Annotated in this window: 100 protein-coding genes, 2 tRNA genes, 2 pseudogenes and 1 riboswitch (2 of these 105 running past the window's edge); of the genes and pseudogenes, 48 read left to right on the top strand and 56 right to left on the bottom strand. The window is 71.5% G+C overall.

Features of this window, described 5'->3' with window-relative positions; all coding sequences use genetic code 11:
• A protein-coding gene (locus tag ICC28_RS19650; protein ID WP_188289925.1) for a tyrosine-type recombinase/integrase crosses the window boundary here: on the top strand, window positions 1–416 show its 3' end. It extends 760 nt beyond the left edge of the window; the window shows 416 of its 1176 coding nt (coding positions 761–1176); its start codon lies beyond the left edge, outside the window; the stop codon is at window positions 414–416.
• Window positions 417–615: 199 nt separating this feature from the next.
• On the opposite strand, the gene ICC28_RS19645 is transcribed toward ICC28_RS19650, so the two are convergent.
• Entirely contained in the window at window positions 616–1773 is a 1158-nt protein-coding gene (locus ICC28_RS19645) for an acyl-CoA dehydrogenase (RefSeq protein WP_262928481.1), read from the bottom strand.
• Between the two features lie 193 nt (window positions 1774–1966).
• Between ICC28_RS19645 and ICC28_RS19640 the strand changes: the two genes are divergently transcribed.
• Window positions 1967–3310, top strand: coding sequence for a UDP-glucose dehydrogenase family protein (locus ICC28_RS19640; protein WP_188289924.1), 1344 nt, complete (start codon window positions 1967–1969; stop codon window positions 3308–3310).
• A 188-nt stretch (window positions 3311–3498) separates the two neighbouring features.
• On the opposite strand, the gene ICC28_RS19635 is transcribed toward ICC28_RS19640, so the two are convergent.
• The 5 genes from ICC28_RS19635 to ICC28_RS19615 form a co-directional block, all read right to left on the bottom strand.
• Window positions 3499–4707, bottom strand: coding sequence for a dipeptidase (locus ICC28_RS19635; RefSeq protein ID WP_188289923.1), 1209 nt, complete (start codon window positions 4705–4707; stop codon window positions 3499–3501).
• A gap of 118 nt (window positions 4708–4825) precedes the next feature.
• Entirely contained in the window at window positions 4826–5185 is a 360-nt protein-coding gene (locus tag ICC28_RS19630) for a MerR family transcriptional regulator (protein ID WP_188289922.1), read from the bottom strand.
• Window positions 5186–5319: 134 nt separating this feature from the next.
• On the bottom strand, window positions 5320–6504 hold the full coding sequence (locus tag ICC28_RS19625; RefSeq protein WP_188289921.1) for a dipeptidase: 1185 nt from the start codon (window positions 6502–6504) through the stop codon (window positions 5320–5322).
• Window positions 6505–6509: 5 nt separating this feature from the next.
• Window positions 6510–7040, bottom strand: coding sequence for a 5-(carboxyamino)imidazole ribonucleotide mutase (gene purE / locus ICC28_RS19620; RefSeq protein ID WP_188289920.1), 531 nt, complete (start codon window positions 7038–7040; stop codon window positions 6510–6512).
• Window positions 7041–7286: 246 nt separating this feature from the next.
• A complete protein-coding gene (locus tag ICC28_RS19615) occupies window positions 7287–8426 on the bottom strand; it encodes a 5-(carboxyamino)imidazole ribonucleotide synthase (RefSeq protein ID WP_188289919.1) in 1140 nt (379 codons plus the stop codon).
• Between the two features lie 129 nt (window positions 8427–8555).
• Between ICC28_RS19615 and ICC28_RS19610 the strand changes: the two genes are divergently transcribed.
• Entirely contained in the window at window positions 8556–9053 is a 498-nt protein-coding gene (locus tag ICC28_RS19610; protein ID WP_188289918.1) for a GtrA family protein, read from the top strand.
• 190 nt (window positions 9054–9243) lie between these two features.
• On the opposite strand, the gene ICC28_RS19605 is transcribed toward ICC28_RS19610, so the two are convergent.
• Together ICC28_RS19605 and ICC28_RS19600 are read right to left on the bottom strand one after the other, a co-directional pair.
• The gene (locus ICC28_RS19605) at window positions 9244–10512 is read right to left on the bottom strand and encodes a HAMP domain-containing histidine kinase (protein ID WP_188289917.1); all 1269 of its coding nucleotides are present in this window, start codon (window positions 10510–10512) and stop codon (window positions 9244–9246) included.
• Between the two features lie 13 nt (window positions 10513–10525).
• On the bottom strand, window positions 10526–11203 hold the full coding sequence (locus ICC28_RS19600; protein WP_188289916.1) for a response regulator transcription factor: 678 nt from the start codon (window positions 11201–11203) through the stop codon (window positions 10526–10528).
• Between the two features lie 504 nt (window positions 11204–11707).
• Here ICC28_RS19600 and ICC28_RS19595 point away from each other — a divergent pair.
• Window positions 11708–13234, top strand: coding sequence for a peptide MFS transporter (locus ICC28_RS19595; protein ID WP_188289915.1), 1527 nt, complete (start codon window positions 11708–11710; stop codon window positions 13232–13234).
• A 587-nt stretch (window positions 13235–13821) separates the two neighbouring features.
• Here ICC28_RS19595 and ICC28_RS19590 read toward each other — a convergent pair.
• The 4 genes from ICC28_RS19590 to ICC28_RS19575 all read right to left on the bottom strand — a co-directional run bounded on the left by ICC28_RS19590 (window position 13822) and on the right by ICC28_RS19575 (window position 17391).
• Window positions 13822–14898, bottom strand: a complete 1077-nt coding sequence (locus ICC28_RS19590; protein ID WP_188289914.1) for a hypothetical protein — start codon at window positions 14896–14898, stop codon at window positions 13822–13824.
• A gap of 313 nt (window positions 14899–15211) precedes the next feature.
• The gene (locus tag ICC28_RS19585; protein ID WP_188289913.1) at window positions 15212–15883 is read right to left on the bottom strand and encodes an LPXTG cell wall anchor domain-containing protein; all 672 of its coding nucleotides are present in this window, start codon (window positions 15881–15883) and stop codon (window positions 15212–15214) included.
• 229 nt (window positions 15884–16112) lie between these two features.
• On the bottom strand, window positions 16113–16694 hold the full coding sequence (locus tag ICC28_RS19580) for an ATP-binding protein (RefSeq protein WP_188289912.1): 582 nt from the start codon (window positions 16692–16694) through the stop codon (window positions 16113–16115).
• Window positions 16695–17013: 319 nt separating this feature from the next.
• Complete coding sequence (locus ICC28_RS19575; protein WP_188289911.1) at window positions 17014–17391, bottom strand: STAS domain-containing protein; 378 nt, start codon at window positions 17389–17391, stop codon at window positions 17014–17016.
• Window positions 17392–17630: 239 nt separating this feature from the next.
• Here ICC28_RS19575 and ICC28_RS19570 point away from each other — a divergent pair, with 239 nt between their 5' ends.
• Window positions 17631–18536: an RNA polymerase sigma factor SigF gene (locus ICC28_RS19570; RefSeq protein WP_188289910.1), complete on the top strand. Its 906-nt coding sequence runs from the start codon at window positions 17631–17633 to the stop codon at window positions 18534–18536.
• A gap of 130 nt (window positions 18537–18666) precedes the next feature.
• A complete protein-coding gene (locus tag ICC28_RS19565; protein WP_188289909.1) occupies window positions 18667–20175 on the top strand; it encodes an RICIN domain-containing protein in 1509 nt (502 codons plus the stop codon).
• 69 nt (window positions 20176–20244) lie between these two features.
• Here ICC28_RS19565 and hutI read toward each other — a convergent pair whose 3' ends face one another.
• The 4 genes from hutI to hutU all read right to left on the bottom strand — a co-directional run bounded on the left by hutI (window position 20245) and on the right by hutU (window position 25785).
• Window positions 20245–21417: an imidazolonepropionase gene (hutI, locus tag ICC28_RS19560; protein ID WP_188289908.1), complete on the bottom strand. Its 1173-nt coding sequence runs from the start codon at window positions 21415–21417 to the stop codon at window positions 20245–20247.
• Between the two features lie 20 nt (window positions 21418–21437).
• Complete coding sequence (locus tag ICC28_RS19555; RefSeq protein ID WP_223189126.1) at window positions 21438–22778, bottom strand: formimidoylglutamate deiminase; 1341 nt, start codon at window positions 22776–22778, stop codon at window positions 21438–21440.
• On the bottom strand, window positions 22769–23971 hold the full coding sequence (locus ICC28_RS19550) for an allantoate amidohydrolase (RefSeq protein WP_223189088.1): 1203 nt from the start codon (window positions 23969–23971) through the stop codon (window positions 22769–22771). Before ICC28_RS19550 ends, ICC28_RS19555 begins: the two co-directional genes overlap by 10 nt.
• A 149-nt stretch (window positions 23972–24120) precedes the next feature.
• The gene (hutU, locus tag ICC28_RS19545; RefSeq protein WP_188289906.1) at window positions 24121–25785 is read right to left on the bottom strand and encodes a urocanate hydratase; all 1665 of its coding nucleotides are present in this window, start codon (window positions 25783–25785) and stop codon (window positions 24121–24123) included.
• Between the two features lie 257 nt (window positions 25786–26042).
• Between hutU and ICC28_RS19540 the strand changes: the two genes are divergently transcribed.
• From ICC28_RS19540 to ICC28_RS19520, 5 genes are all read left to right on the top strand, one after another.
• Window positions 26043–27359, top strand: coding sequence for a diaminopimelate decarboxylase (locus tag ICC28_RS19540; protein WP_411158610.1), 1317 nt, complete (start codon window positions 26043–26045; stop codon window positions 27357–27359).
• Window positions 27360–27529: 170 nt separating this feature from the next.
• Window positions 27530–27931, top strand: coding sequence for a hypothetical protein (locus tag ICC28_RS19535; RefSeq protein ID WP_188289904.1), 402 nt, complete (start codon window positions 27530–27532; stop codon window positions 27929–27931).
• Window positions 27928–28824 (top strand): transcriptional regulator, encoded by an 897-nt coding sequence (locus ICC28_RS19530; protein ID WP_188289903.1) that lies wholly within the window; start codon window positions 27928–27930, stop codon window positions 28822–28824. Before ICC28_RS19535 ends, ICC28_RS19530 begins: the two co-directional genes overlap by 4 nt.
• Before the next feature lie 19 nt (window positions 28825–28843).
• Window positions 28844–29329 (top strand): roadblock/LC7 domain-containing protein, encoded by a 486-nt coding sequence (locus ICC28_RS19525; protein ID WP_188289902.1) that lies wholly within the window; start codon window positions 28844–28846, stop codon window positions 29327–29329.
• A gap of 14 nt (window positions 29330–29343) precedes the next feature.
• Complete coding sequence (locus ICC28_RS19520) at window positions 29344–29718, top strand: hypothetical protein (RefSeq protein ID WP_188289901.1); 375 nt, start codon at window positions 29344–29346, stop codon at window positions 29716–29718.
• Window position 29719: 1 nt separating this feature from the next.
• On the opposite strand, the gene ICC28_RS19515 is transcribed toward ICC28_RS19520, so the two are convergent.
• From ICC28_RS19515 to ICC28_RS19505, 3 genes are all read right to left on the bottom strand, one after another.
• Window positions 29720–30313, bottom strand: a complete 594-nt coding sequence (locus ICC28_RS19515; protein ID WP_188289900.1) for a hypothetical protein — start codon at window positions 30311–30313, stop codon at window positions 29720–29722.
• Window positions 30314–30403: 90 nt separating this feature from the next.
• A complete protein-coding gene (locus ICC28_RS19510; RefSeq protein WP_188289899.1) occupies window positions 30404–31264 on the bottom strand; it encodes a MurR/RpiR family transcriptional regulator in 861 nt (286 codons plus the stop codon).
• A complete protein-coding gene (locus tag ICC28_RS19505; protein WP_188289898.1) occupies window positions 31261–32826 on the bottom strand; it encodes an aromatic amino acid ammonia-lyase in 1566 nt (521 codons plus the stop codon). Before ICC28_RS19505 ends, ICC28_RS19510 begins: the two co-directional genes overlap by 4 nt.
• A 141-nt stretch (window positions 32827–32967) precedes the next feature.
• On the opposite strand from ICC28_RS19505, the gene ICC28_RS19500 reads away from it, so the two are divergent.
• The 5 genes from ICC28_RS19500 (at window position 32968) to ICC28_RS19480 (ending at window position 36751) form a co-directional block, all read left to right on the top strand.
• On the top strand, window positions 32968–34002 hold the full coding sequence (locus ICC28_RS19500; protein WP_188289897.1) for an ABC transporter ATP-binding protein: 1035 nt from the start codon (window positions 32968–32970) through the stop codon (window positions 34000–34002).
• Window positions 33999–34640, top strand: a complete 642-nt coding sequence (locus ICC28_RS19495; RefSeq protein WP_188289896.1) for an ABC transporter permease — start codon at window positions 33999–34001, stop codon at window positions 34638–34640. The genes ICC28_RS19500 and ICC28_RS19495 overlap by 4 nt, the downstream gene beginning before the upstream one ends.
• Before the next feature lies 1 nt (window position 34641).
• Window positions 34642–35304, top strand: a complete 663-nt coding sequence (locus tag ICC28_RS19490; RefSeq protein ID WP_188289895.1) for an ABC transporter permease — start codon at window positions 34642–34644, stop codon at window positions 35302–35304.
• 10 nt (window positions 35305–35314) lie between these two features.
• A complete protein-coding gene (locus ICC28_RS19485; protein ID WP_188289894.1) occupies window positions 35315–36247 on the top strand; it encodes an ABC transporter substrate-binding protein in 933 nt (310 codons plus the stop codon).
• Window positions 36248–36319: 72 nt separating this feature from the next.
• A complete protein-coding gene (locus ICC28_RS19480; protein WP_188289893.1) occupies window positions 36320–36751 on the top strand; it encodes a hypothetical protein in 432 nt (143 codons plus the stop codon).
• 11 nt (window positions 36752–36762) lie between these two features.
• Here ICC28_RS19480 and ICC28_RS19475 read toward each other — a convergent pair whose 3' ends face one another.
• Window positions 36763–37524, bottom strand: a complete 762-nt coding sequence (locus ICC28_RS19475) for an SDR family oxidoreductase (protein WP_188289892.1) — start codon at window positions 37522–37524, stop codon at window positions 36763–36765.
• A 145-nt stretch (window positions 37525–37669) separates the two neighbouring features.
• On the opposite strand from ICC28_RS19475, the gene ICC28_RS19470 reads away from it, so the two are divergent.
• The gene (locus ICC28_RS19470; RefSeq protein WP_188289891.1) at window positions 37670–38497 is read left to right on the top strand and encodes a helix-turn-helix transcriptional regulator; all 828 of its coding nucleotides are present in this window, start codon (window positions 37670–37672) and stop codon (window positions 38495–38497) included.
• 315 nt (window positions 38498–38812) lie between these two features.
• Here ICC28_RS19470 and ICC28_RS19465 read toward each other — a convergent pair whose 3' ends face one another.
• Window positions 38813–40201 carry a cystathionine beta-synthase gene (locus tag ICC28_RS19465; RefSeq protein ID WP_188289890.1) on the bottom strand — a complete coding sequence of 463 codons (1389 nt, stop codon included), beginning with the start codon at window positions 40199–40201 and terminating at the stop codon, window positions 38813–38815.
• Window positions 40202–40361: 160 nt separating this feature from the next.
• Here ICC28_RS19465 and ICC28_RS19460 point away from each other — a divergent pair, with 160 nt between their 5' ends.
• From ICC28_RS19460 to ICC28_RS19450, 3 genes are all read left to right on the top strand, one after another.
• On the top strand, window positions 40362–41390 hold the full coding sequence (locus tag ICC28_RS19460; protein ID WP_188289889.1) for an SGNH/GDSL hydrolase family protein: 1029 nt from the start codon (window positions 40362–40364) through the stop codon (window positions 41388–41390).
• Window positions 41391–41718: 328 nt separating this feature from the next.
• A complete protein-coding gene (locus ICC28_RS19455; protein ID WP_188289888.1) occupies window positions 41719–42939 on the top strand; it encodes an acetyl-CoA C-acetyltransferase in 1221 nt (406 codons plus the stop codon).
• Between the two features lie 299 nt (window positions 42940–43238).
• Window positions 43239–44021 carry a hypothetical protein gene (locus ICC28_RS19450; RefSeq protein ID WP_188289970.1) on the top strand — a complete coding sequence of 261 codons (783 nt, stop codon included), beginning with the start codon at window positions 43239–43241 and terminating at the stop codon, window positions 44019–44021.
• A gap of 107 nt (window positions 44022–44128) precedes the next feature.
• On the opposite strand, the gene ICC28_RS19445 is transcribed toward ICC28_RS19450, so the two are convergent.
• Complete coding sequence (locus ICC28_RS19445) at window positions 44129–44440, bottom strand: hypothetical protein (protein WP_188289887.1); 312 nt, start codon at window positions 44438–44440, stop codon at window positions 44129–44131.
• Window positions 44441–44544: 104 nt separating this feature from the next.
• Between ICC28_RS19445 and ICC28_RS19440 the strand changes: the two genes are divergently transcribed.
• Complete coding sequence (locus ICC28_RS19440; RefSeq protein WP_188289886.1) at window positions 44545–44775, top strand: DUF4287 domain-containing protein; 231 nt, start codon at window positions 44545–44547, stop codon at window positions 44773–44775.
• Between the two features lie 88 nt (window positions 44776–44863).
• On the opposite strand, the gene ICC28_RS19435 is transcribed toward ICC28_RS19440, so the two are convergent.
• The 3 genes from ICC28_RS19435 to ICC28_RS19425 all read right to left on the bottom strand — a co-directional run bounded on the left by ICC28_RS19435 (window position 44864) and on the right by ICC28_RS19425 (window position 47442).
• Window positions 44864–45775 carry a Bax inhibitor-1/YccA family protein gene (locus ICC28_RS19435; RefSeq protein ID WP_188289885.1) on the bottom strand — a complete coding sequence of 304 codons (912 nt, stop codon included), beginning with the start codon at window positions 45773–45775 and terminating at the stop codon, window positions 44864–44866.
• A gap of 197 nt (window positions 45776–45972) precedes the next feature.
• Window positions 45973–47166 (bottom strand): 4-hydroxybenzoate 3-monooxygenase, encoded by a 1194-nt coding sequence (locus ICC28_RS19430; protein ID WP_188289884.1) that lies wholly within the window; start codon window positions 47164–47166, stop codon window positions 45973–45975.
• A 193-nt stretch (window positions 47167–47359) separates the two neighbouring features.
• Window positions 47360–47442, bottom strand: a tRNA-Leu gene (locus tag ICC28_RS19425).
• Between the two features lie 391 nt (window positions 47443–47833).
• Here ICC28_RS19425 and ICC28_RS19420 point away from each other — a divergent pair.
• Both ICC28_RS19420 and ICC28_RS19415 read left to right on the top strand, forming a co-directional pair.
• Entirely contained in the window at window positions 47834–48604 is a 771-nt protein-coding gene (locus tag ICC28_RS19420) for an ABC transporter ATP-binding protein (protein ID WP_188289883.1), read from the top strand.
• Window positions 48604–51132, top strand: a complete 2529-nt coding sequence (locus ICC28_RS19415) for an ABC transporter permease (RefSeq protein WP_188289882.1) — start codon at window positions 48604–48606, stop codon at window positions 51130–51132. Before ICC28_RS19420 ends, ICC28_RS19415 begins: the two co-directional genes overlap by 1 nt.
• Window positions 51133–51194: 62 nt before the next feature.
• Here the strand turns inward: ICC28_RS19415 and ICC28_RS19410 are convergent, their stop codons facing one another.
• The 8 genes from ICC28_RS19410 to ICC28_RS19375 all read right to left on the bottom strand — a co-directional run bounded on the left by ICC28_RS19410 (window position 51195) and on the right by ICC28_RS19375 (window position 60438).
• Complete coding sequence (locus tag ICC28_RS19410) at window positions 51195–52487, bottom strand: class I SAM-dependent methyltransferase (RefSeq protein WP_188289881.1); 1293 nt, start codon at window positions 52485–52487, stop codon at window positions 51195–51197.
• 260 nt (window positions 52488–52747) lie between these two features.
• Window positions 52748–54136 carry an NAD(P)/FAD-dependent oxidoreductase gene (locus ICC28_RS19405; protein WP_188289880.1) on the bottom strand — a complete coding sequence of 463 codons (1389 nt, stop codon included), beginning with the start codon at window positions 54134–54136 and terminating at the stop codon, window positions 52748–52750.
• Between the two features lie 444 nt (window positions 54137–54580).
• A complete protein-coding gene (locus ICC28_RS19400; RefSeq protein WP_188289879.1) occupies window positions 54581–55522 on the bottom strand; it encodes a Ppx/GppA phosphatase family protein in 942 nt (313 codons plus the stop codon).
• 133 nt (window positions 55523–55655) lie between these two features.
• On the bottom strand, window positions 55656–56174 hold the full coding sequence (locus tag ICC28_RS19395; RefSeq protein ID WP_188289878.1) for a DUF501 domain-containing protein: 519 nt from the start codon (window positions 56172–56174) through the stop codon (window positions 55656–55658).
• A gap of 23 nt (window positions 56175–56197) precedes the next feature.
• The gene (locus ICC28_RS19390; protein WP_188289877.1) at window positions 56198–56674 is read right to left on the bottom strand and encodes an FtsB family cell division protein; all 477 of its coding nucleotides are present in this window, start codon (window positions 56672–56674) and stop codon (window positions 56198–56200) included.
• Between the two features lie 82 nt (window positions 56675–56756).
• Window positions 56757–58043, bottom strand: a complete 1287-nt coding sequence (gene eno / locus ICC28_RS19385; RefSeq protein WP_188289876.1) for a phosphopyruvate hydratase — start codon at window positions 58041–58043, stop codon at window positions 56757–56759.
• 340 nt (window positions 58044–58383) lie between these two features.
• A complete protein-coding gene (locus ICC28_RS19380; RefSeq protein ID WP_188289875.1) occupies window positions 58384–59061 on the bottom strand; it encodes a transglycosylase family protein in 678 nt (225 codons plus the stop codon).
• Between the two features lie 4 nt (window positions 59062–59065).
• Window positions 59066–59232: riboswitch (cyclic di-AMP (ydaO/yuaA leader) on the bottom strand.
• A gap of 180 nt (window positions 59233–59412) precedes the next feature.
• The gene (locus ICC28_RS19375; RefSeq protein ID WP_188289874.1) at window positions 59413–60438 is read right to left on the bottom strand and encodes a transglycosylase family protein; all 1026 of its coding nucleotides are present in this window, start codon (window positions 60436–60438) and stop codon (window positions 59413–59415) included.
• A 244-nt stretch (window positions 60439–60682) separates the two neighbouring features.
• On the opposite strand from ICC28_RS19375, the gene ICC28_RS19370 reads away from it, so the two are divergent.
• Window positions 60683–61921: a cytochrome P450 family protein gene (locus ICC28_RS19370; protein WP_188289873.1), complete on the top strand. Its 1239-nt coding sequence runs from the start codon at window positions 60683–60685 to the stop codon at window positions 61919–61921.
• A gap of 75 nt (window positions 61922–61996) precedes the next feature.
• Here ICC28_RS19370 and ICC28_RS19365 read toward each other — a convergent pair whose 3' ends face one another.
• The 5 genes from ICC28_RS19365 to ICC28_RS19345 form a co-directional block, all read right to left on the bottom strand.
• Window positions 61997–62965 carry a nucleoside triphosphate pyrophosphohydrolase gene (locus ICC28_RS19365; RefSeq protein WP_188289872.1) on the bottom strand — a complete coding sequence of 323 codons (969 nt, stop codon included), beginning with the start codon at window positions 62963–62965 and terminating at the stop codon, window positions 61997–61999.
• Window positions 62966–63029: 64 nt separating this feature from the next.
• Complete coding sequence (locus ICC28_RS19360) at window positions 63030–63674, bottom strand: SurA N-terminal domain-containing protein (protein WP_188289871.1); 645 nt, start codon at window positions 63672–63674, stop codon at window positions 63030–63032.
• Window positions 63675–63967: 293 nt separating this feature from the next.
• Window positions 63968–65461: a serine/threonine-protein kinase gene (locus tag ICC28_RS19355; protein WP_223189119.1), complete on the bottom strand. Its 1494-nt coding sequence runs from the start codon at window positions 65459–65461 to the stop codon at window positions 63968–63970.
• Window positions 65462–65493: 32 nt separating this feature from the next.
• Window positions 65494–66129, bottom strand: a complete 636-nt coding sequence (locus tag ICC28_RS19350) for a hypothetical protein (protein ID WP_188289869.1) — start codon at window positions 66127–66129, stop codon at window positions 65494–65496.
• A 174-nt stretch (window positions 66130–66303) separates the two neighbouring features.
• Window positions 66304–68541 carry an N-6 DNA methylase gene (locus tag ICC28_RS19345; protein ID WP_188289868.1) on the bottom strand — a complete coding sequence of 746 codons (2238 nt, stop codon included), beginning with the start codon at window positions 68539–68541 and terminating at the stop codon, window positions 66304–66306.
• A gap of 293 nt (window positions 68542–68834) precedes the next feature.
• Here ICC28_RS19345 and ICC28_RS19340 point away from each other — a divergent pair, with 293 nt between their 5' ends.
• The gene (locus ICC28_RS19340; RefSeq protein WP_188289867.1) at window positions 68835–69647 is read left to right on the top strand and encodes a hypothetical protein; all 813 of its coding nucleotides are present in this window, start codon (window positions 68835–68837) and stop codon (window positions 69645–69647) included.
• 10 nt (window positions 69648–69657) lie between these two features.
• On the opposite strand, the gene ICC28_RS19335 is transcribed toward ICC28_RS19340, so the two are convergent.
• Window positions 69658–70401, bottom strand: coding sequence for an N-acetyltransferase (locus ICC28_RS19335; RefSeq protein WP_188289866.1), 744 nt, complete (start codon window positions 70399–70401; stop codon window positions 69658–69660).
• 85 nt (window positions 70402–70486) lie between these two features.
• A complete protein-coding gene (locus ICC28_RS19330; RefSeq protein WP_188289969.1) occupies window positions 70487–71371 on the bottom strand; it encodes a LysR family transcriptional regulator in 885 nt (294 codons plus the stop codon).
• Here ICC28_RS19330 and ICC28_RS19325 point away from each other — a divergent pair.
• Window positions 71316–71438, top strand: a pseudogene (locus ICC28_RS19325) (DUF4440 domain-containing protein); the annotation flags it as partial. The gene ICC28_RS19330 and the pseudogene ICC28_RS19325 sit on opposite strands and share 56 nt — an antisense overlap.
• Before the next feature lie 30 nt (window positions 71439–71468).
• Here the strand turns inward: ICC28_RS19325 and ICC28_RS19320 are convergent.
• A complete protein-coding gene (locus tag ICC28_RS19320; RefSeq protein ID WP_188289865.1) occupies window positions 71469–72239 on the bottom strand; it encodes an HNH endonuclease family protein in 771 nt (256 codons plus the stop codon).
• Between the two features lie 139 nt (window positions 72240–72378).
• Between ICC28_RS19320 and ICC28_RS19315 the strand changes: the two genes are divergently transcribed.
• On the top strand, window positions 72379–72564 hold the full coding sequence (locus ICC28_RS19315; protein ID WP_188289864.1) for an antitoxin: 186 nt from the start codon (window positions 72379–72381) through the stop codon (window positions 72562–72564).
• Window positions 72565–72690: 126 nt separating this feature from the next.
• Here ICC28_RS19315 and ICC28_RS19310 read toward each other — a convergent pair whose 3' ends face one another.
• Entirely contained in the window at window positions 72691–73596 is a 906-nt protein-coding gene (locus ICC28_RS19310; RefSeq protein ID WP_188289863.1) for an SCO6745 family protein, read from the bottom strand.
• A 95-nt stretch (window positions 73597–73691) separates the two neighbouring features.
• Here ICC28_RS19310 and ICC28_RS19305 point away from each other — a divergent pair, with 95 nt between their 5' ends.
• Complete coding sequence (locus ICC28_RS19305; RefSeq protein ID WP_188289862.1) at window positions 73692–74300, top strand: TetR/AcrR family transcriptional regulator; 609 nt, start codon at window positions 73692–73694, stop codon at window positions 74298–74300.
• Between the two features lie 129 nt (window positions 74301–74429).
• Here ICC28_RS19305 and mfd read toward each other — a convergent pair whose 3' ends face one another.
• The 3 genes from mfd to ICC28_RS19290 form a co-directional block, all read right to left on the bottom strand.
• Window positions 74430–77963 (bottom strand): transcription-repair coupling factor, encoded by a 3534-nt coding sequence (gene mfd / locus ICC28_RS19300; RefSeq protein ID WP_188289861.1) that lies wholly within the window; start codon window positions 77961–77963, stop codon window positions 74430–74432.
• A gap of 343 nt (window positions 77964–78306) precedes the next feature.
• Window positions 78307–80871, bottom strand: coding sequence for an ABC transporter permease (locus tag ICC28_RS19295; protein WP_188289860.1), 2565 nt, complete (start codon window positions 80869–80871; stop codon window positions 78307–78309).
• Window positions 80868–81656 carry an ABC transporter ATP-binding protein gene (locus ICC28_RS19290; protein ID WP_188289859.1) on the bottom strand — a complete coding sequence of 263 codons (789 nt, stop codon included), beginning with the start codon at window positions 81654–81656 and terminating at the stop codon, window positions 80868–80870. Before ICC28_RS19290 ends, ICC28_RS19295 begins: the two co-directional genes overlap by 4 nt.
• Before the next feature lie 426 nt (window positions 81657–82082).
• Between ICC28_RS19290 and ICC28_RS19285 the strand changes: the two genes are divergently transcribed.
• The 4 genes from ICC28_RS19285 (at window position 82083) to ICC28_RS19270 (ending at window position 86492) form a co-directional block, all read left to right on the top strand.
• Window positions 82083–83696, top strand: a complete 1614-nt coding sequence (locus ICC28_RS19285) for an MFS transporter (protein ID WP_188289858.1) — start codon at window positions 82083–82085, stop codon at window positions 83694–83696.
• 20 nt (window positions 83697–83716) lie between these two features.
• The gene (locus ICC28_RS19280; RefSeq protein ID WP_188289857.1) at window positions 83717–84238 is read left to right on the top strand and encodes a GNAT family N-acetyltransferase; all 522 of its coding nucleotides are present in this window, start codon (window positions 83717–83719) and stop codon (window positions 84236–84238) included.
• Window positions 84239–84462: 224 nt separating this feature from the next.
• Entirely contained in the window at window positions 84463–84882 is a 420-nt protein-coding gene (locus ICC28_RS19275; RefSeq protein WP_188289856.1) for a DUF485 domain-containing protein, read from the top strand.
• Window positions 84879–86492: a cation acetate symporter gene (locus ICC28_RS19270; RefSeq protein ID WP_188289855.1), complete on the top strand. Its 1614-nt coding sequence runs from the start codon at window positions 84879–84881 to the stop codon at window positions 86490–86492. The genes ICC28_RS19275 and ICC28_RS19270 overlap by 4 nt, the downstream gene beginning before the upstream one ends.
• A gap of 140 nt (window positions 86493–86632) precedes the next feature.
• Here ICC28_RS19270 and ICC28_RS19265 read toward each other — a convergent pair whose 3' ends face one another.
• From ICC28_RS19265 to ICC28_RS19255, 3 genes are all read right to left on the bottom strand, one after another.
• A complete protein-coding gene (locus ICC28_RS19265; RefSeq protein ID WP_188289854.1) occupies window positions 86633–87520 on the bottom strand; it encodes a cellulose-binding protein in 888 nt (295 codons plus the stop codon).
• Window positions 87521–87711: 191 nt separating this feature from the next.
• Window positions 87712–90525, bottom strand: a complete 2814-nt coding sequence (locus ICC28_RS19260; protein ID WP_188289853.1) for an SUKH-4 family immunity protein — start codon at window positions 90523–90525, stop codon at window positions 87712–87714.
• A gap of 8 nt (window positions 90526–90533) precedes the next feature.
• Window positions 90534–91553, bottom strand: a complete 1020-nt coding sequence (locus ICC28_RS19255) for an SMI1/KNR4 family protein (RefSeq protein ID WP_188289852.1) — start codon at window positions 91551–91553, stop codon at window positions 90534–90536.
• A 288-nt stretch (window positions 91554–91841) separates the two neighbouring features.
• Here ICC28_RS19255 and ICC28_RS19250 point away from each other — a divergent pair, with 288 nt between their 5' ends.
• Window positions 91842–92378, top strand: a complete 537-nt coding sequence (locus tag ICC28_RS19250) for a YwqJ-related putative deaminase (RefSeq protein ID WP_188289851.1) — start codon at window positions 91842–91844, stop codon at window positions 92376–92378.
• Between the two features lie 52 nt (window positions 92379–92430).
• A complete protein-coding gene (locus ICC28_RS19245; protein ID WP_188289850.1) occupies window positions 92431–92925 on the top strand; it encodes an SUKH-3 domain-containing protein in 495 nt (164 codons plus the stop codon).
• Between the two features lie 39 nt (window positions 92926–92964).
• Here the strand turns inward: ICC28_RS19245 and ICC28_RS19240 are convergent, their stop codons facing one another.
• A complete protein-coding gene (locus tag ICC28_RS19240) occupies window positions 92965–94284 on the bottom strand; it encodes a sensor histidine kinase (protein ID WP_188289849.1) in 1320 nt (439 codons plus the stop codon).
• 167 nt (window positions 94285–94451) lie between these two features.
• On the opposite strand from ICC28_RS19240, the gene ICC28_RS19235 reads away from it, so the two are divergent.
• The 8 genes and pseudogenes from ICC28_RS19235 (at window position 94452) to ICC28_RS19200 (ending at window position 100992) form a co-directional block, all read left to right on the top strand.
• On the top strand, window positions 94452–95324 hold the full coding sequence (locus ICC28_RS19235; RefSeq protein WP_188289848.1) for a hypothetical protein: 873 nt from the start codon (window positions 94452–94454) through the stop codon (window positions 95322–95324).
• A 10-nt stretch (window positions 95325–95334) separates the two neighbouring features.
• A tRNA-Gln gene (locus ICC28_RS19230) sits at window positions 95335–95406 on the top strand.
• Between the two features lie 116 nt (window positions 95407–95522).
• Window positions 95523–96971, top strand: a complete 1449-nt coding sequence (gene glmU, locus ICC28_RS19225) for a bifunctional UDP-N-acetylglucosamine diphosphorylase/glucosamine-1-phosphate N-acetyltransferase GlmU (protein ID WP_188289847.1) — start codon at window positions 95523–95525, stop codon at window positions 96969–96971.
• A 141-nt stretch (window positions 96972–97112) separates the two neighbouring features.
• The gene (locus ICC28_RS19220; RefSeq protein ID WP_188289846.1) at window positions 97113–98093 is read left to right on the top strand and encodes a ribose-phosphate diphosphokinase; all 981 of its coding nucleotides are present in this window, start codon (window positions 97113–97115) and stop codon (window positions 98091–98093) included.
• Between the two features lie 199 nt (window positions 98094–98292).
• A complete protein-coding gene (locus ICC28_RS19215; RefSeq protein WP_188289845.1) occupies window positions 98293–98886 on the top strand; it encodes a 50S ribosomal protein L25/general stress protein Ctc in 594 nt (197 codons plus the stop codon).
• Between the two features lie 75 nt (window positions 98887–98961).
• Entirely contained in the window at window positions 98962–99564 is a 603-nt protein-coding gene (pth, locus tag ICC28_RS19210) for an aminoacyl-tRNA hydrolase (protein WP_188289844.1), read from the top strand.
• Window positions 99565–99655: 91 nt separating this feature from the next.
• Window positions 99656–100145, top strand: a pseudogene (locus ICC28_RS19205) (hypothetical protein).
• A gap of 142 nt (window positions 100146–100287) precedes the next feature.
• Window positions 100288–100992, top strand: coding sequence for an LPXTG cell wall anchor domain-containing protein (locus tag ICC28_RS19200; protein WP_188289843.1), 705 nt, complete (start codon window positions 100288–100290; stop codon window positions 100990–100992).
• A gap of 78 nt (window positions 100993–101070) precedes the next feature.
• On the opposite strand, the gene ppc is transcribed toward ICC28_RS19200, so the two are convergent.
• Window positions 101071–103800 (bottom strand): phosphoenolpyruvate carboxylase, encoded by a 2730-nt coding sequence (gene ppc, locus ICC28_RS19195; protein ID WP_188289842.1) that lies wholly within the window; start codon window positions 103798–103800, stop codon window positions 101071–101073.
• 289 nt (window positions 103801–104089) lie between these two features.
• On the opposite strand from ppc, the gene ICC28_RS19190 reads away from it, so the two are divergent.
• From ICC28_RS19190 to ICC28_RS19180, 3 genes are read left to right on the top strand one after another with little or no spacing between them, the layout of a single operon-like run.
• Window positions 104090–105100 (top strand): acyl-CoA desaturase, encoded by a 1011-nt coding sequence (locus tag ICC28_RS19190; protein ID WP_188289841.1) that lies wholly within the window; start codon window positions 104090–104092, stop codon window positions 105098–105100.
• The gene (locus tag ICC28_RS19185) at window positions 105097–105774 is read left to right on the top strand and encodes a TetR/AcrR family transcriptional regulator (protein ID WP_188289840.1); all 678 of its coding nucleotides are present in this window, start codon (window positions 105097–105099) and stop codon (window positions 105772–105774) included. The genes ICC28_RS19190 and ICC28_RS19185 overlap by 4 nt, the downstream gene beginning before the upstream one ends.
• 42 nt (window positions 105775–105816) lie before the next feature.
• Window positions 105817–105960: a hypothetical protein gene (locus tag ICC28_RS19180; RefSeq protein ID WP_188289839.1), complete on the top strand. Its 144-nt coding sequence runs from the start codon at window positions 105817–105819 to the stop codon at window positions 105958–105960.
• Here ICC28_RS19180 and ICC28_RS19175 read toward each other — a convergent pair.
• Both ICC28_RS19175 and ICC28_RS19170 read right to left on the bottom strand, forming a co-directional pair.
• Complete coding sequence (locus ICC28_RS19175) at window positions 105938–106321, bottom strand: glyoxalase (protein ID WP_188289838.1); 384 nt, start codon at window positions 106319–106321, stop codon at window positions 105938–105940. The two genes, ICC28_RS19180 and ICC28_RS19175, sit on opposite strands and share 23 nt — an antisense overlap.
• Window positions 106321–107109 (bottom strand): trans-aconitate 2-methyltransferase, encoded by a 789-nt coding sequence (locus ICC28_RS19170; protein WP_188289837.1) that lies wholly within the window; start codon window positions 107107–107109, stop codon window positions 106321–106323. Before ICC28_RS19170 ends, ICC28_RS19175 begins: the two co-directional genes overlap by 1 nt.
• 89 nt (window positions 107110–107198) lie before the next feature.
• On the opposite strand from ICC28_RS19170, the gene tamR reads away from it, so the two are divergent.
• Entirely contained in the window at window positions 107199–107696 is a 498-nt protein-coding gene (gene tamR / locus ICC28_RS19165; RefSeq protein WP_030941878.1) for a MarR family transcriptional regulator TamR, read from the top strand.
• 37 nt (window positions 107697–107733) lie between these two features.
• On the opposite strand, the gene ICC28_RS19160 is transcribed toward tamR, so the two are convergent.
• Window positions 107734–108501 (bottom strand): LuxR C-terminal-related transcriptional regulator, encoded by a 768-nt coding sequence (locus ICC28_RS19160; RefSeq protein ID WP_188289836.1) that lies wholly within the window; start codon window positions 108499–108501, stop codon window positions 107734–107736.
• Between the two features lie 229 nt (window positions 108502–108730).
• On the opposite strand from ICC28_RS19160, the gene ICC28_RS19155 reads away from it, so the two are divergent.
• On the top strand, window positions 108731–109186 hold the full coding sequence (locus tag ICC28_RS19155) for a GNAT family N-acetyltransferase (RefSeq protein WP_188289835.1): 456 nt from the start codon (window positions 108731–108733) through the stop codon (window positions 109184–109186).
• Here ICC28_RS19155 and galK read toward each other — a convergent pair.
• The 3 genes from galK to galT are packed head-to-tail and all read right to left on the bottom strand — an operon-like array spanning window position 109161 to window position 112379.
• Window positions 109161–110330, bottom strand: coding sequence for a galactokinase (gene galK / locus ICC28_RS19150; RefSeq protein ID WP_188289834.1), 1170 nt, complete (start codon window positions 110328–110330; stop codon window positions 109161–109163). The genes ICC28_RS19155 and galK overlap by 26 nt on opposite strands.
• A gap of 28 nt (window positions 110331–110358) precedes the next feature.
• The gene (galE, locus tag ICC28_RS19145) at window positions 110359–111321 is read right to left on the bottom strand and encodes a UDP-glucose 4-epimerase GalE (protein ID WP_188289833.1); all 963 of its coding nucleotides are present in this window, start codon (window positions 111319–111321) and stop codon (window positions 110359–110361) included.
• A complete protein-coding gene (galT, locus tag ICC28_RS19140; protein ID WP_188289832.1) occupies window positions 111318–112379 on the bottom strand; it encodes a galactose-1-phosphate uridylyltransferase in 1062 nt (353 codons plus the stop codon). Before galT ends, galE begins: the two co-directional genes overlap by 4 nt.
• A gap of 111 nt (window positions 112380–112490) precedes the next feature.
• Between galT and ICC28_RS19135 the strand changes: the two genes are divergently transcribed.
• Window positions 112491–113270 carry the start of a sodium:solute symporter family protein gene (locus ICC28_RS19135; RefSeq protein ID WP_188289831.1) on the top strand. The gene runs 909 nt beyond the window's last position, so 780 of the gene's 1689 nt are visible here — the first part of the coding sequence; its start codon is at window positions 112491–112493; the stop codon falls past the right edge of the window.

The raw sequence follows: 113270 nt of genomic DNA, 5'->3' as shown, positions 1-113270 counted from the left end.
AAGGCGAGCCAGGGCGCACGGTCCCCCTCCCGCCGAACGTCGCCTTCGAGCTTCGACGGCACATCAAGAACCAAGGCGTATGGGGGCCGGAGCGGCTTCTCTTCCCCAACGTGACGCGGACCGGCTACCTCTACGCGTCGTACTTCTACCCGAAGATCTGGATGGAGGCCCTGGGCAAGGGACAGGTGAAGTACTGCAAGGCCCACTCACTCCGGCACTACTACGGGTCGCGGCTGCTGTACGCCGGAGTCCCCGAGAACGACGTGGCCGACTGGATGGGCCACAGCAGGACGGACGTACTGCGGGAGCACTACCACTACATCTTCGAAGGGGCCGAGCAGCGCGGCCGGGCCGCTATCGCAACGATGCTGACGCCCGGCGCCGACGACCCTACGGAGGCGTCAGTGGTCGCCTGATCCGCATACGACAACAGCCCCCGGCATCACGCCGGGGGCTGCGTTGTTTGTGCAGGTCAGCGGCCGTTTCCGGCCCGGCATCCGCCCAGGATTCCCCCAGCATGACGCCCAGGAACGGCCCTGATCGGGCCGCAACGGACAGGAAGCCAAAGCGGCCCTCTCGGACCCTCGAAACAGCCCCTGACCTGCAAAAACCCTGCTAGGGAAGGTTCCTTGCCATCACGATGCGCTGGACCTGGTTCGTGCCCTCATAAATCTGCGTAATCTTCGCGTCGCGCATCATGCGCTCCAGCGGGTAGTCGCGGGTGTAGCCGTAGCCGCCGAGGAGCTGGACGGCGTCGGTGGTGGCTTCCATGGCGACGTCGGAGGCGAAGCACTTGGCGGCCGCGCCGAGGTAGGTGAGGTCGGCGTCACCGCGCTCGGAGGCGGCGGCGGCCTGGTAGGTCAGGGCGCGGGCGGCCGAGATCTTCATGGCCATGTCGGCGAGCATGAACTGGATGCCCTGGAAGTCGCCGATCGGCTTGCCGAACTGCTTGCGCTCCTGGACGTAGCCCTTGGCGTAGTCGAGGGCGCCCTGGGCGATGCCGAGGGCCTGGGCCGCAATGGTGATGCGGGTGTGGTCCAGGGTCTTCATCGCGGTGGCGAAGCCGGTGCCCTCCTCGCCGATCATGCGGTCGGCGGGGATGCGGACGTTGTCGAGGTAGACCTCGCGGGTCGGGGAGCCCTTGATGCCGAGCTTCTTCTCCGGGGCGCCGAAGGAGACGCCCTCGTCCGACTTCTCGACGACGAAGGCCGAGATGCCCTTCGAGCGCTTGGACGGGTCCGTGACCGCCATCACCGTGTAGTACTCGGAGACGCCCGCGTTGGTGATCCAGCGCTTCACGCCGTTGAGGACGTAGTGGTCGCCGTCGCGGACCGCCTTGGTCTTCATGCCGGCCGCGTCGGAGCCCGCGTCCGGCTCGGAGAGGCAGTACGAGAACATCGCGTCGCCCTTGGCGAGCGGGGTCATGTACTTCTTCTTCAGCTCCTCGGAGCCGGAGAGGATGACGGGCAGCGAGCCCAGCTTGTTCACGGCCGGGATGAGGGAGGAGGACGCGCAGACGCGCGAGACCTCCTCGATCACGATCACGGTGGCCAGCGCGTCGGCACCGGCGCCGCCGAACTCCTCGGGCACGTGCACGGCGTGCAGGTCGTTGGCGACCAGGGCGTCCAGCGCCTCCTGCGGGAAGCGGGCCTCCTCGTCCACCGCGGCGGCGTACGGCGCGATCTTCGCCTCGGCCAGCGAGCGGACGGCGTCACGGAGCATGTCGTGCTCCTCGGACGGGCGGTACAGGTCGAAGTCAGCCGATCCGGCCAAGGTCTCTCACGCTCCAAAGACGCTGCGATGCCTGTGCTAATTACCGTTAAGTAACTCAAATTTTAGGGGCCTGCTCACGCAAGTGATACGTGAGCTTGGCGACAGGGGGAAAAGTGCCCGGTGGGGCGCGTTCCCATGCCCCGACTATGCTCGGGCAGCGCACCGCCGCCGCCCCACCCCAATGGAGTCCCCCATGGCCCTGAAGATCACCGTGATCGGCACCGGCTACCTCGGCGCCACGCACGCCGCGGCCATGGCCGAGCTCGGTTTCGAGGTCCTGGGCCTGGACGTCGTGCCCGAGAAGATCGAGATGCTCCAGCAGGGCCGGGTCCCGATGTACGAGCCCGGTCTCGAGGAACTGCTCCACAAGCACGTGGCGGGCATCGAGGGCTCCACCGGGCGGCTGCGCTTCACGATGGACTGGGCCGAGGTCGGGGCCTTCGGCGACGTGCACTTCGTGTGCGTGAACACTCCGCAGCGGCACGGCGAGTACGCCTGCGACATGTCGTACGTCGAGAGCGCCTTCGAACTCCTCGCCCCGCACCTGACCCGCCCCGCCCTGGTCGTCGGCAAGTCCACCGTCCCCGTCGGCTCCGCCGACCGCCTCGCCGCCTACCTCGCCGCGCACGCGCCGGCCGGGCAGGACGCCGAGCTGGCCTGGAACCCGGAGTTCCTGCGCGAGGGCTTCGCCGTCGGCGACACCCTGCACCCCGACCGGATCGTGGCGGGCGTGCGCAGCGAGCGGGCGGAGAAGCTGCTGCGCGAGGTGTACGCCACGCCGCTCGCGGAGGGGACGCCCTTCGTCGTCACCGACTTCCCCACCGCCGAGCTGGTGAAGACCTCCGCGAACTCCTTCCTCGCCACCAAGATCTCCTTCATCAACGCGATGGCGGAGATGTGCGAGGCCGCGGGCGGCGACGTCGCCCGGCTGGCGGAGGCGATCGGCTACGACGACCGGATCGGCCGGAAGTTCCTGCGCGCCGGCATCGGCTTCGGCGGCGGCTGCCTGCCGAAGGACATCCGCGCCTTCATGGCCCGCGCCGGTGAGCTGGGCGCCGACCAGGCGCTGACCTTCCTGCGCGAGATCGACTCGATCAACATGCGCCAGCGCGGCCAGATGGTGGAGCTGGCGCGGGAGGCGCTGGGCGGGGGGCCGTTCCTCGGCAAGCGGGTGGCGGTCCTCGGCGCGACCTTCAAGCCCGACTCGGACGACGTCCGGGACTCGCCTGCGCTGAACGTCGCCGGGCAGATCCACCTCCAGGGCGGCCAGGTGACCGTCTACGACCCGAAGGGCATGGACAACGCCCGCCGCCTCTTCCCGACCCTCGGCTACGCCGACTCCGCCGAGGCGGCCGTACGCGGCGCCGACGCCGTACTCCACCTGACGGAGTGGCGGGAGTTCCGCGAGCTGGACCCCGCGGCCCTCGGTGAACTCACGGCCACCCGCCTCATCCTCGACGGCCGCAACGCCCTCGACCCGGAACTGTGGCGCAAGGCGGGCTGGACGTACCGGGCGATGGGCCGCCCGAACGCGTAACGCCGGGCTGTCAGCGCCCCGCCAGGGGCGCGGGGAACTGCGCAACCAGCCCCCACAATCCCGCAGACGCAGACGGCCCTGCCCAGCCGGCGCAGCGACACCGCTTCGGCCGAGGCTCAGTCGGCCGAAACGGCGTCTTTCGGCATTCTGCCGCACGTCCCTGGGCGGCGTTCGGCTTACCGGCAGGGCTACGCGTCCAGCTCGGCGATCCGCGCGGTCGAGGGTTCCCGGCGCTGCTGGGCCGCCCGGGCCGTGAAATCGGCGGTGCGCAGGACGCGCTGGGCGTTGCCCCAGGTCAGCAGGGACAGGTCGGTCTCCGTCCAGCCGCGGTGGAGCAGTTCGGCGACGAGGTGCGGGTAGCAGGAGGCGTCGGCGAGGTCCTGGGGGTGGGCGGTGCCGGCGTCGTAGGTGCCGGACAGGCCCACGCAGCCGGGTCCCGCGACCGCACGGACGTGGTCGAGGTGGTCGGCGACGTCCCGGACGGACGGCCCGGTCTGCTCGGCGGTCAGCGGCACCATGCACAGCCCCTTCGCCGCTCCCAGCTCGGCGAGCAGCTCGTCGGGCAGGTTGGCCGGGTGCGGGCGCAGGGCGCGGGCGGCGGAGCGGGTGAACAGCACCGGCGTCTTGGAGGCCGCCAGCACCCGTCGGATCGTCTGCTCGGAGGCGCCGGACAGGTCGGCGAGGACGCCGAGCCGGTTCATCTCGCGGACGACCTCCTCGCCGAACCGGGTCAGCCCCGCCTCGCTGGCCCAGGAGGTGCCGGACAGGGTCAGCACGCGCAGCCCGAGGCTGTGCAGGACGCGCAGGATGCCGAGCGAGTCGTCGAGCGCGGCGGCCGTCGCCGGGCCCAGCAGCACCGCCGCCCGGCCGCAGTTGCGGGCGTCGATGACCTGCCCGGCGGTGCGGGCCAGCCGCAGCCCCTCGGGGTGGGCGGCGATCACCGTGCGGACCAGGTCCAGCTGCTCGAGGGTGGCGGCCACGGCACGGTCGGCGGCCAGCCCCTCGGGCAGGTGCAGCGAGCAGAACAACGCGCCGACGTGGCCCTGGCGCAGCCGCGGTACGTCGGTGTCGACGGCGCTCTCGCCCAGTTCGAGGTCGTACCAGGGCAGGTGGCGCAGCGCCCAGGGCAGTCCGCTGTAGCCGTCGGCGACGGGGTGGGCTGCCAGGAGGGCGTGCGCGCGCTCCAGCGGCCCGGCGTCCGGGTCGACGGCATCCGGGTCGACGACGGCCGCAGCGGCTACGGCCGGAGCGGGCGGCTCCATCAGGGCAGGCGGCTCCATCAGAGCGGGCGGGTCGACCGTGGCGGGCGGCTCGACCGGGAAAGGGCCGTCCAGGGGCAGGTCGTCGAGCGCGCCGACCTCGGTCGTGGGGTGCAGGTCGTCCTGGAGGTCTGCCATGGCGGGCTCCGTACGTGCGCGGGGGTCGCTGTACGGTCACCGTCGCACGGGGTCCGGGAAGGCTTCCTGGTGGACGGGGCGTTCGGGCGTCCGCCGGTTCAGCGACCCCACCCCGGGCTCAGCCGCCCTGCGCCGCCTCGATCACCTCGTCGAGGGTCTCCCGGGAGCGCACCAGGTCGGCGATCATCCGGTCGATGCGGTCGCGCTCCTCGGTCAGGTCCCGGACCAGCCGGGGCGTGGCGACGGCCGAGGGGCCGCCGTCGGTGTCCCGCATGCAGGGCAGGAGCTGGGCGATACGGCTGCTGTGCAGGCCCGCCGCGAACAGTTCCTGGATCCGGACGACCCGGTCCACGGCCGCCTCGGGATAGTCGCGGTGGCCACCCGGGGTGCGCTCCGCGCGCAACAGCCCCTGGGCCTCGTAGTAGCGCAGCGACCGCTCGCTCACGCCGGTGCGCCGGGCCAGTTCACCGATCCGCATGCCGTCCCCCACCGAGGCTTGATTCTGACATCAGTGTCAGGTTCTACGGTACGGCCGTGACGAACCGTAACCGCCTGGCACCCCCGCCGGCGCGGTCGGTGGTACCGGAAAGCAGTTTCCGGTACCACCGCACGTCACGTCGAGCCGTCCAGCTCCTCGATCGTGGCGTTGGACGGCGAGCGCGTGGCCTGCAGATCGCGGGCCACGTCCTCCGCGGCGCCCAGCACCCGTACGGAGTTCTGCCAGGTCAGCTTGGCCAGGTCCGCCTTGGACCAGCCGCGGTCCAGCAGCTCCGCGATCAGGTTCGGATAGCCGGAGACGTCGTCGAGGCCGTCCGGGGTGAAGGCCGTGCCGTCGTAGTCGCCGCCGATGCCGAGATGGTCGACGCCCGCGACCTCGCGCATGTGGTCGAGGTGGTCGGCGACCGTCGACACCGTGGCGACCGGGCGCGGGTAGCGCTCCTCGAAGGCGCGGTGCACCTTCATCGCCTCGGCGGTCGTGTCGAGGTGGTGGAAGCCGTGCTCGCGCATGTTCTCGTCGGCCGCGGCAGTCCAGTCGACCGCCGCCTGGAGCACGAACTTCGGCACGAACGTCACCATCGCGACGCCGCCGTTGGCGGGCAGCCGCTCCAGGACATCGTCGGGGATGTTGCGGGGGTGGTCGCACACGGCCCGGGAGGAGGAGTGGGAGAAGACCACCGGCGCTGACGTGGTGTCCAGCGCGTCCCGCATGGTCGTGGCGGCGACGTGCGAGAGGTCGACCAGCATGCCCTCGCGGTTCATCTCCCGCACGACCGCCCGGCCGAAGGCCGACAGTCCCCCGACCCCCGGCTCGTCGGTCGCGGAGTCGGCCCAGTCCACGTTGTCGTTGTGGGTGAGGGTCATGTACCGCACGCCGAGGGCGTACAACGCGCGCAGCGTACCGAGGGAGTTGGCGATCGAGTGCCCGCCCTCCGCCCCCATGAGCGAGGCGATACGGCCTTCCGCGCGCGCCGCTTCGAGGTCCGCGGCGGTCAACGCGGCCCGCAGGTCGGCCGGGTGACGGTCGATCAGCTGCCGTACGCAGTCGATCTGTTCCAGCGTGGCCGGCACCGGGTCGGGCAGGTCGGCGCGGACGTACACCGACCAGTACTGCGCCCCGACGCCGCCCGCACGCAGCCGCGGGATGTCGGTGTGCAGGTGAGCAGCCTGGTCCGTGCCGATGTCGCGGGCGTCGAGGTCGTAGCGGACCTGCTCGCGCAGGGCCCAGGGCAGGTCGTTGTGCCCGTCGACGACGGGGAACTCCCGCAGCAGCTCGCGGGCCTCCTCCAGCGCGCTCACCGGCGTCACTTCCCGGAGCCGAAGCCGAAGCCGTTGCCGCCGCCGTCGACCTTGGCGCGCAGGCGCTTGCCCTTCTCGGTGGCCTGGTCGTTCAGCTCCTGCTGGAACTCCCGCATCCGGCCGAGGAGTTCCTCGTCGTGCGCGGCGAGGATCCGGGCGGCCAGCAGACCGGCGTTGCGGGCCCCGGCGACGGAGACGGTCGCGACGGGGACCCCGGCCGGCATCTGCACGATGGACAGCAGGGAGTCCATGCCGTCGAGGTACTTCAGCGGCACCGGAACGCCGATCACGGGAAGGGGGGTGACGGAGGCGAGCATGCCGGGAAGGTGCGCGGCTCCCCCGGCGCCCGCGATGATCACCTTGATGCCCCGCTCCGCGGCCTGTTCGCCGTAGGAGATCATCTCGCGCGGCATGCGGTGCGCCGAGACGACGTCGACCTCGTACGCGATCTCGAACTCGTCCAGCGCCTGGGCGGCGGCCTCCATGACCGGCCAGTCGGAGTCCGACCCCATGACGATGCCTACGACTGGGCTCATCTCATTCTCCTTGCATACGGGATTCTCAGTGCGCCGGACCGGCTTACATCGGAGACGCTAGCGCGTGAGGCGTGGGGACCAATGGGGCCAAGTGTGGGAAGCGGGCATTCAAGTACCGCTTCGGAGGCGAGCATGCCGGGGAGGTGTGCGGCTCCCCCGGCGCCCGCGAATCGCCGACCGGCGCCGGGCAGGAAGCGTCATGGCGCGAGCCATGACAGCCCCCTCCCCAGCGGGGAGGGGCCGAGGTCAATCGGTGATCGTGCCTCTCAGGTAGCCGGCGGCGTGGTGGGCGCGTTCCAGTACGTCGTCCAGGTCGTCGCCGTACGTGTTGACGTGGCCGACCTTGCGGCCGGGCTTCACGTCCTTGCCGTACATGTGGATCTTCAGCTGGGGGTCGCGGGCCATGCAGTGCAGGTACGCGGAGTACATGTCCGGGTAGTCGCCGCCGAGGACGTTGACCATGACCGTCCACTTCGCGCGCGGGCGCGGGTCGCCGAGGGGGAGGTCGAGGACGGCCCGGACGTGGTTGGCGAACTGGCTGGTGATCGCGCCGTCCTGGCTCCAGTGGCCCGAGTTGTGGGGGCGCATGGCGAGTTCGTTGACGAGGATGCGGCCGTCGCGGGTCTGGAACAGTTCGACGGCGAGGTGGCCGACGACGTCCAGTTCCTTGGCGATGCGCAGGGCCATCTCCTCGGCCCGCAGCGCGAGGGCCTCGTCGAGGTCGGGGGCCGGGGCGATCACGGTGTCGCACACGCCGTCGACCTGCCGGGACTCCACGACCGGGTAGGCGACGGCCTGGCCGTGCGGGGAGCGTACGACGTTGGCGGCGAGCTCCCGCACGAAGTCGACCTTCTCCTCGGCGAGCACGGGCACGCCGGCCTTGAAGGGGGCCTCCGCCTCCTCGGCGGAGTCCACGACCCACACGCCCTTGCCGTCGTAGCCGCCGCGCACGGTCTTGAGGACGACGGGGAAGCCGTCGCCCTCCCCCGCGAAGGCGGCCACGTCGGCCGGGTCGCTGACGATGCGGTGCCGTGGGCAGGGCACTCCGATCGCGTCGAGCTTGGCCCGCATCACGCCCTTGTCCTGGGCGTGCTGAAGCGCGTCGGGCCCGGGGCGCACGGGGATGCCGTCCGCCTCCAGGGCCCGGAGGTGCTCGGTGGGTACATGTTCGTGATCGAAGGTGATCACATCGCATCCGCGCGCGAAGTCACGCAGCGTGTCCAGGTCGCGGTAGTCGCCGACGACGACTTCGCTCACCACCTGGGCCGCGGAATCCTGCGGGGTGTCACTGAGGAGCTTGAACCTGATGCCCAGCGGGATGCCTGCCTCGTGTGTCATACGAGCGAGCTGGCCCCCGCCGACCATGCCGACTACCGGGAACGTCACGACCCCAGGGTATCGGTCGCGTCGGCGCGGCCGGTTTCCGCGGCCTGTGAGCGCACGCACAGGCAATCCACCGCGGGGGTGGTTAGCATGGCTGGGTTGACGAAACCGACGGACGGGAGCTTTCACTCCATGGGACGTGGCTCCTCCGGCCTGCGGCGGCTCGCGCACGAGGCGGCCAAGTTCGGCGCCGTCGGCGGTGCCGGGCTGCTGGTCAACCTCGGTGTCTTCAACCTGGTCCGGCAGGCGACCGACCTCCCGGTGGTGCGGGCGAGCGTCATCGCCACGGTGGTGGCCATCGCCTTCAACTACGTCGGTTTCCGGTACTTCACCTACCGTGACCGCGACAAGAGCGGGCGTACCAAGGAACTCACGCTGTTCCTGCTGTTCAGCGTGGTCGGCCTGGTGATCGAGAACGGTGTGCTCTACACGGCGACGTACGGGTTCGGCTGGGACAGCCCGCTGCAGAGCAACGTCTTCAAGTTCCTCGGCATCGGCATCGCGACCCTGTTCCGCTTCTGGTCTTACCGGACGTGGGTCTTCAGGGCACTGCCCGCCCGGGAGACCCTGGCCGGCGCGGAGTCGTTCCTGAAGGAGGAACGGAAGCGGGCCCAGCCGGCGCACCGGTAGGCACGGGCGGGCGCCGACGGGCACCGGCAGGCACGAGCAGGCGCCCGCGGACACCGGCAGGCGCGAGCAGGCGCCGTCAGGCACGGGCACGGGCAAGCGCTGGCAGGCACGGGCGGACACGAGGAAGCACCGACAGGCACCGGTAGGCACCGGCAGCACGAGCAAGCGCCGGCAGGCACCGGCAGGCCGCCTAGCGAACCGTCGGCTCCCGCTCCTCCGTCCGCTTCACCGTCGTGCGGGACAGGAACAGGCCGAAGACCGGTGGCGCGGCCTGGAGCATCTCCAGGCGTCCTCCGTCGGCCTCCGCGAGGTCCCGCGCCACCGCCAGCCCGATGCCCGTCGAGTTGTGCCCGCTGATCGCCCGTTCGAAGATCCGCGCCCCGAGGTCGGCCGGCACTCCGGGCCCCTCGTCGGTGACCTCGATGACCGCCTGGTTACCGGTGACCCGGGTCCGCAGCGCGACCGTGCCCCCGCCGTGCATCAGCGAGTTCTCGATCAGCGCGGCCAGCACCTGCGCGACCGCGCCCGGCGTCCCGACGGCCTGCAGATGCCGCTTGCCGGAGCTGACGATGGCCCGCCCGGCGCTGCGGTACGCCGGCCGCCACTCGGCGAGCTGCTGCTGGATGACCTCGTCGAGGTCGAAGGTGACGGCGGAGCCGGTGCGCGGATCGCGCGAGTTCGTCAGCAGCCGCTCGACGACGTCCGTCAGCCGCTCCACCTGCGTGAGCGCGATCGTCGCCTCCTCCTTCACCGTGTCCGGGTCGTCGGTGAGGGTGATCTCCTCCAGCCGCATGGACAGCGCGGTCAGCGGGGTGCGCAGCTGGTGCGAGGCGTCCGCGGCCAGCCGCCGCTCGGCCGTGAGCATGCGGCCGATCCGCTCCGCGCTCGCGTCCAGTACGTCCGCCACCCGGTCCAGCTCCTGGACGCCGTAGCGTTTGTGGCGGGGGCGCGGGTCGCCCGAGCCAAGGCGTTCGGCGGTCTCGGCGAGGTCGGTGAGCGGGGAGGCGAGCCGGTTGGCCTGGCGCACGGCGAGCAGCACCGCGGCGATCACCGCCAGCAGTGCCACCGCCCCGATGATCAGCAGCGTGCGCCCGACCTCACGGGTGACCGCGGAGCGGGGTTCCTCGACGGTGACGGTCTCGCCCTCGCTGCCCTTGCGGCTGGAGCTGATGGTGTCACCGGTCGGCTTGGTGCCGATCTCGATGGGCCGCTGACCGGGGACGCGGATCACGGCGTACCGACCCTCGGGTACCTGGTCGCGGAGCATGTCGGCGGTGACGGCACCGGTCGCGATCAGCCGGCTGTCCACGATGCCGACGAGACGTACCGCCTCGGAGTCCACCCGTTCCTGCGCGGTGGAGCTGATCGTGCGCGTCTCGACGATGACGAGGGACACACCGAAGACGGCGATCACGACGAGCACGACGGCGAGGGTGGACTGGATCAGTCGGCGGCGCATGGACGCGGTTTACTCAACTCTTCTCGAAGCGGAAGCCGACGCCCCGCACGGTCGCGATGTACCGCGGGTTCGCCGCATCGTCACCCAGCTTCTTCCGCAGCCACGAAATGTGCATGTCGAGCGTCTTGGTCGACGACCACCAGGTGGTGTCCCAGACCTCGCGCATCAGCTGGTCCCGGGTGACCACGCGTCCGGCGTCCCGTACCAGCACCCGCAGCAGGTCGAACTCCTTCGCCGTGAGCTGGAGCTCCTCGTCCCCCATCCACGCGCGGTGCGACTCGACGTCGATCCGCACCCCGTGGGTGGCCGGCGGCTGCTGGGGCTCGACGGCGCCGCGCCGCAGCAGTGCCCGTACCCGGGCGAGCAGCTCGGCGAGGCGGAACGGCTTGGTGACGTAGTCGTCGGCGCCCGCGTCGAGCCCGACGACGGTGTCCACCTCGTCGGCGCGCGCGGTCAGGATGAGGATCGGGACGCTGTGGCCCTCGGCGCGCAGCCGGCGTGCCACCTCCAGGCCGTCCATGCCGGGCAGACCGAGGTCCAGCACGACCAGGTCGACGCCGCCCTGCATTCCTGCGTCGAGCGCGGCCGGTCCGTCCTCACGCACCTCGACCTCGTACCCTTCCCGGCGCAGTGCACGGGCCAGCGGCTCAGAGATGGACGCGTCGTCCTCGGCGAGCAGTACACGGGTCATGACCTGATGGTAGTCCGCCCGTGACAAGAGCCGGGGTGTGATCGGCGACGGCGGTTCTTACCTCGCGGTCACCCAGTTCTTACCTTTGTACAAGCCTATGTGCCTGGGATGAGATCCTGTGGGTGACCTTCGAATGAGCGCCTGCGGTTCCCCCGGAACCTGTGATCCATATCTCAAGTCCTTTCATTTCCGGCAGTGTCCTGCCGTATGGTGACTGAACGCCTGCAGCACCACGGGGACCTTTGGCAACGCTTTTCACGCTGAAGGTCTCTTTTGTGTGCGGGCTGGTCTCCGCCAGCCTCGAAAGGAATGACCTGTGGCCGGGCCTCGTAGCGCATCGACGCGCGCAGAGGCGTGGATCCCGGTGGTCGGCGTCCACCGCTCCGTGACCCGGAGCGGACTCCCCTGGGCGTGGGGTGGACGGACCGACTCGCCGGTGCCGGCCGTCCCCACCGGGCGCGCAACGCTCCGCACACGCGCGTCCCGACCAGCAAGGAACGACCCATGGCGTCCAGCCTGACGACGGACCCTTTCCCGCCGCGCACCTCCGGCCTCGACCGGTCCTTCTTCGGCCACCCCCGTGGCCTGGCCACTCTCTTCATGACCGAGATGTGGGAGCGTTTCTCCTACTACGGCATGCGGGCTCTTCTTGTCCTGTACCTGGTCTCCGGCGGCGCCGACGCCGCGACCGGCAGCCAGGGCGGCGGCCTCGCGATGTCCGCGGCCACGGCCACGGCCATCTACTCCGTCTACGTCTCGATGGTCTACCTGATGGCCATGCCCGGCGGCTGGTTCGGCGACCGCGTCTGGGGCGCGCGCAAGACCGTCGCCATCGCCGGTTTCGTGATCATGCTGGGCCATGTCTCGCTGGCCGTTCCGGGCGCGGCGATGTTCTTCGTGGGCCTCGCCCTCGTCGCCGTCGGCTCCGGTCTGCTGAAGGCCAACATCTCCACGATGGTCGGCCACCTCTACGACGGCCCGGACGACCCCCGCCGCGACGGCGGCTTCACGCTCTTCTACGTCGGCATCAACCTCGGCGCCTTCGTCGCTCCGCTGGTCATCGGCACCGTCGGCGAGAAGGTCAACTGGCACTTCGGCTTCCTGATCGCCGCGATCGGCATGGCGGCGGGCCTGGCCCAGTTCCTGATCGGCACGCGCCACCTGAGCCCGAAGAGCAGCATCGTCCCGAACCCGCTCACCCCCGAGGAGCGCAAGGCGGTCCTGCTGAAGGCCCTCGGGGCCGTCGCGGTCGTCGCGGTCTTCTACGGTGTCGTCGTCGGCGTGGGCGCCTACACGCTGAACTGGGCGCTGGTCCCGATCACCCTCGCCGGCCTGATCATCCCGGTCGCGGTGCTGGCGCGCATCAAGCGCGACAAGGACCTGACGGCGAGCGAGCAGTCGAAGGTCTCCGGCTACATCTGGTTCTTCGTGGCCGCCGCCATCTTCTGGATGATCTACGACCAGGGCGGCTCGACGCTGGCGCTGTTCGCGGACGCCAAGACCGCCGACCACATCGGTCCGCTGAGCTTCCCTGCCACCTGGTTCCAGTCGCTGAACCCGCTGTTCGTCATGGCGCTGGCCCCGGTCTTCGCCTGGCTGTGGCTGTGGCTGGCGCGCAAGAACCAGGAGCCCAACACCATCGTGAAGTTCGCGATGGCCCTGGTCGGCATCGGTGCCTCGTTCTTCGTCTTCCTGGTCCCGATCGGCATGGCGACCGGCGACGCCACGGTCAGTCCGATGTGGCTGGTCGGCATCTACATGATCCAGACCATCGCCGAGCTGTGCCTGTCCCCGGTGGGTCTGTCGCTGACCACCAAGATGGCGCCGCAGAAGTACGCCTCCCAGATGCTGGGTGTGTTCTTCCTCGCCGTCACCGCGGGCGACTGCACCACGGGTCTGCTCTCGCTGGCGGGCGTGGACCTGAACGGCACGGGCGTCATCGCCCTCCAGGCGGCGCTGGCCGCAGCCGCGGGCGGGGCGATCTGGATGTACCGCAAGAAGGTCCAGGAGCTCATGGGCGACGTGCACTGAGCGCTCCGCCGCGGCGGCGGTGAGGGGCCTCGCGCCCGGCTGCGGCGGCGGTGAGGGGCCTCGCGCCCGGCTGCGGCGGCGGTGAGGGGCCTCGCGCCCGGCTGCGGCGGCGGTGAGGGGCCTCGCGCCCGGCTGCGGCGGCGCCGTGGCCGGCCGCGAGGCGCCCCGCACCCCGTCTTCAGGGCCGCTGCGATCCGAGTGGATCGCGGCGGCCCTGTCCGTTTCGGCGCGTGCCGTGTCCCGTCTCGGGTCCCGTGTTCCGTGTTCCCTGTTCCGTGTTCCGTGTTCCGTGTTCCGTGTTCCGTGTTCTGGCACGAGTGTGAACACGGCCACGCCGAGCAGGACCGCCGGGTGTCGTCGACTTCAGGGTGCCCGTCATGTCGGCCGGCGCCATGCCGCCGCCCTCGGGGGCGGCCGGGTTCCTCCGCGGCCCCCGCATCACGAGGCCCGCGCTCTGCACGCCGGCCGGCGTGAGCGTCCCGTTGGGCTGCGCGGGCGGCGGACGGCAGGCGGCGGGCGGCGGGCGGATCGATCAGGTCGGGGTTCTCGGAGGGGCCTGGACGAACGTCCGCACCACTTCGGCCTCGTCACCCCGGGCCCTTCCTGGTGGGATCCGCGGGACTGGTGGAGCTGTCGTCGTGCCGGGCGGAGTGCCCGCCGGCCGCGTCCGGGCCGGAATCCGGGGTGAACCACGGCAAGGTCGCGGAGGAAGCGGGCGCCCGGTCCGGGGCGGACTTCAACCCGGGCAGGCGCGGGGCCGGTTCGGGCGGCCGCGGCCCGCGGCGACGTGGCGAACGGGGCCGTACCCGGTCCACCACCGCCATCCCGGCGCGGAACACCGCGGCCGGCACGACCAGGAGGACCAGGATCCAGAACAGGGTCACGCCCCAGGGACGGCCCACGTCCCAGGGGTGTTCGGCCATCACCTTCCCGCCGTACTTCAGCGAGACGGTGTAGTCGCCGTGCGCGCCGCCGGGCAGTTCCACGGGGAGTTCGATCCGGGCCTTCCCGCCGGGCCGGATCGTGCCGCGCCACTGCTGCTCCTGCCACTCGGGCGCGAACACGCCGTGGGAGGTGCCCACTTGGAAGACGGGGTTCTTCACGGCCGCGCCGCCGACGTTGCCGACGGTGAGGACGAGGGTGCGGGCGGGCGGGGCGCCGAACCAGGTCAGCAGCCCGCTGGAGCCGTCGAGTCGGGCATCGGCGAGGACCGCCAGACGCCCGCCGGCCGCGTCCGCGGGCAGGGGCTCGACGGCGTGCCCGGCCACCTGGAGAACCGCGTCGGCCTCGGCCTTCGCGCCCTGGGCCGTGGCGACATGCACCACGCACGGGCACGGCACCGGCGGTTCGGCCACCGGCAGCCTCCGGCTGAACCGGCCCTCGGCGTCGGCGGTGACGGCCCGGCCGTCGGAGTTGGCGCAGGAGTCGGTGCCGCCGGTCACCCCCGTCGACGGCGCCGACTGCCCGCAGATGAGGATCATCAGCAGGGCGTGGGGCCGCCAGCCGCTCCCCGTGACGGTGATCGAACCCCCCGTGCCCGCCTGCGACTTGGAGAGCTTCACGACGGGCGGGTCCGCGGCGGCGGAGGCGGGTGCCACCGGCGCCAGGGACACCGTCAGAAGCAGCAGGGCGAGCACCACCGGGATCCGCACCTTGCCGTTCACTTCACCGCTCCCTCCCGTCAACTCGACTGGCCTGTGCGGGCCCTCACTCCTACGAGGCCCAAGTCGCCGTACGACGAAGCAGGCGCCGGTCGTCGCGGCCCCGACGCCCGTCACCGAACGCGGCCGAGACCTCGGCCGTGTCGTGCGCGCCCCCTCGGGCGGTTGCCGTCCGGAGCGGTCACCGCGACGAGGACGTCGGCCCGGGGTGCGTACGGTGACCGCCCGCCCGCGGCCGCCCGTCCGCTCCGGTCGGTCGCGGTCACCGCGTCCCGCACCACCGCGCCGGGCGCGCCCTCGCCGTAGCGGGAGGGGGTCAGGTCCGGTTCCGCCGGGTGAGCCAGAGTGTTCCCGCCGCCCCGGCGAGCAGCACCGTGCCTCCCAGGGTGCCGAGGGCGATCGCCGAGTCCTCGGGCCCGGTCTGCGGAAGGTCCGGGCCGGAGCCGCCGCCGCTCCGGGTCCCGCCGGTGGCGCCGCCCGCGGCCTTGACGTCGAGGCTCAGCGACGGGCCGGGGCTGTTGGACGGCGTGCAGGTCGTCGTCGTACCGAGCGCCTCGATGGTGAGCACACCGGCGGTGAAGGTGACCTTGCCGGACTTCTTCGGCGTGTACGTGCCGGTCAGGTCGTTGATCCTGATCGGGGTGTTGGCCGGGACGGCCTCCTGGTTGGCCGGCCCGGTCACGGTCAGCGTGCCGCTGTCGGCACCGCCGAGCCTGATCGTGGCGCTGGGGTTCATCGCGCCCTTGCCGAGTTCGACCGGGCTGGACGAGACGCCCTTCTGCCAGGACATGGTGATCTTGTAGCCGTTGCCGCTCTCGACGCTCTTGATGTCGATGGGCGAGACGGCGCTCTTGTCGCCGATCGGCGTCTTGCACTGGTAGTTGACGTCGACGACCTCGGCCCGGGCGGCGGGGGCGGCCATCAGCACCGCCGAGCCGGCCAGGGCCGCGACGGAGGCGAGCGCGGCGGTTCGTTTCCGGTACGACACGGTTTCCGCTCCCTTTTTCTCCCGAAGTTCCTCTTGCCCGAGGTTTCCTGACGGAACATCAGATCGGCCGTCAAGGTACGCCCGGCGTCGAGAGGAAGGAAGACACGGTGCGCGCCGGAGTTGTGGCGATCCGGCGCGCGGGAAAGGGGGGTCGCGTGGAGGCCCGTACGGCGACGTAACCCTGAGTAACTCGAGGGCGGAGCCGATCCGGCAGCCGCGGGCGCCCGGGTCAGGCCGGGACGCCCAGCTCCGCCCACACCGTCTTGCCGGCCATGCCCGGGGTCCGTACCACGCCCCAGTCCAGGCAGAGCCGCTGGACGATGAACATGCCGTGGCCGCCGGGGCGGCCCGCGCGGTGGGGGGTGCGGGGCGCCGGCTGGCCGGTGCCGCGGTCGGAGACCTCCAGGCGGATCACCTTGCTGTCGCAGGCGATCCAGAGCTCGTCCGGCCCTTCGGCGTGCAGACAGGCGTTGGTGACCAGCTCGGAGACGACGAGGAGGACGTCCTCGGCGGCGGCCCGCTGGTCGGCGGTGGCGGCGGGCAGCCAGCCCCACGCGTACAGCGCCTGCCGGGTGAAGTCACGGGCGAGCGGCACGACACCGCTCTTGCCGTCGAAACTCAGCCGGCGGACCTGTCGGCCGCCCGCCGTCGGCTCGGACGGCGCGGCCACGCCCCCGTCGGAGACCACGGCCGCCGACGATGCATCCCGCCCGGATGCGTCCATCGACGGCACGTCCCCCCCGGACGCCCCGGAAGCGCCGCTGGGCTCCGGGCCGCGGTCGCCCGGCGAGTAGGGCCGGGTGGTGCTCATCAGCGCTTCACCTCACCGATTCACCAGTTCAACGATTCAGAAATCACTCGGTCAGTCATGCATCCGGTCGGCCCGTTCGGCCATGGGCCGTTCGTCCCTCCGGTCCAGCTCGGTCGGCCCACCGCACGGTGTCGGCGCGGCCGGTACGCGATCCGCCGGTCCACGCGGTCCCCGCGGCCGCGACGGCCGACGTGTTCAGGATGTCTCCTGCCCGAGCGAACCGAGGGAACACCCCCGTATTCGGCACGAATCACGTGACACCCGGAACGCACAGGTCCCCGTGGGACGGCAGGGGGTCGGTCCACGACCACCGGGCCGCTCAGCCGGCCTCGTCGGCCAGGGCTGCGGCGAGATTGTCATGAACGGTGAAGACCGCATCCGCCCCGGTGATCTCGAACACGCGCGCGACCACGGGCTGCATTCCGGCGAGATGCACCCCGCCCCCGGCGGCCTCCGCCTTCAGGCGGGCACCGAGCAGAACGTTGAGTCCCGTGGAGTCGCAGAACTCCAGCCTCGAACAGTCGACGACCAGCCGACTGAACCCTTTGTCAAGGCATTCCTCAAGTGGCTCTCGCAACAAATCGGCGGTGTGGTGATCCAACTCACCCGCCGGGGTCACGACGGCGCTGGAGCCCTCTTCCCGCACCTCCACCAGAAGTCGGCCAGACTGTGCGCTGCCGACCGTCCCGCGGTCCATGCCGTGTCTCACTCCCGACGTCGTGGCTGCTGACTGACGCCCTCGAACACTACGCCTTCCCTACGCCCCGCGACACCCGAACATCCACGCACAATCGGACATTTCGCCCCAAAACGCACTTGCGGTGATCTCGGGAAAGCGGGTAGGGCTAGTAGGGACACGTAACCGACACGGCCGGCTTTGGAGGCGCCGCACACCGCAGTGCACTCACTGGCTTCGGCAGCCATATGCCGAGAACGATGGAGGACATCATGTCACCCCGGATCGACGCACCGCATACCCACGAGGCGACGTCGACCTCCCCGCAGGAACAGCTGGATCCCATCGAGCAGGACGACGTACTCGCCGGACTACCGGAGATTCCGCCCTACGACGAGGTGGGCCCGGTGGACGCACGGGCCCTGTCCAAGACCCTCTTCGAGCGGCTGGAGTCGCTGGAGGAAGGGACCCACGAGTACTCCTACGTCCGCAACACGCTCGTCGAACTCAACCTCGCCCTGGTCAAGTTCGCCGCCTCCCGCTTCCGCTCCCGCAGCGAGCCCATGGAGGACATCATCCAGGTCGGCACCATCGGCCTGATCAAGGCGATCGACCGCTTCGAACTCAGCCGCGGCGTCGAGTTCCCCACCTTCGCGATGCCCACCATCGTGGGCGAGATCAAGCGGTTCTTCCGGGACACCTCGTGGTCCGTGCGCGTACCGCGCCGACTCCAGGAACTCCGGCTCGACCTGGCCAAGGCCGGTGACGAACTGGCCCAGAAGCTCGACCGCGCCCCGACGGTCGCCGAACTGGCCGAGCGCCTCGGACTGACCAACGACGAGGTCGTCGAGGGCATGGCCGCATCGAACGCGTACACCGCCTCGTCGCTGGACGCCCAGCCCGAGGAGGACGACGCCGAGGGCGCGCTCGCCGACCGGATCGGCTACGAGGACCACGGACTCGAAGGCATCGAGTACGTCGAGTCGTTGAAGCCGCTGATCGCCGAACTCCCGCCGCGGGACCGGCAGATCCTCTCCCTGCGCTTCGTCGCGGGCATGACCCAGTCGGAGATCGGCGAGGAACTCGGCATCTCCCAGATGCATGTGTCGCGACTGCTGTCACGGACGCTGGTGCGGCTCCGGAAGGGGCTGACCGTCGAGGAGTGACTCCCCGGCCGGTTCACGGGTTACCCACGGAAACCCTTTCCCCCCGGGTTCCCTTCCTCCACTATGAGCCGTCATGCCCGCCGGTACGCACGAACTCCGGCGGGTTTGACGGCTTCAAGGAGGCAGGCCCATGACGCTGGGCGACGACAGTGACGCGCGGCTCACCGAACTGCTGCGCGCCGACTCCGCCACCGCGTACGCGGCGCTCCAGGAACTGCGCGCCCGCCATCTGCGGGCGGTGCTCGCGTACGCCCGGCTGTGCACCACGGGCGACTCCGTGGCCCGGCAGTTGGCGGCGCAGTCGTTCACCCTCGCGGCCCGCGAGACGGCCCGCGGCATCGATCCCGGCGTGCCCTGGCGGCACCGACTCCTGCTGCTGACCGGGCGGTTGGCCGCGCAGTGGGCGGCGGACGAACGCGCGGCGGGCCTCGACCCGAGCCTGCTGCTGGTCCTGAACACGGCAGGCCCCGACGGCCCCGTGCCGCCCGTCCTCCCGCCCTTCCAGTCCCTGCCCGCCCGCACCCAGGGCCTGATCTGGTACGCGGTCGTCGAGCGCGAGCCCGACGCGACGACCGCCCGTTTCCTCGGCGTCACCCGGGAGGACGTGACCTACGGGACGGCCGGGGCGCTCCACCACCTGGGCCGCGCCTGCCTGCGCGCCCGCCTCACCGCCTCCGCGGACCCCGACTGCCGCGACTTCGACCGTCTCATCGAGGAGTCCGTACGGCCGGACAGCCCTCGCGGCAGCACCGACCTGTACGCCCACATGGCCCGCTGCGCGACCTGCACGGCGGCGCACGAGGAACTGTCGGCCCTGCGCGACGACCCGCGCGGGACGCTGGGCGCGGGCCTGCTGCCGTGGGGCGGGACGGCGTACGTCACGGAGGAGTCGGCGGGCCCGGCCGAGCGCCTGCTGCCCGGCACCGGTACGTGGCCGCTGTCCCGCCGGGTGGGACTGGCCTCGGCGGCGCTCGGGGTGGCACTGGCGCCCCTGCTGCTGTTCCTGCTCCCCCAGGGCGGCTCCGCCCCGGACGGTCAGGACCCGGTGAGCGCGGCGAACAGCCCGACGGACCTCCCGACGCCCCCTCCGGTCACGGTGACGGCGACCGTCTCGGCCACACCGTCCACCGGGTCGCCCTCTCCGACGAGGAGCCCCGAGCCGAAGAAGCCGCCGCGCCCCTCCCCCACGCCGACTCCCACGCCGACCCCGACCCCGACTCCGACGCAGCACTACCCGCCCGGCTCCCGCTACGCCCAGGTCGTGAACGTCGCCTCGGGCCGCTGCCTGGACGTCGTCGGCGGCTTCGACAAGGGCATCGACGTCGTCACCGCCCCCTGCACCGGCTCCCCCACCCAGCGCTGGCGTGTCGACGCGTCCCGCGCCGTCCTCCAGTCCGCGGCCGACCCCGACTACTGCCTCGACAGCCGCGGTGCGACGGACCGGGGCGTCGGGATCTGGCCCTGCTCCTCCGTCGACGGCCGCAACGGCCAGAACCTCCGCTTCACCGTCGACGCCGCGGGCCTGATCCGCCCGGCCGTCGCCCCCGGCCACGCGGTGACGTCCTCCGGCACCGGCTCCGTGGGCCTCCAGCCGGCGAACGGCGCCACAGCGCAGCGGTGGCGGGCCGGGGCGACGTGAACGATCGCGCACGCCGCCGCACGGCCGGCGGTGCCGCGTCGCCCCGGTCCGCACCGGGCCCGCCGTCGCTCACAGCACCCGCGCCCCGCGCCTCCACACCCCGCTGACCAGCGGCACACCCGGCCGGTAGGCCAGGTGGACATGGCTGGGGGCGTCCAGGAGGACCAGGTCGGCGCGCGCGCCGGGGGCCACGCGGCCGACGTCCGTGCGGCGCAGCGCCCGCGCCCCGCCCGCCGTGGCCGACCAGACCGCCTCGTCCGGCGTCATCCCCATGTCCCGTACCGCGAGCGCGATGCAGAACGGCACGGACGACGTGAACGACGAACCCGGGTTGCAGTCCGTGGACAGCGCCACGGTGACCCCCGCGTCGAGGAGACGCCGTGCGTCCGGCCACTCGGCTCGGGTGGAGAACTCGGCGCCGGGCAGCAGCGTGGCGACGGTGTCCCCGCTCGCCAGCGCGTCCACGTCCGCGTCGGTCAGATGCGTGCAGTGGTCGGCGCTGGCCGCGTCCAGCTCGACGGCCAGTTGCACGCCGGGGCCGTAGGACAGCTGGTTGGCGTGGATGCGCGGGTGCAGTCCCTTGGCCTTGCCCGCGCCGAGGATCGCGCGCGCCTGGTCGCCGTCGAAGGCGCCCTTCTCGCAGAAGACGTCGATCCAGCGGGCGTGCGGCGCGCAGGCGTCGAGCATCTCGCCGGTGACCAGGGCGACATAGCCGGCCGGGTCGTCGGCGAAGTCGGGGGAGACGATGTGCGCGCCGAGGTAGGTGACCTCGTCGGTGTGGGCGGCGGCGATCCGCAGGGCGCGCGCCTCGTCGGCGACGGTCAGGCCGTAGCCCGACTTGGTCTCGAACGTGGTCGTGCCCTGGCGCAGGGCCTCGGCGAGATAACGGGTGAGGTTGGCCTCCAGTTCCCCGTCGCTCGCGGCCCGGGTGGCGGCCACCGTCGTGCGGATGCCGCCGGCCGTGTAACTCCGGCCTGACATGCGCGCGTTGAACTCCTGCGTCCGGTCGCCCGCGAAGACCAGGTGGGAGTGGGAGTCGACGAAGCCGGGCAGGACCGCCCGGCCGCCCGCGTCGACGCGATTGTCAGTGGCGGGTGCTTTGCTTGATTCACCGGTCCACGCGATGCGGTCGCCGTCGATGACGACGGCCGCGTCCTGGATCAGACCGAGGGGGGAGTTGTCACCGAGGGAGGGGTCGTTGGTGACCAGTGTGGCGATGTTGGTGATGACCGTGCTGCTCATGGCGTCCTCGTGGGTGGTCGTCAGGCGCGGAGGGCTTCGACTGCCCGCGCGAGGGCTTGCGGCACATCGGGCACGAGCGTGTGCGCCCCGTCGCGTACGACATGCCGTCCTGCCACGATCGTGTGCCGTACGTCCGCTGCCGTCGCGGCGAATACGGCGGTCTCGGCGCCGAGCCCGGGCAGCGGCCCCGCTGTCCTGACCGAGTCCAGCGCGACCGTCGTGAGGTCGGCGAGCGCGCCCGCCTCGATGGTGCCCGCCCCGTCCCAGCCGAGGGCCGCGTGACCGTCGGCGGAGGCGGCGCGCAGCAGCGCGGCGGCCGTCCAGTGTCCGCGGGTGCGGGTGCGCAGGCGTTCGTTCAGCTCCATCGCGCGGGCCTCTTCGAGCAGGTCGACGACGGCATGGCTGTCGGAGCCGAGGGAGAGCGGGGAGCCCGCCCGTTGCAGCGCGGCCGCGGGTCCGATGCCGTCCGCGAGGTCCCGTTCGGTCGTCGGGCACATGCAGGTGCCGGTGCCGCTGCCGCCGATGAGGGCGATGTCCTCGTCCGTGAGGTGCGTGTTGTGGACGCCGGTGGTGCGCGGCCCGAGCACGCCGTGCTCGGCGAGGAGCTGCGTCGGGGTGCGCCCGTGGGCCTGCTGGCATGCCTCGTTCTCGGCGGTCTGCTCGGACAGGTGCACATGCAGCGGGGCCCGCCGCTCCTCGGCCCACCGTGCCACGGTCGCCAACTGGCCGGCGGGCACGGCCCGTACGGAGTGGATCGCCGCCCCGATCCGTGCGTGATCCCGTTCCTTGAGAACTGAACAGCGTTCGGCCCAGGCCTCCGCGCTGCCGTCGGAGAAGCGGAGCTGGTGGGTGTTGGGCGGCTGCCCGAAGCCGGCGGACAGGTAGCAGGTGTCGAGCAGGGTGATGCGGATGCCGGCGTCGGCGGCCGCCGCGACCAGCGCCTCGCCCATCGCGTTCGGGTCGGCGTACGGGGTGCCGCCGGGGGCGTGGTGGACGTAGTGGAACTCGCCGACGGCGGTGATGCCGGCCAGGGCCATCTCGGCGTACGCGGCGCGGGCGAGGGCGTGGTAGCTGTCCGGGGTGAGCCGGTCGGCCGTGGCGTACATGACCTCGCGCCAGGTCCAGAAGGTGCCGGAGCCGACCTGGACCGTGCCGCGCAGGGCCCGGTGGAAGGCGTGCGAGTGGGCGTTGGCCAGGCCCGGGAGGGTCAGGCCGCGGAGGATCTCGGCGCCGGGGGGCGGGGTGGTCACGCCGGTGCGGACGGCGGTGATGCGGCCGTCGGCCACGTCGAGTGCCACGCCCGGCTCGACGTGGGTGGCGAGCCAGGCGTGCTCCAGCCAGTACGTCTGTGTCACGTGCAGGCCAGTCCTTCCAGTACGTCGGCGAGTGCGAGCACACCGGCCGTGCAGTCGTCCTCGGCCGCGAACTCGGCCGGGGAGTGCGAGACGCCGGTGGGGTTGCGCACGAACAGCATGGCGGTCGGGATCGTCCCGGAGAGGATCCCGGCGTCGTGTCCGGCACCCGTGCCCAGGACGGGCACCTTCAGGTCGGTGTCCCGGCCCAGGATCCGGGCCAGTTCGTCGCGCAGGGCGTGGTCGAACTCGACGACCGGGGTGAAGGACTCCCGGACGACGTCGAGGTCGACGCCGTGGGCCGCGGCGTACTCGCGGGCGGCCCGCTCGACCCCGCTGACCACGGCGTCGAGGCTCGCCTGGTCGGCGGCGCGGGAGTCCAGCCAGCCGCGCACGAGGGACGGGATGGCGTTGACGCCGTTCGGCTCGACGGCGATCTTGCCGAAGGTGGCGACGGCACCGGCGAGTTCGGCCTCCCTGCGGGCGGCGAGCACGGTCTCGGCGTACGACAGCATGGGGTCGCGCCGGTCGGCCAGCCGCGTGGTCCCCGCGTGGTTGGCCTCGCCGCGGAAGTCGAACCGCCACCGTCCGTGCGGCCAGATGGCGCTGGCCACGCCGACCCGGTCGCCGGACAGGTCCAGCGCCCGGCCCTGCTCGACGTGGAGTTCGACGAAGGCGCCGATCCGGGCGAGCCGCTCCGGGTCCGGCCCGATGGCGTCGGGGTCGTACCCGGCGGCCTCCATGGCCCGGGGCAGGCTGATCCCGTCCCCGTCGGTCAGCCGGTGCGCGTTCTCGACGGTGAGCTGTCCGGCGGTGAGCCGGGAGCCGACACAGGCGAGCCCGAAGCGGGCACCCTCCTCGTCGCCGAAGTTGGCGATGGCGAGGGGCTTGGTGAACCGGGCGCCCCTGCCGCGCAGTTCGTCGAGCGCGGCGAAGGAGGACACGACCCCGAGGGGCCCGTCGAAGGCACCTCCGTCCGGCACGGAGTCCAGATGCGACCCGGTGACGACGGCGTCCCCGGCGGCCGGGTCCCCGAGCCACGCCCACTGGTTGCCGTTCCGGTCCACCTCGTACACCAGCCCGCGCGCCTCGGCCTGCGCCCGGAACCAGGCCCGGCACTCGGCGTCGGCGGCGGTCCAGGCGTAGCGCCGGTACCCACGGGACTCACCGTGCCGGCCGATGGGAAGCAGCTCCCGCCACATCTCATGAAAGGAACCACCCCGCCCAGGCTGCGGGCCCTCAGCCCGTACAGGCTGTGGGCAGTCGTTCCGCAGGGCGGAACGGGTGGGCACAGCCGGGCCCGCGCCCGGCCGCGATGCCTCGGCCCCCACCGGAGAGTTGCCGTCGTCCGTCACGCCGGGTCACCCTCACGCATCGGAACCCGGACGCCGCGCTCGTCGGCGACCGACTCGGCGATGTCGTACCCGGCGTCCACGTGCCGGATGACGCCCATGCCGGGGTCGTTGGTGAGCACCCGGCGGATCTTCTCGCCGCCGAGCTTCGTGCCGTCGGCCACCGTCACCTGGCCCGCGTGGATGGACCGTCCCATGCCGACGCCGCCGCCGTGGTGCAGGGAGACCCAGGAGGCGCCCGACGCCACGTTCACCATCGCGTTCAGCAGCGGCCAGTCGGCGATCGCGTCGGAGCCGTCGAGCATGGCCTCGGTCTCGCGGTACGGGGAGGCGACGGAACCGCAGTCCAGGTGGTCACGCCCGATCGCCAGCGGAGCCGCCAGCTCGCCGCTCGCCACCATGTCGTTGAACCGCTCGCCGGCCTTGTCGCGCTCGCCGTAGCCGAGCCAGCAGATCCGCGCGGGCAGGCCCTGGAAGTGGACCCGTTCCCCGGCCATCCTGATCCAGCGGGCGAGGGACTCGTTCTCGGGGAACAGCTCCAGGATGGCCTTGTCGGTCTTGGCGATGTCGGAGGCCTCGCCGGACAGCGCGGCCCACCGGAAGGGGCCCTTGCCCTCGCAGAACAGCGGGCGGATATAGGCGGGGACAAAGCCGGGGAAGGCGAACGCCCGGTCGTATCCGGCGAGTTGGGCCTCGCCGCGGATGGAGTTGCCGTAGTCGAAGACCTCGGCACCGGCGTCCATGAAGCCGACCATGGCCTCGACGTGCTTCGCCATCGACTCACGCGCGCGCACCGTGAACCCGGCCGGGTCCTTCGCGGCGGCGTCGGCCATGTCCTCGAAGGCGATGCCCGTGGGCAGGTAGGCCAGCGGGTCGTGGGCCGAGGTCTGGTCGGTGACGATGTCGATGGGCGCGCCCATGGCGAGCAGTTGCGGGACGAGGTCGGCGGCGTTGCCGAGGACGCCGATGGAGAGGGGGCGGCGGGCGTCGCGCGCCTCTACGGCCAGCTGGAGGGCGTGGTCGAGGGAGTCGGCCCTGACGTCGAGGTACCGGTGCTCGATGCGGCGGTCGATGGCGCGCGGGTCGCAGTCGACGCAGATCGCGACGCCGTCGTTCATGGTGACGGCGAGGGGCTGGGCGCCGCCCATGCCGCCGAGGCCGGCGGTGAGGGTGATCGTCCCGGCCAGCGTGCCGCCGAACTTCTTGGCGGCGACGGCGGCGAAGGTCTCGTAGGTGCCCTGGAGGATGCCCTGGGTGCCGATGTAGATCCAGGAGCCGGCGGTCATCTGCCCGTACATGGTCAGGCCGAGGGCCTCCAGGCGGCGGAACTCCTCCCAGTTGGCCCAGTCGCCGACGAGGTTGGAGTTGGCGATGAGTACGCGCGGGGCCCATTCGTGGGTCTGCATGACGCCGACCGGGCGGCCCGACTGGACGAGCATCGTCTCGTCCTGCTTCAGCCCCTTCAGCGTCCGCACCATCGCGTCGAAGGAGCGCCAGTCGCGGGCCGCCTTGCCGGTGCCGCCGTAGACGACGAGCTTGTCGGGGTGTTCGGCGACCTCGGGATCGAGGTTGTTCTGCAGCATCCGCAGGGCGGCCTCCTGCTGCCATCCCAGGGCGCTCAGTTCCGTACCGCGCGGTGCTCGTACGGGGCGGGGTCCTGACATGGTCTGCCTCCTGTGCGGATTGTTGCTGCCGTTATTCACATCCTGGCGCCATGAATAGAGCTAGTCAATACGTCCGTGAGCCAGCGCCGGGCGCTCGCGGATGTTTGTCTGGATACGTGGTCCCGGGCGCACGGGGTCCCGGGCGACGACACACGGGGGACGTTGTGGACAGGGTCAAGGACGACAAGGTCAAGGACGACAGGGTCGAGGACGGTCGGACGGGCGAGGGCGAGCGGGCCGCGCGCCGGGACGAGGCGGTGCGGGCCGCCGTGGAGCAGGGGCTGCTGGGGGCCGACTCCCCGATCATCGGTCTGCTCGACGTCACCGGCATCCGGGAGTCGGCGGCACAGCTGCGGGCGGCGTTCGACGCGGTGACCGCGCCCGGCACGCCGGTGCTGCACGCCTTCGCGGTCAAGGCGACCCCGCTGGTCCCGGTGCTGCGGCTGCTGCACGAGGAGGGGATCGGCGCGGAGGTGGCGAGCCCCGGCGAGCTGGCCCTGGCGCGCGCGGCGGGGCTGCCGCCCGCGCGGACGGTGCTGGACTCCCCGGCCAAGACGGCCGCCGAACTGCGCGAGGCGCTGGCGCTCGGCATCGCCGTCAACGCCGACAATCCGCAGGAGCTGGACCGCATCGACGCCCTGATGAGGTCCGCGCCCAGCCGCTCCCCGCTCGGCATCCGGGTGAATCCGCAGGTCGGCGGCGGCTCCATCGAGGCGCTTTCGACGGCCACGGCGACCTCGAAGTTCGGGGTGGCTCTGCGCGACGAGGGCGCCCGGCAGTGGGTGGTGCGGGCGTATCTGGACCGGCCGTGGCTGTCCCGGCTGCACGCGCACAGCGGCTCCCAGGGCATCCCGCTGTCCCTGATGGCCCGGGGCGTGGCGGAGACGTACGCGCTCGCCGAGGAGATCAATGACCTGGTCGGGCGGCGGCAGATCGACACGATCGACATCGGCGGCGGGCTGCCGGTGAACTTCGCCTCGGACGCGACGGCGCCGACGTACGCGCAGTACGCGCGGCTGCTGAGCGAGGCGGTGCCGGGGCTGTTCGACGGGCGGTACGGGCTGGTCACCGAGTTCGGCAGGTCGCTGCTGGCCAAGCACGGGACGGTGGTGGCCCGGGTGGAGTACGCCAAGAGCGCGGGCGGCCGGCCGGTCGCGGTCACGCACGCGGGCGTGCAGGTCGCGACGCGGACGGTGTACGCACCCGGGTCCTGGCCGCTGCGGATCGCCGCGTACGACGCGAAGGGGCGGCCGAAGTCGGGCACCGAGGTGTTCCAGGACATCGCCGGCCCGGCCTGTTTCGCGGGCGACCTGCTCGCCGAGGCACGGGCGCTGCCGCTGCTGGAGCAGGGCGACCACGCGGCGGCGCTGGACACGGGCGCGTACTACTTCGCGCACCACTACGGGTACAACTCCCTGGCCCGGCCGGGTGTGTACGGCTTCGCGCCGGACGGATCCGGGGGCGTCGCCTTCGCGACCGTGCGCGAGCCGCAGCGGCTCGACGAGATCGTGGCCGAGTCGGGAGGGGCGCACGCGTCCGCTCTCACCACCCTCGCCGCACCCGGTCGCCCTTGACGCACCCCCGCCGATCTGCGGTTCAACAGGTCCTGCAACAAGGCAAGTTGACCCACATTAGCGGTCGGCGGCACGTTCCACCGGAAAATGCCAGAACGCTCACTCCTCGCTCACACGGTGCGTAGTTTCGGCGTCACTCAGCCGAACACCCCGGCAGGAGGGGAGCCACGGTGCCCGGAATCGACGAGTGCCTGCTGGAGGCCATGCAATTGCCCGGCGCCAGGGGCGCCGCGCTGGTCGACTGGACCAGCGGGCTGGCCCTGGGCACGGTCGGCGACTGCCCCGGCGACGATCCGGAGGCGAGCGCGGCGGAGGCCGCCGAGCTCGCCCGGCTGGCCGCCGAGCACCGGGCGTTCGCGCCCGGTGCCGGCCCGGACGGCGGCGACCCGGTGGACCCGCCGGTCGAAGACCTGATCGTCAGCAACCGGGACAGCTACCACGTGCTGCGGTTCGTGCCGACGTCCTTCGACAGCAGTGTGTTCCTGCACCTGTGGCTGGACCGCGCGGAGGGCAACCTCGCGCTGGCACGCATCCGCCTGGGGGACGTGGCCGGACGGCTGGTGCTGGTATGACCGCGATCCAGGACACCCCGGCCACGCCCCCGCCGCCCCGCCTGCCGGTACGGGACCGGGCCACGGCCGGCGACCGGGTGGCGCGGGTGGCGCGCGGCCTCTCCCCGATGCTGCGGCGGCTCGCCGCCGAGCGGGCCACCGGCGTCCTGCTGCGCGAGCGCGGCACGCTCTACCTCGCCGAGGGCCGGGTGGTGCACGCCGAGAGCCCGTCCGCCCCCGGTCTCGACGTCCTCCTCACCGCCCACGGCACCCTCGACGCCGCCGCCTGGCAGGAGGCGATGGGCCGCGGGGTCGGCCGCTTCCTCGTCGACGGCGGCCACCTCACCCGCGGCACGCTGGAACTGTGCCACCTGGGCACGCTCTACGACGCCGCCTACTTCGCCCTCTCCTCCAGCAGCACCCCGGGCCGCTTCCGCTACGGCACCCCCCACTGGCTCGGTCCGGTCCGCCCCGTACCGGTGGCGGCCGTGGAGCGCGAGACCCTGCGCCGCCGCGAGCTGCTGGACCGCATATGGCCCGACCCGGCCACCGACAGCGCCCCCCTGGTCCGTACCGACCGGGCCGCGCCCCCGGCCCTCACCGCGCGCCAGCGGGCGGTCGTGGACCTCCTGGACGGCGTACGGACGGCACCGGACATCGCGCGGGCCCTGGGCCGCCCGGCCTTCCACACCCTGGTGGACGCCCGGCGCCTGGCGGCGGCGGGGATCCTGTCCGCGCGACGCACCGGGAGCACGGCCCCGCCCCCGGCCCGGCCCGGCCTTCCGGCGCGCCCCCGGCCGAGCCCCTCGGCCGGGCCGGGCCCGCACGCCCCGCCTTTCGCCCATGTCCCACCACCCGACGACCCCGACATCGCCTTGCTGAAGAGAGTCCGGGATGCGCTGGAGGCCCTTTGACCGACAGAGGAGACACCTGATGGCGGCCGAGCCGCTGATACTCGACGAACTCCACCGGCTCCGGGCCCGCGTCCCGCAGCTGACCGCCTCCCTGACCGCCGGCGTCGACGGCCTCGTCCTCGCCGAGGACGCCCTGGGCGTCGAGCCGGAGAGCGTCGCCGCGCTCACCGCCAGCGCACTCGGCGTCGCCGTGCGGCTGACCGACGTCACCGCCCGGGGCGAGCTGCGCGAGCTGCTCGTGCGCGGCACGGACGGCTATGTGGCCACCTACGCGGCGGGCCACAGCGCCGTGCTGACCGTGCTGGCCCGGGACGACGTGAGCGTGGGGCGCCTCCATCTGGAGGGCCGCCGCGCCGCCACCCGGATCGGGGAGCTGGTCGACGAGGCCGAGGCCGCCGTCCGGGCGAGGTCGCCCGCCAGGGCCCCGAGCACCCGGGCCAGGGCCGCCCGCGAGCGGCGTACCACCACACCCACCACCCAACCGCGCACCACCACGGAAAGTTGAGAGGAACCCCCGTCATGGCGAACACCGAAACCTCGCTCAAGGAGTGCCTGACCGCGATCGAGGGCGCGACCGGAGTCGCGCTCGTCGACTACACGAGCGGTATGGCTCTCGGCACCCTGGGCGGCAGCAAGACCTTCGACCTGGGTGTGGCCGCGGCCGGCAACACCGATGTCGTGCGCGCCAAGATGCGCACCATGGAGCACCTCGGCCTCAAGGGCGAGATCGAGGACATGCTGATCACCCTGAGCGACCAGTACCACCTGATCCGGCTGATCAGCGGGCGCAGCGGCAACGGCCTCTTCCTCTACCTGGTGCTCGACGCCAAGCGGGCCAACCTGGCGATGGCCCGCCACCAGCTGAAGAAGATCGAGCAGGATCTGGAGGTCTGACCTAGACCAGCACGTCGGCGCGGCGTCGCGCCCCGCCCGGGGCCGCGTCGCCCGCCGCGAGACCGGTGCTGCGGAAGGCCTTGACCGGCTTCCCGGCCGGTCGCCCGCCGCCGGGTGCGAGCCAGTCCACCCGCACCCACAGCAGAGCCTCCCCGGCCCGCTCCAGCCGCCCGATCCAGGCGGACTTCAGCCACAGTCCGGCGCCTGCCCCGGCGAGCAGCATGCCGCCCGCCGCGGGTACGGCGAAGGCGCTGCCCAGCGCCGCGGCGAAGGCGAGCAGCAGCCACCAGCGGTGTCCGCGGCGCCAGTTGCGTACGCTCACCGCACGGTCCTGGAGCACGTCGTGCTTGCTCGCGCGGGCGGCGCCCCGGGCCAGCGCGGTGTAGCGCCTGCGCCGCCAGCAGGCCACGGCGGCCGTCGTGAGGATGAACAGCGCCGCACCGCCCATCACGCCGATCCGACGTCCGGTCACCCCCGGCACCAGCACCCCGATACCGGCCGCGAGCACCCCGAGCCACCACAGCGGAGCCGCTCCGGCCCGTACGACGACGGCCACCCGGGCCAGGCCCCGTCTTCCACGAACTCCACCTGCCACGTCCCGCCTCCTCGTCGTGTCGGATTCACAGTGGCGGGGAGGGTAGCGGCTCTGTGTGAGACAAATCTGAGAACCGCGGCGGAGTCTCGCTCACTCCACGAAGAGCCCCCGCGCCGCCGCCCGCGCGTCGAACTCCTCCAGCCTCCCCTGCGCGTCCGGCAGGTCGTCGCACATGGCCTCCAGCAGCACCCGCCCCAGCAGCATCGGCGCGCACGCGGTGTCGAAGGCGAGGCCCGTGCCGACGGCAGCGGGCAGCAGCAGGTCGGAGGCCTTGGCGACGGGCGCGAAGGCGGAGTCGGCGACCGTCACGACCGTCAGCCCGGCCTCCCTGGCGTAGGCCAGGGTGTCCAGCACCTCGCGCGGGTGCCGGGGCAGCGCGAAGCACAGCAGGGCCGTGGCGCCCGCCCGTACGCAGGCGTCGATACGGTCGTGGATCATCGTGCCGCCCTCGTTGAGCAGCCGGACGTCCGGGTGGACCTTGGCGGCGAAGTAGGCGAAGCCGTAGGCCTGGGAGGCGGCGGCGCGCAGCCCGAGCACGGGCAGGGGCCGGGAGCCGGCCAGGATCCGGCCCGCCCGCTGCACGGGCCGCGGGTCGGCCAGCGCCTCCGCCAGGTGCTTCAGGTTCTCGATCTCGGCCTCGACGGCCTGCTGGTACTCGTTGAACGAGCCCGGGGCGGCGGCCGGTTCGGCGGGCGCGACCTCGCGCAGGTGGCGGCGCAGGGCCGGGTAGCCGTCGAAGCCGAGGGCGACCGCGAAGCGGGTCACGGACGGCTGGCTGACCCCGGCCAGCTCGGCCAGTTCGACGCTGGAGAGGAAGGGCACGTCGGCGGCGCGCCGGACCATGCTGTGCGCGATGCGCCGCTGGGTCGGGGTCAGCCGGTGCCCCTCGAAGATCGCCTGCAGCCGTGCCGCAGGAGTGTCGGCGGTCCCCGTGTCGCTCTGCGCGCTCATGCGCCGTTCCCCCTCCAGATGTCCGTGAACCGGTCCAGCAGTGCGGCCGCCGCCGTCACGTCGTCCGTGAGCGGCCGGTCGGCCTGGTCCTCGTCGAGCACCGCTTCGGCGAGCTCCAGCGCCCGGGCGGCCGGGAGGCCCGGTTCGGGCTTGAGGTCGCGCTGGCGCAGCGCCCGTACGGCGGCGACGAGTTCGCAGCCGACGACGAGACGGTACGCGCCGCACGCGCGCAGCGTCTGCCGTGCGGCGAGCGAGGCGAAGCTGGCCTGTTCCTCGACGCCACGGGAGAGTACAGCGTGGCCGAGCGACGCGGGGGCCGAGAACGCCCGCAGGTCGCCCAGGGCGGCGGCGGCCGCGTACTCCAGGATCATCACGCCGGACGAGGCGGGCTCGTGGTCGGCGAGGAAGGGCTTCAGCCGGGTGTAGGCGGGCTCGTTGAGGGTGGAGAGGCGGGACGTGGACAGCCGGGCCACCTGGGTGACCGCGAGGCGGAAGTGGTCCAGGGCGAGGGCGAGTTGAGCCTGGTAGAAGCCGCCGTGGTGGTAGGCGGCCAGGTCGTCGGGGGAGATCAGCGGGTTCTCGGCGGCGGCGTTGATCTCCACCGCGAGTACGGCCTCCAGGGCGTCGGCGGCGTCGTGCGCGGGCCCGTGGATCTGGGGCAGGCAGCGGAAGCCGTACGGGTCCTGGATCCGGCCGAGCGGCGGGGCGGGCCGGTCGGCGGCGCCGATCAACTGCCGCATGCGGCGGGCGACTTCGGTGGAGCCGCGGTGCGGGCGGGCCTCGTGCACGGGGGCGGCGTAGGCCTCGTGGGAGCCGTCGACGGCGAGCAGTGAGAGCGCGGCGACGACCTGCGTGGCGGCGATGAGTCCACGCAGTTCGTGCAGGGCGAGGGCGGCCTGGCCGAGGGTGAGGGCGTTGCTGCTTATCAGGGCGAGGGCGTCGTTGTTGTCCAGCGGTTGGGGCTCGGGCACACCCGTCACGGAGCCGCCCGGCCCGTTCACACCGGGACCCCCTGGCCGAACGGTCCCGTCCGGCCCCCGCCACGGATGCTCTCCCGCCAGCGCCAGCCCCACCTGCGCCAGCGCCGTGAGGTCCCCCGTGCCGACCGAGCCGAACTCGTTGACGACTGGGTGCGCCCCGCTCTCCAGCGCCTCGCACAGGGCGGTGACCACGCTGGGCCTGAGTCCGGCGCCGCCCGCGAGCAGTTGGTTGGCGCGGACGGCGAGCATGGCGCGCACCTGGCGGGCGGGCACCTCCTCCCCGATGGCGCCGGCGTGGCTGCGCAGCAGCCTCAGACCGTGCCCGGCGGCGGCCTCGGTGGGCACGTCCTCGTTCCGGTTGGCGCCGACGCCGGTGGAACGGCCGTAGACGCGCCCGGTCGCGGCGATCTGCCGGGCGGCGTCCCAGGAGCGGGTGGCCCGCTTCATCGCCGCCTCCTGCGGGACCGGCCACGCGACCCCGTCGGCGAGCCGCACGACGTCCGCGACGGTGAGCCCGCATCCGTCGAGCTCCACCGCCGCGGCAGTCACGACCGCCGAGCTGTCCACGATCCGAGACGACATCAAGCCCAAACTCCCCTCAATCCGGACATCTCATCTTGCCCATCGGTCATCCGTTACCTCGGATTAACGCCGGAGCATTGACAACCTATTCAGACACCAAGAACTCTGCATGACGTTATACAGCCGGGCAAGGGACATCTCATGATCCAGTTCGACGCGGTGCACAAGCGCTTCCCCAACGGCACGACAGCGGTTCACGATCTCACCCTCGACCTGCCGGAAGGCGGCGTCACCGTACTGGTCGGATCCTCCGGTTGCGGCAAGACGACCACCCTGCGGATGGTCAACCGGATGGTCGAGCCGACCTCCGGCACGGTCCGGGTCGGCGGCAAGGACGTCACCGAACAGGACGCCGCCGAACTGCGCCGCTCCATCGGCTACGTCATCCAGCAGGCCGGCCTCTTCCCGCACCGCACGGTGCTCGACAACATCGCCACCGTCCCGCTGCTGCTGGGCCACGGCCGCCGCAGGGCCCGGGCACGGGCGGCGGAGCTGCTGGAGACCGTCGGCCTGCCCGCCGAGGCGGGCAGGCGGTACCCGCACCAGCTCTCCGGCGGCCAGCAGCAGCGCGTGGGCGTCGCCCGCGCCCTCGCCGCCGACCCGCCGGTGCTGCTCATGGACGAACCGTTCGGCGCCGTCGACCCCGTCGTGCGCACCCAGCTCCAGGACGAACTGCTCAGGCTCCAGAAAGAGTTGAGCAAGACCATCGTCTTCGTCACGCACGACATCGACGAGGCCGTCCGGCTCGGCGACCGCATCGCCGTCTTCCGCACCGGCGGCCACCTGGTGCAGTGCGCCACCCCGGCCGAGCTGCTGGCCCGCCCCGCCGACGACTTCGTCGCCGACTTCCTCGGCGCCGAGCGCGGACTGAAGCTGCTCTCGCTGAAGACCCTCGCGCAGGTCCCGCAGGGCCCGGCACCGGAGGGCGGCGCCTGGACCCTCGTACTCGACGAAGCGGGCAGGCCGCTGCACTGGGCCTCGCGGGACGCCGAGATCCCCGTACGGCCGCTGCGGGACGGTGACTCGCTGCTCTCCGCGCTCAACGAGTCCGTCGCCTCCCCCACCGGCCTGGTCGCCCGCGTCGACGCCGACGGCGTCCTCACCGGCGTCTCCTCCCGCGACGACATCCACGAGCACGCGGGCCGCGCCCACACCGAGGCACGGGTGGCCGCATGACCATCGACTGGTCCTGGATATCGGGCCACACCGACGACCTGACGACACTGACGGTCTCCCACCTCCAGGCGGCCCTCGGCGCGGTCCTCCTCGGTCTGCTGATCTCGCTCCCGCTGGCGGTGGTCGCGCACCGGATCCGTCCCCTGCGCGGCTTCCTGCTCGGCCTGTCGAACGTGCTGTTCACGATCCCGTCGATCGCGGTCTTCGTTCTCCTGCTCCCGGTCAGCGGCCTGACCCGCACCACGACCGTCATCGGCCTGACGATCTACACCCTGGTCGTCCTGCTGCGGAACACCGTCGAGGGCCTGGACTCGGTCCCCGCGAAGACGAAGGAGGCGGCGAAGGCGATGGGCACCCGCCCGCTGCGGACCCTGCTCACCGTCGAGCTCCCGCTCGCCCTCCCCGTGATCATGGCGGGCGTCCGCATCGCCACGGTCATGTCGATCTCGCTGGTGTCCGTCGCGACCTACATCGGCGACGGCGGCCTCGGCCAGCTCTTCACCGACGGCTTCCAGCGCAACTTCCCGACCCCGGTGATCGCCGGAGTGGCCCTCACCCTGCTGCTGGCCGTGGTCGCGGACGCGGCTCTGGTCGCACTCCAGTACGTACTGACCCCCTGGCGGAGGCGGCGAGCCTGACATGTACGAACTCCTCGGCAACCTCGGCCGCTGGCTGGTCAGCGACGAGCAGTGGACGGGCCCCGACGGCATCGCCCACCGCCTCGCCGAACACCTCCAGTACTCGCTCCTGGCGACCCTCGTCGCGGCCGCCATCGGCCTCCCCGTCGGCCTGCTGATCGGTCACACGGGCCGGGGCGCGTTCCTCGCCATCAACCTGGCGTCCTTCGGCCGCGCCCTGCCCACCGTCGGCCTGGTCGTGCTGGTCTTCCTCATCAGCGGCCTGTCCATGACACCGGTCTACGTCGCCCTGGTCGCCCTCGCGGTCCCGGCGATCGTCACCAACACCTACGCCGGCATGACAGCCGTCGACCCGGACGTGAGGGACGCGGCACGCGGCCAGGGCATGCGCGGCCACCAGGTCCTGTTCCAGGTCGAACTCCCCCTCGCCCTCCCCCTGATCATGACCGGCCTGCGCCTGGCCCTGATCCAGGTCGTCGCCACGGCCACCATCGCCGCGTACGTCTCCTTCGGCGGCCTCGGCCGCTACGTCTTCGACGGGCTCGCCCAGCGCGACCTCGTCCAGGTGCTCGGCGGCGCCGTGCTGGTCGCCGCGGTGGCCGTGGCCCTGGACCTGGCCCTGTCCGCCCTCCAGCGCCTCCTCTTCCGACACCGCACCGCATAGGACCCCGGACATGAACCGACGCACCCTCCTCGCCGGCCTCTTCGCGGCGGCCTCCGTCCCCGCCCTGTCCGCCTGCGCCGGCGGCATCACCTCCCTCGACAACGACGGCACCACCGGCGCCGGCGGCGGCTCCAGCAGGGGCGGCATCACCATCGGCACCGCCAACTTCACCGAGAACCAGGTGCTGGGGTACCTGTACGCGGCCGTGCTCACGGCGGCCGGGGTCGAGGTGAAGGTCCGCCCCAACCTCGGCACCCGCGAGATCCTCATCCCCGCCCTCAAGGGCGGCGACATCGACCTGCTCCCCGAGTACCAGGGCGCGCTGCTCCACTACGTCGCCCCCGAGGCGACGGCCACCGAGGAGGGCGAGATGCAGAACGCCCTCACCATGGCCCTCCCCGCCGGTCTCCAGGTCCTGCCGTACGGCAGGGCCGAGGACTCCGACGCCTTCGTCGTCACGCGGGAGACCGCCGCGAAGTACGGGCTGACCTCCCTCGCCGACCTGCGCAAGCGCAACGGCGAGCTGGTCATCGGCGCGGCGCCCGAGGTGAAGAAGCGCGAGGTCGGCGTGGTGGGCCTGAAGGACGTCTACGGCGTGGAGTTCAAGGAGTTCAAGTCCCTCGACTCCTCCGGCCCGCTGGTCAAGGGCGCCCTGAAGAAGGGCGACGTGGACGTGGCGAACCTCTTCACCACCGACACCGACATCGTGGCCAACGACTGGGTGGTCCTGACCGACCCGAAGAACCTCATCCCCGGCCAGCACATCGTCCCCCTCATCGCCGACCGCAAGGCCGACTCCACCGTCCGCAGGGCCCTCGCCGAACTCGGCAACACTCTCACCACCGCCCAGCTCACCGAGCTCAACCGCCAGGTGGACAAGGACAAGAAGGACCCCGAGGACGTGGCGAACGCGTACGCGAAGCAGCACGGGCTGGTGCAGTAGCGGGGGACCCCCGGCCGAACAGGGGGGCTAACCCCAGTGCGGCCCGCTGTCGCGCTTCCTACCGTGGATGTCATGACCGGAATGGATGCGCGGGACACCGAACTGAAGAAGGAACTCAACGCCTCCCTGCAGGCCCGCAGGGAACTGGGCGAGGAGTACGAGTCCGCGCTGGTCGACTCGTTCCTGGAGAAGGTCGACCAGCGCATCGACGGCGCGGTGGAGCGCCGGGTGCGGCGGCAGATGGCCGAGCAGCAGATGGTGGTGGCCCGGGGCTCCCGGTCGCCGAAACCGACGGACTCCTTCGGGGAGCGCTTCGGCTTCGGCATCGTCTCGCTGGTGCTGGCGATCCCGCTGTCCGGGATCGGCGGCGGCGTCGCCCACCTGCCCGGCCTGCTGGTCGCCTGGGCCGGCATCGTCGGCGTCAACGTCGTCCAGGCGGCCCGCACCCACCCCGATCTCTTCCGCCGCCGCAGGTCCCGCAAGGACGGCGACTGGGAGGACTGACCGGACCGGCGTCAGGCCTGCCGGGTCGGCAGGACCATCACCTGCCGCAGGTTGACGTGGCGCGGCCGGCTGGTCGCGTACCCCACCAGATCGGCGACCTCCTGGGAGGTCAGCGCGCCCACCGCGGCCAGCATGCCGTCCAGCTCCCGGGCCCGGTCCGGGTCGGTGACGTGGTCGCGCAGCTCGCTCTCGGTGAAGCCCGGCTCGACGTTGGTGATCCGTACGTCCTTCGGCCCCAGCTCGGTGCGCAGGGACTGCGACAGGTGGGTGAGCGCGGCCTTGGTCGCCCCGTACACCGCGTAGTTCGGGAACGTCAGGTGCGCGGCGACGGAGGAGATGTTCACCAGGTCCGCCGTACGCCCCTCGGCGGCCGCGGCCACCAGGTCCGCGGTGAACGCCCGGGTGACCCGCAGCACCCCGCTCACGTTCGTGTCGATCATCCGCTGCCACGCCACCATGTCCCCGGCTTCGGCGGGGCTGGGCAGCATGACCCCGGCGGAGTTGACGACGAGGTCGACGCCCCCGTACGCGTCGTGGACGCGGTCCGCGGCCGCGGCCACCGAGGCGTCGTCGGTGACGTCCGCGACCACGGCCAGCGCTTCGCCGCCGTCGGCCCGGATCTTCCCGGCGAGCGCCTCAAGACGCTCCCCGCGCCGGGCCAGCAGCGCCACCCTCGCCCCCTGTCCGGCCAGCAGGACGGCGACGGCCTCGCCGATCCCGCTGGCGGCCCCGGTGACGACGGCGGTACGGCCGGTCAGGTTCTCGTACGGCATGCTGTGCTCCCTCGGTCGCGGCCGGGGCGTCTCCCCGGCGGCACCGACCACCCTGCGCGCCCGCCGGTGCCGTACCCAGGGACGAGCTTTTCCTGGGTCCGGCAGTACCAGGTTCCGGACCGCCCGCCCGCCTACGATCGAACCCATGGACGGGGAACTGGGAGACTTTCTGCGCTCGCGCCGCGCCCGCATCCGGCCCGAGCAGGTGGGGCTGGCCTCGCACGGCCGCCGCCGGGTGCCGGGGCTGCGCCGCGAGGAGGTGGCCCAGCTGGCCGGGGTGAGCGTCGACTACTACATCCGGCTCGAACAGGGCCGCGGGCCGCATGTCTCGGACGCCGTGCTGGACGCGGTGGCGCGGGTGCTGCGGCTGGACGAGACCGAGTGCGCCTACTTGCGGACCGTCGCCCGCCCGCGGCGCGCACGCGACCACCGCCCGGCCGCGGCGCGGGTCCGGCCCGGCGTGCAGCTGATGCTGGACGGCATGGACCGCACCCCGGCCTTCGTGCTGGGCCGCCGTCTGGAGGTGCTCGCCTGGAACGTCCTCGCCGACGCGGTGACCGGCTTCAGCCGGATGCCGCGGGCCCGGCGCAACCTCCCGCACCACGTCTTCCTCGACCCCGCCGCACGTGATCTGTACCCCGACTGGGCGGCGGTGGCCGTCCAGACGGTCGCCCATCTGCGGCTGGACGCGGGCCACCACCCCGACGACCCCGAGCTGTGCGCACGGGTCGGCGAGCTGTCCGTGAAGAGCGAGGAGTTCCGCCGGCTGTGGGCCGACCACCAGGTGCAGGCGTGCGTGCACGGGGTGAAGCGCGTCAGCCATCCGGTGGCGGGTCTGCTCACGCTGCCGTACGAGACGTTCGCGGTCCGCTCGGAACCGGAGCAGACGATGGTCGTGTACACCCCGGAAGCCGGCTCGGAGACCGCGGAGCGGCTGGCGCTGCTGGGCAGTTGGGCCAGTACGCGCGCGTAGAAGAAGTATGCGCGGGGACCGCCGCACCCCCGTTGCCGGGGGGCGGGACGACGGCGGTCCCCGCGAAGGACGCCGACCGGGTCAGGGCCGGGTCTGGCGTCCGGCGTCCATGGAGGTCCGGGAGCCGCTCCGGAGGTCCTTGGACGTTCGGCGCCGGCTGGGGCGGGGAGCCGCTCCCGCCCTGCCGACACCCACTAATGTGCCGGACCCGTGTTAAGCGGGTGCTGCGTGGACGTGACGCGTGCGTACCACTTCCGCGAAGTCCACCGGCCGGAAGTTCCCCTCCCGCACCCGCCGTTCACCGCAGGTTTCCCGTCACTTACCGCCCTTGGCGAGGAAGGCCAGCAGGTCCTGCCGGCTGATCACACCGGTCGGCTTGCCCTCTACGAGGACGATCGCGGCGTCCGCCGAACCGAGGACCTGCATGAGGTCGCCGACCGGCTCGCCGGAGCCGACCTGCGGCAGCGGGGCGGACATGTGCTTCTCCAGCGGGTCGTCCAGGGAGGCGCGCTGGGTGAACAGGGCGTCCAGCAGCTCGCGTTCGACGACCGAGCCGACGACCTCCGCGGCCATGACGTCCGGGTGACCGGCGCCCGGCTTCACGATCGGCATCTGCGAGACGCCGTACTCGCGCAGCACCTCGATGGCCTGCCCGACGGTTTCGTCCGGGTGCATGTGGACGAGGGACGGGATGGCGCCGTGCTCCTTGTCGTTGAGGACGTCACCGACACGGGCGCTGGGGCCCTCGTCCTCCAGGAAGCCGTAGTCGGCCATCCACTCGTCGTTGAAGATCTTGGAGAGGTAGCCGCGGCCGCTGTCCGGCAGCAGTACGACGACGACGTCGTCCTCGGTGAGCCGCTCGGCGACCCGCAGCGCGGCGACGACGGCCATCCCGCAGGAGCCGCCGACGAGGAGCCCCTCCTCCTTGGCCAGACGCCGGGTCATCTGGAAGGAGTCCTTGTCGGACACCGGCACGATCTCGTCGGCGACGGTCCGGTCGTAGGCGGTCGGCCAGAAGTCCTCACCGACGCCCTCGACGAGGTACGGCCGTCCCGAACCGCCCGAGTAGACGGACCCCTCGGGGTCGGCGCCGACGACCTTGACCTTGCCGTCGCTGACGTCCTTCAGATAGCGCCCGGTGCCGGAGATGGTGCCGCCCGTCCCCACGCCGGCCACGAAGTGGGTGATCTTCCCCTCCGTCTGCTCCCACAGCTCGGGGCCGGTGGAGTGGTAGTGGGAGAGCGGGTTGTTGGGGTTGGAGTACTGGTCGGGCTTCCAGGCGCCCGGCGTCTCCCGCACCAGCCGGTCGGAGACGTTGTAGTACGAGTCCGGGTGCTCGGGGTCCACGGCGGTGGGGCACACGACGACCTCGGCCCCGTACGCGCGCAGCACGTTGATCTTGTCGGTGCTCACCTTGTCGGGGCACACGAAGATGCACTTGTACCCCTTCTGCTGCGCCACGATGGCCAGCCCGACCCCGGTGTTGCCGCTGGTCGGCTCCACGATGGTGCCCCCGGGCTTGAGCGCGCCGCTCTCCTCCGCGGCCTCGATCATGCGCAGGGCGATGCGGTCCTTCACGGAGCCGCCGGGGTTGAAGTACTCCACCTTGGCCAGGACGGTCGCCCGGATGCCCTTGGTGACGTTGTTGAGCCTCACCAGCGGGGTGTTGCCGACGAGGCTGATCATCGAGTCGTGGAATTGCACCGTTGTCTCCGGATGCTTGCAAAAGATGTGGTCGTAGTGGTTCCGCCAGCCTATGGCCTGTGCGGGCCGCGCGACGGCCGTTCACTCCCCGTTGAGATTGGGCGACCGTCCGTACGGGGCAAGGAGTGGATGTACGGCTTCGAGGAGGTGGCGGCGACGCATGACGAGCATGTCGAGGGCGAGGGTGGCCCGGCGGATCGCGGCCGGCGCCGCGTACGGCGGTGGCGGCGTCGGTCTGGTCGGTGCGGCGGCCGTGGGGCTGCTGCTGGCGGAGGTGCAGCTGGCCAAGCGCCAGGTGGGCAACGGCTCCTCCCCGCACGTACCCCGCGCGGAGGGGCTGTACGGCCTCGGCTACGCCTCTCCCGGTGAACCGCCCCTGCGGCTGGTGCTGCTCGGCGACTCCACGGCCGCGGGCCAGGGCGTACGGCGGGCGGGGCAGACGCCGGGCGCGCTGCTGGCCTCGGGCCTGGCCGCGGTGGCGGAACGGCCGGTGGACCTGCGCAACGTCGCGCTGCCCGGCGCCCGGTCCGACGACCTGGAGCGCCAGGTGGCGCTCGCCCTCGCGGACTCCGCCCGGGTGCCCGACATCTGCGTCATCATGATCGGCGCGAACGACGTCACCAACCGGATGCCCCCGACCCGCTCGGTGCGCTGCCTCGCCACGGCGGTACGGCGGCTGCGGACCGCCGGCGCGGAGGTCGTCGTCGGCACCTGCCCCGACCTGGGCACGATCGAGCCCGTCCAGCAGCCCCTGCGCTGGCTGGCCCGGCGGGCCTCGCGCCAGTTGGCGGCCGCCCAGACGATCGGCGTCGTCGAGCAGGGCGGCCGCACGGTGTCGCTGGGCGACCTGCTGGGCCCCGAGTTCGAGGCGAACCCGCGTGAGCTGTTCGGCCCCGACAACTACCACCCCTCCGCCGAGGGCTACGCCACGGCAGCCATGGCCGTCCTCCCCACGGTCTGCGCCGCCCTCGGCCTCTGGCCGGCCGAGGAGGACCGCCCCGACGCCTCCCGCCGCGAAGGCTTCCTCCCCGTCGCCCGCGCCGCCGCCGAAGCAGCCTCGGAACCGGGCACAGAGGTCACAGCAGCCATGCCCACGGGCCCCCGGGGCCCATGGGCCCTGCTCAAGCGCAGGCGCCGCCGGAGGCTGGGAGAACCGGAACCGTCCCCCTCCAGCCCGTCCGGCGTTTGAGGACGAGGCAGCGACCATCCCGACCCCCCACCCACCCGAGGGGGCGGCGGCCCGGGGGGCTTGCAGGCGCCGGTCGCTATATCCAGCCCGTCCGGCGTTTGAGGACGAGGCCGTTCAGGCCGAAGCGGGGGTTTGGGGGCGGCAGCCCCCAGCGGGGTCGAAGGGGCAGCGCCCCTGGAGGACGGGACGGGTAGGGGCGGCGGGGGCGAGAGAAAGCAAGCGCTTAGAAAGTGCGGCCCGAGTCACACCCCCGCACACGTGACCTGAACCATACGTACGGGTAACTTCCAAACAGCCCAGCCGACCCCGTACGCCAATGGAGCCGTTGATGCCCGAAGCCGTGATCGTCTCGACCGCCCGCTCCCCCATCGGCCGCGCCTTCAAGGGCTCCCTCAAGGACCTGCGCCCCGACGACCTCACCGCCACGATCATCCAGGCCGCCCTCGCCAAGGTCCCCGAGCTGGACCCGAAGGACATCGACGACCTGATGCTCGGCTGCGGCCTCCCCGGCGGCGAGCAGGGCAACAACCTCGGCCGCATCGTGGCCGTGCAGATGGGAATGGACCACCTCCCCGGCTGCACCATCACCCGCTACTGCTCCTCCTCCCTGCAGACCTCCCGCATGGCCCTGCACGCCATCAAGGCCGGCGAGGGCGACGTCTTCATCTCGGCCGGCGTCGAGATGGTCTCCCGCTTCGCCAAGGGCAACTCCGACAGCCTCCCCGACACGCACAACCCGTTCTTCGCCGAGGCCGAGGCCCGCACCGCCGCCGTAGCGCAGCAGGAGGGCACCACCTGGCACGACCCGCGCGAGGACGGCCTCGTGCCGGACGCCTACATCGCGATGGGCCAGACCGCCGAGAACCTCGCCCGCTGGAAGGGCGTCACCCGCCAGGACATGGACGAGTTCGGCGTCCGTTCCCAGAACCTCGCCGAGGAAGCCATCAAGAACGGCTTCTGGGAGCGCGAGATCACCCCGGTGACCCTCCCCGACGGCACGGTCGTCAGCAAGGACGACGGCCCGCGCGCCGGCGTCACCCTGGAGGGCGTCCAGGGCCTCAAGCCCGTCTTCCGCCCCGACGGCCTCGTCACCGCCGGCAACTGCTGCCCGCTCAACGACGGCGCCGCCGCGCTCGTGATCATGTCCGACACGAAGGCGGCGGAGCTCGGCCTCACCCCGCTCGCCCGCATCGTGTCGACCGGCGTCTCCGGCCTCTCCCCCGAGATCATGGGCCTCGGCCCGGTGGAGGCCTCGCAGCAGGCCCTGCGCCGCGCCGGCCTCACCATCGACGACATCGACCTGGTGGAGATCAACGAGGCGTTCGCCGCCCAGGTGATCCCCTCCTACCGCGACCTCGGCATCGACCCGGACAAGCTGAACGTCAACGGCGGCGCCATCGCCGTGGGCCACCCCTTCGGCATGACCGGCGCCCGTATCACCGGCACGCTCATCAACTCCCTCCAGTTCCACGACAAGCAGTTCGGCCTGGAGACGATGTGCGTCGGCGGCGGCCAGGGCATGGCGATGGTCATCGAGCGCCTCAGCTGATCCAACCGACCTGAATCCAACGCTCCGTATCCGTACGGAAACCCAGCGCCACTCTTTGGCCCAGAACCGAGGAAAGTCCAAGGTTCTGGGCCGATTTGTGATCCAATCTCCCCCAGGATGTGACCTATCTCCCTCGGAACAGGGATCCGCGCAGGTCAGAGCCGCTTCACCGAGAGACCCCGGGCCCAAAGTCCTGCCCGTTTCGTGACGTTACGCACTGACAGCGGGTTAGTCCGCCCTTCAAGCTGATGTAGGAAGTCGGGGGTCGACTTTGAACCGGGAGTACGTCAGTGAGCGCCATGCCCATCGCCTTGCTGCTCACCACGGCCGCCACCGGCGCCGTGGGCGTCGCCGTCCTGCGCACGCTCGTGGGCCTGCGTCGACAGATCGCAGCCCTGCGCACCGAGCTGGCCGAGAGCAACGCGGCAGCGGTCCGGGGCCTCGTGCCCGCCGCCCGCCTCTCCGCCGACACCGACGAGATACGCGCCGCCGTGGCGGAGGCGCTCGCCGAGGAGCGTGAGCGGGAACTCGCCGAGGCCCGCGCGTTCTGGGCGGCCCAGGAGGCCCGTGACGCCTCCGACGCCCCCACGCTGCTCGGCCTGACCGACAGCGAGCTGTTCCTGCCCCGGCAGTCCGACTTCGTGGGCCTGGAGCCGCTGGAGCCGGTCGCCGAGCACGGCATGGAGGCCGACGAGTTCGCCGGGGAGTCCCCGGAGCTGGCCGCGGCCCGCCGCCGCCACCCCTCGCACCCGGACTTCGTGCCGGTGCAGTCACCGGTCGTGAACGACCACGAGCGCACGGTCGCCGCCCTGGAGGAACTGGCCTCCGCCGGCACCGAACTGACCGACGTCCGCCCGGGCCCGCTGGGCACCCTCGACGTCTACGTCTTCGCCGACGGCACGACCCTGTGCATGACCCCGGGCCACCGGGAGACCGCCGAGCGCCTGTCCGCGGCCGTGCGGTCGGGCGAGACGCCGGTGCTGCTGGGCGGCTCGGGCATCTCGGGCGCGTACACGCTGACCTTCGCCTGCGGCGAGGAGAACGTCTACATCCTGGCGGACCGGGTCATAGCGTCCCTGTGACGCCCGGACCGGGTCATCGCGTCGGTCATCGCGCCACCGCGACGCCAGAACCGAGAGTCACAGCGCCCCCGCGACGCCCAAACCGAGTCACAACGCCCCCGCGCCCCTCACACCCCGGCCCGCTTCTGCGCCGCGGCCACCCACTCCAGCGCTTCCTCCACCTGGCCCTCGTCCGTGACGACGAGGGCCAAGTCGTGCACGGCGACGGTGATTTGGTCCGCGGCGGCGAACATCCCCGCGTCCGGCATCACCCGGGGCTCCACGCCGGGCGCCTCCAGCGCCTGCGCCCGCGAGGCCATTTGCCTGGCCAGCCCCAGCGCCTCCGCCGCGGCTCCGCGTTGCAACCGGGACTGGGGCGCCGCCCGCAGCCGGTCGGCGAAGTGATCCACGGCCTGGGTCAGACGAGTCGTATCCACCACGGCGCAACCGTACGCTCCGGGCCGGGACTGTTGCCAACACGCGAACACTCAGGCACGGTGACCTGAAGGACCGGCTTACATCCCCTTTGCGTCCGGAGGCGCCGATGTCCCACGTCCTCTCCGAGGAGACCCACCGCAACATGCTCGCCCGCATCCCCCACTGCACCGGTCGTGAAGTCTCCGACTGGCTCCGCACCGTAGAAGACGGCCCGGCTCTCGTTCGCTTCGAGGAGAAGGTCAGCTGGCTCCGCCACGAGTACGACCTCGCGTACGGCCACGCGAAGGCGATCATCCACGAGTACGACTTGAGGAGGGCGGCGCGCAAGTTCTTCTAGGCGCGCGCGAAGACCGCGAAGACGACGAGGAGACGACGAAGGGCCCCGGGACGAACCCGGGGCCCTTCATCGCACAACCGTGGGACGGTCAGTCGCTGCTGTTGAAGATCGCGATGAGTCGCAGGAACTCCATGTAGATCCACACCAGCGTCAGCGTGAGACCGAAGGCCGCCATCCAGGCCTCCTCGCGCGGAGCGCCGTAGGCGATGCCGTCCTCGACCTGCTTGAAGTCCAGGGCGAGGAAGCAGGCGCCGAGCAGGATGCCGATGATACCGAAGACGATGCCGAGCGGGCCGCTGCGGAAGCCGAGGCCGTCGCCGCCGCCGAAGACGGCGAACAGCAGGTTGACCGCCATCAGCATGATGAAGCCGAGCGCGGCCGCCATCACGAAGCCGACGAAGCGGCGGTTGACGCGGATCCAGCCCGCCTTGTAGGCGATCAGCACGCTGAGGAAGACACCCATCGTGCCGAGCACGGCCTGCATGGCCGCGCCGTCCGCGATGCGGTTGTCGACGACGCTGGAGACGACGCCGAGGAAGACACCCTCCAGCGCGGCGTACGTCAGGATCAGCGCGGGCGAGGCCTTGCGCTTGAAGGACTGGACCAGCGCCAGGACCATGCCGACCAGACCGGCGGCGATGGCGATGCCGTAGGACCGGCCGATGTTGGCGTCGTCGACCGGCAGCAGCGCCCAGGCGAGCGCGGCGGTGACGACCAGGACGCCGAGGGTCGTGCCGGTGCGCATGACGACGTCGTCCATCGTCATCCGGCCGGTGGTGACCGGGGCCTGCGGCGGCGCGCCGTGCTGCTGGCCCTGCTGGGCGTAAGGGTTCTGCGCGTACGGGTTCTGGGCGTACGGGTTGCCACCCTGCGGCTGGGCGTACGGGTTGCCCTGCGTGCCCACAGCTGCGCCCCCGGCCTGCGGCTGGGCGTTGAAGCCCGCGTAGCCGTTGTCGCGGCTGAACCCCCGTCGCGAGAAGACCGGGTTGCTGCTCCTCATTTCACTCCTCCATGGCCACCGTGCGCAGCCTTGGGCTCAAGAGTAATGGAAAGGCAAAGGAAGACCCTAGTGCTTGAGGAGGATCTTTCCCTTGTCATGCTGCGCAACACGCTACGCGGGTCCGTGATTCCCGGCACAGGAGGACCCCATTCATCACCAACCCGGTACCTGGCCGGAACCGGTCGGTGATCAGATGATCAGTCGAGCGGGAAGCCCGTGTAGGCCTCGGCCAGGTCGGTCTCGGCGGCCCGCGAGGAGGTGATCCGCTGCAGGCGGGCCCGCTGGAGGCGGTCCTCGAACGGGGTGGCGTCGGGGGCCCGGTGCAGCAGGGTGGTCATGTCGTAGCTGAACCGCTCGGCCTGCCACACCCGCCGCAGACAGTTCTCCGAGTAGGCGTCCAGCAGTTCGTCCGATCCGGTGTCCTGCCGGTACGTCAGGGCCCGCGCGAAGGTCACCACGTCCCCCACGGCCAGGTTCAGCCCCTTCGCTCCGGTGGGCGGCACGATGTGTGCCGCGTCACCGGCGAGGAAGAGCCGGCCGTACCGCATGGGCTCGTGGACGTAGGAGCGCATGGGGGTGACGGACTTCTGGGTGATGGGGCCGCGCTCCAGCCGCCAGCCGTCGTCCGTCGCGAAGCGGCGCTCCAGCTCGGCCCAGATCTCGTCGTCGCTCCAGGCCTCGGCGTCCGTGCCCTCGGGCACCTGGAGGTAGAGGCGGGAGACGGAGGTGGAGCGCATGGAGAGCAGGGCGAAGCCGCGGTCGTGGCGGGCGTAGACCAGCTCGTCGTGCGAGGGCGGTACGTCGGCGAGGATGCCGAGCCAGCCGAAGGGGTACGTCCGCTCGAAGGTGCGGCCGAGTTCGGCGGGCACCGCCTTGCGGGCCACACCCCAGAAGCCGTCGCAGCCGACGACGTAGTCGCACTCCAGGATCTCCTCGCGGCCCTCGCCGCCCTCGCCGCCCCCGCGCCGGAAGCGGATCCGCGGGCGGTCGGTGCCGGCGTCCTCCACTGCCAGCGCCTCCGCCTCGAACAGCAGCGGTCCGCCCTCCTTCAGCTGGAGGGCGATGAGGTCCTTGCAGACCTCGGTCTGCGCGTAGACCATCACCGACCGGCCGCCGGTGAGGGCGGGGAAGTCGACGCGGTGGCGGGTGCCGTCGTAGCGCAGCTCGATGCCGTCGTGGCGCAGGCCCTCGCGGTCCATGCGCTCCCCGGCGCCGGCCGCGCGCAGCACGTCCACGGTGCCCTGCTCCAGGATCCCGGCGCGCTGGCGCTGCTCGCAGTAGGCGCGGTCGCGGCTCTCCAGGACGACCGAGTCGATGCCGGCGACGTGGAGCAGCCGGGCCAGGAGGAGACCGGCCGGGCCGGCTCCGATGATGCCGACGGTGGTGCGCATCGCCGAACCTCTCTGTTCGCGTGGATGAGTCTGTTCGTGCAACGGGGTGTTCGCGTAGTGAAACTTCTTTCACTTGCTTCCGGACGTGAGTCTCCGGCCGCACGGACCGGCTGTCAACGGTCCGTGCGGTGAACTTCTCGATGAAGGGTGCAACGAAAGGGCCGCAAACGGCGGCTTCGCAAGGGGTCGGAGGTGCCCGGAACCGGACTTGAACCGGTACGCCCGCGAGGGGCAGCGAGGTTTAAGCTCGCCGTGTCTGCATTCCACCATCCGGGCAGGCCATGGGCTCCGCGTCGAGGTTCCGAGCCTATCGGGGCGCATCCCCCGAACAGCGGAAGGACGGACCGATGTTGTCTTATTTTATTGACGTCTGAGGGTGCATCAGCCCACGGAACACGCCATCCGCACTTGCCAATAGCCTTGCGTGCGACGCCCGCCCGCGCATGCGGAATGACGGAATTTCACCGCCGGAACAAGGGAGCTCCACCCGTTCTGGACGTGAACGCACCTCCGGGATGCCGTCATACCCAGGTATGACGCGGACGCTCCCGGTGCGACCGCAGGCTGTCCCGGGAACCGGAACAGCGGCTGACTACACCGGCCCCGGCGGCCGACACGATGGATTGCGTCCCCCGAACACATCGTCGCCCCCGAGGAGCGTTCTCTCGTGACCACCACCCCTATCGCCGACCGGGCCACCGCCGTGGCCGCGCGCGCCACGGATCTGTCGAAGGTCTACGGACAGGGCGAGACCCAGGTGGTCGCTCTCGACCGGGTCTCCGTCGACTTCCGGCAGGCCGAGTTCACCGCGATCATGGGCCCGTCCGGCTCGGGCAAGTCCACGCTGATGCACTGCGTGGCCGGTCTGGACACCTTCTCCTCCGGCTCCGTGCGCATCGGTGACACCGAGCTGGGCTCCCTGAAGGACCGGCAGCTCACCAGGTTGCGCCGGGACAAGATCGGCTTCATCTTCCAGGCGTTCAACCTGCTGCCGACGCTGACCGCGCTGGAGAACATCACGCTGCCGATGGACATCGCGGGGCGCAAGCCCGACAAGGAGTGGCTGGACTCGGTCATCCGGATGGTGGGCCTGCGGGACCGCCTCGGTCACCGGCCCTCCCAGCTCTCCGGCGGCCAGCAGCAGCGCGTCGCGGTCGCCCGGGCCCTGGCCTCCAAGCCCGACATCATCTTCGGCGACGAGCCGACCGGAAACCTCGACTCGCGCTCCGGCGCCGAGGTCCTGGGCTTCCTGCGCAACTCGGTACGGGAGTTGGGCCAGACCGTGGTGATGGTGACCCACGACCCGGTGGCGGCGGCGTACGCGGACCGGGTGGTCTTCCTCGCGGACGGCCGGATCGTGGACGAGATGTACCGTCCGACCGCCGACACGGTCCTCGACTTCATGAAGCAGTTCGACGCGAAGGGCCGCACCTCCTGATGTTCCGCACCGCCCTGCGCAACGTACTCGCGCACAAGACCCGGCTGTTGATGACCGTGCTCGCCGTCATGCTCGGCGTCGCGTTCGTCTCCGGCACCCTGGTCTTCACCAACACCATCTCCCAGGCCTACCAGAACAGTTCGGCCAAGGGCTTCGACCAGGTCGACGTCGCCGTGCGGCCCGACCACCAGGAGAGCAAGGGCAACACGGTCGGCAAGACCCCCGAACTCACCGAGGAACTCCTCGCCACCAGCGCGAAGGTGCCGGGGGCGGAGTCCGCGATCGGCGTCGTCAGCGGCTTCACCGCCATCGCCGGCAAGGACGGCAAGCTGCTCGGCGAGGGCTGGCAGTCCGCGGGCGGCAACTACTCCGGCGCCGAGGACCCCCGCTACCCGCTGACCGACGGGCGTGCCCCGCGCGGCAGGGGCGAGGTGCTGCTCGACACCAGGAGCGCCGAGCGTGGCGGCTACGAGGTCGGCGACACCGTACGTATCTCGGTCGACGGCCCCGTCCTCACCCCGAGGATCACCGGCATCTTCACCACCGACGACGGCAATGTCGCCGCGGGCGGCAGCCTGGCCCTGTTCGACACGGCCACCGCACAGCAACTGTTCGGCAAGAAGGGCACGTACGACGAGATCGACGTCCGGGCGAAGGCGGGCGTCAGCCAGGCCGCGCTCAAGGCCGAGTTGGACAAGGCGCTGCCGAAGGGCCTCGTCGAGACCACCACGGGCAAGGAACTCGCCGAGGACCAGGCCGAGATCATCTCCTCCCAGATGAGCGGCTTCCGGCAGATGCTGCTGGTCTTCGCGGGCATCGCGCTCTTCGTCGGCACGTTCATCATCGCCAACACCTTCACCATGCTGGTCGCCCAGCGCACCAAGGAGCTCGCGCTGCTGCGGGCGGTCGGCGCCTCGCGCCGGCAGGTCACCCGGTCGGTGCTGATCGAGGCGTTCGTGGTCGGCACGGTCGCCGGCGCGGCCGGTCTGGTCGCGGGCATCGGCATCGGCGTCGGGCTGCGGTCGCTGATGGGCGTCCTCGACGCGACCGTCCCGGACGGGCCGCTGGTCGTCTCCCCCGGCACGGTCGCCACCGCCTTCGCGGTCGGCATCCTGATCACCATGCTGGCGGCCTGGCTGCCGGGCCGCCGGGCGGCGAAGATCCCGCCGGTCGCGGCGATGAGCAGTGTGCACGCGCAGGCGACGACCAAGTCGCTGGTGCTGCGCAACACGCTGGGCGCGCTGTTCGGCGGCGCCGGTGTCGCCGTCGTCCTGGCGGCCACGACCATGGAGGGCTCGGACGGACAGGCCCCCATGGGGCTCGGCGCGGTGCTGCTGATCATCGGCGTCTTCATCCTCACGCCCCTGCTGTCCCGCCCGCTGATCGCGGCCGCGGCGCCGGTTCTGAAGGTGTTCGGCGTCTCCGGCAAGCTGGCCCGCCAGAACTCGGTGCGCAACCCGCGCCGTACGGCCGCCACCGCCTCCGCGTTGATGATCGGTCTCACCCTGATCACCGGTATGACGGTGATGGCGGGCAGCCTGCAGCAGTCGATCGACAAGATGGCGAGTTCCGCGCTGAAGGCCGACTACGTCGTGTCGATGGCGAACGGCAACGGCCTCTCCCCGGACGTCGACACCAAGCTGCGCGAACTCGACGACGTCACCGCCGGCAGCCCGCTGCGCAACGCGCCCTCCCGGATCGACGGCGAGACCGAGTACCTGACCGGCGTCAACGGCTCGGCGGTCGGCGAGCTGATCGACCTGCCCGTCGAGGACGGCACGTTCACGGTGGGCGGCACGAAGGTGGTCGTGGACGCCGACACCGCCGAGTCGCGCGGCTGGAAGGCGGGTTCGGCCTTCACCGTCCACTACGAGGACGGCAAGGCGCAGCGGCTCACGGTCGCCGGGGTCTACCGGGGCAACGAGATGATCAGCGGGATCATGCTCGACAACGGCACCCTCACCCCGCACCTGACCGACCCGACCGACATGCAGGTCATGGTCAGGACGTCCGACGGCGCGTCCGACGCGACGAAGGACCGGCTGGAGAAGGCCCTGGGCGCCAACCCGGCGATCAAGGTCCAGGACAAGAAGGACCTCTCCAACGAGATCGCGAAGACGTTCACGCTGATCCTGAACATGGTCTACGGTCTGCTGGCGATGGCGGTGCTCGTCGCGGTCCTCGGGGTCGTCAACACCCTGGCCATGTCGGTGTTCGAGCGCTCGCAGGAGATCGGCATGCTGCGCGCGATCGGCCTGGACCGCAAGGGCATCAAGCGGATGGTCCGGCTGGAGTCCCTGGTCATCTCCCTGTTCGGCGGCGTGCTCGGCATCGGCCTGGGCGTGTTCTTCGGCTGGGCGGCCGGTGAGCTGCTGGGCACGCGGATGGCAACGTACGAACTCGTCCTGCCCTGGGCCCGGATGGCGGTCTTCCTGCTGCTGGCGGCGACCGTCGGGGTGCTGGCGGCGCTGTGGCCGGCGCGGCGCGCGGCCCGTATGAACATGCTCGGCGCGATCAAGTCGGAGTAGCGGTACGGCGGAAGGGCCTCGCGGTGTTGACGACCGCGGGGCCCTTCCGCCGTGTGGTGGCCTCAGTTCCAGGTGCGGGCCCGCAACGGCAGCCCGGAGGCGCCCGCGTCCGGGGTGCGGACCGCGAGGACCTGGTTGACGCCGATGCGGTTGTGCTCGAAGGCGAGCGCGGAGGCCGCCATGTACAGCCGCCACACCCGGGCCCGGCCCGGCGTGGTGAGCCGGGTGGCCCGCGCCCAGTCTGCCTCCAGGTTGCCGACCCAGCGGCGCAGGGTGAGCGCGTAGTGCTCGCGCAGCGACTCCACGTCCCGCACCTCGAACCCCGCGCGCTCCAGTTGGGTGACGGTGGTGCCGAGGGGGGCGAGTTCGCCGTCGGGGAAGACGTAGGCGTCGATGAACTCGTTGACGCTGTACGCGGATTCGTCGCGCTGCGGGCGCCGGGCGATCTGGTGGTTGAGCAGCCGTCCGCCGGGCCTGAGCAGTTGGCGCAGATCTCCCGCGTACTCCAGGTACCGCTCGGCGCCGACGTGTTCGGCCATGCCGATGGAGGAGACTGCGTCGTAGGGGCCGTCCTCGACCTCGCGGTAGTCCTGCACCCGGATCTCGACCCGGTCGGTCAGTCCCTCGTCGGCGGCGCGCTTACGGGCGTAGGCCGCCTGTTCCTGGGACAGGGTGATGCCGACGACGTGGACGCCGTACGCGCGGGCGGCGTGGATCGCCATCGAGCCCCAGCCGCAGCCGACGTCCAGCAGCCGCATGCCGGGTTCCAGGGCGAGCTTGCGGCAGACGAGGTCGAGCTTGTCGTGCTGGGCGGCTTCGAGGGTGCTGTCGGGGGCGGGCCAGTAGGCGCAGGAGTACACCATGGACGGGCCGAGGACGATCTCGTAGAAGTCGTTGCCGACGTCGTAGTGGTGGCTGATGGCGCGTCGGTCGGTGTGCTTGGTGTGGAGGTGGCCGCGGCGGCGGACCTCCTCCTCGGGAGGGGCGGGCGGCGGCAGCGGCCCCGCCAGCCGGACAAGACCCCGCACGGCCGCCCGCACCTCCGGGTCCCGCAGCGCCGCGCCGAGCGACCGCCCGTCCCCCTCCCCGCGCTCCCACAGCAGCCCCGACACCAGATCGAGAACCGTATACAGATCCCCCTCGACATCCAGATCCCCCGCGACCCACGCCCGCGCGAGCCCGAGTTCCCCCGGCTTCCACAGCAGCCGGCGCACGGCACGGCGATTACGCACGACGAGCGCCGGCGCGCCCGGCGGGCCCGCCTGGGAGCCGTCCCAGGCGCGGATACGCAAGGGGAGCGGCGCTCCCACCAACTGTTCGACGAGGCCCTTCAGCCGCAACGCGGCGTCTGCCATGGCGCACACCTCCGTGACGGGGATCCCGGCATGCCAACACCACGTAAACACCTACCCACCGGGCGCGCAGTCCCGCAGGGGCGTTATGGGTGGGCAAGGCAGGTGCTGTGCGTTCCCCACAGGGCCGGCCACCCGCAGTGACAGCGCCGATCACACCCCAACATGGAGCGGCCGGGATCAGGCCATGCGGCGAACGCCGAAGGGGCCGCCCGCACCACGGATGGCGGGCGGCCCCTTCGGGGTGTTCAAGTGACCGGAGGTCAGGAGGCCTTGGCCTTCTCCTCGGTCTTCGGCGCGGCTGCCGCGGGGGCGGGCGCCGGCTTGGCGGCCTCGTAGAACTCCTCGCGCGGGGACTCCAGGGCGCCGAGGGCGACGACCTCGCGCTTGAGGAACATGCCGAGGGTCCAGTCGGCGAAGACGCGGATCTTGCGGTTCCAGGTCGGCATCGCCAGGCCGTGGTAGCCACGGTGCATGTACCAGGCGAGGCGGCCCTTGAGCTTGATCTTCATCTTGCCCATGACGATCATCGCGACGCCCTTGTGGAGGCCGAGACCGGCCACCGCGCCCTTGTTGGCGTGGCTGTAGTCCTTCTGCGGGAAGCCCCGCATGCCGGAGACCACGTTGTCGCCGAGGACCTTGGCCTGGCGCAGCGCGTGCTGGGCGTTCGGCGGGCACCAGGCGTTCTCGTTGCCGGCCTTGCGGCCGACGAGGTCCGGGACCTGGGCGTTGTCGCCCGCGGCCCAGATGTAGTCGGTGCCGGTGACCTGGAGGGTCGGCTGGCAGTCGACGTGACCGCGCGGGCCGAGCGGCAGGCCGAAGCGGGAGAGCGCCGGGTTCGGCTTGACGCCGGCCGTCCACACGACGGTGTTGGAGTCGACCTCGAGCCCGTTCTTCAGCACCACGTGGCCGTCGACGCAGGAGTCCATGGAGGTGGAGAGGTAGATCTCGACCCCGCGGGCCTCCAGGTGCTCCTTGCCGTACTGGCCGAGCTTGGGGCCGACCTCGGGGAGGATCTTGTCGGCGGCGTCGACGAGGATGAACCGCATGTCCTCGCGGGAGACGTTGGTGTAGTACTTCGCCGCGTCGCGGGCCATGTCCTCGACCTCGCCGATGGTCTCCGCGCCCGCGAAGCCACCGCCGACGAAGACGAAGGTGAGCGCCTTGCGGCGGATCTCCTCGTCGTTCGTGGAGTCGGCCTTGTCCAGCTGCTCCAGCACGTGGTTGCGCAGGCCGATGGCCTCCTCGATGCCCTTCATGCCGATGCCCTGCTCGGCGAGGCCGGGGATCGGGAAGGTGCGGGAGACCGCGCCCATCGCGATGACGAGGTAGTCGAAAGGCAGCTCGTACGCCTCGCCCACGAGGGGGGCGATCGTGGCGACCTTGCGGTCCTGGTCGATGGTGGTGACCCGGCCGGTGAGGACCTCCGCCTTGGGCAGCACGCGTCGCAGCGGGACGACGACGTGGCGCGGGGAGATGTTGCCGGCGGCGGTTTCGGGGAGGAAGGGCTGGTAGGTCATGTACGACCGGGGGTCGACGACCGTGACGGTCGCCTCTCCGTAGCGCATCTTCTTGAGAATGCGCCGAGCTGCGTACAGGCCTACGTACCCACCGCCTACTACGAGGATCCTGGGACGCTCCGTGGTGCTCATGCCATCGAGTATCCACCCGTCCCAGGGGGGTAGCTCGTGCGCCCCTTCACAAGGTTGTGGAGGGTGTGTGCTATCCTCCGCGGCCCGCGTGATCCAGGTCATGGCACGAACCGGGAACCCGCGTGTAGTGCGGACCGTTGTCAATGCCGCGTGAGCTGCCTCTCTGGCCGGTCGGACGCCGTGTGAGCCCTCCGAAACAGCCTTGCGTCACCCCCTCCTCCACGCCCCTCGCGCGGCCCTTCTGAACACGTTCAAGGGGGCGTTGGCCCCCCGGAAGGGCCAACCGGGCCCCTTCCGTGCTCCGACAGGGCCGAATTCCTTGTGAAGAACTTCACGAACTTTCTCGACGAGGCGTCACGAAGGGGCCCTCAAGGGCCGCTCGAACGTGCTCAGACGCTACATGACCTGCTCACCAGAGGCTACCGAGCAGTAACTACGGAGGGTCTACACCACCGACCAGGCGATGCCGTCCAGGATGTCGTGCTCGCTCACCACGACCTCGGTCGCGCCGATCCGCTCCATGATCGACAGCAGGACGAGCGCCCCGGCGGCGATGACGTCCACGCGGCCCGGGTGCATGGAGGGTACGGCCGCGCGCTCGGCGTGGGTGGAGTGCAGGAGCCAGTCGGTGATCTCGCGGACCTGGTCGCGCGAGACGCGGGAGTGGTGGATGCGGGCCGAGTCGTATTCCGGCAGCTTCTGCGCGATCGCCGACACGGTCGTCACGGACCCGGCGAGGCCCACCAGCGTGCGGGCCTCGCGCAGCGGGACGGTCTGCTCGGCGAGGTCGAGTGCGGCCTCGATGTCGGCCCTGACGGCGGCGGTCTGCTCCTCGGAGGGCGGGTCGGAGACGGCTCCGTCGCGCACCAGGTGCCGTTCGGTCATCCGCACACAGCCGACGTCGACGGACCGCGCCGCGCGCACGTGGTCGTCGCCGACCACGAACTCCGTCGACCCGCCGCCGATGTCCACGACCAGGAACGGCTTGGGCAGGTGGTCGTGCCCCGCCAGCTCCCTGGTCGCCCCGGTGAAGGAGAACTCGGCCTCCTGGTCCCCGGAGATGACCTCCGGCTCGACGCCCAGGATGTCCATCACCCCGCGCACGAACTCGTCCCGGTTCTCGGCGTCCCGGGAGGCGGAGGTCGCCACGAAGCGCAGCCGCTCCGCCCCGTGCTCCTTGATGACCGCCGCGTACTCGCGGCAGGCGGCGAACGTCCGCTCCAGCGCCTCGGGCGCCAGCCGCCCGGTCCGGTCGACCCCCTGCCCGAGCCGCACGATGGTCATACGGCGGTCCAGGTCGACCAGTTCACCGGTGGCCGGGTCGCAGTCCGCGACGAGCAGCCGGATGGAGTTCGTACCGCAGTCGATGGCGGCGACGCGGGTCATGGGGTGCCCTTCCGAAGTGCGGGGGTTCATATCCAGCCCGTCCGGCGTTTGAGGACGAGGCCGTTCAGGCCGATGGGGGTCCAGGGGGCGGAGCCCCCTGGGGACGGGACGGGTAGGGGCGGCGGGGGCGGAACTACTCCGCCGCGACCACGCACGTGCCCTTGCGCCACCACTCCGGCAGCATCGCCAGCGCCTCGTCGCCCAGCGGGTTGACGCCCGGCCCGGCGGCCAGGGAGTGCGCCACGAGCACGTGCAGGCACTTCACCCGGTCCGGCATGCCGCCCGCGCTCGGGAAGCCCTTGAGCTCCTCGATCTCGTCCCGCCGCCTGATGTAGTCCTCGTGCGCGGCCCGGTACGCGGCGGCCAGCTCGGGGTCGCTCGCCAGCCGCTCGGTCATCTCCTTCATCACCCCGTTCGCCTCCAGCGTGCCGATCGCGGAGTTCGCCTTCGGGCACGTCAGGTAGTACAGCGTCGGGAACGGCGTGCCGTCGGGCAGCCGCGGGGCCGTCTCCACGACGTCCGGCTGCCCGCAGGGGCAGCGGTGCGCGATCGCGCGCAGCCCGCGCGGCGGACGGCCGAGCTGCTGCTTGAAGGCCTCGACGTCCGCGTCGGAGGGCTCGGTGCGCGGGGTGGTCGGCGGGGGCGTTTCCATATCCGTCTTTCGTCTCTTCTGCTTCACTGGTCGGCGGCGTCGGACTTGTCGACCCCGTCCCAGACGTTCGCGTACCAGGGCCGGTCGGCCGCGCCCAGGTCGGTGCGGGACTGCCGGACCGCGTCCGGGTCGATCACGACGTACCCGGTCTCGCCCGGCATCACGTAGTGCAGCCGCTCGCGGATCCGCTGCTCGGCGTACGCGTCGTCCTGCCAGCGTGCCTTCTGGTCGCGCAGCTCCTCGACCCGCTCCCGCGCCTGCCGCTTCTCGCGCTGCAGGTCGGCGATCTCGGCGCGCTGGGCGACGTACTGCCTTATCGGGTAGGCGAGGGCGACGACCAGGGTGCACACGACGAGGGCGAGCAGGGCGGCGCGGCCGGTCAGCCGGGAGCGGCGGGCCTGCCGTCGGGTCTGCGAACGGTAGACACGGGCGGCCGTCTGTTCGCCGAGCAGCTTGATCCTGGTCGCGGTGGAGAACCGGTCCCGGTCCTTGACCGCCATGTCCAGCCTCCCGTTCACACGCGCGTACGTCCCCGCACACGGTACGGGACCGAGTACGGGGACGTACGGACGACGCCTGCTGTCAGCCCTTGAAGCGCGGGAAGGCCGAGCGACCGGCGTACACCGCGGCGTCGTCGAGGATCTCCTCGATGCGCAGCAGCTGGTTGTACTTGGCGACGCGGTCCGAGCGGGCCGGGGCGCCGGTCTTGATCTGGCCGCAGTTCACCGCGACGGCGAGGTCGGCGATGGTGACGTCCTCGGTCTCGCCGGAGCGGTGGGACATCATGCACTTGAAGCCGTTGCGCTGGGCCATCTCGACGGCGTCCAGGGTCTCGGTCAGCGAGCCGATCTGGTTCACCTTGACGAGCAGGGCGTTGGCGCTGCCCTCCTCGATGCCGCGGGCCAGGCGCTCCGGGTTGGTGACGAAGAGGTCGTCGCCGACGATCTGGACCTTCTCGCCCAGCTTGTCGGTGATGACCTTCCAGCCGGCCCAGTCGTCCTCGAACAGCGGGTCCTCGATGGAGACGAGCGGGTAGGCCGCCACGAGCTCCTCGTAGTACTCGGTCATCTCGGCGGCCGAGCGGGACTTGCCCTCGAACTCGTACTTGCCGTCCTTGTAGAACTCGGACGCGGCGACGTCGAGCGCGAGCGCGATCTGCTCACCGGGGACGTAGCCGGCCTGCTTGATGGCCTCGATGATGAGGTCGAGCGCGGCGCGGTTGGACTCCAGGTTCGGGGCGAAGCCGCCCTCGTCGCCCAGGCCGGTGGACAGGCCCTTGGTCTTCAGCACCTTCTTGAGGGTGTGGTAGACCTCGGCGCCCCAGCGCAGGGCCTCGGAGAAGGACTCCGCGCCGATCGGGGCGATCATGAACTCCTGGATGTCCACGTTGGAGTCGGCGTGCGAGCCGCCGTTCAGGATGTTCATCATCGGCACCGGCAGCAGGTGCGCGTTGGGGCCGCCCAGGTAGCGGAAGAGCGGGAGGTCGCTGGCCTCGGAGGCGGCGTGGGCGACGGCGAGCGAGACGCCGAGGATGGCGTTGGCGCCGAGGGAGCCCTTGTTGTCGGTGGCGTCCAGGTCGAACATGGCCTGGTCGATCAGGCGCTGCTCGGTGGCGTCGTAGCCGACCAGCTCGGGGCCGATCTGCTCGATGACGGCGAGGACGGCCTTCTCGACACCCTTGCCCAGGTAGCGGTTCGGGTCACCGTCGCGGAGCTCGATGGCCTCGAAGGCGCCGGTGGAAGCGCCGGACGGAACGGCGGCACGACCCGTGCTGCCGTCGTCGAGGCCGACCTCGACCTCGACCGTGGGGTTGCCTCGGGAGTCCAGGATTTCCCGGGCTACGACGACGTCGATGGACGGCACGAGCATCTCCTTCTTGGGATGTGACGCTGGAAGTGCGGGGCACAGAGCCTTGCGACTAGAGCCTAACCGCCTCGGGGACATCGGCCAGCCGACCGACCGTCCCATGGACAAGGACAGACGGTACCTATTGTTTCCCGACGGAACAAAGAGCCCGTGCCCTTAACGGTGAGTGGCCTGCGCGAAGACGGGCGGGAAAAGAAGACCCCGCCCCGGTGCGTACGGGGGAGAACGCACCGGAGCGGGGAGCCCGTGGGGACGGGGGGTGGCCCTCACGAGGCCTTCATAGTGAAGGACACGTCTATGAAGGCGCTGTGGTTCGACTACGGGACTGCTTGAGGTTTCGGGACTACTTGAGGTGCAGCTGCTGACCGGGGTAGATCAGGTCGGCGTCCTCGACGATGTCCTTGTTCAGCTTGTGGAGCTTCGCCCAGCCGCCCTTGACGTCGTGCTCGTCGGCGATGGAGCTGAGGGTGTCGCCGGAGACGACCTTGTACTCGCCGTCGCCCTTCTTGACCTTCTTGCCGGTCGGGGTGGTGACGGTCTTCTTGGCGGCGGGACGCTCGGTCGAGCGGGAGGCCGGCTGCTCGGTCTCGCGCGGCGCGGGGGCCGTGTTCTGCGAGGAGGAGGACGAGCTGGAGTTGCCGGTGTACCCGGCGCTCGACAGGCCCACACCGCAGGACGGCCAGGCGCCCTTGCCCTGGCCCGCGAGGACCTTCTCGGCGATCTCGATCTGCTGCGCCTTGGTGGCCTTGTCGGCGGTGGCGGCGTACGCCGTGCCGCCGTACGCGGCCCAGGTGGACGCGGAGAACTGCAGACCGCCGTAGTAACCGTTGCCGGTGTTGATGGACCAGTTGCCGCCGGACTCGCACTGGGCGACGGCGTCCCATTCGGCGGCGGTGGCGGCGGAGGCGCTGCCGGCCGCCATCAGCGGAGCGGCCACGGCGGCGCCGGTCACACCCGCGATGGCGATGGCCCGGGTGGCCTTGGACGGACGACGGTGCTTGCCCTTGCCGGAAAACAGCATGGATCGATCCCCTCACCGACGCCTGCGAGGTGAGCTGTCGGGTTCGGGCCGGTTGAGTGCCCGGCCGCGCACCGGTCGGTGCGCGACTTCACCCCAAGCCGGATCCAGCTCAACTGCTGGGCCCGGCACTTACCTTGGGTCCCCCGCTCCTGCCTACGGCGCTGACGCGACGACTGTTCCCGAACGGCCGCCGGCAGGATTCGGCGTGCGGCAGTCGGGGCCCGCTGCTGCGAACGGCCTCGACCGTAGACACGCGATCCGCGGATTTTCAAAGACGATCAGGGCTTCTGAGACTCATCCCACACTTTCGCCAAACCGGACATTCAGCGCGAAGCATGACGTGAACTCCCGCTACTTTTCGCCCGGTTCGACCCCTACTTCGAGGGTCTGACCGGGGATGATGAAGTCCGGGTCGACACCCACGGTCGCCTCGTTCTCGGCATAGAGGCCACGCCATCCGCCGCTCAGCTCAAGGGAGTCGGCGATGGACGTGAGGCTGTCCCCGTCGCGGACGGTGTACGAGCCGTCGGCGGCGTCGCGCGCGGCCGCGTCACCGCGGGAGGCGTGCCGGCCCGTGGAGCCGGTACGGCCGTCGGAGGCGCCCTCGTCGGCGCTGTCGCCGCGGTGGCGGCCGGTGCCGGTGTCGGTGAGGGCGGAATCACCATCACTTCGACCGGAGTTGTCCGAGTTGTCGCCCTCGGTCTCGTCTGCGGGCTCGCCGTCGAACCCCTGGGAGCCGTCGGCTTCGGAGGGCTCGGAGGACCCCTCGGAGTCCGATCCGTCGGCGGACTTGTCGGACTTGGTCGACTTGTCGGAAGTCTTGTCCGAGGTCTCGGGCGAAGGCGAGGCGTCGGTCGAGGAGCCGACCGAGGAGCCGTCGCCGGACGAGCCGTCGATCGAGTCGAGCAGACCGCCGGAATCGGAAGATCCGGAGGAACCGGAGGAACCGGAGGAACCGTCCTTGTCGCCCGCGACGCCCGTGTCGACGTCGGCCGAACCAGACGCCTTGTCAAGGCCGGAGAGGGGACCGCAGGTGGGCCAGGCGGCCAGCCCCTGGTCCGCGAGGATCCGCTCGGCCACGGCTATCTGCTGCGAGCGGCTGGCCAGGTCCGCGGTCGCCGCGTACGTCGTGCCGCCGTACCGCTCCCAGTGCTCCTGAGTGACCTGGAGACCGCCGTAGTAGCCGTTGCCGCTGTTCTCGCTCCAGGAGCCGCCGCTCTCGCACTCCGCCACCCGGTCCCAGGTGGCGCCCTCGGCCGCGCTCGCGCCGGTGGCGCCGAGAAGCGGGATGGCGATGGCGGAGCCGGTCACTCCGGCCGCGACGATGAGCGCCGGGGCCTGGCGGGGGCGACGGTGACGACCGTTCCCGGAGAGCATGCAGAGGCCTTTCGCGAGACAGCGGGGATCCGCGCGGCGAGTCGAGCGAGGCGCCGCGCTGACGAGTGAACGTATCGGCAGACGATCACTAGTCACAAGTTAATGCCGCGCAGATCACGTGAAGATCACAGAGTTGAGGGTGCGTCACGTTTGACGGTGCCCGAAGCGGGCCGGTCGTGCCGGGGAGTTCGGCTTCCGACCCGGCCGTCCGCGCACCCGCCGCGCCTACGGATACGGTCGTGACGTGACCGTCCCGAACACCGCACCCGAGCTCTTCACCTGGGAGTTCGCCGCCAACCCCTACCCGGCCTACGCCTGGCTGCGCGAGAACGCCCCCGTCCGGCGCACCACACTGCCCAGCGGCGTCGAGGCATGGCTGGTGACCCGCTATGCCGACGCACGCCAGGCACTCGCGGACGGGCGGCTGTCCAAGAACCCCGACCACCATGCCGAAGACGCGCACGGAAAGAACAAGACCGGCATCCCCGGCGAGCGCAGCGCCAATCTCATGACGCATCTGCTCAATATCGACCCGCCGGACCACACCCGTCTGCGCCGCCTCGTGTCCAAGGCGTTCACGCCCCGCCGCGTGGCGGAATTCGCCCCCCGGGTGCAGGAGTTGACCGACGACCTCATCGACCGGTTCGCGCGGCGGGGCGAGGCCGACCTCATCCACGACTTCGCCTTCCCCCTCCCCATCTACGCGATCTGCGACCTGCTCGGCGTCCCCCGCGAGGATCAGGACGACCTGCGCGACTGGGCGGGGATGATGATCCGGCACGGCGGAGGACCGCGCGGTGGCGTCGCCCGTTCCGTGAAGAAGATCCGTGGCTACCTCGCCGAACTCATCCACCGCAAGCGGAACGATCTCGGCGACGACCTCATCTCGGGCCTCATCCGCGCCTCCGACCACGGCGAGCACCTCACGGAGAACGAGGCCGCCGCCATGTGCTTCGTGCTCCTCTTCGCGGGCTTCGAGACCACGATCAACCTGATCGGCAACGGCGTGCACGCGCTCCTGCTCAACCCCCCGCAGCGGGCCCTGCTCCAGGAGTCGATCGAGCGCGGCGAGACAGCACTGCTCGACACCGGCATCGAAGAGCTGCTCCGCTACGACGGGCCGGTCGAGCTGGCCACCTGGCGCTTCGCCACGGAGCCGCTCACCATCGGCGGGCAGCGCATCGCCACCGGCGACCCGGTCCTGGTCGTCCTCGCCGCCGCGGACCGCGACCCCGCGCGTTTCGCCGATCCGGACACCCTCGACCTGTCCCGCGGCGACAACCAGCACCTCGGGTACGGTCACGGCATCCACTACTGCCTCGGCGCTCCGCTGGCCCGCCTCGAGGGCCGTACCGCCCTGGAGACCCTGCTGCGCCGCCTGCCGGACCTGCAGCTCGCCTGCGACCCCGCCGACCTGCGCTGGCGCGGAGGGCTGATCATGCGTGGCCTGCGGGAGCTCCCTGTGCGGTTCACCTCCGCCTGATGGGCCTGTCCGGGGAGGTGTCCGTCCGCTGCCCCTGCGTGCGCCGGGGCTGACGGTCGCGGCGAGAGCGGGTCCTCAGCCCTCCGCCGCCCTGATCGCGTCCCGGTACGCCCGTCCCGCCGCACGGAGTGCCGCCTCCGGGTCGACGCCCTCCGCCTCGGCGCGGACGGCGAGGGCGAGGAGGTCGTAGCCGATGCCGTCGGTGCGGGGCAGGGGGACGTCCAGGCCGGCGGTGCGCACGCGGGAGGCCAGCTTGGCGGCGAGGGCGAGGCCGGGCTGGCCGAGGGGGATGCCGTCCGTCACCGACTCCCGCTGCTTCTCCTCGGCCTTGGTGCGCAGCCAGTGGGCCTTGACCTCCTCGGGGGTGGTCGCCGTCTCGTCGCCGAAGACGTGCGGGTGGCGGTGGATCAGCTTGGTGACGATGGTGCCGGCGACGTCGTCGACGGAGAACGGGGCATCGAGATCCTCCTCGGCGATACGGGCGTGGAACACCACCTGGAGGAGTACGTCGCCGAGTTCCTCGCGCAGTTCGTCGCGGTCGCCCTCCTCGATCGCCTCGACGAGTTCGTACGCCTCCTCGATGCCGTACTTCACCAGTCCCTTGTGGGTCTGCCGGGAGGACCAGGGGCACTCGGCGCGGATGCGGTCCATGACCTGGACGAGGTCGAGGAGGCGGGCGCCGGGCAGGTCGTAGGAGGCGGGGAGCAGCTCAAGGTCCGGCATGGCGACGCGTCCGGAGCCGGCGAGGCGGGCGAGGCCGTCGGTGAGTGCCGGTTCGCCCTCGCCGGTCGCCACGACCACGACGGTCCGGCCTCCGGCGCACGCGTCGACCAGCTCCTCGGCGGTCGGGGCCGCCTCGTCCACCCGTATCCCCGCCTCGCGCAGGTACGGCAGCTGCGGGTGGGCGCCGTCCGCGCACAGCACGCGGTCGGCGGCGTGCAGCGCCTGCCAGGCGGGCCAGGACAGCAGGCCGGGCGCGACGCGGTGGCTGGTGGTGAGCAGGACGATGCGGCCGGGGGCGGCTTCGGGGCTGGTTGCGTTCACGATCCGAACGTAACCCACGGCACCGACAGCCCCCGAGTTGTCCACAGGGCGGCCGGCGCCGGGCTCATGCCGTCTGCTGTTGTCCGGCCGCCGTCACCTCGCGCAGCCAGGGCGTCTCGGCGTCCACGCGGCTGCTCTTCTGCACGTCCCAGGTGCCGTAGCGCGGGTTGAGGTCGACTCCGAGCTTCTGCGACGCGTCGGACAGGGCCTTCCAGAACTCGGGCCGACTGGTGTCCGTACCGAGCTTCGCGGCGAGCTTCTGGGCCTCCAGTTGCAGGCGGAGGTTCTCCTCCAGGCGCTCCGGGGCGACGCCGTACTGCTGGAGCCACGTCGTCTCCAGCACCTCGGCACCGCCCGCCTGCTGCTCCAGGCCGGTGCGCATCTGCTGGATCTCCTTGCGGGTGACGGTCACCCCCGCGTCCTGCGCGGCCCGGTGCAGCACCCGGTCGAGGACCATGCCGTGCAGGGTGTCGCGGGTGAGGCTGCCGGTGCGGGCGACGGCCTGGGCGTACTGGGCCTCGTCCTGCACGGCCGCGCGCTGCGCCGCGCGGACCTCGTTCACCCGGCTCTCCAGCTGGGACACGGTGATCCGCTGGCCGCCGACGACGGCTGCCGCGCCGGGATGCGCATCGTTTCCGCAGGCGGTGAGCAGGGGTGCCGCGGCGATCGCGGCAGAGAGGAGGAGCGCGGTGCGACGGCGGCGGTGCAAGGAAACCTCCCGAGGAGAGCTTGTGCGACGGTGCACAAAGTCTTGCGGTGATCGATGGTAGGCAGTGGGAAAGCTCTGGCCAACCCATTGGACCAACGATTCAGCGGGAGTTCCGGCACCGGCGCGGCGCCGGATGGCCTTCTGCTTCCGGTGCCACGGTGTCCGCGTGTGGGGACCGAGCGTCCCAACGGGACAGACCGGCGGCACGTTTGATCCGGACAGCGCACCGGCCGTCGAACTGCTCCGGCGCTTCCGGGCCGCCGGAGCAGCCTGACCCTGACCCGCCTCCGTCGCTACCCGCGCACCTGTCCCAGCCACTGGAGTGTCCTGCGGATGTCGGTCGCCAGGGGGTGGACCGGGCCGTGGAGGCGTTCCACGTCGTGCAGGAGGCGGATCAGGGTGTCGTGGGCGGCGGCGCGGTCGCCGAGGGCGAGGAGGAGGTGGCCGATGCGGCGGCGGACGTCGTGGGCGGGACCGGGGTCGCCGGCCACGTACTGGTTCTCGTAGTACGGCAGCAGCGCGCGGTACTCGGCGAGCGCCGCCGCCGGTTCGCCGAGCTGTTCCAGGCAGTGGGCGGCGTCGGCGCGGTGGCGCAGGGACTGGGGGTCGGCGTGGCCGGCCTCGGCGGCGCGTTCGTCGGCGAGGCGGCGCAGTTCGGGCAGCGCGCGCCGGTACTGGCCGTCGTCCATGAGGGTGGCCGCGTACTGCTTGCGCAGGGTGCGGACGACCGGGGAGTGCTCGCCGTGCTGCTCCGCCGCGGCGGGCAGGATGGCGCCGAGGATGTCGACGGCCTGGGTGATGCGGCCCTCGCCGAGGAGGCGCTTGACCTCGTCGACGGCGCGCGCGACGTCCGGTTTCTCGGTGGCGGGCGCGGACGGCGTGACGGGGGCGGGCTGGGGCGCGGGCGTGCGCGCACGGTCCGGCCAGGGGGCGTGCGGGCGCAGGAAGGGGCGCGTGGGGTCCAGGGGCGCCCCTGTGGGCATCCCGCGCGCGGGCAGGAGCAGCGCCAGGTCCTCGTACACCTCCTGCGCGGAGGCCGGGCGGTGCTGGGGGTCCTTGGCGAGCAGGCGCAGGACGAGTGTTTCGAGCGCCTCGGGCACCTCGGGGCGCAGGCGGCGCACGGGCAGCGGAGGCTCGTACAGGTGCCGGTGCAGCACACCGAGCGCCGTGGAGCCGGAGAACGGCACGTCGCCGCTGAGGAGTTCGTGCAGCAGCACGCCGAGGGCGTAGAGGTCGGTGTACGGGCCGACCGCACCGCCCATGGCCTGCTCGGGCGCCATGTAGGCGGGCGAGCCGATGGGGGTGCCGGTGTGGGTGAGGCGGGTGGTGTCGGCGTCCATGACGGAGGCGACGCCGAGGTCGAGGACGGTGACCGTGCCGTCCTGCTTCACCATCACGTTGCGCGGCTTGAGGTCGCGGTGGACGATCGGCACGGCGTGCACGGCGCTGAGCACGGCGCACAGTTGCGCGGCGACCGCGACCGCCCACTGCCACGGGTACGGGTCGTGCTCGGCGAGATGGTCGGAGAGGTCCGCGCCGTCGACGTACTGCATGACGAGGAACAGCTCCTCGCCCTCGCTGCCCGCGTCGTGCACCGTGACGAGCCCGGGGTGGTCGACCTGCGCGGTCACCCGGCACTCGCGCACGAAACGGCGGCGCAGTTCGTCCGCCTCCTGCCCGGCCACCTTGTCGGGGCGCAGCAGCTTCACCGCCACGCGCCGGTCGAGGCGCTGGTCGTACGCCGTCCAGACCTGGCCCATGCCGCCCTGCCCGATGAGCGTCGACAGTTCGTACCGGCCGGCGACGACACGTGCGGTCGTCACGGTCGGCTGCCGCCCTCGGGTCCGCCGTTGTTCCGGCCGTCGTGGTGGCGCAGGTAGTCACTGAGCTCGTCGAGCTCGGCGCGGACCTGGTCGATGCGCGCGGGCGCGGGGCGCTGGGGCGGCGGGGGCGGGGCGGGTTGCGTGACGGGCGGTTGCGCGGTGGGGGCCGGGGTCGGCGCCGGGGTCTGGAAGACGGTGGTGGCGTTGTACGTCGACTGCGGCTGGGGCTGGGGCTGGGGGTAGCCGTAGCCCGGGGCCGGGGCGGGGCGCGGGGTGTAGGCGCCGTAGCGGAGCTGGTGGTAGTGGCGTACGTCGGCGGCGAGGTAGTACGAGATGGCGGCGACGAGGGTGCCGAGCAGCAGGATCATGCCCGTCCAGCCGCCGGCCGTGTGGATCTCGTCGCCGGGCTCGGTGCCGATCAGCACGAGCGCGAGGATGTCGGCGCCGAGCGCGGCCACGAACAGCACCCAGTCCAGCGTCCTGCGCGTCACGATCGCCAGGCGCAGCAGCATCGTCCAGGCCAGCAGGCCGATGGTGAAGACCGAGAGCACCACGAAGAACACGCGCAGGAAGACCAGCCACCCGGTGGGCGGCGGCGGCTTCACCGGCTGCGTGTAGCCGTGGCCATGCATGACAGCTCCTGGTGCCTGATGAGGTGGGCGGACGAGGGCGGCCGACGCCCGGCAACCCCGTTCCTGCGATTGTCGCTTCGAGCGTATAGGTCGACAACGACATGCGGTCCCGGGTTGTACCGAACCGTTGTCGCACTGATCACTTCCCGCGGACCACTCCCGTGTTCCGGTGTCTCAGCCGGGTGCGACCGTCCCGTCGGTCAGACCGTCGTACATACCGCGCACGAGCTGGTCCCCGAGCCGGCCCGCGCGCCTGAGCGCCCGCTCGAACTCGTCGAGTGCGCGGAAGCGCGCGCCGTAGCGCCGTTGTTCGTCGAGCGGGAGCCGGGGCAGTTGGAGGCGGCGCACGTCCAGGCGCGTGGCCGTGGACGCGTAGCTGCTGGCCTGGCGGTTGTTGGCGGTGCCGCGCAGGAAGCCGGCGAGGAACCACGGGTCGAGCGCCGTGGGATCGGGGCGCAGGAGCACGAGGTTGCGCCCCAGGGCGGCGCCCCCCGTCGCGTCGTCGATCACGCGCGCCATGGAGCCGCCGCCGAGCACCGGCACGACCACGTCGCCCGGCACCGTCAGCACCGGCTCCTCGTCGCTCTCGGGCAGCGTGCCCGAGGGGGCCGTTCCGGCGACGACGTCGTGGTCGGTGAGGACCGGCACGCGCGCGTGGCCGCCGTTTCCGCCGGTGCGCAGCACCAGGGCGCCCCCGCGCGCGAGTTCACCGACGGTGGTGAGCGGCCAGCGCGCGGGCCGTGCGCCGGCCACGGGGGACGGGGTGAGGTCGGCGGTCAGCCTCATCAGGGTCTCCCCCAGCCGGTCGCGCACGGCCGTGAGCGCCTCGGCGCCGTCGGCCGCCGCGGGGGGCGGCAGGTGGCGGGCCGGCGCGAGGTCGACGTCGTCGTCGAGGAGTTCGATGACGGGCAGCGCACGGGCCAGACCGGGCCGTTCGTCGAGCGTGCCGGCGCGGTCGAAGACCCGCCAGGCGTCGAGCACGGCGTCCCGCACGGCCCGCCAGTCGGGCCCGCCGCGCCCCTCGGTCGCGAACCGCCCGACGTCCACGAGCAGCACCTCGGGCTGCGCCGGTGCCTTGTCGGGGCGGCGCAGCACCCACAGGTGGAGCGGGATGTTGTACGGGGGTGCCGCGCCGACCGGCAGCGCGACGACGGCCCGCAGCGCGCCGCGGCGCAGCAGGTCGGCGCGCACACGGCGGCCCGAGCGGCGGGAGGCGGCGGCGGGCGGCATCAGCAGCACGGCGGTGCCGCCGTCGCGCAGCCGGGCGAGCGCGTGCTGCACCCAGGCCAGCTCGGACTCGGTGCGCGCCGGGAAGCCGTACTCCCAGCGCGGGTCGTAGGCGAGTTCGTCGTGGCCCCAGTTGCGCTCGTTGAAGGGCGGGTGGCACAGGACGGCGTCGGCGCGCAGCTCCGGGTGGCCGTCGGCGCGCAGGGTGTCGCCGACGGCGCCGCGCACGGTGGCCCGGGTGTGCAGCGCGAGCCGGAGCGCGGTGAGCGCGGCGAGGTCGGGGGCGCTGTCCTGGGCGTACAGCTCCTGGTCGGGGCGGGGGGCTACGGCGCGCAGGAGGGCGCCGGTGCCGCAGGCCGGGTCCAGGGCGGTGCGGGCGGGGCCGGCCAGGTCGGCCATGAGGGCGGCGAGTTCGGACGGGGTGAGCGTGTACTGGCGCGGGTTGGCGTCGAGGTGCCGGCCGAGCAGGAACTCGAAGGCCTGGCGGGCGCCGCCCATCTCGGCGGCGAGTTCGGCGGCGCCGCGCAGGAGGGGGGCGGAGGTGAGGAGGGCGGGGCCGGAGGGGGGATGGAGGGCGGGGGTGGGCGCGGGCGCCGAGGAGGCTGCTTGAGCCGGAGCGGGGGTGCGGGCCGAGACAGGCGTGTGAACAGGTGACGTCGTGTTCACAGCGTCCGGGGTGTTCACGGTGCCCGGCCCGTGTACACCGCCGCCCGGGTTCTTCGCCTCTGCCGTGTTCACAGCGGGCGGCTCATCCACGGCAGTCGGTCTGTGAACACTCCCGTGGGTGTTCACGCCGAACCGCGGGGCCAGCACCTCGTCCAGCGCGCCGGGCAGCATCGCGGCGAGCCGTTCGTCGGAGCCGGCGCTCACCTCCAGCCAGACCGTGGGCCGGTCATGGATGAGCAGCAGGACGCAGCCGGCGTGCGTGAGTGCCGTGACCGGTCCTTCGGGGTGGCCCGCGAGCTGCTGCCAGACCCGTTCGCGCAGCGGCACTTCGGCGAGTTTGCCCTGGCGGCGCAGCCAGGCCTCGACCTCGGCGAGCGCGAAGGCCGGGCTGGTCTCGGTGCCCCCGACGGGCTTGGGGAAGTCGGCGTGCCGCCGCCGCCAGTTGCTGACGGCGGCGCGGCCGACGCCGGCGAGCCGTGCGATTCCGGCCGCGGTCACCTCTGTCGCGTTGTCCTGCACCCGCCGGCTCCCCTCGTTGCGCCCCGCACCCGCCTGACTCAGCCTGTGCAGCCGAGCATACCGACGCACGAGAGATCCACCCATTCACGGCCGTGTACACAGCAGGCGCTGTGAATCATGTTGACTCGGTTCACAGCCTCTGTTCTTATTGACCCAGCGAACGAGCGGCCGCCGACTGCCAGGAGCGGAAGGGTCAGGCCACCCGATCGCGGCCCGAGGACGAACCCCGGTTCGCCCACACCCACATCACCGCACCACCGCACCACTGCGCACCCGATCCCCAAGGAACACCCATGCGTCGCACCGCACTTGCCGCTCTCTGCCTCGCCGCCGCGGCCGCCACCACCGTCACCGCCTGCCAGTCCGGCGAGGACAAGGCGCAGGAGAAGACGAACAGTTCGAGCCCGACGGACAAGGCCGGCCCCTCCGCCGAGAAGACCGAGAAGACCGAGAAGAAGGAGCCCTTCGCCGGGCTGACCGGCGGGGAGATCGCCGACCGGGCGGCGAAGGCCACCACCGAGGCCGCCTCGCTCCGTATGAAGGGCGAGGTTCCCGACGAGGAGAGCGGCGGCATGATCCAGCTCGACCTCGCCCTGAACAAGAAGGGCGAGTGCGCCGGCCACATGAGCATGGACGGTGAGGGCAGGACCGACCTGATCAAGACCGGCGACACCCTCTACATGAAGTACGACGAAGCGTTCCTGCGCGCCCAGAGCGAGGGCGAGCCGAAGGCGGACGTCGACGCGACCGTGGACATGCTCGCCGGGAAGTGGACCAAGATGTCGGCGAAGGGCCCGGACGCCGAAGGCATGACGGAGCTGTGCGACCTGGAGGCGATGCTGGGCGACGCCGCCGACTCCAACTCGGACGCCACCCGCGGGAAGACCACGACCGTGGACGGCAAGCCCGCGATCACGCTGCACGAGAAGGACGGCAAGGACAGCTACACGCTGTACGTGGCGACCGAGGGCGAGCCGTATCTGCTGCGGCTGGTGAGCACGACCCCGTCGGACTCCGGTGCGCTGTCGTTCAGCGAGTTCGACAAGCCCGTTCCGGCAGACGCGCCGACCGGCGAGGTCCTGGACCTGGACGAGCCCGGCGCCTGAACCCCCGGCGTCACAGCGGGTGCCGCATCCATACGTTGGGCTCGACGTAGACGGCGTAACCCCGTTCCGGCTCGCAGCGCACCGGCACCAGCGCGCCGGGGACCTCGACGTCGCCCGCGGTGTCGAAGGGCAGCCCGGTCCAGTCGCGCCACTGCTCCAGCGAGCCGGACACCGTCATGGAGGCCGTCGCCACCGAGTCGATCACGGCGCCCGCCCGTGCGTACACGCGCAGCCACGGGTCGTGGGGCAGCCCGTCGGGCCGTACGCGGTGGGCGTACTCCTCGATGGGGGTGTGCGGTTCGAGGTGCTTGGCGTTGGGGCGGACGGGGGCGACGACCTCGCGGAAGCCGTGGGCGCGGGCGTTGTCCCGCATGGCCGAGAGCATCAGGCCGGACAGGCCGAGGCCCTGGGCGTGCGGGGCGACGGTGACCGAGACGGCGCTGACCGTGTCGGGGCGCACGCCGCGGCGCAGGTCGCTGAAGGCCCAGACGAGCACCTCGTCCCAGCCGCGGGCGGGCAGGGTGCCGCGGCCCTCGGCGGCGAGGGCGAAGGGCACGCTGTAGGCGTGGGCGACGACCTCGCCCTGCCCGTCCTCGGCAAACTGCACGTACTGCGGCAGTTCGGTGGCGATCCTGCCGTAATGGGCGTTGCCCACATGGTCGTTCATGACCGGCTCCGGCCAACTGGACGGCATGGCCACGACCCGCTCCGACATCTCGGGGCGCTCGGCGAGACTCGACACCTTCAGTTCCATGCGATCACCGTAGGCGCAGGTCGCGGAGCTGGGAAATCCTTTTGGCACCCGGCCGCGGGCAGTTCCCGATGACACCGCCGGCCCTCTACTGGCGCGGCCCCGGACAGTCCGCGAAGGCTTGTCGGCTGTGCACGAGCACCTCTCGCACCGCGGGGCCGGGTGCGCTCTTCCACACCAGGGCGAGCAGGGCCGGCGCTACGGCATCGTCAAGGGTGCGAGCGGTGAGCCGGTCGCGGTAGCTCTCGGCCATCGAGGTGCTGAGGACGGCGACGCCGAGCCCGCGGGCGGCGAGGTCGGCCATGGCATCCGCGGCGCTGGCCTGCAGCGCGATCGTGGGTTGGAGGTTCTGCGCTGCGCACGCCTGATCGAATACGGCGCGCAGGCCCGTGCCGGGCGGCATGCACACGATTGGGTAGGCCGTCAGGTCGCGCAGGGTGACCCGGCGCTTTTTCGCCAAGGGGTGGTCGGCCGGGACTGCCGCGACGAGCCGTTCGCTGACGATGGTCAGCGCCTCCAGCCCGTCGGGGGCGGCCGTCGCGGTCCCAATGAGTGCCACGTCGACGGCGCCGCCGCGTACCGCTTCGGTGAGGCGGTCGGAGCTGTCCTCCAGCAGCGAGATCTCCACACCGGGGTGTGCCGCGTGGAATGCGGCGAGGGCTTCGAAGAGCGGGGTGAGGGTGCAGCCGATGACCATCCCGACGGTGAGCCGGCCGCGGATCAGGCCGGCCACCTCGTCCACTGCCTCGCCCACCGCCCCGACCGCGGCGAGTGCGGCACGGGCGTGTTCGAGTGCGGCCTTCCCCGCAACGGTGAGGGTGACGGTGCGGGCGGACCGGTCGAACAGCTCGGCACCGAGTTCCCGTTCGAGCTGGCGGATCTGGGCGCTGACGCCGGACTGACTGATGTGCACCCGCGCCCTCACCTCGACCCCGCCGAAGGACGGAGCCGGCGCGCGGGCGCAGGTCGTCAGGCGCCGGCCCGACGGAAGCTGGCTGCGCCTGCTCGACCAGCCCGAGTTCGTCCCGCCCACCCGCTGATCCCGTCGCCTCCGCCCCGCCTCACGGAGGTCACCCGCACTGACGCAGCATCATCTGCTTGTCCGCGGCCGTCACCGGCATCTCGTACTTGATGGCGACCTGGGCGAAGCGGACCGCGTACGCGCAGCGGATCGGCTTGTTCGGCGGGAGCCAGGAGGCGGGGCCGGAATCGCCCTTGGCCGCGTTGGCCCGCCCCTGGACGGGGACCAGATTGAGCGTGTCGTTCGCGAGCTGCTTCCTCTTGGCCTCCGGCCAGCGCGAGGAGCCCATCTGCCAGCTGTACGACAGCGGCACCAGGTGGTCTATCTGGACCTCGGCGGCCTTCTGCTTGCGCCACTCGATGGTCGTTCCGGTGTAGGGGTCGTGCAGCGTCATGGCAATGACCACACAGTCGGAGCCCGCCCGGAAGCGAAGGCTCTGACCGTCCCGGCGAAGGAGGTCGTTTCGGGTGTCACAGCCGTTCCTGGCCAGCGGCACCCCGTCGGCCGTGTCCATCCACGCATAGCCGAACTTGCCGCGGTCGTAACCCGTCTTGGGGCCGCGGCCCTTGGTCGCCACCTTCTCGATCAGGGCGCGCGCCTCGGTCCGATCGCCCTGCGAGGTGATGGCCGCGAGACCCGGTTGCGTGCCGTCGGGGTTGTCCAGCGGGCTGACCGCGCGCCCCTCGGCACCGCCCGCTCCTGAGCCCGAGGCGGCGCCGCCCAGCGGCAGGTCGTCACCCACCCCCTCGCAGCCCGTGGCCGCGAGCAGTATGCCCAGTACCGCGGCGGAGACCGCCGTTCCGCCCCTCAGACGCGTCACGGTGCGCCCCTCCCCTGCGTGCCGGTTGTGCCGGTCTCACGGTAGCGGCCGAGAGGTCCAGACCATATCGGCTGAAAATGCGCGTTCCCTCCATCACGGGCGTATCGTCGATTCTGAGTCACCCCGGAAGGAGCTCTGGATGGGCATCCTCGACAGGTTCAAGAGCAACCGCGGCATGCAGGACAAGGCCAAGGACATGTCCGACGCCGCGGAGAAGAAGGTCAACGAGAAGACGGGCAACAAGTACGAGAGCCAGGTCGACGACGCGCAGCAGCGGATCGAGGGCTCGCTCGGCATGGACCGTGACAGGCCCGAGCAACCGTAGGAACCCCAAGGCCGGAGAGCCATCCTGAAACAGAGGCCGTCCGCGGAGGACCCACCGACCGCGGACGGCTTCGCCTGTCCGGGGCCGAAGTCCCGCACCCTGGTGGCGGGCGTCCGTCCCGAGCCGTCAGACCTTCCCGATGCCGAGCGTCGATTCCGAGGGCAGCAGCCCGGAGGACAGTGCCGCGACCCAGAACTCGCCGAGCAGTTCGGTGAGTCGGTCGATGTCCTGCCGGGTGAGTGCCCGCCAGGGGGCGGCGGCCAGACGGTCGGTGTGCTCCTCGACAGTGCGGCGCAGGTCGCGGCCCGCCTCCGTCGCCGTACCGTCGGAGTCGACCAGGCCGCGGGCGGCGAGGCGTCCGTGTGCCGCCGCCCATTCCTCCTTGCTCCAGCCGCGGCTCTCGAAGCGCTCGACGGACGCGGCGCCTATCGCAGCGAAGGAGACGAGTGACTCGGCCGGGTCGAGGCCGGCCACGAGCAGGGCCGCGAGGTGGCCGTCACCGCGATGCTCACGCAGGATCGTCACCGCGTGCCAGAGCTGGAGGTGCGGGGCCTCGGGCCAGGCCAGTTCGGCGTTGGCCGCGGCGAGCGGGCGGCCGGCCGTGTTCGCCGACTCGGCGGCGCGGCGGGCGAGGGCGGCGGCCTCCGCCAGCTCCGGGCTGTCGGTACGGTCGCCGAATATCGCGCGGTACGTCCGGTCGATGCCGCGCAGCCTCGCCGCCAGCACGTCCTCGGGGCTCGCGATCCGCCAGGCCGAGTCGACGTGCTCGGCGACCATGCGGGGACTGAAGCTGTAGAAGGCGGAGGCCACCCGCTCGCCCCCGACCGCACCCAACGGGGCCGCCCGGAACGGGAAGTAGGCCGGCCAGCGCTCCTTCGTACCGTAGCCGAGCGCGGCGGCCTCCTCGAAGACCTCCGGCGCGTAGTACAGCACCGCGTGCAGCGGCTCCAGCAGGTGCCAGAGCTGACGGACGCGGGCCGGTTCGATCCCGTCGGCCGCCGCATTCTGCACCGCTTCGTCGTGCATCGACATGGTGATTCCCCCTCGCACTCCACAACTTGACACTGACAAGATTGCCGGACCGCCCCGAACTTGTCAATGCCTAGATTGCGCGTACCCTGCTGGACATGAACCCCGCACAGCCCTCCCCGCCGCCCAAGAAGCCCGGCGAACGCCGCTACCACCACGGTGACCTGCGCCGGGCCGTCCTCACCGCCGCTCTCGACGTCATCGCCGCCGACGGTCCGTCCGCGCTGAGCCTGCGTGACCTCGCCCGTCGCGCCGAGGTCTCGCACGCGGCACCGGCCCACCACTTCAAGGACCGCACCGGGCTGCTCACCGCGATTGCCGCCGAAGGGTTCGGGCTGCTCGCGGCCGCCCTCGCCGAGGCCACGGATCTCAGGGACTCGGGCGTGCGCTACGTACGTTTCGCACGCGAGCACCCGGCGCACTTCCAGGTGATGTTCACTCCCGGGCTGCTGCGCGCCGACGACCTCGAACTGACCACCGCCCGCGCCCTCGCCGCCGACGCCCTGCGCGGGGCCGTCGCCGGCGTCCGGCCCCAGGAACCCGGTGTCGACAGCCGCCTGGCGGGCGTCGCCGCGTGGTCACTGGCACACGGCTTCGCGACGCTTCTGCTGAGCCACAACCTGGACGGGCCGGTGGGCGAGCAGAACCCGGAGGAGGTGTTCCGGATCCTGGCGGCGCTGCTGTTCCGGGCCGACGAGAGCCGGTGACCGGAGCCGAGGACCAGAGCCGCTGACCGAAGCCGGTGACCGAAGCCGAGGACCAGAGCCGCTGACCGAAGCCGGTGACCGAAGCCGAGGACCAGAGCCGCTGACCGAAGCCGGTGACGGCCCGGCCCCTCACGACCCCAGGATCGACGCCAGGAACTCCCCGACCCAGCCCAGCAGTTCCCGCCCGACGAGCGGCTTGCCGCCCACCTTCGCGGTCTTCGGGCGCGGCACCAGCAGCTGGTGGACGGCCGGCTTGATGACGGTCCCGGGGTAGAGGCGCTTGACCCGCAGTTCCTGGGACTCGCGCAACTCCACCGGCGCGAAGCGGATGTTGGTGCCCTGCAGGACGATCTCGCCGACGCCGCACGCGCGCGCGAGCATCCGCAGACCGGCCACCAGCAGCAGGTTCTCCACCGGCTCGGGCAGCTTGCCGTAACGGTCGACGAGTTCCTCGCGTACGGCCTTGATGTCCTCCTCGGTGTTGGCGGAGGCGATGGACCGGTAGGCCTGGAGGCGGAGCCGCTCGCCGGGGGCGTAGTCGTGCGGGACGTGCGCGTCGACGGGGAGCTCGATCTTGACCTCCAGGGGCGGCTCCTCCTCGACACCGCCCTCCAGGGAGGCGCGGTAGTCCGCGACGGCCTCGCCGACCATACGGACGTAAAGGTCGAAGCCGACGCCCGCGATGTGGCCGGACTGCTCGCCGCCGAGGAGGTTGCCCGCGCCGCGGATCTCCAGGTCCTTCATGGCCACGTACATGCCCGCGCCCATCTCGGTGTGCTGGGCGATGGTCGCCAGCCGCTCGTGGGCGGTCTCCGTCAGGGGCTTCTCCGGCGGGTACAGGAAGTAGGCGTAGCCGCGCTCCCTGCCGCGGCCGACCCGGCCGCGCAGCTGGTGCAGCTGGGACAGGCCGAAGTTGTCGCCGCGCTCCACGATCAGCGTGTTGGCGTTGGAGATGTCGATGCCGGACTCGACGATCGTCGTGGAGACGAGCACGTCGAACTTCTTCTCCCAGAAGTCGACGACGACCTGCTCCAGCGCCTGCTCCGACATCTGGCCGTGGGCCGTCGCGATGCGGGCCTCGGGGACGATCTCGCGCAGCCGGGCGGCCGCGCGGTCGATCGACTCCACCCGGTTGTGGATGTAGAAGACCTGGCCCTCGCGCAGCAGTTCGCGGCGGATGGCCGCGCCGATCTGCTTCTCCTCGTAGGGGCCGACGAAGGTGAGGACCGGGTGGCGCTCCTCCGGCGGGGTGGTGATGGTGGACATCTCGCGGATGCCCGTCACCGCCATCTCCAGGGTGCGCGGGATCGGTGTCGCGGACATCGTCAGGACGTCGACGTTGGCGCGCAGCTTCTTCAGCTGCTCCTTGTGCTCGACGCCGAAGCGCTGCTCCTCGTCGACGATGACCAGGCCCAGGTCCTTGAACTTCGTCTCCGAGGAGAACAGGCGGTGGGTGCCGATGACCACGTCCACCGAGCCCTCCTTGAGGCCCTCCAGGACCGCCTTCGCCTCGGTGTCGGTCTGGAAGCGGGACAGCGCCCGGACGTTCACCGGGAACTGCGAGTAGCGCTCGCTGAACGTGCCGAAGTGCTGCTGCACCAGCAGGGTGGTGGGCACGAGCACGGCCACCTGCTTGCCGTCCTGTACGGCCTTGAAGGCGGCGCGCACCGCGATCTCCGTCTTGCCGTAGCCGACGTCGCCGCAGATCAGGCGGTCCATCGGGACCGACTTCTCCATGTCCTCCTTGACCTCGGCGATGGTGGTGAGCTGGTCGGGCGTCTCCGCGTAGGGGAAGGCGTCCTCCAGCTCGCGCTGCCAGGGGGTGTCGGAGCCGAAGGCGTGTCCGGGGGCCGCCATGCGGGCCGAGTAGAGCTTGATGAGGTCCGCGGCGATCTCCTTGACCGCCTTCTTCGCGCGCGCCTTGGTCTTCGTCCAGTCGGCGCCGCCCAGGCGGTGCAGGGTGGGTGCCTCGCCGCCGACGTACTTGGTGATCTGCTCCAGCTGGTCGGTGGGGATGTAGAGGCGGTCGCCGGGCTGGCCGCGCTTGGCGGGGGCGTACTCCACGACGAGGTACTCGCGGGTGGCGCCCTGCACGGTCCGCTGGACCATCTCGATGTAGCGGCCGACGCCGTGCTGCTCGTGGACGATGTAGTCGCCGGCTTCGAGGGTGAGCGGGTCGATGGTCTTGCGGCGGCGGGCCGGCATGCGGGTGCCGTCCTTGCCGGCCGCCTTCTGGCCCGACAGGTCGGTCTCCGTCAGCACGGCGAGCTTCAGCGCCGGGTCGACGAAGCCGTAGTCGATCGAGCCGCACGCCACGTGCACGAGCGAGGGGCTCAGGGTGGTCAGGTCCGCGTCCAGGCGGGCGGCGATGCCCTCGCCGCCGAGGACCTCGACCGTGCGGGCCGCCGGGCCGTGGCCCTCGGTGACGTAGACCGTGCGCCAGCCGTCGGCGAGCCAGCCCTTGGTGTCGGCCAGCGCCTTCGCGGTGTCGCCGCGGTAGGTCTCGGGGGCGTGCATGCCGAGCTTGAGCGTGTCGGCCTCTTCGAGGGCGTCGTCCGCGGCGAACGGCGACACCGACCACCACATCATGTCCAGCTCGCGCGCGCGGTCGCGGACGTCGGCGATGGACCACAGGGAGGCCGCGCCGACGTCGATGGGCGCCTCGCCGCCGCCCGCGGTGGCCGCCCAGGACGCCTGGAGGAACTCCTGGCTGGTGGCGACGAGGTCGGCGGCACGCGTGCGCACCCGCTCGGGGTCGCACACCACGGCCATGGCGCCCTTGGGCAGCACGTCGAGGAGCAGCTCCATGTCGTCGACGAGGACCGGAGCGAGGGATTCCATGCCTTCCACGGCGATCCCCTCGGCGATCTTGCCGAGCAGCTCGCCGAGCTCGGGGTGTTCCTCGGCGAGCGCACGCGCGCGGGCGCGTACGTCGTCGGTGAGGAGCAGCTCGCGGCAGGGCGGCGCCCACAGGCCGTGCTCGGCGACCTCCAGGGAGCGCTGGTCGGCGACCTTGAAGTAGCGGATCTCCTCGACGTCGTCGCCCCAGAACTCGATGCGCAGGGGGTGTTCCTCGGTGGGCGGGAACACGTCGAGGATGCCGCCCCGTACGGCGAACTCGCCGCGCTTCTCGACCAGCTCGACACGGGAGTACGCGGCGGCGGCGAGCGCCTCGACGATCTGGTTCAGGTCGGCGGTCTGCCCGGTGCGCAGCGCTACGGGTTCCAGGTCGCCCAGGCCCTTGACCTGCGGTTGGAGAACCGAGCGCACGGGCGCGACGACGACGGAGACCGGGCCGGTCTCGGGGTCGTCGGGGCGGGGGTGGGCCAGGCGCCGCAGGACGGCGAGGCGGCGGCCGACGGTGTCGCTGCGGGGGCTGAGGCGCTCGTGCGGGAGGGTCTCCCAGGACGGGTACTCCACGACGCCCTCCGGAGGGAGGAGGGAGCGCAGGGCGGCGGCGAGGTCCTCCGCCTCGCGGCCGGTGGCCGTCACCGCCAGCACGGGGCGGCCGGCCTCGCGGGCCAGGGCGGCGATCGCGAAGGGGCGGGCCGCCGGGGGGCCGACGAGGTCGACGTGCATGCGGTTGCCGTCGGTGGCCGCGGTGATCGCTTCCGCGAGGGCGGTGTCCTTGACTACGGCGTCGAGCAGACCGTGCAGGCTCATTCGGGGGCGGCTTTCGTCCGGGGGGTGGGCAACACGAACCGCCCGACGCGCGCTGCGGGCCGGGGGTCTCTCCAGCGTACGTCGCTGCGCGGGCGGGCGCCGGGGCTGTGGATAACGTCGGTTTTGGGGATACCCGGTGTCGGTGTGGGCGCCGCCTGGGGGCTCCGCCCCCGGACCCCCGGCCCATGCCCACCCGCCACCCGACTCGGTCGGACAAAAGGCTCGCCCGGAAAAGACTCGGTCGGACAAGAGAATCGCCCGCAAAAGCCCGGTGCCGGGAAGCCCCCCAAGGCTTCCCGGCACCGGATCCCCCGTGCACCCCCGCAACCCCCGTATGCGGTGGCTAGTCGGTCGCGATCGCGTTCAGGACGTTCATGCGGCCCGCCCGGAACGCCGGGATCAGCGCGGCGAACAGGCCCACGAAGGCCGAGCCGATGAAGACGCCGATGATCGTCGGCCAGGGGATGTCGAGGACGTTGAGGCCCTCCAGGGCGAGCAGCTTGTGGGCCGTCGCGCCCCAGCCCATTCCGAGGCCCAGGCCGAGCAGGGCGCCGAACAGGGCGATGACCACCGACTCCATGCGGATCATCCGGCGCAGCTGGCGGCGGGAGAGGCCGATGGCCCGCATGAGGCCGATCTCCCTCGTCCGCTCGACCACCGACAGGGCCAGCGTGTTCACCACGCCCAGCACCGCCACGATGATCGCCAGGGCGAGCAGGCCGTAGACCATGTTCAGCAGCTGGCCGACCTGGGTCTTCAGCTCTTCCTTGTAGTCGGTCTGGTCACGCACCTGGTACTGCGGGTACGGGTCCAGCGCCTTCTTCAGGGCCGCGTACGCCTGCTCCTGCTGGCCCTCCTCCGCCTTGGCGAACATGATCGTGTTCGGCGGGATCCGGTCGGCCGGGAGGTACTTCCGCATCGTCTCGATGCTGATGTAGCGCGCACCCTGGTCGAACACGCTGTCGTCGTCGGTGATCGCCGCGACCTTCAGCTTCGCCGTCTCGCCGCCCTTGAAGGCGACGGTGACGGTGTCGCCCACGCGCACGCCGTGCTTCTCGGCGTAGTCGGAGCCGACCGACATGGCGTCCTTGCCGTAGGCGTCCGTGAGAGTGCCGGCCGTGGTGGGGCGGCTGAGGTCCTCGGCGTAGGTGGGGTCGGCGGCCGTGAGACCGCTCTTGTCCGTCTTGCCGTCGGGCGAGGTCAGCGTGGCGTCGATCTCCTTGTAGCGGGTGACGTGGGCCAGGCCGGGGCTCTCCAGCATCGCCTTCTCGGCTTCGGGGAAGATCCGCTGGTTGCCCTCGACGATGAAGTCCGCGCCGACCGACTTGTCCAGTTCGCTCGTGGCCGAGGCGACCATCGAGGAGCCGACCACCGACAGGCAGGCCACCAGCGCCAGGCCGATCATCAGGGCGGCGCCCGTGGCGCCGGTGCGGCGCGGGTTGCGCAGGGCGTTGCGCTCGGCCATCCGGCCGACGGGGCCGAAGGCCCGCAGCAGCACCGCGCTGATCACCCGGACCACCCCGCCCGCCAGGAGGGGGCCGATGACGACGAAGCCGATCAGGGACAGCACCACACCGCCGCCGAGCATCAGCGCGCCGTCGCTCGCCTTGTCGGCCGTGGCGGCCAGGTACAGGGCGGCGGCGCCCGAGCCCGTCAGCACCAGCCCGATCAGGCCGCGCACCCGGCCGGCCCGGCCGTCGGCGGGGGTTCCGGCGTCGCGCAGGGCGGCCATCGGGGAGACCTTGCCCGCGCGGCGGGCCGGCAGGTAGGCGGCGAGGACGGTGACGACGACGCCGAGGACGAGTCCTGCCACCGGGGTGGCCGTCTTGATGGTGAGGTCGTCGGTGGAGAGGTTCATGCCGGCCATGGACATCAGCTTCATCAGGCCGATGGCGATGCCGACGCCCGCACCGACGCCGAGGATCGAGCCGACGAAGCCGAGCAGCAGGGCCTCGACCAGCACGGAGCGGTTGACCTGCTTGCGGGAGGAGCCGATCGCCCGCATCAGGCCGATCTCGCGGGTGCGCTGGGCGACCAGCATGGAGAAGGTGTTGATGATCAGGAAGACGCCGACCAGGAACGCGATCCCGGCGAAGCCGAGCATGGCGTACTTGATGACGTTCATGAACTCGCCGACGTCCTCACGGTTTTCGTCGGCGTTCTCCTTGGCCGTCTGGAGCTTGTACGGGCCGTCCAGGGCACGGGCCACGTTCTGCTTGAGCTGTTCGTCGCTGACGCCGGGGGCGGCGGTGGCGAGGATCTGGGTGAACCGGCCCTCGGTGCCGAGGAGTTCGCGCTGGGCGGTGGCGGTGTCGAAGTAGACGATCGCGGCGCCGGGGTTGGTCACCTTGAAGGTGGCGATGCCGACGATGCGGGCCTTGAAGTCGCCGACGACGGAGATGGTGCGCAGCTCGTCGCCGAGCTTCAGGTCGTGCTTGTCGGCGGTGTCGGCGTCGACCATCGTCTCGGTGGGCCCGCGCGGGGCGTGCCCGGAGGTGATCTCCATCGCGCGCCGGTCGCTGCTCGTCCAGTTGCCCGCGATGGTCGGGGCGCCGTTGGACGAGCCCATGTTGTCGTTGTCGCTGTTCACGACGGTCACGTTCATCGAACTGACCGCGCCCTCGGCGGACTTGACGCCCTCCGCCTTCGCGACCTGCTCCAGGGTGGAGGCGGGCAGTGACTCGGGCTTGCCGTTCTGCGCGGTCTCCTCGCTCCTGGCGTCCTTCGGGGAGACCGTGACGTCGGAGGCGGTGGTGGCGAAGAGCTTGTCGAAGGTGGTGTTCATGGTGTCGGTGAACACCAGCGTGCCGCACACGAAGGCCACCGACAGCAGGACCGCCACGGCCGACAGGGCCATGCGTCCCTTGTGCGCGAAGAAGTTGCGCATCGAGGTCTTCAGGACGGTCATGACGTACGCCCCCGGGCGTCGAAGTCCTTCATGCGGTCCAGGACGGCCTCGGCGGTCGGGCGCAGCATCTCGTCGACGATCCGGCCGTCGGCGAGGTACAGCACACGGTCCGCGTAGGAGGCGGCGACCGGGTCGTGGGTGACCATCACGATGGTCTGCCCGAGCTCGTCGACCGAACGGCGCAGGAAGCCCAGTACTTCGGCGCCCGCGCGCGAGTCGAGGTTTCCGGTCGGCTCGTCACCGAAGATGATCTCGGGCCGGGCGGCCAGCGCCCGGGCCACGGCGACGCGCTGCTGCTGGCCGCCGGAGAGCTGGGTGGGCCGGTGCTTGAGCCGCCCGGCGAGCCCGACGGTCTCCACCACCCGCTCCAGCCAGTCCTTGTCGGGCTTGCGGCCGGCGATGTCCATGGGCAGCGTGATGTTCTCGAGGGCGTTCAGCGTCGGCAGCAGGTTGAACGCCTGGAAGATGAACCCGATCCGGTCCCGGCGCAGCCGTGTGAGCTTCTTGTCCTTCAGGCCGGTGATCTCGGTGTCGTCCAGGTAGATCTGGCCGCTGGTCACGGTGTCGAGACCGGCGAGGCAGTGCATGAGCGTGGACTTGCCGGAGCCCGAGGGGCCCATGATCGCGGTGAACTGGCCGCGGGCGATGTCCACGTCGACATGGTCGAGAGCGACGACGCGGGTCTCGCCCGCCCCGTAGGCCTTGACGACCTGCCGCGCCCGCGCGGCAACGGCCGTACGCCCTCCAGTGCCCCCGTGCCTGGGAATGGTCACAGCCGATGTCACGGTATGTCTCCTAAGTCGGTCAGCGAATGAAACAAGCGTCTGCAGTGCGAGGAACGTGTGAAGCGGTACGTCCACGAACGTGTGAAGCGGTACGTCCACGAGTCTGGCGTCGGGAGGGGGTCCGGCGCGCTGGTGCCCAGCGCAGTCTTTCCCGGGGGAAAACCCCACCCTCGAAGGTTCGGCCAGCCGCCCCCCAGCGGCGTAAAGCCAGGTTAAGGACCGACCCCGGGCCGTCTCGTCCTCCGCCGGGACGAACCCTCCCCGAGCCCTGGTGCGGAGGTACCCCTAGGGGCAGTCCACCCTTCGGCGGAGTGTTTCTCGGGGTCGCCTCCGCCTTCGGGCCCACCCCAGGCTGCACCCTCCCGCCACGTGAGGCTCAAGTGGGAAGCTGGTCGCCGGCAGATACGTGCAGGGGGAAGGAATCCGGTGGGCGGCGCAGAACCCGCGATACGCAAGGGCGCAGGGCGCACCGGAACCGACCGACGCGGCGCGGTCGTCGCCGCCCTGATGCTCGCGATGGCGCTGGCCGCGCTGGACGCCACGATCGTCTCCACCGCCGTACCCCAGATCGTCGGCGACCTGGGCGGCTTCTCCTACTTCTCCTGGCTGTTCTCCGGCTATCTGCTGGCCGTGACCGTCAGCCTCCCCGTCTACGGCAAGCTCTCCGACACCTTCGGCCGCAAACCGGTGCTGGTCGCGGGCACGGCGGTGTTCCTGCTGGGCTCGCTGCTGTGCGCGGCCGCCTGGAACATGGGCGCGCTGATCGCCTTCCGGATCGTGCAGGGGCTGGGCGGCGGCGCGCTCCAGGGCACGGTCCAGACGCTGGCCGCCGATCTGTACCCGCTGCGGGAGCGCCCCCGGATCCAGGCGCGGCTGTCCACGGTGTGGGCGGTGTCGGCGGTCGCCGGACCGGGCGTGGGCGGGGTGCTGGCGGCGTACGCGGACTGGCGGTGGATCTTCCTCGTCAACCTGCCCATCGGGGCGGTGGCGTTGTGGCTGATCGTCCGTCATCTGCACGAGCCGGAACGGGAGTCAGCCGCCACGCGCGCGGGAGCGGGCGCAGAGGAATCGGCCGCCACGCGCGCGGGCGCGGGCCTGGAGGGAGCGGAGGAATCGGCCGCCCCGCGCGCGGGAGCGGGAGCGGAGGGGGCGGCCGCCCCCCGCGCGCGGGTCGACTGGGCGGGCGCCCTCGCGGTGTTCGCCTGCGGGGGCGTGCTGCTGACGGCGCTGGTGCAGGGCGGGGTCGCCTGGCCGTGGCTGTCGGCGCCCTCCCTCGCGATGTTCGGTACGGGGCTGGCGCTGGTGGTGGTCGTGGTGCTGGTGGAGCGCCGGGCGGCCGAGCCGATCATCCCGGGGTGGGTGTGGCGGCGCCGCACGATCGCCGCCGTGAACCTGGCGCTCGGCGCCCTGGGGCTGCTCATGGTCGCCCCGGCCGTCTTCCTGCCCACCTATGCCCAGGCGGTCCTCGGCCTCGGCCCCGTGGCCGCCGGATTCGTGCTGTCCGTATGGACGTTGAGCTGGCCGGTGTCGGCCGCGCTCAGCCAGCACGTGTACCGCAGGATCGGCTTCCGCGACACCGCGATGCTCGGCATGGCGGCGGCCGCGCTCCTGCTGTTCGCGTTCCCGCTCCTGCCGTACCCGGGTGCGGTCTGGCAGCCGACGTTGCTGATGCTGCTGCTCGGCGGCGCGCTCGGGCTCTTCCAACTGCCGCTGATCGTGGGCGTGCAGTCGACGGTGGGCTGGTCGGAGCGCGGCACGACGACCGCGTCCGTGCTGTTCTGCCGCCAGACCGGCCAGACAATGGGCGCGGCGGTGTTCGGCGCCGTCGCCAACGGCGTCCTGGCGACCCGCCTGGGCGGAGCCGGCGACCTGGACTCGGTCACCCGCGCCCTCGGCTCCGGTACGGCCCCGGACGCGACCCGGCGCGCGATCGCGGACGCCGTGCACGCGGTGTACCTGGGCGCGGCCTGCGCGGCGACCCTCGCGTTCCTCGTACTCCTGCTCCTGGCGCCCCGGAAATTCCCGGTCCTCACCGACTGAGCCGCCCTACCCTCGGGCCCATGCGCGAGGCTGAACGAGACTCCGGCACCACCCGCACCACGCTGCGACTGGAACGGCTGCGCCCCGACCACGCGGACGCGCTGCTCGCCTTCGAGCGGGAGAACCGCGCGTACTTCACGCGGACGATCCCGGACCGCGGGGACGCGTACTTCGCCGACTTCGCGGCGGTCCATGCCGCGCGCCTGGCCGAACAGGACGCCGGGGTCTGCCACTTCCACGTGGTGACGGACGAGCAGGGGCACCTGGTCGGCCGGGTCAACCTGGTCGACGTCGAGGACGGCAGCGCCGAACTCGGGTACCGGATCGGGGAGCGCGCGGCCGGGCGTGGGGTGGCGACGGCGGCGGTCGGCGAGGTGTGCCGGACGGCGGCGACGGCGTACGGCCTGGTCGCCCTCACCGCGGTCACGACCCTCGACAACCCCGCCTCCAGGGCCGTACTGGAACGCAACGGCTTCCTCCCGGCCGGGGAGCTCACCCTCGTCGGCCGCCCGGGCATCGCCTACCGCCGCGCACTCCGCTGAGACCGTTGAGACCGTCGCACGAGATGTGAAAAGTCTGAGTTAACGGGGGTAACACCCGAGGTCAGACGCGGATTCACAGAAGTAAGCGCGTACCGACCACTCAGTTTGGTGAAACCCTCGCGGATCTCGCTACCTGCGAGTAGCGTGCGTGACTCCGCTTACCACCCACCCCCCAACTCCCTGCGGTCCGCACCGGACCCGAGCCGCCACGCAAGGAGGACGGGATGACCTACGACCCGTATCCGTCGTACCAGCCATACCCGCCGCAGCAGCCCTTCCCACCCCGCCCCGCCGAGTCTCCCCACCGGCACCGCCAACCGCGCCACTCCGCCCTCGGCCACCACAGCGACCTGCGCATCCTGCGCAGCGCCTACCGCTGGCAGCGCCGCACCGCCACCCTCACCGCCCTCGGCTACTTCCTCCTCTTCCTCGTCCTGTCCGCGACCGCCCCCTCCTTCATGACGAGCACCGTCACCGACGGCCTGCCCACCGGCCTGCTCCTCGCCCTGCTCCAACTCCCCGTCACCTGGCTGGCGATCGCCCTCTACGAGCACACCGCGCGCCGTTACGTCGATCCGCTCGCCGACCGCATCCGCCGGCAGGCCGCGGTGGACGCCAAGCGGGAGGAGGCGGCGCGCCGATGACTACGCAGTTCAGCGGCGACGCACAGGCAATGTCCCTGGTGGCGTTCTCCGCCGTCGCCACCGTCACCCTGCTGCTGTGCGTGATGACCGGCCCCGACCGCGACGACCTGGACGAGTTCTACACCGGCTACAGCTCCCTGTCCCCCATGCGCAACGGCCTGGCGATCGGCGGCGACTACATCTCCGCCGCCACCGTGCTCGGCACCACCGGGGTGATCGCGCTCTTCGGCTACGACGGCATCGTCCTCGCCCTCAGTACGGCCCTGTCGCTGATGCTGCTGATGTTCCTGCTGGCCGAACCCCTGCGCAACGCGGGCCGGTTCACCATGGGCGACGCACTGGCCCGGCGCATGCCCGGACGCAGCGTCCGGATCGCGGCCAGCGCGGTGACGCTCGCCGCGCTGATGCCGCTGATGCTCGTCCAACTGGCCGGCACCGGACACCTGCTGTCGTTCATCCTCGGCTTCTCCGGCGACTCCATACAGACGGGCTGCATCATCGGCGTCGGCGCGCTGATGATCAGCTACGCCACGATCGGCGGCATGAAGGGCACCGCCCTGATCCAGATGCTGAAGATGGTGATGCTGCTCGGCTCCGGCGCCGTCGTCGCCGTACTGGTGCTGAGCAAATTCGACTGGAACCCGGGCGCGCTGTTCGACGCGGCCGCCGAACAGAGCGGGGTGGGGTCGGCGTTCCTGAACTCCGGGCTGCAGTTCGCGGACGGGCCGTACCCGCAACTGGACATGATCAGCTCGCAGTTGGCCGTCGTCCTCGGCGGCGCCTGCCTGCCGCACGTCACCATGCGCATGTACACCGCCTCCAGCGCGCGCCAGGTGCGCCGTTCGATGTCCTGGGCGGTGTCGTCGGTGGTGCTGTTCGTGCTCGTCATCACGGTCGTCGGGTTCGGGGCGACCGCGCTCGTCGGACGGGCGGCCCTCGCACAGGCCGACCCGCAGGCGAACACCGCCTATCTGCTGGGCTCGCAGGCGGCGTTCGGCGCGGAGGTGTCCAGCGCGGAGACGTTCCTGTTCACGACGGTCACCACCGCCCTCTTCCTCACCCTGCTCGCCTCCGTCGCGGGCATGATCCTCGGCTGCGCCAACTCCCTCGCCCACGACGTGTTCGCCTCCCGGGTGCAGGAGTTGTCCGGCCGCCGCGAGATGATGCTGGCCCGGCTGTCCGCGCTGGCAGTGGGCACGGTCGCGATCCTGCTGGCCACCCTGGTCCAGAACCGCAGTCTGCAGCCGCTGGTCACGCTCTCCTTCTGCCTGGGCGCCTCGGCCATCGCACCCGCCCTCGTCTACAGCCTCTTCTGGCGCCGCTACACGCGCACCGGCCTGCTGGCCACGCTCATCGGCGGCTCCGCCGTCGTCCTGCTGGTGATGCCGGGCACCAATCTGGTCTCCGGCTCACCCTTCTCCGCCTTTCCCGGCGCCGACTTCAACTGGTTCCCGTTCACCACGACCGGCCTGGTCTCCATTCCCGCGGGCTTCGCCTTCGGGTGGCTGGGGACGGTGATCTCCGGGCGGCACAAGGCGGAGGAACAGCGCCGGCAGTACGAGGCCGTGGAGGGATGGATCCTCGCCGGGGCGGTGCGCCGGCGGGGGTGACTTCGCGGGGCTCGTTCCGTTTCCCCGGCAGCCCTTCGGGGGCCGGGGGCGGAAGTTGAGGCCGGTGGCCGCTGCACCTGACGCGCGCGCCGTACACCGGCTCACAACGGGGGGCGCCCGGGAACGGGGCCCGGGCGCCCCTACTCCGCCGCCGCACGCCCCGTCAGGGACGTGAGGCTGTTGCGTACGTGGTCCATGTGGGCGCGTACGTCGTCCCAGCGCTCCCCGTGTTCGCGCAGCACGCGCTCCGTCTCGCGCGCGACGCGCTCCTCGCGCACCCGCGCCTCGGCGATCAGCTCGGCCGCCCGCGCGCGTGCCTCCTCCTGACGCCGCCGTCCGGCGGCCTCCGCGTCCGCGAGCGCCTGCTTCGCCTCGGACAGCACGGCCTCCGCGCGGGCCACCTGTTCGGCGTGCCGGAGCTCGGCCTTCGCGGCGCGCTGCTCGGCCTGCCGCTCGGCCTCGGCCCACCGTTCGGCGTGCTCCTTGGCCTGCTCGGCGAGGAGCTGGTCGGTGCGCCGGCGCATCTCGCGCAGCGCGGCGAGCGCCTCGGAGCGGCTCTCCTTGATCTCGCGCCGGGTGGTGACGCGGATCTCGTCCGCCTCGGCGCGCGCGGCGAGCAGGCGCTGACGGGCGCGCTCCTCCGCCTCGGCGCGCACGGTGTCGGCGTGCGCCTGTGCTGCGGCGTGCGCGCTGTTCGCGTGCGCCTGCGCCTCCTGCGCAAGGCGCTGCGCCTCCTGGCGCCCGCCCTCACGCACGGCGGCGGCCTCCTCCTGCCCGAGCCGGAGGATGCGCTGCGCGCGCTCCCCGAGCGTCTCGTACGACTGCGGTGCGAGCCGGGCCACGGTCTCCCTCAGCCGTACCGCCTCCGCCTCCATCTCCTTGGCGAGCACGGTCAGCCGGGCGGCGCGCTCCCAGGCGGCGTCACGGTCCCGCGAGAGCGCGGCGGCGTACGCGTCGACCTGTCCGGGACGGTAGCCACGCCCCCGTACGGCCACGAAGCCGTGGGGCGGGACCGGTGTGCCGCTCATGCGGGAACCCCTCTCCATCAGATGGGCGCAAAATGATGATTTCGCGCACATCTTGATGTATCAGGCGGAAAGGTTCATAACGCGACACTCCGGGCAGAGGTCACGGTCGGCCGCGCACACGAAGAAGCCGGGCCCGGTCGTCAGCGACCGGACCCGGCTCCCACCGGTGACGCTCCCTCAGCGCGGGCGCCTCAGAGCAGGCCGTCCCACATCTGCTCCAGCAGCACCGACCACCAGCTCTCCGGCGAACCGAGCGCCGCCGGGTCGAGCGAGGCCAGCTGAGCCTGGAAGTCGACGGTCCAACGGCCCGCCTGCTCCTGGTTCAGCCCGAACCGCAGCCGCCACATCCGGCCGAGCAGCGTCAGGCAGCGCTGGAACTCGGGCAGACCGGTGTTCACGAACTGCGGCGGCACGGGCGCACCGCCCGGCCCCGCCTCCACGGGCACCGCGACGATGTTCGCGGTGCCGTACTGCACACAGATCGCCCGGCCGAAGTCGCTGCCCATCACCAGGTACGAACCCGCGTCCGAGGCCGGCTGCACACCCCGTTCGGCCGCCAGCTCCGCCAGCGTCGGCACGGGCCGCCCCGGCTGGGCCTGCGCCCAGAAGAACGGACCCATGTCCATCGGCAGGCCCGCCACCACGAGCGAGTGCGCCACCACCGGCGGCACGCCCTGCCGGGACACGGCGGCCTGCTCGAACCGGAAGATGCCCGGCCCGAACGCACCCGCCAGCTCCTGCGCGACCCCCTCCGGCGGAAGCGGCGGCGCCGGCTGCACCTGCGGCAACGGCGCCCGCACCGGCGCGAGCCGCGCGGGCCCGTCCGCCACCTGGTGCAACTCGCCCTGGTGCGCCAGCAACTGCTGCATGCCCTGCTGCCGGCTCGCGTGGTCCGTCCCGTACGGCGCGATGCTCGTGATCCGCGCCTGCGGCCACTGCTCCCGGATCATCCGCGCGCAGTACGCGCCCGGCAGCTCGCACGACTCCAGCTCGGTGTGCAGCTCCAGTACCTGGTCCGACGGCACGTTCATGGCCCGCAGCTCATGGAAGATCTGCCACTCCGGGTGCGGCGTACCCGGCGCCGAACGCCGGATCAGCTGCTGCTCGGAACCGTCCTGCGCGCGGTAGCGCAGCACGGCCTGGTAGCCCGGGCCGACGGTCGGCTGACCGGTGGGCTGCTGCGGATAGCCGTACGCCGGAGGCTGCTGCCCGGGCATCGGCTGCCCCGGCGGCGGCACCGCCCCGGGCGGCATCGGCGGCCGGGGGGCACCCGGCGCCATCCCGGGTGCGCCGGGGGCCGACGGGGGCGGGGGCGCGCCCGGACCGCCGACGGGCGGCGCGGCCAGCATGGTCTCCGCGTGGTGCACGGCACCGCGCGCACCACCGGCGGAACCACCCGCACCCGGGACACCGGGGGCGCCAGGGGGCTGCGGCGCGCCCCCACCCAACTGACTCGGATCCGCGAGCATCGTGGCCGCATGGTGAACACCACCCGGCGGCGTACCACCAGGCGCACCGGGCGCACCCGGCGGCTTGGGAGCGCCCGGAGGCGTGGGCGCGCCCGGAGGCGTGGGCGCGCCCGGACCGGCAGCCCCCTCCGGCCCCTCGGGACCGAGTGCCGACACGAGCTGCGTGGGCACGTACCCGCCCGCCGGCGGGGGCGGAGGCGTGGCGCCCGGCCGCGCTCCCGGAGTGCCGGGGGCACCAGGTGCTCCGGGCGGAGGCGGAGGCGTCGCCCCGCCCCGACGCGGCGGAGGAGCCGCCTTGCTGGTCGCGGCGTCGGCGATGTCACTGGCGTTCGGCGCGAGCGGCTGCCCCGGCGCACCCGGACCGGCCGGGGGCGGAGGACCGCCGGCGGCACCCGGGCCGCCCTGCGGATAGCCGTAGGAGGGCGCGCCCGCGGGAGGCGGAGGCGTGGCCCCCGGCGCGGGGGCGCCCGGAGGGGGCGTGCCCGGACCGCCCGCACCACCCGGCGCCTGCGGAGAGCCGTACGACGGCGCACCCGTCGCGGGCGCACCACCGGGCGCACCCGGAGCGCCCGGCGCATGCGGCGCACCGGGTGCCGGCGCACCGCCGACACCACCCGGCGCATTCGGATCGTCGAGCGCCGGCGCGACCGTCGTCCGCGGAAGCTGGCTGCCGCCCGACATCAGCGCCGTCTTCGCCTCCGGCGCCGCCGACGGCGGTGTGGTGTCGTCCACCTCGTTCAACGGCGGCGCGAACACGGTCGCGGGCAGCGGCACCGAACGGTCCTCACCGGCATCCGCGTTCGTGTCCGTACCGGCCCACGGAGTCGCCCCGGCGGGCGCACCCGGCGCACCGGCACCACCGGGCGCCCCCACAGGCGCCCCCACGCCCTCGTCGTCACCCTGCGCGCCGGCTTCCGGCCACGCCGCACCACCACCGGACCCGCCAGGCGCCCCCGGCGCAGGCGCAGGCGTCGGCGCACCAGCACCCGCCGCCCCCACCGGCACCCCTGCCTGCGTCTCCGGCAGCCCACCGGAACCCGCAGAACCGGAACCCGCAGAACCCGCAGCACCCGCCGACCCCGAAGAACCCACCGCCCCCGAAGACCCGGCAGAACCAACAGACCCCCCGCCCTCCGAGGTGTCCCCACCCCGACGACCAGGAATCCCCATCTGATCAGCCGCCTCCTGCAACCACTCCGGCGGCGTCAGAAGAAACGACGTCTGATTCAGATCCACCCGCGCGGAAGCCGCCGGCGCCGGCTCGGGCGCCGCCTCCGGACGCCCGTACTCCTCCTCGTACCGGCGAATCACCTCACCCACCGGCAGCGAAGGCCACAGCGACGCCTCACCACTGTCCCGCGCGATCACCAGCCGCTGCGCGCCCCCGTCCGAACGCGGCCCCTCCGCACGGTCCTCGGCCCACACCACGAACCCGAGCTCGAACTCCCGCACCCGCACCTCACGATGCTGGTACGACGGCACATCACCGTTGATCCACTCTTCCGCGCGCTCCTGCGCCTGCGCAAAGGTCACCATCGCAACGCTCACTCCCCCACGGCCGAAACGGGCACAGCCCGCGCGAACCCGCCGTCCACCATCAGATTCGCCACCGTCTCCAGCTCCGGCGGACTGCCCGCCAACCGCGACAGGAACACATCGAAGTCCTCACCGCACGGCATCAGCAACCGCTCCACACGCTCCGCCGGCGCCCACGAAGGATCGACGTCACGGGCATCGTCGTAGGCACAGAACCACACCGACCCCATCCGCTCGCCCTTCACCTTCACCGCGAGCAGACCACCCTGGACAAAACCCACGCCCAGATAGTCCTTCGTCAGATGGTCACGCAGACACTTGTTCACATAGACCAGGTCATTGACCGCCGCCTCGTCCCGCACCGTGAAGAACGGCTGGTCGATCAGCAGCCCCAACTCCGCGTCCAGCGCCGTACCCACCGGCGCACAACCACCCGCCGCCTTCAGGAACGACCGGTACGCACCCGGCAACCGGTAGCCGAGATCCTCCTCGACCCCCAGCACCTGCGACTCGCTCACCGCCACACCCGACTTCGGCAGACCGAAGTGCGCCGGACGCGTCTCCTGCAACGGCCGCGTCCCCCGCTTGCCCTGGTCCACCCCCGCCGTCGCCACACCACCGTGATGCCGCAACAACGCCTTCACCTCAACCGGAACCAGCTCCAGCCGCCGCGCACCCGCCACGTGATGCCACGTCCAGCCGTGCGGCGTCGCCACCGAGGGAACCGTGTCCCACAACTCATGTCCCGACGCCGCGAGCGCCGCGTTCGCCGACACGTAGTCCGTCAGACGCAGCTCGTCGACCCCGAAACCCTCCGGAGGATCCGCGATCTCCGCAGCCGCCCGCGCATACGGCGAGAAATCGGGAAAACCGCGCTCGTCCACCCGCACCCCTCTCGGGTGACGGGCCGCCCGAACCGGATCCGGGAAGTGCACGACCTGCCCGGCATAGGCCGCGTTCGGCGGCACGGCTTGTCCCCCGGCCTGGCGGCCGGGAGGTGCCCCCAGCCCGAGCCGACCTGTCGTCATGGCGGTTGCCCCCTGCGGCATTCTGGTACGGCACGCAATGACCACCCTCGGCCACTACGCCCCGTATCGACTGTCTCCACGCGTCAACCGCATGGATCGCGGTGCCGACAGCCTATGCGGTACGACGAGACAGGTCACCGGGCACCGGTCAGCGGCCCTCCGCTTCCGTGACCAGCCGTCACCCCGCCGTAACAGCCCGCCCGGACCGGGCGTGTCGCACCGCCCCAGCTTCCGCACCAGCCACGACATTTGGCACTCTGTGTCGTCCGGGGGGATGCTCGGGAGGGGATGATGATCATGAACGCGACGCAGACGGGGCCACACCGAGGCCAACCAACCGGCACCACCGGAGACCCCCGCATCGGCTGGAGCGCCACCGACACACCCCACACCCCCACCCTCCACCACCGCCGCGACGGCATACTCCCCACCATCGCCGCCGCCCTCTCCGTCCGCGGCGCCACCCTCACCGGCACCGCCGCCCGCGGCGAGGAACCACCCCCGCTGCACCCACTCGTCCAGGACTTCCTCGACACCCTCACCAGCACCCAACGCGACCGCTTCACCGGCCGCTGCGCCGAGACCATCCTGATCTCCCGCCACATCGCCGCCGCCGACGCAGCCCGCAGCAAACGCGCCGCCCGCAAACCCATGACCAACGGCGAAGCCCGCAAAGCCCTCAAACAGGCCAAACTCACCACCCGCCGCATCCGCGAGGACGGCGACCCCCTCCACGGCAGCTTCGCCACCCCCTGCCGCGCCTGCACCGCCCTCAGCGCCCACTTCGGCGTCCACATCGTCGACCCCACATCAACCGACGACTGACCCCCTCCCCCCCCCGGCCCCCGACCCCCCGCACCTCGACGAACAAGGGCAGATGCACACCGACCGCACCTCCTCCACCCGCTTCCCCGTCCCCGTCGACGCCGCCCTGCGCGCCGCCGGCTGGCAACCCGGACGCTGGGACATCAAGCAGGCCGAGGTCTGGGCCGACACCCTCCGCGAGCACACCTCACCCGCCGGCCACCGCCACACCGTCTTCCCCGCCGCCGTAGAAGCCTGGGCCGAACTCGGCGGACTGCACATCACCCCCACCGGCCCCGGCCGCCAAGTCGCCCCCGCCGCCCTCCACCTCGACCCGCTGCACGGCCTCCACATGGCCCGCACCCTCGGCGACCTCGGCCGCGCCCTCGACACCGACATCTGCCCCCTCGGCGCCGAAACCGACACCCAGGCCCTCCTCGCCGTCGACACCGAAGGCCGCGTCTACGCCCTCGACCACACCGGCGACTGGTACCTCGGCCCCGACCTCGACCACGCCCTCGCCACACTCGTCGCAGGCACCCAGCCCGTACGACTCACCGCAGGCTGACCCGCCCACACCCCCACGGAGCTCACCCCGCCACAGGGCTCACCCCGCCGGAATCACCGCCGACACCCGGAAACCCCCCGCATCCGTCGGCCCCGACACAAACACCCCACCCAACGCGGCGACACGTTCCTTCATCCCCACCAGACCGTTACCCCCCGACGGCAACCGCGCCGACGACGCCGACGACACCTCCGGCGGCGGCTCGTTCTCCACCTGCATCGCGATCTCCGACACCCGATGCGCCAACCGCACGTACGTCTTCGCCCCCGCCGCATGCTTGTGAACGTTCGTCAACGCCTCCTGCACCACCCGGTACGCCGTCTGCTCCACCTCCCGCGCATACGGCCGCACCTCCCCCTCCACCGACAGATCCACCGTCATACCCGCCGCAGCCGACTGCCCCACCAACTCCTCCAGCTCCGACAGACACGGCCCCTCCGCCGCCCCCTCGTCCGCCACAACCCGCGACGCCGCCTCCGCAGCCGCCACCCCCACCGCCGCCAACGGCACCACCGCACGCCGCTCCGCAACACCGTCACCGGACCGCAGCACCCCGAGCATCTCCCGCAGCTCCGTCAACGCCTGCCGCCCCATGTCCCCCACCAGCGCCGCGTTCTTCACCGCCTTCTCCGGATCCTTGCGCGCCACGGCCTGCAACGCCGCCGCATGCACCACCATCAGACTCACCCGATGCGCAACGACGTCATGCATCTCCCGCGCGATCCGGGTCCGCTCCTCACCCCGCGCCCACTCCGCCCGCTCCTCGGCCCGCTCCGCAAGCAACTGAAGCTCCCGCTCCAGACTGTCCGCCCGCTCCCGCAACGACTCCATCAACCGCCGCCGCGCACCCACATACAGACCCAGCAACAACGGAGGCGCCGTGAACCCCAACGACGTCGTGATCGCACCGAACGGCACGAACCAGTCCCCGAACTCCAACTCCCCCTGCGCCACCCCCTGACGCAGCCACACGAACGTCACGATCAACATCCCGACCTGCGCCATCCCCGCAAGCGCCGCGATGATCCGCCGAGGCAGCTCCGACGCCGCCAGCGTGTACAGGCCGACGACGACCATCAGGAAACCCATCTGGGCCGGCATCACCGCGATCGACACCAGCACCACCGCGATCGGCCACCGCCGCCGCAGCACCAGCACCGAACCCGCCAGCACCCCGAAGAGCACCCCCGCGAGCCGCGGAACCCCCGCGTCACCCGCGAAGTCGAACCCCTCCACCCCGCACTCCAGCGCGGACACCACCGCCAGACCCACGTCCAGCACCGCACTGCGCCACCTGTCCCACCACCACGGCCCAGCCCCGGTCCGGGCCTCGGCGCGCTCTTCCCCCGTCGTGGTCATGCCTCCAGCCTACGGGCGCCCGGCACGGCTTTTCCGGTGAGTTTCCCGGACTGGCCTACACCACACCCCATGATCCGCCGGGAGCGAAACACCCCGATATCCCTCGAACTGCTGAATCGCTCACCGCTCGACCCCGGAAGATCCAATTCCGCCCCGACGGTATGCCCATGGCACATCCACACGGCAAGTACGCCGATTTCGAGGGCCTGCGCGAGCGGGCGGTGGCGCTGCGACGCGCAGGACTCAGCCGACGCCAGATCCGCGACCGACTCCACGTCGACAACAACGACATCCTCAACCGCCTCCTGGAGGGCGAACCCCCTCCGCAATGGACGCGGCGCCCGAACGCCAAGGACGACCTGCGGGGCAGGGCGAGGGAGCTACGCCTCCAGGGCTGGACGTACGACCAGATCCAGGTGGAGCTGGGGTGCTCGAAGAGTTCGATCTCGCTGTGGGTACGGGATCTGCCCAAGCCTGAGCGACGCGATCCGACGGAGCAGGCGAAGCTGGCATCACGGAAACGCTGGGAGCACGAGCTGGCGGTACGGGACGAGGAGCGGCGGCGCACCAAGGAGGCCGCCAAGCAGGCGATCGGCAAGCTCTCACCCCGGGAGCTCTTCCTCGTGGGCGTGAGCCTCTACTGGGCCGAGGGCGGCAAGGACAAGCCCTACGACCGTCGCGAGAGCGTCGCCTTCGTCAACAGCGACCCAGGCATGATCGAGGTCTTCCTGGCCTGGCTCGACCTGCTCGAAGTCGAGCGCGATCGCCTTCGGTTCGCCGTCATGATCCACGAGAACGCCGACGTGGCGGCAGCGGAGCAGTACTGGGCGGACCTCGTCGGCACCGACCGCTCAGCGTTCAACAAGACGACCCTGAAGAAGCACAACCCCAAGACGGTTCGCAAGAACACCGGAGAGACCTACCGCGGCTGCCTGGTGATCAAGGTCCTGAACGGAGCCGACTTGTACCGTCGCATCGAGGGCTCTTGGTACGGCATAGTGTTGGGAGCCACTCGGCAGGTCGGCACGATGTCCGATTAGCCGGGTTTATTCCCCCGTGGTGTAATTGGCAACACACGTCACTTTGGATGATGTATTTCAGGTTCGAGTCCTGGCGGGGGAGCTTAGTTCGGGTCCTGACCCAACCGGGTCAGGACCCGCTCCCATGTCCCCCAAGAAACGCCCCGGTATCCTGCGGATGTCCACCCCACCCCATCCCAAAAGCCGAAGGGCAACCCCGTGAGCGCCATTCGCCCGGCAGCCGTCGTCGTTCTCGCAGCGGGTGAGGGCACCCGTATGAAGTCGGCCACACCGAAGGTTCTGCACGAGATCTGCGGTCGCAGCCTCGTGGGTCATGTGCTCGCCGCCGCGCGTGAGTTGCGGCCGGAGAACCTGGTCGTGGTCGTGGGTCACGCCCGCGAGCAGGTCACCGCGCACCTGACCGAGACCGACTCCGACGTGCGTACCGCGGTGCAGGCGGAGCAGAACGGTACGGGGCATGCCGTGCGGATGGCTCTGGAGGAGCTCGGTGGCGGCATCGACGGGACCGTGGTCGTGGTGTGCGGGGACACGCCGCTGTTGACCGGGGACACGCTGAAGGCGCTGGCCGCGACGCATTCCGCCGACGGCAACGCGGTGACGGTGCTGACGGCGGAGGTGCCGGATGCGACCGGGTACGGGCGGATCGTGCGGGACGGTGTCTCCGGTGCCGTGACGGAGATCGTGGAGCACAAGGACGCGTCGGAGTCGCAGCGGGCGATCCGGGAGATCAATTCCGGGGTGTTCGCGTTCGACGGGCAGTTGCTCGCGGATGCGCTCGGCAAGGTGCGTACCGACAACAGCCAGGGCGAGGAGTACCTCACCGACGTGCTCGGGATTCTGCGTGAGGCCGGGCACAGGGTGGGTGCGTCGGTCGCGGGCGATCACCGTGAGATCGCCGGGATCAACAACCGGGTGCAGTTGAGCGAGGCGCGGCGGATTCTCAATGACCGGTTGCTGACGCGGGCGATGCTGGCCGGTGTGACCGTGGTGGACCCGGCGACGACGTGGGTCGATGTCACGGTGACGTTCGGGCAGGACGCCGTGGTGCTGCCGGGGACGCAGCTCGAGGGGGCCACGCATGTCGGTGAGGGTGCCGAGGTGGGGCCGAATTCGCGGTTGAGGGACACCCGGGTGGGTGCGGGGGCGCGGGTGGACAACACGGTGGCGGAGGGTGCCGAGGTGGGCCCGGGGGCGTCTGTGGGGCCGTTCGCGTATTTGCGTCCGGGGACGCGGCTGGGTGCGAAGGGCAAGATCGGTACGTACGTGGAGACGAAGAACGCGGTCATCGGTGAGGGGACGAAGGTTCCGCATCTGTCGTATGTCGGTGACGCGACGATCGGTGAGTACTCGAACATCGGGGCTGCCAGTGTCTTCGTGAACTATGACGGACAGGACAAACACCACACCACGGTCGGGTCGCACTGTCGGACGGGTTCGGACAACATGTTTGTGGCGCCTGTCACGGTCGGGGACGGTGCTTACACCGCCGCCGGCTCTGTGATCACGAAGGATGTGCCGCCCGGTTCGTTGGCCGTGGCCCGTGGCCAGCAGCGGAATATCGAGGGTTGGGTGGCTCGTAAGCGTCCGGGGAGCGCGGCGGCGAAGGCGGCCGAGGCGGCGTCCCGGGAGCCGGAAGGCGAAGGCTGACTGGAAACAGGTGCGTCTGGGACGGCGTACCGTGATAAGTGCACATCCGCACCAACCAGCTGAGACGCCGCTCGTACCAGCCGGGACGGGCTGGTGCGGCCTCTCGACATCCAGCTGAGACACCTCTGAGGAGACAGTGCTGTGACCGGGATCAAGACGACCGGCGAGAAGAAGATGATGTTCTTCTCCGGCCGCGCCCACCCCGAGCTTGCCGAGGAGGTCGCCCACCAGCTGGGTGTCGGGGTCGTCCCGACGAAGGCCTTCGATTTCGCCAACGGTGAGATCTATGTGCGGTATCAGGAGTCTGCTCGTGGGGCGGACTGCTTCCTGATGCAGAGCCACACGGCTCCGATCAACAAGTGGATCATGGAGCAGTTGATCATGATCGACGCGTTGAAGCGTGCGTCGGCGCGGTCGATCACGGTGATCGTGCCGTTCTACGGTTATGCGCGGCAGGACAAGAAGCACCGTGGGCGTGAGCCGATCTCGGCGCGGCTGATCGCGGATCTGATGAAGACGGCGGGTGCGGACCGGATTCTCACGGTCGATCTGCACACGGACCAGATCCAGGGTTTCTTCGACGGTCCGGTGGATCATCTGTTCGCGCTGCCGCTGCTGGCGGACTATGTCGGCAAGAAGGTCGACAAGGACAAGCTGACGGTGGTGTCGCCGGACGCGGGCCGGGTGCGGGTGGCCGACCGTTGGTGCGACCGGTTGGGTGCGCCGCTGGCGATCGTGCACAAGCGTCGTGACAAGGACGTGGCGAACCAGGTGACCGTCCACGAGGTCGTGGGTGAGGTCAGGGGCCGGGTGTGTGTGCTGGTGGACGACATGATCGACACCGGTGGCACGATCTGTGCGGCGGCGGACGCGTTGTTCGCGCACGGTGCGGAGGATGTCATCGTGACGGCGACGCACGGTGTGCTGTCGGGTCCGGCGGCGGACCGGTTGAAGAATTCTCGGGTGAGTGAGTTCGTGTTCACGAACACGCTGCCGACGCCGGGTGAGCTGGCGGGCGATCTGGACAAGCTGACGGTGCTGTCGATCGCTCCGACGATTGCCCGTGCGGTGCGCGAGGTGTTCGAGGACGGTTCGGTGACGAGCCTGTTCGACGAGCAGTAGGTCCTGCCGGGGCGGTCAGCGGCCCCTGCTTGATCGATTTTTCCGCGGCCTCCTTCGCCGAGTAGACTGCCCGGGTTGCTCGGCGAGGGAGGCCGTACTCATTGCGGTGCGGCTGTCCGTTATCGACGCGCTCTTCGTAGCAGGCCGTTCGTGGCCGGGTGACCCTGTCCGTTTCTCACCCATACGAGGAGTGAATGCCATGTCCGAGGTGAAGCTCGCCGCTGAGACGCGCACCGAGTTCGGCAAGGGTGCCGCGCGCCGTATCCGTCGTGACAACAAGGTTCCCGGTGTCCTGTACGGCCACGGTGCGGACCCGCTGCACCTGACGCTGCCGGGCCACGACCTGCTGCTGGCGCTGCGTACGCCGAACGTCCTGATCTCCCTGGACATCGACGGCAAGACCAACGAGCTGGCGATTCCGAAGGCCGTGCAGCGTGACCCGCTGAAGGGTTTCCTGGAGCACGTCGACCTGCTGCTGGTCAAGCGTGGCGAGAAGGTCAACGTCGAGATCCCGGTGCACACCGAGGGTGAGCTGGCGGCGGGCGGCAACCTGCTGGAGCACGTGCTGAACGCGCTTCCGGTCGAGGCCGAGGCCACGCACATCCCCGAGGCCGTCACGGTGTCGGTGGCGGGCCTGGAGGCCGGCGCCTCGGTCCTGGCCAAGGACATCAAGCTGCCCGCCGGTGTGACGCTGGCTGTCGAGGAGGACGCTGTCGTCCTTCAGGTGCTGGCCGCGCAGGCCGAGGAGTCCGCCGCGGGCGAGGCCGCCGGGGACGAGGCCGCGGAGGCCTGATCCTCCCCCTGCTGTTTTCGTTCTGTCAGCCGCTGCTTCCTTCGGGGGGCGGCGGCTGGCGCGTATCAAGGAGATATGGACGTGACGACCGACCCGAGTGCTCCCTGGCTGATCGCCGGTCTCGGTAATCCGGGGCCCGAGTACGCGATGAACCGGCACAACGTCGGTTTCATGGTGGCGGATCTGCTGGCGCAGCGGATGGGGGCGAGGTTCAAGCGGGCGGGCAAGGCGCAGGCGCAGGTCGTGGAGGGTCGGGTGGGGCCGCCGGGGCCGTTGAACCGGCGGGTGATCCTGGTGAAGCCGATGTCGTTCATGAATCTGTCGGGGGGTCCGGTGAACGCGCTGCGGGACTTCTACAAGGTGCCGGTGGGGAACATCGTGGCGGTCCATGACGAGCTGGACATCGATTACGGCACGTTGCGGTTGAAGCTGGGCGGCGGCGACAACGGGCACAACGGTCTGAAGTCGATGACGAAGGCGATGGGTTCGGACTATCACCGGGTGCGGTTCGGGATCGGGCGGCCGCCGGGGCGGATGCCGGTGGCGGACTTTGTGTTGCGGGACTTCTCGTCGGCGGAGCGCAAGGAGTTGGACTACTTCGTGGACCGTGCGGCGGATGCGGTGGAGTGTCTGGTGATCGAGGGTCTGGAGCGGGCGCAGGGGACGTACAACTCGTAGGGGTTGCTTCCGGTTTCCGCGCGGGGCGCATGGGCGTTCGGTTACCGGGCCACATTGACTTTCGGTTAGTCGATGGCCAAGGATCGCGGCCATGCCTTCTGCCGTCCTGTCCCGTCCGGGCGCCCTGACCGCGCTGCGCTTCGGGCGTGCCGCGCTGATGGGGGACGGTCGCGGCGCTGATTCTGATCGCGGGTGTGTGGGCGTCGTGGGGGACGGCGCAGCACGTCATGCTCACCAAGGGGCGGGAGAGCGGCACCGTGCGGGTGGCGCGGTGCGGCGAGGAGGTGTGCACCGGCCCCTACGAGCCTGTCTCGCCGGGTTCTCAGCCGCGTGACCGGGTGGTCGTGGAGCGGTCGGCGGCCGTCCGTGAGGGGCGGACGTACACGGTGGTGATCAAGCCGGGCAGCGATGACGTGGTGCGTTCGGGTCCTGCCGGGGTCCTGTACGCGTGGGTGCCGCTGGGCGGGGCGATGCTGCTGGCGTCGGTGGTGGTGGCGGGCGGGCTGCGGCGGACCCGGGCCGCGTGGGTGCTGGCGGGTGGCGGAACGGCCTTGCTCACGGCGGCCTTTGTGGCGTTGTGAGCGGTGTGTGGCTGCTGGGGCGTGGGGTGTCTGTGAGGGTTCTGTTTGTTCCCGGTTCGTGATTGACCTGGGGTTGCGGCAGCCAGAATGCTGAACTGCCCCCTCCACATCTTCCCTTTCGCTTCTCGAAGATGGACTGCTCATGCGAACCCTCACTCGCGCCGGCGCTGTGTCCGCCGTCGCCGCCGCGGCGCTGCTCGTCTCCCCCGCCGCACACGCCACAGCCCCCGGAGACAACGGCACCGTGAAGATTCACGACGCCACGACCGGCGAGGAGCTGCGCAAGAACGAGCCCCACGTCTGCGAGTTCTATCTGGACGCCTTCGGCTTCGACGCCGGGCAGCAGGTCGGCTGGCGCATCGAGGCCTGGGCGCCGACCGCCGACGTCAAGGGCGAGACGGTGAAGTCCGGCGCGTTCGTCCTGGACGCCGAGGGCCACGGCCGTACGGACGACATGACCCTGCCGGACGGCCACTACAAGCTGTTCTGGAACTTCGAGGGCGAGCACGGGTCGGCCAAGCACAAGGTGTTCTGGACGGATTGCGAGGAGCCCGAGGAGCCCGAGGAGTCCGAGGAAGCGGGCGAGCCCGGCGTGACGCCGTCGGAGTCGGCGGTGACACCGTCGGAGTCGGCGCCGGCCGGCGAGGGCGAGTCCCCGGCCGCGTCCCCGGGCCCGTCCGCCGGTGAGGAGGTGGCCCCGTCCTCCTCGCCGTCCGCGCAGGGAGGCGCCGGGGGCGATCTCGCCGAGACCGGCAACGGCGCCCCGGTGGGTCTGCTGTCGGCGGCCGCCGCGGCGCTCCTCGCGGCCGGCGGCTACCTGGTCTTCCGCCGCCGCAGCAAGGCCTGACCGGTCACGGTAAAGGGGCGGTGCCCCCGAGCTCGTACGAGTTCGGGGGCACCGCCCTTCTTCGCGTTCGCGGTCGGTTCAGCCGGTGTTGCGCAGGCCTGCCGCGACGCCGTTGACCGTGAGGAGCAGGGCGCGGGACAGGAGCGGGTCGGGTTCCTCGCCCGCGGCGGCCGCGTCGCGCTGGCGCTTGAGGAGGGCGACCTGGAGGTAGGAGATCGGGTCGAGGTAGGCGTCACGGATGGTGAAGGTCTGCCGGAGGGCGGGGGTGGCGTCCAGCAGTTCCTGTTCGCCGGTGACCTTGAGGACCTCGCGGACGGTCAGCTCGTGCTCGGCCTTGATGGTGTCGAAGACGTGCTGGAGTTCGGCCGGGACGAGGGTCTCGACGTAGTGGGCGGCGATGCGCAGGTCGGTCTTGGCGAGCGTCATCTCGACGTTGGAGATGAAGTTGCGGAAGAAGTGCCACTGCTCGTGCATCTCGTCGAGCACGGTGTCCAGGCCTGCCTCGCGCAGCGCCTTCAGGCCGGAGCCGACGCCGAACCAGCCGGGGACGATCTGGCGGGACTGGGTCCAGCCGAACACCCACGGGATGGCGCGCAGGCCGTCGAGGGAGACGCCGGAGCCGGGGCGGCGGGAGGGCCGCGAGCCCAGGTGCAGGTCGGCGAGCTGGTCCACCGGTGTCGAGGCGAGGAAGTAGTTCGGCAGGTCGGGGTCCTCGACGAGTCTGCGGTAGGCGGCGTGGGCGGCGTCGGAGACGACGTCCATGGCGGCGTCCCAGCGGGCGAGGGCCTCGTCGGACTGGCGGGGGGCGGTGTGCAGGGCGGACGCCTGGAGGGTGGCGGCGACCGTGAGTTCCAGGTTCTCCCGGGCGAGGGAGGGCACCAGGTACTTGTCGGAGATGACCTCGCCCTGCTCGGTCACCTTGATCTCGCCTTCCAGGGTGCCCCAGGGCTGGGCGAGGATGGCGTCGTGCGAGGGGCCGCCGCCGCGGCCGACGGTGCCGCCGCGGCCGTGGAAGAGGCGCAGGCGCACGCCGTAGCGGTGCGCGACGTCGCGCAGTCGGCGCTGGGCGCGGTGGATCTCCCACTGGGAGGTGGTGATGCCGCCGAACTTGGAGGAGTCGGAGTAGCCGAGCATGACCTCCTGGACGTCGCCCCGCAGCGCCACCAGACGCCGGTAGGACGGGTCGGAGAGCATGTCCTCCAGGATGGTGTCGGCGGCCTTGAGTTCGTCGGTGGTCTCCAGCAGCGGGACGATGCCGATCTTCGCCCAGCCGGCGTGCAGGTCGATCAGGCCGGCCTCGCGGGCGAGCACGGTGGCGGCGAAGACGTCGTCGGCGCCCTGGCACATCGAGATGATGTACGACTCGATGACCTCGGGTCCGAAGACTTCCAGGGCGCGCTTGACCGTCTGGAAGACGCCGAGGGTCTTCTCGCCGGCCGCGTCCACGGGTGCCGGGGTGGGGGCGAGGGGGCGGCGGGAGCGCAGTTCCTTGGCGAGGAGCTTGGCGCGGTAGTCGCGGGGCATGTCGGCGTAGCGCCAGGACTCCTCGCCGAGGCGGTCGAAGAGCTGGCCGAGGGCGTGGTGGTGGGCGTCGGCGTGCTCGCGTACGTCCATCGTCGCGAGCTGGAGGCCGAAGGCGGCCAGCGTGCGGATGGTGCGGTTCATCCGGCCCTCGGCGAAGAGGCCGCCGCGGTGTTCGCGCAGGGAGGTCTGGATGAGCGTGAGGTCGCGCAGGAGTTCGGCGGTGCCGAGGTAGTCGCGGCCGTCCTCGTGCGGGGTGCCCTTGGCCAGGCGCTGCTTGGTGTTCTCCAGCTTCTGGCGGATGCAGGTGGCCTTGAGCCGGTAGGGCTCCTCGGCGTTGAGGCGCTTGTAGCGGGGGCTGATCTCGGGCAGTGCCTCCAGGTCGGCCTGGAGCGACTGGAGCAGTTCCTCGGTGGCGCCGGAGTAGCGGATGGAGTTCGACAGGAAGCCGCGCAGCTCGTCGATCATCTCCAGGGCGTCGTTGATGCCGTGCTCGTGCTGGAGGATCAGCACGTCCCAGGTGACCTGGGGGGTGACGTTGGGGTTGCCGTCGCGGTCGCCGCCGATCCAGGTGCCGAAGGTGAGCGGGCGGGTGTCGTCGGGCAGCGTGACGCCGACGCGCTCCAGTTCGGCGGTGAGGTCCTCCAGGACGTCGCCGACGGCGCCGGCGTGCAGTTCGTCGAGGTAGTAGATGGCGTTGCGGGCCTCGTCGGCGGGCTCGGGGCGTACGACGCGCAGTTCGTCGGTCTGCCAGACGAGGTCGATGTTCTCGGCCAGTCGGGTGTCGTAGCGGCGGCGGTCGGACTCGATGACCGGGGTCTCCAGGAGGGCCGCGATGCGCCGGAGCTTGTTCAGTACCGACCGGCGGGCGGCCTCGGTGGGGTGAGCGGTGAAGACCGGGCGGACGTTGAGGTTCTTGACCGTCTCGCGCAGGTGCTCGGGGTCGGCGTCCTTGAGGCGGTCGGCGGTGCGGGCGAGGAGGCCGCCCTCGGCGGCACGCTTGGCGCGCAGCTCGCGGCCGCGGTGCACCTGCTCGGTGACGTTGGCGAGGTGGAAGTAGGTGGAGAACGCGCGGACCAGCTTGGCCGCGGTGTCCAGTTCGGTGCCGCGCAGCAGCTCGGCGGCGGCCTCGCCGTCCTCGCGGGTCAGTCGGCGCACCCTCTCGACCAGGTCGAGCAGCTCGGGACCTTCCTGCCGGACGAGGGTCTCGCCGAGGAGGTCACCGAGGCGCCTGATGTCGGCGCGCAGCTCACTGCTGGTCGTGGTCTGGTCGTCGGCACTGCTCACAGGTGCGGCTCCTTGCAGTGTTGAAGCTCGTCTGGGAGGGGAACCCGTAGTCCGTCTCGCGCGGCGGGTGCCGCATACGGGCCGGGCATCCGGGAAGGAATTCAGAGCGGACCGCGCTGTCCGACCGACTCCAAGGATAGGTGTCCGGTCGGACGCGCAGGCTCACGGGCTCTTGCCGCGGGGCGACACGCTGCCATACTTACGTCGCCGTAGGTTACGGGACCGTAGGAAAAGGCGCGCGGTTCCGGCCCGGCACCTGCCTCAACCCTCGACCCCACAGGGGACGCCCATGACCACGAGCTCCGATGTGATCGAAGACGCCCCGAAGGCGACCGACGACACCACTACCCCCTCCGCCACGCTGGGCGGCGAGCAGAAGCGGTCGATCGAACAGATCACGCTGCTCCTCTTCATCGCCGTGCCGTTCCTGGCGCTGCTCGCGGCGGTGCCGCTGGCCTGGGGCTGGGGCGTGAGCTGGCTCGACCTCGGCCTGCTGGTGTTCTTCTACTACCTGGGCTGCCACGGCATCACGATCGGTTTCCACCGTCACTTCACCCATGGCTCCTTCAAGGCGAAGCGTCCACTGAAGATCGCGCTGGCGATCGCGGGTTCGATGGCGGTCGAGGGTCCTCTGGTCCGCTGGGTCGCCGACCACCGCAAGCACCACAAGTTCTCCGACGCCGAGGGCGACCCGCATTCGCCGTGGAAGTACGGCGAGTCGGTTCCCGCGCTGCTCAAGGGGTTGTGGTGGGCGCACATCGGCTGGATGTTCGACGAGGAGCAGACCCCGCAGGACAAGTACGCCCCGGATCTGATCAAGGACCCGGCGCTGCGGGCGATCTCGCGTCAGTTCATCTTCTGGACGGTTCTGTCGCTGGCGCTGCCGCCGCTGATCGGCGGTCTGGTCACCTGGTCCTGGTGGGGTGCGTTCACGGCGTTCTTCTGGGGCTCGCTGGTCCGGGTGGCGCTGCTCCACCACGTCACCTGGTCGATCAACTCGATCTGTCACGCGGTCGGCAAGCGGCCGTTCAAGTCGCGTGACCGTTCGGGCAACGTGTGGTGGCTGGCGGTGCTGTCGTGCGGCGAGTCCTGGCACAACCTGCACCACGCCGACCCGACCTCGGCGCGGCACGGTGTGGAGCGCGGTCAGCTGGACTCCTCGGCCCGGATCATCCGCTGGTGCGAGCGGCTCGGCTGGGCGTACGACGTGCGCTGGCCGTCACGCTCGCGTATCGATTCGCGCCGGAACACCGGCGAAGAGGGCTCCCCGAGCGGGACGGAGGCCGCGAAGGCGGCATGATGGACGCCGTGGCGACCGACTCCAGCAGCACCCCGAGCAATGACAAGCCGCGGCGCGCCCGTCGCACTCGTATGACGGGCGCCGAGCGGCGTGCCCAGCTGCTGGAGATCGGCCGCACGCTGTTCGCCGCGAAGGGCTTCGAGGGTACGTCGGTGGAGGAGATCGCGGCGAAGGCCGGGGTGTCCAAGCCGGTGGTGTACGAGCACTTCGGCGGCAAGGAGGGGCTGTACGCGGTGGTGGTGGACCGCGAGATGCGGCGGCTGCTGGACATGGTGACCAGCTCCCTGACGGCCGGCCACCCGCGAGAGCTGTGCGAGCAGGCCGCCTTCGCCCTCCTCGACTACATCGAGGAGTACACGGACGGCTTCCGCATCCTGGTCCGCGACTCCCCCATTCCGCAGTCGACGGGCTCCTTCGCCTCGCTCATCTCGGACATCGCGACCCAGGTGGAGGACATCCTGGGCCGCGAGTTCAAGAGCCGCGGCTTCGATCCCAAGCTGGCCCCGCTCTACGCCCAGGCCCTGGTCGGCATGGTCGCCCTGACCGGCCAGTGGTGGCTGGACGTCCGCCGCCCGAAGAAGGCGGAGGTCGCGGCCCACCTGGTGAACCTGGCCTGGCACGGCCTGGACGGCCTGGAGGCGAAACCGCACCTGATAGGGCGACGCAAGAGCTGATTCGGCGACCGCGGGCCGGTCGCCCTGACCGAGGCCGGAAGGGTGGTCGCCCTGCTGGTGTCGCCGCGGTTCGTCGAGGACCTCGAAGACGACCTCGCCGTCGCCGACTACGAGCGGCGCAAGGCCGAGGGCACGCTCGCGGGGGGCATCCCGCACGCGGAGGTCAGGAGGCTGCTGGCGCTGTGACCGGCGCCGGTTCCAGGAACTCCAGTCGGTTGCCCACCGGGTCCTCGGAGTAGAAGCGCCGGTAGCCGGGGAGGGTGTCGTCCCAGGTGACGGGCGCGCCCCGGGCGGCGAGGCGGGCGGCGTACTCCTCGATGCCCGTGACCCGCAGCCCGGGATGGGCCTTGCGTGCGGGACGGAATCCGTTCTCGATCCCCAGGTGCAGCTGGACGGCCCCGGTCCGGAACCAGCAGCCGCCGCGCGCGGCGAAGGCGGGCGGCTTCGGCAGCTCGGTCAGGCCGAGGACGCCGACGTAGTACGCCCGCAGCCGGTCCTCCGAACCGGGCGGCGCCGCGAGCTGGACATGGTCCACGGCCGTGATCATCACGCCTCCTTCCGCGCTACGGCGAAGATGCGGCGGAACGGGAACGGGGTGCCGTGCGGGCCCTTCGGGTAGGCGGCGCGCAGGGCCGTCCGGTAGTCGTCCAGGAATGCCTCCCTGGCCTCGGGGTCGTCCGCGAGCGCGGTCAGGACCGGGCGCAGTCCGGTGCCCTTCACCCAGTCCAGGACCGGGTCCTCGCCGGGCAGGAGATGGATGTACGTGGTTTCCCAGGCGTCCGTCGTGCAGCCGAGGGCGGTCAGCCGGTCGAGGTAGGCCTCGGGGGTGAGGACGGCGCCGTCGTGGCGCAGGGCGTCGGTGAGGCCGTGGCGGTGGGCGAGTTCGCGCATGAGGCGGTGGCTCGGGGAGTCGAAGTTGCCGGGGACCTGGAAGGCGAGGGTGCCGCCGGGGGTGAGCCCGTCGATCCAGTCGGCGAAGCGGTCCGCGTGCCCGGGGACCCACTGGAGCGTGGCGTTGCTGATGATCAGGTCGTACGGCTCGGTGGGCGTCCAGGTCCGGACGTCGGCGTGGGCGAAGTCGAGGCCGGGTCCGGCGTGGGCGCGAGCGTCGGCGAGCATCTGCGGGGAGTTGTCGTAGCCGGTGATGCGGGCGGTGGGCCAACGCTCGGCGAGTACGGCGGTGACGTTGCCCGGTCCGCAGCCGAGGTCGGCGATGCGGGGCGCCCGGGAGGGCGGGTCGGGGACCCGGGCGAGGAGGTCGGTGAAGGGGCGGGCCCGGTGGTCGGCGTGGCGCAGGTACTGGGCGGGGTCCCACACGGGTACGGGTGAGGTCATGTCCTCCACTCTCCTACCCGATTTCTCTCGACGTCAAGAGACTTGACTTCAAGAGACTTCACGTCGACACAACCACTACACTGATCGTCATGGAGGACGAGGTCGATCGACTGGTCGCAGCGTGGCGCCGGGAGCGCCCGGACCTCGACGTGGAACCACTCGAAGTGCTCAGCCGGGTCAGCAGACTGGCCCGGCACCTGGACCGCGCCCGCCGGCTGGCCTTCGCCGAGCACAGCCTGGAGCCCTGGGAGTTCGACGTCCTGACGGCGCTGCGGCGCGCGGGAACGCCGTACCAGCTCTCGCCGGGGCAGTTGCTGACGCAGACCCTGGTCACGTCCGGCACGATGACCAACCGCATCGACCGGCTGGCGAAGAAGGGCCTGGTCGAGCGCCTCCCCGACCCGAGCGACCGACGCGGGGTGCTGGTCCGCCTCACCGACGAGGGCCGCGACCGCGCGGACCAGGCGCTGGCCGGTCTGCTGGACCAGGAGCGCGCGATCCTCGCGGAACTCTCCCGGGCCCAGCGCGGTGAACTCGCCGGGCTGCTGCGGCAGCTGACGGCGCCGTTCGACAACATCCCGGGCTGAGCCAGGCTGAACCAGGCTGAAAAGCGCCCCCCGGCCCCTACGCCAGCCGGCCGCCCCGCTCCACCACGTCCCCGGCCAGGTCCACCGGCCCGACCCCCGCCCGGCGCGCGAGCGCCACCGCTGCCAGGGTGCTGTGCACGCCCAGCTTGCCCAGGACGTTCTGCATGTGGGTGCGGACGGTGTGCGGGGAGAGGTACAGGCGCTCGGCGACGGCCTTGCGCCCCAGGCCCGCCACCATGCACCGCAGGACCTCCCGCTCGCGCGGGGTGAGCGACTCCACGAGCCGCTCGCTCTCGGTGCGGTGCTTGCGCGCGGCGGTCAGCTCGCGCAGTACGCCGGTGAGCAGGGCCGGCGGGAGATGGGTCTCCTCGCGCAGCACCCCTCGTATGACGGTCAGCAGCCGGGACAGCGAGCAGTCCTTGGCCACCCAGCCGGACGCCCCGGCCTGCAGGGCGAGCGCGGCCCGGCGCGGGTCGTCCTTCTCCGCCAGGACCACGATCCGCACGCCCGGCTGCGCCGAACGCACCCCGGCGACGAGCGATATCCCGTCGACGAGGCCGTCCTCGCCCACCTCCTGGACCGGCACGGCGGGCCGTACGCCCGGCACGCTGCCCCCCAGGTCGGCGTCGACGAGCAGCACGTCGTAGCGGCGCCCCTCGGCCACCGCGCGCTCCAGGCTGCGCAGTGCGGCCGGGCCGCTGCCCGCGGCGGAGACGTCGACGTCGGGCTCGGCGGCCAGGGCCGCCGCGAGCGACTCGGCGAAGATGCGGTGGTCGTCGACGACCAGTACTCGGATGCGAACCACTGAAAACCCCCACTGGTCCGGAGAACGCCGACCGGCGCGAGTACGACGCCCAGGGGTGGTCGCAACCGCACAGCCGCCGCCATGCAGAAACTGGTACCCCCACCACGAGCGTCGTACCCGACTGTCTCGCCCCCTGATCAGCACCGGCCCCCACCGGCGCTGTTCATCAGAGTACGGGCGACGGCCGGGAGCGGAAGGTAATTTGCAGAACTGGCTGACCGACGCGTTTATGGTGAGCCGTATGTTTCGTATGGAGACAGAAGTCGACAAGGACCGGCGCGCTCTGCTCCGCACCCGGCTGAGGGACACCAACACGGCGGCCTCACCGGTCCTCCGCGCCCTGCGCGGAACCCCAGGTGAACGCGAACTCCCGCTCCATGTCTGGGCGCTGGACGAGACGGACGCGCTCGCCGGCGGGCTCGTCGGCCACACCTGGACGAGCTGGCTCCATGTGGCCTACCTGTGGGTGGACGAACGCCACCGCGGGGCGGGTCTGGGTTCGCAGTTGCTCGCGACGGCGGAGCGCCTCGCCCGCGAGGAACGGCACTGCACCGCCGTACGCCTGGAGACGTGGGACTTCCAGGCGCCGGAGTTCTACAAGAAGCAGGGGTACGACGTGGTGTGCGTGATCCCCGACTATCCGCCGGGGATCACGGAGTTCACGCTGACCAAGCGGCTCGGTTGAGCCTGCGCGCGCCCGGGGCCGGGACCGCCTCGAAGACCCGCGGGGCCGTGAAGCCGGCCGCGGCGAAGGCCTCCTGGAGCGCCTTGGTGACGGTGTCGACGTCGGCGGCCTCCACCAGGGCGATCGCCGAGCCGCCGAAGCCGCCGCCGGTCATGCGGGCGCCCAGCGCGCCGGCCGCGAGGGCGGTGTCGACGGCCAGGTCCAGCTCCGGGCAGGAGATGCGGAAGTCGTCGCGCAGCGAGGCGTGGCCCTCGACCAGGACCGGTCCGATCGCCCGGATCTCGCCCGCCCGGAGCAGGGCGACGACCCGCTCGACGCGCTCGTTCTCGGTGACGATGTGGCGGACCAGGCGGACCACTTCCTCCTCGTCGCCCAGGCGGGCCAGCGCCGCGTCGAGTTCGCCGTGGGGGACGTCCCGGAGCGCGTCGACGCCGAGGAGCGCGGCGCCCTTCTCGCAGCCGGCGCGGCGCTTGCCGTACTCGCCCTCGCTGTGGGAGTGCTTGACCCGGGTGTCGACGACCAGCAGGCGCAGCCCGGAGGCGGCCAGGTCGAAGGGGATCTGCTGCTGGGACAGGTCCCGGGTGTCGAGGAACAGGGCGTGGCCGTCCTCGCAGCACGCGGAGGCGGTCTGGTCCATGATGCCGGTGGGGGCGCCGACGTAGACGTTCTCGGCGCGCTGGCACAGGCGGGCCAACTGCCAGCGCTGGAGGCCGAGTTCGTACAGGTCGTCGAGGGCGAGGGCGACGACGACCTCCAGGGCCGCCGAGGACGACAGGCCCGCGCCGGTCGGGACCGTGGACGCCAGGTGGACGTCCGCGCCGGTCACCGGGTGACCGGCCTCGCGCAGCGCCCACACCACGCCCGCCGGGTACGCCGTCCAGTTCCGGTCGGTGCCGGGGGTCAGGTCGTCAAGACGCAGCTCGACGACGCCGCCCTCGACGTCCGCCGAGTGCAGCCGCAGGACTCCGTCGGTGCGCCGCGAGACCGCGGCGACCGCGGTGTGCGGCAGCGCGAACGGCATGACGAAGCCGTCGTTGTAGTCGGTGTGTTCGCCGATCAGGTTGACCCGGCCCGGCGCCGCCCACACCCCTTCCGGACCGGTCCCGTACAGCTCCTCGAACCGCTCGGCGACAGCCTCGCTCATCCCCTGTGCCCTGACCTTTCGTTGCTCGCTACTTGCCGCGCCGCTGCGCGAACTCCCAGGCGTCCGCGACGATCCCCGCGAGGTCCGCGCGCGACGGATTCCAGCCCAGCTTCTCGCGGGCCCTGGCGGCGGACGCCACCAGGACCGCCGGGTCGCCGCCCCGGCGGGGGGCCACGACCTCGGGGATCGGGTGCCCCGTCACCTCGCGCACCGTCTCGATGACCTCGCGCACCGAGAAGCCGTTGCCGTTGCCGAGGTTGCAGATCAGGTGCTCGCCCGAGGTGGCCGCCTCGAGCGCCAGCAGGTGGGCCTCGGCCAGGTCCGCGACGTGGATGTAGTCGCGGACGCAGGTGCCGTCCGGCGTCGGGTAGTCGTCGCCGAAGACGGAGATGGCCTCCCGGCGGCCCTGCGCGACCTGGAGGACCAGCGGGATGAGGTGCGACTCGGGGTCGTGGCGCTCGCCGAACTCGCCGTAGGCGCCCGCGACGTTGAAGTAGCGCAGGGAGACGGCGCCCAGGCCGTGGGCGGTCGCCTCGCCGGTGATCATGTGGTCGACGGCGAGCTTGGAAGCGCCGTAGGGCGAGGTGGGGGCGGTCGGGTCGGTCTCGGTGATCGGCGAGCCGGCGGGTTCGCCGTAGGTGGCGGCGGTGGAGGAGAAGACGAGCTTCTTCACGCCCGCCTCGCGCATCGCGCCGAGCAGCGCCATGGAGCCGCCGACGTTGTTGTCCCAGTACTTCTCGGGCTTCACCACCGACTCGCCGACCTGCGAGGAGGCCGCGAAGTGGAGGACGGCGTCGAAGGAGGCGTCCAGCCACTTGCCGGCGTCGCGGATGTCGCCCTCGACGAAGGAGGCGCCGGCGGGGGCGCCCTCGCGGAAGCCGGTGGAGAGGTTGTCGAGGACGACGACCTCGTGGCCGGCCTCCAGCAGGTGCCGGGCGACCACGCTGCCGACGTACCCCGCCCCGCCCGTCACCAGGTACTTACCGCTCATGAACTCGCTACCTCTCGCAGTCGCGCGGCCGCGGCCTCCGGCCGGATGTCGTTGATGAACACGCTCATGCCGGACTCGGAACCCGCGAGGAACTTCAGCTTGCCGGAGGTGCGGCGAATGGTGAAAAGCTCGAGGTGGAGCGCGAAGTCGTCGCGGTTGACGCCGTCGAACTCCTCCAACTGGCCGAACGGCGCCTGGTGCCAGGCGGCGATGTACGGCGTGGGCGGTTCACCGTCCCCGAAGATCCGGTCGAAGCGCCTCAAGAGTTCCAGATAGACCTGGGGGAACTCTGTGCGCGCGTCCTCGTCCAGCGCGAGCAGGTCGGGCACGCGGCGCTTGGGGTACAGGTGGACCTCGTACGGCCAGTGCGCGGCGTACGGCACGAACGCCACCCAGTGTTCCCCCTCCAGGACGACCCGCTCGTCGGCGAGTTCACGCTCCAGGACGGCGTCGAAGAGGTTCTCGCCGCCGGTGGCCTCCTTGTGCTGGGACAGCTGACGCAACATGAGGGCGGTGCGAGGCGTGGTGAAGGGGTACGCGTAGATCTGCCCGTGCGGATGCCCGAGGGTCACGCCGATCTCGGCGCCGCGGTTCTCGAAGCAGAACACCTGCTCCACGGAGGGCAGATGCGACAGCTCCGACGTCCGGTCGGTCCACGCCTCCAGGACCAGCCGCGCCTGTTCCTCGGTCAGGTCGGCGAAGGACGCCTCGTGGTCGGAGGTGAAGCAGACGACCTCGCAGCGGCCGGAGTCCCCGGCGAGCGAGGGGAAGCGGTTCTCGAACACGACGACGTCGTACGAGGAGTCCGGGATCTCGCTCAGCCGGTCGCCCTGGGAGGGGCACAGCGGGCACTCGTCGGCCGGCGGGTGGTAGGTCCGCCCCTGCCGGTGCGAGGCGATGGCGACGGAGTCGCCGAGGAGCGGGTCCCTGCGCACCTCGGAGGTGGTGACCGTCCGCTCCAGCGGCCTCCGGTCGACCGCGTCCCGGACGCTGTCGTCGCGCAGGTCGTAGTGGATGAGCTCGCGACCGTCGGCCAGCCGGGTCGAGGTCTTCTTCACCGCCGGACTCCTTCACTCAAACATAAGTAAACACAAGTAACCATAAGCCGACACCCACGTCAACGTCAGAATCAAACAAAGCTCACCAGCGGAAGGGTCGAACAGCCCCCCATGCAAACCCTTGCAAATGCCGCATATCTGTCCGCCGAGCTACGACTCCCCACCAACTGGCTCGACTACACGATCCTCGGCATCTACTTCGTCGTCGTGCTCGGCATCGGCTTCGCGGCCCGCCGCTCGGTGAGGACGAGCCTCGACTTCTTCCTCTCGGGCCGCTCCCTGCCCGCCTGGATCACCGGTCTGGCCTTCATCTCGGCCAACCTGGCCGCCACCGAGATCCTCGGCATGGCCGCCAACAGCGCGCAGTACGGCGCCTACACCGTGCACTGGTACTGGGTCGGCGCCATCCCGGCCATGGTCTTCCTCGGCCTGGTGATGATGCCCTTCTACTACTCCTCCAAGGTGCGCTCGGTCCCCGAGATGCTGCTCCTGCGCTTCGACAAGCCGGCCCACCTGCTGAGTTCGGCGCTGTTCGCCTTCGCCGCCGTCCTCATCTCCGGGGTGAACCTCTACGCCCTCGCGATCGTCGTCGAGGCGCTGCTGGGCTGGCCGCAGTGGGTGGCGATCGTGGTCGCCGGCGCCTTCGTACTGGCGTACATCACGCTGGGCGGCCTGTCGTCGGCGATCTACAACGAGGTGCTGCAGTTCTTCGTGATCCTCGCGGCCCTCATCCCGATCGTGGTGCTGGGCCTGAACAAGGTGGGCGGCTGGGGCGGCCTGACGGACACCCTGACGGCCTCGCGGGGCGACGACTTCATGACGGCCTGGGGCGGCACCGGCATCGGCAGCGACAACCCGCTGGGCGCGAACTGGCTGACGATCGTGCTGGGG

Origin of the sequence: Streptomyces sp. TRM68416 (genome assembly GCF_014596915.1) — a bacterium.
GTDB lineage: Bacteria > Actinomycetota > Actinomycetes > Streptomycetales > Streptomycetaceae > Streptomyces.
Note: the sequence above shows the minus strand (reverse complement) of the source record. Positions and strands in the feature narration are given on the sequence as shown.

Coding starts and splice junctions, on each gene's coding strand:
- ICC28_RS19640 (WP_188289924.1), top strand. CDS start 1,967: ATGGCCCTGAAGATCACCGTGATCGGCACCGGCTACCTCGGCGCCACG.
- ICC28_RS19635 (WP_188289923.1), bottom strand. CDS start 4,707: ATGGCAGACCTCCAGGACGACCTGCACCCCACGACCGAGGTCGGCGCG.
- ICC28_RS19630 (WP_188289922.1), bottom strand. CDS start 5,185: ATGCGGATCGGTGAACTGGCCCGGCGCACCGGCGTGAGCGAGCGGTCG.
- purE (WP_188289920.1), bottom strand. CDS start 7,040: ATGAGCCCAGTCGTAGGCATCGTCATGGGGTCGGACTCCGACTGGCCG.
- ICC28_RS19610 (WP_188289918.1), top strand. CDS start 8,556: ATGGGACGTGGCTCCTCCGGCCTGCGGCGGCTCGCGCACGAGGCGGCC.
- ICC28_RS19605 (WP_188289917.1), bottom strand. CDS start 10,512: ATGCGCCGCCGACTGATCCAGTCCACCCTCGCCGTCGTGCTCGTCGTG.
- ICC28_RS19600 (WP_188289916.1), bottom strand. CDS start 11,203: ATGACCCGTGTACTGCTCGCCGAGGACGACGCGTCCATCTCTGAGCCG.
- ICC28_RS19595 (WP_188289915.1), top strand. CDS start 11,708: ATGGCGTCCAGCCTGACGACGGACCCTTTCCCGCCGCGCACCTCCGGC.
- ICC28_RS19580 (WP_188289912.1), bottom strand. CDS start 16,694: ATGAGCACCACCCGGCCCTACTCGCCGGGCGACCGCGGCCCGGAGCCC.
- ICC28_RS19575 (WP_188289911.1), bottom strand. CDS start 17,391: ATGGACCGCGGGACGGTCGGCAGCGCACAGTCTGGCCGACTTCTGGTG.
- ICC28_RS19570 (WP_188289910.1), top strand. CDS start 17,631: ATGGAGGACATCATGTCACCCCGGATCGACGCACCGCATACCCACGAG.
- ICC28_RS19565 (WP_188289909.1), top strand. CDS start 18,667: ATGACGCTGGGCGACGACAGTGACGCGCGGCTCACCGAACTGCTGCGC.
- hutI (WP_188289908.1), bottom strand. CDS start 21,417: ATGAGCAGCACGGTCATCACCAACATCGCCACACTGGTCACCAACGAC.
- ICC28_RS19550 (WP_223189088.1), bottom strand. CDS start 23,971: ATGTGGCGGGAGCTGCTTCCCATCGGCCGGCACGGTGAGTCCCGTGGG.
- hutU (WP_188289906.1), bottom strand. CDS start 25,785: ATGTCAGGACCCCGCCCCGTACGAGCACCGCGCGGTACGGAACTGAGC.
- ICC28_RS19530 (WP_188289903.1), top strand. CDS start 27,928: ATGACCGCGATCCAGGACACCCCGGCCACGCCCCCGCCGCCCCGCCTG.
- ICC28_RS19525 (WP_188289902.1), top strand. CDS start 28,844: ATGGCGGCCGAGCCGCTGATACTCGACGAACTCCACCGGCTCCGGGCC.
- ICC28_RS19520 (WP_188289901.1), top strand. CDS start 29,344: ATGGCGAACACCGAAACCTCGCTCAAGGAGTGCCTGACCGCGATCGAG.
- ICC28_RS19510 (WP_188289899.1), bottom strand. CDS start 31,264: ATGAGCGCGCAGAGCGACACGGGGACCGCCGACACTCCTGCGGCACGG.
- ICC28_RS19505 (WP_188289898.1), bottom strand. CDS start 32,826: ATGTCGTCTCGGATCGTGGACAGCTCGGCGGTCGTGACTGCCGCGGCG.
- ICC28_RS19500 (WP_188289897.1), top strand. CDS start 32,968: ATGATCCAGTTCGACGCGGTGCACAAGCGCTTCCCCAACGGCACGACA.
- ICC28_RS19495 (WP_188289896.1), top strand. CDS start 33,999: ATGACCATCGACTGGTCCTGGATATCGGGCCACACCGACGACCTGACG.
- ICC28_RS19490 (WP_188289895.1), top strand. CDS start 34,642: ATGTACGAACTCCTCGGCAACCTCGGCCGCTGGCTGGTCAGCGACGAG.
- ICC28_RS19485 (WP_188289894.1), top strand. CDS start 35,315: ATGAACCGACGCACCCTCCTCGCCGGCCTCTTCGCGGCGGCCTCCGTC.
- ICC28_RS19480 (WP_188289893.1), top strand. CDS start 36,320: ATGACCGGAATGGATGCGCGGGACACCGAACTGAAGAAGGAACTCAAC.
- ICC28_RS19475 (WP_188289892.1), bottom strand. CDS start 37,524: ATGCCGTACGAGAACCTGACCGGCCGTACCGCCGTCGTCACCGGGGCC.
- ICC28_RS19470 (WP_188289891.1), top strand. CDS start 37,670: ATGGACGGGGAACTGGGAGACTTTCTGCGCTCGCGCCGCGCCCGCATC.
- ICC28_RS19460 (WP_188289889.1), top strand. CDS start 40,362: ATGACGAGCATGTCGAGGGCGAGGGTGGCCCGGCGGATCGCGGCCGGC.
- ICC28_RS19455 (WP_188289888.1), top strand. CDS start 41,719: ATGCCCGAAGCCGTGATCGTCTCGACCGCCCGCTCCCCCATCGGCCGC.
- ICC28_RS19450 (WP_188289970.1), top strand. CDS start 43,239: ATGCCCATCGCCTTGCTGCTCACCACGGCCGCCACCGGCGCCGTGGGC.
- ICC28_RS19440 (WP_188289886.1), top strand. CDS start 44,545: ATGTCCCACGTCCTCTCCGAGGAGACCCACCGCAACATGCTCGCCCGC.
- ICC28_RS19435 (WP_188289885.1), bottom strand. CDS start 45,775: ATGAGGAGCAGCAACCCGGTCTTCTCGCGACGGGGGTTCAGCCGCGAC.
- ICC28_RS19430 (WP_188289884.1), bottom strand. CDS start 47,166: ATGCGCACCACCGTCGGCATCATCGGAGCCGGCCCGGCCGGTCTCCTC.
- ICC28_RS19415 (WP_188289882.1), top strand. CDS start 48,604: ATGTTCCGCACCGCCCTGCGCAACGTACTCGCGCACAAGACCCGGCTG.
- ICC28_RS19410 (WP_188289881.1), bottom strand. CDS start 52,487: ATGGCAGACGCCGCGTTGCGGCTGAAGGGCCTCGTCGAACAGTTGGTG.
- ICC28_RS19405 (WP_188289880.1), bottom strand. CDS start 54,136: ATGAGCACCACGGAGCGTCCCAGGATCCTCGTAGTAGGCGGTGGGTAC.
- ICC28_RS19400 (WP_188289879.1), bottom strand. CDS start 55,522: ATGACCCGCGTCGCCGCCATCGACTGCGGTACGAACTCCATCCGGCTG.
- ICC28_RS19395 (WP_188289878.1), bottom strand. CDS start 56,174: ATGGAAACGCCCCCGCCGACCACCCCGCGCACCGAGCCCTCCGACGCG.
- ICC28_RS19390 (WP_188289877.1), bottom strand. CDS start 56,674: ATGGCGGTCAAGGACCGGGACCGGTTCTCCACCGCGACCAGGATCAAG.
- eno (WP_188289876.1), bottom strand. CDS start 58,043: ATGCTCGTGCCGTCCATCGACGTCGTCGTAGCCCGGGAAATCCTGGAC.
- ICC28_RS19380 (WP_188289875.1), bottom strand. CDS start 59,061: ATGCTGTTTTCCGGCAAGGGCAAGCACCGTCGTCCGTCCAAGGCCACC.
- ICC28_RS19375 (WP_188289874.1), bottom strand. CDS start 60,438: ATGCTCTCCGGGAACGGTCGTCACCGTCGCCCCCGCCAGGCCCCGGCG.
- ICC28_RS19350 (WP_188289869.1), bottom strand. CDS start 66,129: ATGCATGGCCACGGCTACACGCAGCCGGTGAAGCCGCCGCCGCCCACC.
- ICC28_RS19340 (WP_188289867.1), top strand. CDS start 68,835: ATGCGTCGCACCGCACTTGCCGCTCTCTGCCTCGCCGCCGCGGCCGCC.
- ICC28_RS19335 (WP_188289866.1), bottom strand. CDS start 70,401: ATGGAACTGAAGGTGTCGAGTCTCGCCGAGCGCCCCGAGATGTCGGAG.
- ICC28_RS19315 (WP_188289864.1), top strand. CDS start 72,379: ATGGGCATCCTCGACAGGTTCAAGAGCAACCGCGGCATGCAGGACAAG.
- ICC28_RS19310 (WP_188289863.1), bottom strand. CDS start 73,596: ATGTCGATGCACGACGAAGCGGTGCAGAATGCGGCGGCCGACGGGATC.
- ICC28_RS19305 (WP_188289862.1), top strand. CDS start 73,692: ATGAACCCCGCACAGCCCTCCCCGCCGCCCAAGAAGCCCGGCGAACGC.
- mfd (WP_188289861.1), bottom strand. CDS start 77,963: ATGAGCCTGCACGGTCTGCTCGACGCCGTAGTCAAGGACACCGCCCTC.
- ICC28_RS19295 (WP_188289860.1), bottom strand. CDS start 80,871: ATGACCGTCCTGAAGACCTCGATGCGCAACTTCTTCGCGCACAAGGGA.
- ICC28_RS19280 (WP_188289857.1), top strand. CDS start 83,717: ATGCGCGAGGCTGAACGAGACTCCGGCACCACCCGCACCACGCTGCGA.
- ICC28_RS19275 (WP_188289856.1), top strand. CDS start 84,463: ATGACCTACGACCCGTATCCGTCGTACCAGCCATACCCGCCGCAGCAG.
- ICC28_RS19270 (WP_188289855.1), top strand. CDS start 84,879: ATGACTACGCAGTTCAGCGGCGACGCACAGGCAATGTCCCTGGTGGCG.
- ICC28_RS19265 (WP_188289854.1), bottom strand. CDS start 87,520: ATGAGCGGCACACCGGTCCCGCCCCACGGCTTCGTGGCCGTACGGGGG.
- ICC28_RS19260 (WP_188289853.1), bottom strand. CDS start 90,525: ATGGTGACCTTTGCGCAGGCGCAGGAGCGCGCGGAAGAGTGGATCAAC.
- ICC28_RS19255 (WP_188289852.1), bottom strand. CDS start 91,553: ATGACGACAGGTCGGCTCGGGCTGGGGGCACCTCCCGGCCGCCAGGCC.
- ICC28_RS19250 (WP_188289851.1), top strand. CDS start 91,842: ATGATGATCATGAACGCGACGCAGACGGGGCCACACCGAGGCCAACCA.
- ICC28_RS19245 (WP_188289850.1), top strand. CDS start 92,431: ATGCACACCGACCGCACCTCCTCCACCCGCTTCCCCGTCCCCGTCGAC.
- ICC28_RS19240 (WP_188289849.1), bottom strand. CDS start 94,284: ATGACCACGACGGGGGAAGAGCGCGCCGAGGCCCGGACCGGGGCTGGG.
- ICC28_RS19235 (WP_188289848.1), top strand. CDS start 94,452: ATGGCACATCCACACGGCAAGTACGCCGATTTCGAGGGCCTGCGCGAG.
- ICC28_RS19215 (WP_188289845.1), top strand. CDS start 98,293: ATGTCCGAGGTGAAGCTCGCCGCTGAGACGCGCACCGAGTTCGGCAAG.
- pth (WP_188289844.1), top strand. CDS start 98,962: ATGGACGTGACGACCGACCCGAGTGCTCCCTGGCTGATCGCCGGTCTC.
- ICC28_RS19200 (WP_188289843.1), top strand. CDS start 100,288: ATGCGAACCCTCACTCGCGCCGGCGCTGTGTCCGCCGTCGCCGCCGCG.
- ICC28_RS19190 (WP_188289841.1), top strand. CDS start 104,090: ATGACCACGAGCTCCGATGTGATCGAAGACGCCCCGAAGGCGACCGAC.
- ICC28_RS19185 (WP_188289840.1), top strand. CDS start 105,097: ATGATGGACGCCGTGGCGACCGACTCCAGCAGCACCCCGAGCAATGAC.
- ICC28_RS19175 (WP_188289838.1), bottom strand. CDS start 106,321: ATGATCACGGCCGTGGACCATGTCCAGCTCGCGGCGCCGCCCGGTTCG.
- ICC28_RS19170 (WP_188289837.1), bottom strand. CDS start 107,109: ATGACCTCACCCGTACCCGTGTGGGACCCCGCCCAGTACCTGCGCCAC.
- tamR (WP_030941878.1), top strand. CDS start 107,199: ATGGAGGACGAGGTCGATCGACTGGTCGCAGCGTGGCGCCGGGAGCGC.
- ICC28_RS19155 (WP_188289835.1), top strand. CDS start 108,731: ATGGTGAGCCGTATGTTTCGTATGGAGACAGAAGTCGACAAGGACCGG.
- galK (WP_188289834.1), bottom strand. CDS start 110,330: ATGAGCGAGGCTGTCGCCGAGCGGTTCGAGGAGCTGTACGGGACCGGT.
- galE (WP_188289833.1), bottom strand. CDS start 111,321: ATGAGCGGTAAGTACCTGGTGACGGGCGGGGCGGGGTACGTCGGCAGC.